This is a genomic window from Bradyrhizobium sp. SZCCHNRI2009 (genome assembly GCF_032485115.1).
In the GTDB taxonomy this organism is placed as follows: Bacteria; Pseudomonadota; Alphaproteobacteria; order Rhizobiales; family Xanthobacteraceae; genus Bradyrhizobium.
This window is the reverse complement of the sequence record NZ_JAUEUH010000004.1, coordinates 229,929-344,813: the sequence shown is the minus strand read 5'-3', so window position 1 is coordinate 344,813 and position 114,885 is coordinate 229,929. Positions and strand designations below refer to the sequence as shown.

The window sequence follows — 114,885 nt, the reverse complement described above, 5'->3', positions numbered from 1 at the left end:
TCCCGCGTGCCACAAACGCCGCCCTGTGGTTATGGGTCCCCGCTTTCGCGGGGACGACAGCGGCGGGTGGCGCAGCAGCCCGGCCATCATCGGCCCTCGGCGGCGTCAGGCCGCCACACCAGCAGCCGCCGCTCCACAAGCGTGACGCAGATGTCGATCAGGATGACGAATGCCGACAGCACGAACATGCCGGCGAAGACGCCGGCGACGTCGAAGATGCCTTCGGCCTGCTGGATCAGATAGCCGAGGCCGGCCGCGGAGCCGAGATATTCGCCGACGACAGCGCCGACGACGGCGAAGCCGACCGACGTGTGCAGCGACGAGAACATCCACGACAGCGCCGACGGCCAATAGACGTGGCGCATAAGTTGCCGCTCGCTCATGCCGAGCATGCGGGCGTTGTCGCGCACCACGGTCGAGACCTCCTTCACGCCCTGATAGACGTTGAAGAACACGATGAAGAACACCAAGGTCACGCCGAGCGCGACCTTGGACCAGATGCCGAGCCCCAGCCACAGCGTGAAGATCGGCGCCAGCACCACGCGCGGCAGCGCATTGGCCATCTTGACGTAGGGATCGAACACGGCGGCGACCAGCGGCTTGCGCGCGAACCAGAAGCCGACCAGCACGCCGCCGAGCGAGCCGATCGCGAACGCCAGGATCGACTCCCACAAGGTGATCGCGAGATGCTTCCAGATGGCCCCAGTGGCGAACCATTTGATCACCTGCGCGAACACGTCGACCGGGTTCGAGAAGAAGAACGGCGGAAGCCAGATGCGCCCGAACACGGGCACGCTGGCGAGCAGTTGCCACAGCGCAATCGCGACGACCGCGACCAGCAATTGCAGCGCGAGCAGACCGAGACGCGACATTACGCTACTCCGCGCCCGTGGTGACAGAGACAAAGCGCGAGCCGCGCACGCCGCTCCGCTCCCTCCCCCCTTGTGGAGGAGGGAGTGCACTGTCCAAGTGGAAACAGCGAGGCTCTCATGATCGAACGAGTCACTGCTCCCATCACACCGCCTCCGCCTGCTTGTAGGTCTTCTCGACCTCCGCCTTCAGCGTCTGCCAGATCTCGCGGTGCAGCTCGTGGAACTCGTGCTTCATGCGCACCTCGAAGATGTCGCGCGGACGCGGCAGGGTCACGCGCCAGTCGCCGATGATGCGCGAGGCCGGGCCGGCCGACATGATGACGACGCGGTCGGCGAGCGCGATCGCCTCCTCGAGATCGTGGGTCACGAACAGCACCGCCTTGCGGTCGGCATTCCAGAGATCGAGCAGCAGATTGCCCATGATCTGCCGCGTCTGCGCGTCCAGTGGCCCGAACGGCTCGTCCATCAGGATGATGCGCGGATTGCGGATCAGCACCTGGGCGAGGCCCACGCGCTTGCGCTGGCCGCCCGACAGCATGTGCGGATAGCGGTTGCCGAATGCGCCGAGGCCGACCGAGGTCAGCCATTGCTGCGCCTTGGCGGCTGCATCCTTCGACGGCGTGCCCGCGACCTCGAGCCCGATCGCGACGTTCTCCAGCGCGGTCTTCCATGGGAACAGCGCGTCGGCCTGGAACAGGTAGCCGGCGTCGCGATTGAGGCCGGCCAGAGGCTGGCCGAAGATGCGCACATGGCCGGCGGCCGGCTTCAGCAGTCCCGCCGCCACGTTGAGAAGGGTGGATTTGCCGCAACCGGTCGGCCCGACGATGGCGACGAACTCGCCATCGGCGACGCTGAGATCCGCCGTCTCGACGGCGGTGTAGGTGCGTCCGCCGGCGAGACGGAATGCCACCGTCGTTCGCTCCAGCGCGACCGCGGCGGCCGTGGGCATCGTCACGTCCAAGTTCCTCCCCCGAGAATGGCCGGGACGGCTTAGCCGCTTGCGCGGCGAAGTTCAACGCGGCGGCCGGACGTGCTAGGTCGTCTGACTGAGCCCAAGGCCAACCTTAAGGCCAACCCTAAGGCCAACATTCCGCAAGGCCGCATGCCGCGCACGCCGTTCATCGTCTACACCAACGTCCGCAAGAGTTTCCCCGGCCCGGCAGGCGCCGTGACCGCGGTCGACGGCGTCTCGCTGGAGATCGCCGAGGGTGAGTTCCTGGCGATCGTGGGCGGCTCCGGCTCGGGCAAGACCACATTGCTGCGGCTCACCAACCGCCTGATCGAGCTGGACGGCGGCGCGATCCGGATTGCTGGCGACGATATCGCCGGCCTCGATCCTGTCAGCCTGCGTCGCCGGGTTGGCACCGTGTTCCAGAACGGGGCGCTGTTTCCGCACATGACGGTTGCCGCCAATATCGGCATCACCCCCAGGCTGCTGGGTACGCCCGCGAACGAGATCGCCGCCCGTGTCGACGAGCTGCTCGACCTCGTGCGGCTCGACCGCAAGGCGCATCGCGACCGGCTGCCGCACGAGCTCTCGGGCGGCCAGCGCCAGCGCGTCGGCGTCGCCCGCGCGCTCGCGGCGCGGCCGAAGATCGTGCTGATGGACGAGCCGTTCGGCGCGCTCGATCCGCTGACGCGTGATGCGCTCGGCAGCGACTACCGCGCCCTGCATGAGCAGTTCGCGCTGACCACGATCATGATCACGCACGACATCACCGAGGCGCTGCTGCTCGCCGATCGCATCGCGGTGATGCGCGGCGGACGCCTGATCGAGATCGGCACGCCGGCCGAGCTCGCGGCCAGCCGCGATCCCTACGTGACGGAGCTGATGACGACGCCGCGCCGGCAGGCGGCGCGGCTGGCCGCGCTGCTGCCCGAAAGCGGCACAGCATGAGCGCACTGTCCGATCCACGCTTCACCGAGGCGCTGTCGCATCTCACGGATTATCTCGGCAGCCATCTGCGCGTGAGCCTCGCCGCGCTGGCGCTCGGCCTTGCCGTGAGCTTTCCGCTGGCGCTGCTCGCGCGCAATCGCCCTGCCCTGCGCAATCTGCTGCTCGGCGTCGCCAGCGTGGTGCAGACGGTGCCGGGACTGGCGCTGCTGGCGCTGTTCTATCCGCTGCTCCTGGCGCTGACGGCACTCACCTTGCGCTGGTTCGGGCTCTCGTTCTCGGCCTTCGGCTTCCTGCCGGCCATGCTGGCGCTGGCGCTGTATTCGATGCTGCCGGTGCTGCGCAATACCATCACCGGGCTGAACGGCGTCGACGCAAGCCTGATCGAGGCCGCCAAAGGCGTCGGGATGACCGAGCGCCAGGCGCTGACGATGGTGGAGCTGCCGCTGGCGCTGCCGGTGATCATGGCCGGCATCCGCACCGCTGCGGTGTGGGTGATCGGCACCGCGACCTTGTCGACGCCGATCGGCCAGACCTCGCTCGGCAACTACATCTTTGCAGGTTTGCAGACCCAGAACTGGGTGCTGGTCGTGTTCGGCTGCATTGCCGCCGCCGTGCTGGCGCTTGCCATCGATCAGTTGCTGGCGCTGATCGAGGATGGCCTGCGCAGGCGCAGCCGCGCCCGTGTCGGGCTTGGCACCGCAACCATCGCGCTCATGGTCGGCGCGAGTCTCCTGCCCTCGCTGGCCGGCGGCTCGGCACGCTACGTGATCGGCGCCAAGACGTTTACCGAGCAATATGTGCTGTCGGCCTTGATCAGCGAGCGGCTGCAGGCAGCCGGTCTCTCGGCGACGACACGCGCCGGGCTTGGCTCCAGCGTGATCTATGAGGCACTGAAGAACGGCGACATCGACGCCTACGTCGATTACTCCGGCACGCTGTGGACCAACCAGTTTCGCCACAAGGAGCAGTTGCCGCGCGCCGCGCTGCTCGATGCACTGAAGCAGGATCTCGCCAAGGACAAGGTCACCCTTCTCGGCGAGCTCGGCTTCGAGAATGCCTACGCGCTGGTGATGCCGCGCAAGACGGCCGAGGCGCTCGGCATAAGCTCGATCGCCGACCTCGCGCGCCACGCCAGCGACATGTCGATCGCCGGCGACTACGAGTTCTTCTCGCGCCCGGAATGGGCGGCCCTGCGCGACGCCCATGGCCTCGCCTTCCGCGCCCAGCGCCAGATGCAGCCCGACTTCATGTATGCCGCGGCCGCCTCCGGCGAGGTCGACGTCATCGCCGGCTACACCAGCGACGGCCTGATCGCGAAATATGATCTCGTCGTGCTCGACGATCCCAAGCAGGCGATCCCGCCTTACGACGCGATCCTGCTGCTGTCGCCGAAGCGTGCCGAGGACCGCGCGTTGCAGGATGCGTTACGACCGCTGCTCGGCCGCATCGACATCGCGACCATGCAGCAGGCCAATCTGCGCGCCTCCGGCAGTGACGCGGAGTCCTCGCCGCCGGCGGTGGCGCGCTGGCTGTGGAGCAAGATGTCGAAGTAAGCCCTGCCTTTGCGGTACGTCATTGCGAGGCGCGTAGCGCCGAAGCAATCAAGAGTCCCTGCGGAGCCCTGGATTGCTTCGCTTCGCTCGCAATGGCGGCGGTGGTTGGCGCAACGACCGCCGCACCAATCAGCTGGGCACGCTTACATCCCCGGCTCGATCGGCTTCTCCACCGCGCCGCCATTGTCGGCCCAGTCCTTGAAGCCGCCCACGTTGAACACCTTGTCGTAGCCGAGGTCTTTCAGCGCCTTGCCCGCCAGCGCGGCGCGGCCACCGGAGGCGCAATACAGGATCACGGTCTTGTCCTTGCTGAAAATCTTGTCGTGATAGGGCGAGTCCGGATCAGCGCGGAATTCGAGCATGCCGCGCGAGACGTGGTGGGCGCCTTCGATCTTGCCGGTCTTCTCGATCTCCGGCGCATCGCGCACGTCGAGGACGAGCGTGTTGCCCTTGGCGATCATCGCCTGCGCCTCAGCCGGCGCGATCTTGAGGACCACCGCGTTGGCGGCGGCCATCAGTTCCTTGACGGATGTAGACATGTCGAACCTCTCGCTTACACGGAGCGCACGGGGTAGCCCAACGCGGCCGTCCCGACAATCCTCCCATGGAATGACGGATCGATCGCAATCCCGTGAAGCCACCGACCCGTCGCGGGCGGTGAGAGTCTAGAGCCCCCGGATCAGCTCGGCGTCGATCAGCATGCGGTTGAACCGGCGCGCCTCGGCGCCGTCGCCGCAGGCGTAGAACACGCCCTTGCAGCGGAGCATGATGTCCTTCTGCTCGGCGAAGGACGGATCGAGCGGAATGCCGGCCGCCTCCAAGGTGACCAGCGGCAGATAGGCGGCGTCGATCCGGTCCATCACGACCGCGCTCTGGCGCGGCTCGAAGTTGACGGCATCGACGGCGTAATAGGTCTGATAATAGCGCGGATCGTAGCTTTCGAGCTTCTCGCCGATGCCGGCCTCGTCGAGCTTGGGATCGAGAATGTGCGGCGAGAATTCCGGCTGGTGATCGCCATAGCGCACGATCAGGAACGGCTGGTCGCCGAAGCGCTTCTTCAGGCTGGCGAGGAAGCGCTGATAGTCCGTCGCGCTCATCGCCTGGCGGCGCAGATACTCATCGATCGAAGGCAGATTGCCCGGCGCTCGCCAGGACGGCGTCAGGTCGGGCCGGAACGTCGTCTCCCACGGGAAATGGTTGGCGGCGAGATAGACGAACATGAACAGCGGCTTTCCGCGCGGCCGGTGCTGCATCAGATCGAGCGCGGCATCGTAGAAGAAGCCGTCGGGCTCGACGCCCTTGGCGCCGAGATCGCGCGCGTCGAGGAAGCGGTCGACGCCGACCGTGGTCTGGAAGCTGCGCGCGCTCATGAAGGCGCCCTGCGCGGGATAGAGCGACACCGTGTCGTAGCCGCAATTGCGCAGCGCCAGCGGCAGGCCGCGCTCGACCCGGCCGGACGCGATCCGGGTCACGAAATAGGCGAAGCGGCCGAACGAGCGCGACGACAGGCCGGCGAGCACGTTGTACTCGGTGAACCAGCTCGGTCCGCCATTGCTCTCGGCCATGAACTGCCGCGCCTTGCCGTCGAACGACTTGAAATGGCTGCCATAGCCCGCTGGTACCTTGATGCCTGGCGCCGAGCGGATGTCGAAGCTGGATTCGTCGTGGATCAGCACGATGTTCGGCCGGCGCGCGGCCGGATGACAGGAATCCGGGACGAAGGCAGCCAGACTTCGATCAGCCGTGCCGTCGGATTCCATGAAGCCGTTGGCGAGGAAGTCCGACACCGCCGTGACGCCGGAGCGGGCGAATTTCGACAGATAGCCGTCGTCATAATAGCCGCGCCAGGCCTCGTCGCGCCAGTTGAGCGAATACAGCGTGAGCGCCGCGAGGCAGGCGAGCTTGCCGGCCAGCGCCGGCAGCCGCGCGATCCGGAACGGATCCGCCCACCACAGCAGCCCCATCAGCGGCAGCACGACGGCGGCCGCCACCAGCACCGACAGCTTCAGGTTCGGGAAGATCGTGAACAGGAACGCCGCGCTGTCGTGGTCGATCAGCATCACGTCGACGAAGTTCGCCGTCATCTGGACCACGGCGTGCTTGAGCTGCGACAGCAGCACCAGCACCACGACCATGGTCAGCGCCAACGCGCCGGACACCGCGGGCCGCCGCAGCAGCACCAGCCAGAAGCAGTTCAGGATGCCCCAGGCCAGCACGAAGCCGAGCCGCGAGCCGAAATCGGTCTCGGTGTGCAGCATCAGGGCCAGCGCCGCGACATGCGGCGCGGCGACGGCGGACAGCCGGACCGCCGCGGAGCGCGTTGCGCTCGCCGCGGCGAGCGTGGTGATCGGTTGGTCGTTCGGGGTCAGTGACATCAGGCGATCGAAAGCAGGCGCCCTTCGTCGGCGCATGCCGACAGATCAAGGAAGGCTATCCTGTCATCCGACCGTAATGAAATCGTCACAAATCACAACAGCCCGGATTTGCACGGAGGGCGACGTGTCGTCTCGCGCCGCGACGAGAGGTGGCATCACTGCCGTCCTCGCGTACCGATCCTCGCCCTTTTTCAATTCTGGGGGCCGGTCTCGAGCAGCCGCTCGCGCACCAGACGCACCGCGCCGCGGCTCCAGGAATAATTGGCGCCGAGGCGCAATCCGCTGTCACCGGCGACGACGAGCGTCCCACTGTCGGCCTGGCGGACACGAAAGCCGATGATGTATTCGGTGCGGCCGATCCGTCTCACGATGCCGAGCAGCGATTGCTGGGCGCCGAGCGCGCGGGCCGCCCGCGCCTCGCAATCGTCGCACTCACGCACCGGCTGCCCCGGCTTGATCTCGCCGGCCGCGTCCACCAGGCGATAGCGCCCGGACTGCGCCAGCAGCTGCCGCACCGCGTCGGTCGCCTCCCGCAGCCCCTTCTGGTCGGATTCGGTCTCGCCGAGCGCGGCGCCCGCGCTGGTGTCGTCGAGCTCGAACGGCAGCAGCGCCAGCCGGATCGGCTCCGGCGGCGCCAGTGCGTCACGGACCTGGCGCGAGACGAACATCTCGGCGCGCTGCCAGGCCTCGTCACTGTCGCCGCGGAAGGTGAAGATCTTGTCGAACAGAACCCGATGGGAGGTGACGTCGATGGCCGATGCGCGCGTCCACTGCACCAGGGTGGAGAGCTTCTGGACTCCGCCGGTGATCACGACGGTGGCGCCGGCCGCGGCCGCCATCTGCAGCCGGGCCTCCGGGGACGCATCGGTCGGGCAGGACGGTGCGCAGGACGGGCTGACCGGCCGCAGCCGCGCGTCGGCGGCGACGTCGCGGCGGAGCGCGGCGATGAATGCATCCAGCCGCCGCTGATGCGCGGCGGTCTGATCGACCGGCTCGCCGGACGTGTCGAGATAGCTGAAATCGTCGACCAGCACGGCCGGGACATCGCCGGAGGCGGCGCGGACCGGGCCGGCCGCGAAAGCAAGCGCGAGAACGAGACAACGGACGACGCGACGGTTCGACATGGGATCCCCCTGCAACGATGTCTTGCGGTCGGAAGCTAGACGCCGCCGTGCCATCGCCGCAGCGGCCACGGTCCCGGCGCGGCACGGGAAAAATTCACGACCGCACCGTCCACCGGGCCGCGGCGCTTTTGGCCCGGACGGTTCTGCCGTTAAATGCCGGCCGGCTGGGCTGTCATGGACACACCGAAGATGTGGACCCGCTACGACCTCAAATACCGCCTGACCCTGCGCATCTCGGTGGTCTCGGCGCTGTGCTTCGCGGCGATCTGCGCCTATGTGCTGTTCGACATCGACCGCTCGGTGCATGTGCGCAATGAGCGGATCGCCGAGATCACGGCCCGGACGCTGCAATTGCAGCAAAGCAAGATGCATTGGGTCGCCAGTCCGCCGGCCGGCTTTCCCGACCTCGATGCGGTCGCGGCGGCGGCGATGCGACCGGGCCTGTGCATCGCCTATCGCGGCGTCGACGGCGTGATCGTGCAGCGCATCTGCGGCGGCGCCGAGGCGCAGGCGGACGATCCGCCCCGCGCCTTCGCGATGCTGTATCGGCGGCTGTTCGATCCGGGCCGCGAAGCGGCACGGCCGGTCAGGTTTCGCGACGAAACGACGGGCGATGCCGTCGTCTGGATCGACGCCGGCGTCATGACCGCGGACGCCTGGCGCGAGCTCAGCCGGCTGCTGCCGGTGCTCGGGACGGCGCTGGTGCTGCTGTGCGCGCTGGCCTACGCCGCGCTGGCCCGCGCGCTGCGCCCCACCCGGCTGATCCGCGCCGGGCTGGAGCGGATCGCCGCCAACGATCTGTCGGCGCGGCTGCCGCCGTTCGACCTCGCCGAGCTCTCGGCGATCCGCGCTGCCTTCAACCAGCTCGCCGAGGGGCTGGAGACGGCGCTGGCCCAGCGCGGCGAATTGACCCGGCGCCTGATCGCCTTGGAGGACGACGAGCGCCGCCACCTGGCGCGCGAGCTGCATGACGAATTCGGCCAGTCGCTGGCGGCGATCCGGGCGCTCGCGGCATCGATCCGTCACAGCGCGGCGCAGGATTGCCCCGCTCTGGTCGGCGAATGCGACGGCATCGCGCGCACCGCGAGCGACATGATGGAGCAATTGCGCGGCGCGCTGATGCGGCTGCGCCCGCCTGATGTCGACGAGCTCGGCCTCGCCGGCAGCCTGGAGGGCCTCGTCGCCGGCTGGAACAGGCGCCAGCACGGCCGCACCGTTTTCGAGATCAGCCTGTCGGGCGACGTCGACCGACTGCCGGGCATCATCGCCACCAACATCTACCGCATCGCGCAGGAGGCGCTCACTAATGCCGTCAAGCACGCCGGAGCGACGCGCGTGCGGTTGCAGTTGACGCTTCAGGACGGGCCGGTCAGCGCGACCGTGCTCACGGTCGAAGACGACGGTCTTGCCGGCGAAGCTCCCGACAAGCCGGGCCTGGGCCTGCTCGGCATGGGCGAGCGCGTCGCCTCCATGGGGGGCCAGATGAGCTTCGCCGCCACCTCCGGCGGCGCGCGCCTCCACGTCGAGATTCCGGTCCCGGCCCTCTCGCCTGCGCCGACCCAGCCGGAAACGGCATGTGCGGCATGACGACGCCCGCCGGCACCATCCTGCTGGTCGACGACCATGCCGTGGTCCGCGAGGGCTACAGGTCGATGCTGCAGAAGCAGCCGGGGCTGCGCGTGGTAGCCGAAGCCGCCGATGGCGCCGAAGCCTACCGGCTGTTCAAGGAGGTCAGGCCCGATCTCGTCATCATGGACCTGACCATGCCGGGCGTCGGCGGCATCGAGGGCATCCGCCGCATCCGGCAATGGGATCGCGGCGCGCGCATCCTCGTCTTCACCATGCATGAGAATGCCGGCTTCGCGGTGCAGGCGATCCGCGCCGGCGCCCGCGGCTATGTCACCAAGAGCAGCCCGCCGGAGACGCTCGTGCGCGCCGTCATGGACGTGCTCGCAGGCCGCATCGCGATCAGCCCCGACATCGATCACGAGCTCGCGCTCAGCCGCCTCGCCGGCGAGCGCGCGGCCGCCGACGTCCTGTCCGCGCGCGAGTTCGAGGTGATGCAGATGCTGCTCGCCGAACGCACCACCGACGAGATCGCGTCAGCGTTGCATCTCAGCCCGAAGACGGTCGCCAACCTGCACTCGCTGATCAAGGACAAGCTCGGCGTGGCCAGCGACATCGAGCTGGTGCGGCTGGCGCTGCGGCAGGGCCTGCTGACCTGAGCCCGCAGGGCTTACATCCCCGCAAGGATTGTCAGGAGTCGCCAGCGTTGCCCTGCGGCGTCGCTGCCGCTTCCGGCGCCGTGACCGGATCGTCGATCAGGTGAAACGCGCGCCCGAGCCGGCGCTGCACGCTCATCACGGCGCGGTCGACGTCGCTGATCAGGCTGTCGCCGAGAACGACGTGCGGGATCTCCCAGTTGCGGCCGCTGCGCACGTCGAGCGCATGAACGGCCGGCACACGTGCCGTCTCGCAGCCCGGCTGCGCGCGAAGTTCCTCCTCGACCAGGCGGGTCAGCTCCGCCTGGGTCTTGCCGATGGTCGTCATCGCCGGCATCAGGGCCTGATCGCGGGCATCAGGCCGAGCCGCTTGGCGATGATGCGATCGACGGTCCGTTTCGGAAGCACCCGCACGATCCATTGCCTCATGGCATCGGGCGCGATCTCGTAGCGCACCTTGGGCGCCGGCAAGGTCAAGGCGTCGGCCACCCGCGCGGCGATGGTCTCGGCCGGCAGCCCGGACTGGCCGAGATGCAGCATGAAGGCGCGGATCTTCTGCAGCGCCGGGAAGAACGGCGAGGCCTGATACGGCGACAGGTCGACTTCGTCGGCCTTGGCCCAGATCGGCGTCTTCACCGCGCCCGGCGCGATGACGATGACGTCGATCCCGAACAGCATCAGCTCACGGCGCAGGCTCTCGGACAGCCCTTCGATCGCATGCTTGGAGGTCGAATAGGGCGCCATCAGCGGGTTGCCGTTGCGGCCCGCGACTGAGCCGATCATCACGATCCGGCCGCGCTCTCCCGTCATGGCTGGATCGGCCCCGAGCAGCGGCGCGAACGCCTGGGTCGCGATGACCGGGCCGATGACGTTGACCTCCATCTGATGGCGGAACTGCGCGATCGGCAGCTCCGTCACGGGACCGGCGACGGCGATGCCGGCATTGTTGACGAGACCGGCGAGCGTCTCGCCCTTGAGCGCCGCTCGCACCTCGCCGGCGGCCGCCTTCACCGCCGCCTCGTCGGTCACGTCGAACAGCAGCGGCATGAAGTTGGCGCCGAGCTCGCCGCGCAGACGGTCTGCGTCGGCCTGCTTGCGAACGCTGCCGAACACGCGAAAGCCGCGCGCGAGCAGGAGCTTCGAACAGGCGAACCCGATGCCGGTGGATGCGCCGGTGATGACGACGGATTTCATGGTGACCTCAACGATTTGCGCGGCGATTATCGCACGAGATGCGGCAGGATGCTGGCGCTGATTTTTCGCGCGAGGTCATCGCCCGCCGAGCCTGTCCCGGAACATCGGGTGACGCCACGCATCGCACGGCGCGTCGGCAAAATGGCCGCGGCAAGAATGGGATTTAAGTTTCAAGGCTTGGGAGGATGACAGCTGACGTGAGATCGAGGGCAGCGAGCAAATTGGATGAAGGAAGGTTTGTGACCTTATGGGATCATTAACCTTTCCGCTTCGCTGGCCTGTCGTCGCCGCGTCTGCGGGGAGGTCTTCGCACCTCGTTCCATCGCCTGTCCGGCGAATCTCCGGAAGACCGGGCTCCAGCCCGTCATCCCCCTATATGTATCGCCTTAATTTTCCGTATCCGTGTTTCTCCGGAGTACTACGCCTTCGGCCCCTAACGCATTGTTATCGCCCGTGCCGAAAACTGCTCAGGCCGAAAGCCTTGCAGCGGATCACAATCGCGTTGCTGTCGCTCCGGCAATCCGGGACAAACGAGCGCGATCGTGTCACAGCCAGAACAGCTTCCGCCTTCAGAAGACTCCATCATCACCGAACTCGAAGAGGCCGTCCGCAGCGGCACCTCGGCGAAGCGCGTCAACACGCTGCGCCAAGTCACCAACCTGTTCCTGCATGACGGCGAACGCCTCAGCGAGGACCAGATCAAGGTATTCGACAACGTGCTGTGCATGCTGGTCTCGCGGGTCGAGACCCGCGCGCGGGCCGAGCTCAGCAAGCATCTCGCGCCGGTCGACTACGCGCCCGTCGAATTGATCCAGCAGCTCGCCCGCGACGACGAGATCTCGGTGGCCGAGAACGTGCTGATGCACTCGAGCCGGCTCACCGAGCATACGCTGGTGGAGGTCGCGGCGACCAAGGGCCAGGATCACCTGATGGCGATCTCCAGCCGTCCGCATCTGACCGAGGCGGTGACCGACATCATCGTCGACCGCGGCGAGCGCCGGGTGATCCGCAAGCTCGCCAACAACCAGACCGCGCGCTTCTCCGAGTCCGGCTATTCCGGGATGATGGCGCATGCCGAGGACGACGACGAATTGTCCGAGATCATCGGGCTGCGCGTCGACCTGCCCACCAAGCACCTGCGCGACCTCCTGCGCCGCGCGACCGAAGCCGTGCGCGCCAGGCTGATGGCCTCGGCGCCGCCGGCGTTGCAACAGGAGATCAAGAAGATCCTCAAGGCGATCGCCGACGTTGCGCGCAGCGACGGCGGCCTGGTCGGGCGCGACTTCACGCTTGCCGAAGAGGCCGTCAAGCGCATGAAGGGGCTGAACGAGCTCAACGATGCCGCCATCGCCTTTTTCGCCGAGACCCGCCGCTTCGGCGAGGTTTCCGCCGCACTCGGCCTGCTCAACAACGTCCCGACCGAGATGATGGCCAAGGTGCTCGAAGGCCCGCGCACCGACATCGTGCTGATCCCTTGCCGTGCCGCCGGGCTGGCCTGGTCGGTGGTGGCGAAAATCCTGACCCACCGGCCGATCAAGCACGCCATCGACAGCGACACGCTCAAGCTCGCGGAACGCGACTACGGCCGCCTGTCGCTCGACACCGCCCAGCGCACGCTGCGATTCTGGATGGTGCACAACAAGGTCGAGAAGTGAGCGGGTGCTCACAAGACGCAATCCTCATCAGCAACGACTCGCGCTCCGCTGTCGTCCCTGCGAACGCAGGGACCCATACCGCGTGATGTGAATTGGCGGAAAATGTCTTGTCGTCGTCCTTCGCCACACGACCGCCGGTGGCTATGGGTCCCTGCGTTCGCAGGGACGACGGCTATGGTTGTCGCAGGCGGCCGGGCATCACCAAGCCGACCGGCCAGCGTTATCGCCAGGAGATCGCCGGGCGCCGGATTGACTTTGGTGCGCCCGCACTCCTACGGTGATCGCGACGGTGCCCCTCGACCGGGGCTCAAAAGGGAATGCGGTGCCGGATGCGTCTCGCAAGGGACGTGACCGAAGGCCGCAGCTGCCCCCGCAACTGTAAGCGGCGAATCTCGCGTCAAAGGCCACTGGGAAATCTCGGTCCCGGGAAGGCGACGTGGAGGTGACGACCCGCGAGCCAGGAGACCTGCCGTCAGCCGTGGTCACACGCGAGGATGCCGGTCGGGGCGTTATTGGCATCGTTTTCAGGCAGGCCTGCAAAGGGCTGCATGAGACCTCGTTCGCGGTGACGTGCCACTGACGTCATGCCGAGGTCCCTCGTGTCTCCCGTTCCCCATGCCAGGCGCAGTCGCGCCCTTCTGTCGTCGTTCTGCGTCCTCTCGTCATTCGCCCTGCTCGGCCCCTCGCCCACAGCAGCGCAGCAATCCGCCTCCCCCGACCTTCTGCCCCCGGTTGAGGTCGACCCGCCGCGCGAGCCGATCGCTCAGAAACCAGCCATCCCCCGCAGAACCGGCAACGCCGCGCATCAGCAGGTGCCGGCGGCAAAGCCGGCCGCGCCAGCCGGAACCCCTGTCGCCGTCAGCCCGACCGGCGTCGTCACGCCAGTGGCCCACGTCGCGAATGCGATCACCGTGATGACCGACAAGGACATCGCCGGGCAGCAGGCCCGCACGGTGCCGGACATCCTGAGCACGATCCCCGGATTGAACGTGGTGCAGGCCGGCGGCCCGGGCGGCCAGACCAACGTCTTCATGCGCGGCACCAACGCCAATCACACCAAGCTCTTCATCGACGGCATCGACGTCGGCGATGTCACCAACGGCAATGGCGCGTTCGATTTCGCGCATCTGCTCGCCGCCGACATCCAGCAGTTCGAGGTGCTGCGCGGGCCGCAGAGCGGGCTCTACGGCTCGGATGCGATCGGCGGGGTGATCTCGGTGATCACGCGCAAGGGCGAGGGCCCGGCGCGCGCGACCGCCTCGGTCGAGAGCGGCTCGTTCAAGACCTTCAACCAGTCAGCCGGCGTCAGCGGCTCACAAAACAATATCAACTACGCGATCAATGTCGCGCATCTGCACGCCGGCGACGTTCCGGTGACCCCGTGGCAGCTGCTGCCTGCGGGGCAGAAGGCCATCGGCAATGCCTACGACAACGTCACCGCCTCGGCCAAGCTGGGCGTCGACCTCAACGAGGCCTGGACGCTGAACTCGGTGATTCGATACACCGACGCGACGCTGCTGTTCACCGGCGACAGCGGCTTTCCGAGCTTTCCCGACGCTATCAGGAGCAACCACACCGTCCACCAGCTTGCGACACGCCAGGAAGCCGTGTGGTCGCTGCTCGGCGGCCGCATCCGGAACTACTTCGGCGTCAACTATGTGAACGACCGGTCGTCCGACCTGACGGCTGGCAACCCGGTGGCGGCGGTCGCGACCGGCGAGCGCATCAAGTATGACTGGCACGCGGTGACCGAGCTGGCGCCGCATAACAATCTCGTCGTCGGCCTGGAGCCGCAGACCGAGCGGCTGAAGACCGCCGACCTCTCGGCCGAGAATGGCAACAAGGCCGGCTTCGTCGAGCTGCAGACCGAGTTCGTGAAGCGCTGGTTCGTGGTGGCGAGCCTGCGCAACGACGTCAACGACCAGTTCGGCGACCATGGCACCTACCGGATCGCGCCGGCGGTGATCCTGCCGGTGACCGAGACCAAGCTGAAGGCGAGCTACGGCACCGGCTTCAAGGCACCGACCCTGAGCCAGTTGCACCAGGATTTTCCGGCGTTCAACTTCTTCGCCAATCCCAACCTCCGGCCGGAGCAGAGCACCGGCTACGACGCCGGCTTCGAGCAGCCGCTGTTCGACGATCGTCTCCGCTTCGGCGCGACCTACTTCCACAACAGCATCACCGACTTGATCAATTTCAACGCGACCTTCACCTCCTACGCCAATGTCGGCCTCGCCACCACCGAAGGCACCGAGAGCTTCGTGACCGCTGATCTCACCGACCGGATCTCGCTGCGTGCGGACTACACGTTCACCCGCGCGGTCGATGCGGCCACCGGCCTGCAGCTGTTGCGGCGGCCGAAGGAGAAATGGAGCGCCACCGCGACATGGGCGCCGATCGATGCGCTGACGCTGTCAGCGACGCTGCTGCACATCGGCGACTGGCTCGACGTCAGCCGCGACGGCATGACCACCGGCCTCGTCGCGCCCGGCTATACGGTCGTCAACCTGCGCAGCGACTACGCGCTGTCCGATCAGGTCAAGCTGTTCGGCCGGATCGACAACCTCTTCAACCATCACTACCAGAACCCGACCGGATTCCTCGCGCCGGGCTTCGGCGTGTTCGGCGGCATCCGGGTGGCGAGCTTCGGCGTGCAGTGACGCCGCCGACCAACCTCCCGGCGGCTGACAGAAGCTGCCGAAATGGACTACAATCGCAACAGAAGGAGATGTTCCATGACTCTCGACGTCCTCGCCCGGTCTGGTACCGAGGCTCGCCTCGCGCCCGTTCCGCAACGGCATGCCGCTGCGTTCTGCTTCGCGCTGCTGACAGGGGCCTGCGCGCTGGCGAGCTTCGTGTTCGCCTGCGCGACGCCGTTTGCGGCCTTCGCCGTGATCGCCGCCGCCATGCTGCCGCTGCGCGCGGCGCTGCCGGTGATGCTCGGCGCCTGGCTGGTCAACCAGGGCATCGGCTTCGGCGCGCTGCACTATCCGGTCGATGCCAACACGCTGGCCTGGGGCGCCATGATCGGCGTGGCGGCGCTCAGCGCCACCGTTGTGGCCCGCATGGCCCTGGCGACCTTGCGCACAGCACCAGCGACGGTCGCGCTTGCCGTCGCGCTCCCCAGTGCCTACGCCGCCTATGAGCTGGTGCTGCTGGCCGCCACGCCCGCACTCGGCGGCGCCGCGAGCTTCGCGCTCCCGATCGTCGCCCGCCTCGGCCTGACCAGCGCCGCCTGGCTGGTCGGCCTCGTCGCCATCAGCGAGATCGTCCGCCTGCTGACGCCGGTGGCGTCGCGCCGCGCGGCGTCCTGAACGCGCCGGCGGACCTTCAACGACCCCAAACAAAAACGGCGGGCCTCTGCCCGCCGTTTTCATTTCTCGGTTTCGCCGCAAGACCTCAGTTCTTCGACTTGTCGACCAGCGCGCCCTTCTTGATCCAGGGCATCATGTCGCGCAGGCGGGCGCCGACTTCCTCGATCGGGTGCTGGGCAAGCTTGGCGCGGGTCGCCTTGAACGAGGTCTGGTTGACCTTGTTCTCCAGCATCCAGTCGCGCGCGAAGCGGCCTGACTGGATGTCGTCGAGCACGCGCTTCATCTCGGCCTTGGTTTCCGGCGTGATGATGCGCGGCCCGGTGACGTACTCGCCGTATTCGGCGGTGTTGGAGATCGAGTAGTTCATGTTGGCGATGCCGCCTTCATAGATCAGGTCGACGATCAGCTTGACCTCGTGCAGGCACTCGAAATAGGCCATCTCCGGCGCGTAGCCGGCCTCGGTCAGCGTCTCGTAGCCGGCCTTGATCAGCTCGACCAGGCCGCCGCACAGCACCGCCTGTTCGCCGAACAGGTCGGTCTCGCACTCTTCCTTGAACGTGGTCTCGATGATGCCGGCGCGGCCGCCGCCGATCGCCGAGGCGTAGGACAGGCCGAGGTCATGGGCATTGCCCGAGGAGTCCTTGGCGATCGCGATCAGGCAGGGCACGCCGCCGCCGCGCTGGTACTCCGAGCGGACGGTATGGCCGGGGCCCTTCGGCGCGATCATCAGCACGTCGAGATCGGCGCGCGGATCGAGCAGGTTGAAGTGGACGTTGAGGCCGTGCGCGAACACCAGCGCGGCGCCCTGCTTCATGTTGTCGTGCAGGTGCTCGCGGTAGATGTCGCCCTGCAGCTCGTCCGGGGTCAGCATCATCACGAGGTCGGCCCACTTCGCGGCCTCGGCGACTTCCATCACCTTGAAGCCGGCGCCTTCGGCCTTCTTGGCGGAGGCCGAGCCCTTGCGCAGCGCGATCGCGACGTCCTTGACGCCGGAATCCTTCAGGTTGAGCGCGTGGGCGTGGCCCTGGCTGCCATAGCCGACGATGACGACCTTCTTGCCCTTGATCAGGTTCAGATCGGCGTCGCGATCGTAGTAGACACGCATTGTCGTTTCCTCTTTGAGATGGCCGGAATTGGCTGGAAAGTCAGACGCTTGGGTGAGGCACGGGCGGCTGCGCCCGGACGAAATCCGGCCCGTGTCTAGAGCATTTTGGCCCTGCTTGGAAACCCCGATCTCGCATGGCGGCAGTCTCCCTCATGCGTCCATGAACACGGGATAGAGCGAGGCCAGGAGCAGCACCGCCATCAGGATGTTGAAGGCGCGGACCGCGCGCTCGGAGCTGAGCAGCGGCCGCAGCGCGGTGCCGAATAAGGTCCAGGTGATGGTCGAGGCGACCGCCATCACGAAGCTGATCGCGACCTGCAGCGCCACGTTGGCCGGAAAGCTGGCGATCGCGGCATAGGCGGTGATGGTGCTGATCACCATCACCCAGCCCTTGGCGTTGACCCATTGGAACAGCGCCGCGCCCCAGAACGACATCGGGCCGCGCGGCTTGGCGTCGTCAGGCTCGGCCGATCCTGACAAGGCGATGGCGACCGCGAGGTAGATCAGATAGGCCGCGCCGAGGTATTTCAGCACGTCCTGCAGCAGGGGATAGCGGATGAACACCGTCGCGAGGCCGAAGCCGACCGCGCCGACCATGAAGGCGAAGCCGAAGCTGACGCCCATCATGTGCGGCACCGTGCGGCGGAAGCCATGGGTCACGCCCGACGACAGCAGCATGATGTTGTTCGGCCCGGGCGTGAACGCCATCACGAAGGCGAAGGTGACAAAGGCGATGAGGAGCTGCTGGGACATCTAATGAGCTCCTGCCACACGACGACTTTTCAACCTCCCCTGGAGGGGGAGGGTCGCCCCACATCGTGCGAAGCAACGATGTGAGGCGGGGTGGGGTGATCTCTCCACGCGCGAGCTTTTGCGGCGGCCCACCCCACCCCGATCGCGCATTGCATGCGCGATCGACCCTCCCCCTCCAGGGGAGGGTGGCAGCGTGGCCACCTCACCGTCGTACAAGAACATCAGCGCCTAGCCCTGCCCCGCCGGCTTCTGCAGCACATACGTCGCGTGCATCGGCGCATGGTAGTCGGCGGAGACCGTGACGAAGCCAACCTCGGCCAGCATGCGCTCCATCACCCAGGCGAAGGTCGAGTTCTCGTCGCGCATGTGGGTGATGACGCTGTCGCGGGCGAGGTCGTGGTTCTTGATGTTGAAATCCGCCCACTGCTCGACCGAGCGCTCGGCGCCGTCGGGCATGCTGACATAGACGATGTCGCGCAGGAAGAACTGCGCGCCCGGCTTCAGCGCCGCGAAGATCCGCGCCAGCGCCACCGCCTTCCAGAAGTCCGGCAGATGATGCAGCGTGAACTCGCTGGCGATCAGGTCATACGAGTTCGGCTCATAGGCGAACGACAGCAGCCCCGCCGAATGCATCCGCACCGCGGTACGGCGGTCGCGGGTGTAGATCCGGGTCAGCGCCAGCATCGCCGGCGAGATGTCGATGGCGTCGACGACGGCGCCCAGCAGCGCCGCCTCGGTCGCCAGCACGCCGTTGCCGCAGCCGATGTCGGCCACCCGCCAGCCCGGCTTGACGCCGAGCATCTTCAGAGCAGCGCGCGCGCGCTCGTCGGCATCATCGCCCGAGCCGTAGATCGAGGCGACGGCATGATCGAGCCCGATCCGGTTGCGTTCGTTATAGTACCAGTCGCGCGCCAGCATGGCTCACATCCCTTCCGATCCCCGCCCGATCGCCGCAATGCCGGTCCTGGCGACTTCCACCAGGCCGAGCGGACGCATCAGATCGATGAATTGCGTGATCTTGTCGGTGTTGCCTGTGATCTCGAACACGAAGCTTTCCGTCGTGGCGTCGATCACCCGGGCGCGGAACGCATCCGCCAGCCGCAGCGCCTCGACCCGCGGCTCGCCGGTGCCGCGCACCTTGACCATCGCGAGTTCGCGCTCGATCGCGCGCTTGGTCAGCGTCATGTCGACGACGCGGTAGACCGGGATCATGCGGTCGAGCTGGTGCTTGATCTGCTGGATCACCATCGGCGTGCCGGTGGTGACGATGGTAATGCGCGACAGATGCTTCTGGCTCTCGGTCTCGGAGACGGTGAGGCTCTCGATGTTGTAGCCCCGGCCCGAGAACAGGCCGATGACGCGCGCGAGCACGCCCGGCTCGTTCTGCACCAGCACCGCCAGCGTGTGCGTCTCGTTCGGATCGTGACGGTCTTCGAGGAAATAGGCTGACGCTGGCTGGTTCATTGGTGTCCCCGTGATAGTTCAACCGTCATGGCCGGGCATAGCAGTCTGCCTTGCGCAGACTGCGTAAACTTGTCTGCGCTCCCAGCCCTCCACGTCGAGCGTCGAGCGCGCGGTTCGTGGATGCCTGGGCCTTCGCCGCGCCGAAGCGGCTTCGGCCGCGCAGGCGGGTCAAGCCCGGGCATGACGGCGGTGTTTGTGGCGAGTTGCGAGCTCCTCATGCGGCCCCCGCTTCGGCATGCGTGGCCGCCGGCAGCACCCAGCGCCTGAACAGGTCGAGATCGATGTTGCCGCCCGTGAGCACCAGGCCGACGCGCTTGCCGGCGAGCCTGCCCTTTTCCTGCAAGGCCGCCGCAAGCGGTGCCGCGCCGGCACCTTCGGCGAGATTGTGGGTGTCGGTCCAGAGAATGCGCACGGCCTCGGCGATCTCGGCGTCGCCGACCTGCACGATGCGCGAGGCGCCTTTCAGGATGATGGCGAGCGCATCCGCATCCGGGCTGCGCGTCGCGAGACCATCGGCATGGGTGTCGGCGCTGTTGGTCGTCACCACTGTCCGCGCGGCGAACGACAGCGCGTAGGACGGCGCCTCGGTCGACTGCACGCCGACGATCTCGGTCTTCAAGCCCAAGAGATCGCGCGCCAGGATGCAGCCGCAGATGCCGGAGCCCTGCCCGATCGAGACGTAGAGCACATCGAGGTCGGGCGCCGTGCGGAACAGCTCCAGCGCGTAGGTCGCGACGCCGCGCACGAGATCGCGATGGAACGACGGCACCATGTGCAGGCCGTCGCGCGCCGCATGGCGGCCGGCCTCCTCGCGCGCCTCTTGGAAGTCGCTGCCGTGCTCGATCAGCTCGGCGCCGAACGCCGCCATCGCGCGGTTCTTCTCGACCGAGTTGCCACGCGGCACGTAGATCGTCACCGGCAGGCCGTTGCGACGGCCGGCAAACGCGACGCTCTGCCCATGATTGCCGCGCGTCGCGGTGATCAGGCCGCGGACGTCCGGCCGCGTGCGCTTGAGGTTGTCGACATAGACCAGCCCGCCGCGCACCTTGAAGGCGCCGGCCGGCGTGTGGTTCTCGTGCTTGACGACGACCTCGGTCCCCAGCCGCTGCGCCAGCAGCGGCCACGCATGCGCCGCCGTCGCCGGCACCGCGGCGCCGACGATGGCATGGGCGGCCTCGAGCTCAGCGAGCGTGAACATGGGACCCCCTCGACGCATGGGCAGACTGCAGCCGCGCACGCAGGTGAGCTCCCTCGCCCCGCTTGCGGGGAGAGGGTTGGGGTGAGGGGGACTCTCCACGAGTCCGACTGCGTGGAGAGTCCCCCTCACCCGACGCTGCGCGTCGACCTCTCCCCGCAAGCGGGGAGAGGTGAAGAGCCACACTGCCGAGCGCGCGTGCCATCACTGCACCATCACCCTGTCGTCCTCACACCAGCGCCTTGCCGCCGGCGAACGCGGCGGCCGGGTCGGAGGCTTCGGCCGGCAGGATCATCTCGTTGTGCGCCTTGCCCGACGGGATCATCGGGAAGCAGTTTTCGAGCGCCGCGACGCGGCAGTCGAACAGCACCGGCTTCTTGACCGAGATCATCTCCTTGATCGCGCCGTCGAGATCGCCGGGCTTGCTGACCTGCAGGCCGACGCCGCCATACGCCTCCGCCAGCTTGACGAAGTCCGGCAGCGCCTCCGAGTAGGAATGCGACAGCCGGTTGCCGTGCAAGAGCTGCTGCCACTGCCGCACCATGCCCATGTACTGGTTGTTGAGGATGAAGATCTTGACCGGCAGCTCGTACTGCACGGCCGTCGACATCTCCTGCATCGTCATCTGCACCGAGGCGTCGCCGCCGATGTCGATGACCAGGCTGTCGGGATGGGCGACCTGGACGCCGATCGCCGCCGGCAGGCCATAGCCCATGGTCCCGAGACCGCCCGAGGTCATCCAGCGGTGCGGCTCCTCGAAGCCGTAGAACTGCGCCGCCCACATCTGGTGCTGGCCGACCTCTGTCGTGATGTAGGTGTCGCGCCCGCGGGTCAGCTCGAACAGCCGCTGGATCGCATATTGCGGCATGATGACGTCGCGGTTCGGCTTGAACGCCAGCGAGTTGCGCGCGCGCCAGGTGGCGATCTGCTGCCACCACGCCTTGATATCCGGCTTCTTCGCCTCGGCCTTGAACACCTGCAGGATGTCGGCGAGCACGTCGCCGCAATCGCCGATGATCGGCACGTCGACGCGGATGTTCTTGTTGATCGAGGACGGATCGATGTCGATGTGGATCTTCTTCGAGTTCGGCGAGAACGCATCGGTGCGGCCGGTGATGCGGTCGTCGAAGCGCGCGCCGACGCACAGCATGACGTCGCAATCATGCATCGTCATGTTGGCCTCGTAGGTGCCGTGCATGCCGAGCATGCCGAGCCAGTTGGTACCCGACGCCGGATAGGCGCCCAGCCCCATCAGGGTCGAGGTGATCGGAAAGCCCGTGACCTCGACCAACTCGCGCAGCAGCTTCGAGGCCTCCCGCCCCGAATTGATGACGCCGCCGCCGGAATAGATCACCGGCCGCTTGGCGCCGGCCAGCAGCGCCACGGCTTTGCGGATCTGCATCGCGTCACCCTTGACGCGCGGCGAATAGGAGATGTGGACGTCGGACTTGCGCGGCGGATGATAGGTGCCGGTGGCGAACTGCACGTCCTTGGGCACGTCGACGACGACAGGGCCGGGACGGCCCGTGGTGGCGACGTAGAACGCCTCGTGCAGCACCTTGGCGAGGTCGTTGACGTTGCGGACCAGCCAGTTGTGCTTGGTGCAGGGTCGGGTGATGCCGACCGTGTCGCACTCCTGGAACGCGTCGTTGCCGATCAGATGCGTCGGCACCTGGCCGGTGATGCACACCAGCGGGATCGAATCCATCAGCGCATCCGCCAGCGGCGTCACCATGTTGGTGGCGCCGGGGCCCGAGGTCACCAGCACGACGCCCGGCTTGCCGGTCGAGCGGGCATAGCCCTCGGCGGCATGGCCGGCGCCCTGCTCGTGGCGGACCAGGATGTGCTCGACCTCGCTCTGCTGGAAGATCTCGTCATAGATCGGAAGCACCGCACCACCGGGATAGCCGAAGAGGTGCTGCACGCCGTGGTCGATGAGCGCGCGCACGATCATCGCGGCGCCGGTCATCTGGTTCGGATCGTGGCTCTTGTCGGTCATGGTGGGCTCCGGATCGCTTCTGTCAGCGGCTGGTCGGTCTTGGTCAGTCGGTTTTGGTCAGTCGGTTTTGGTCACTTGGGTCAGGGTCATTTCGGTCGGATCGCTGGCTTCCAGGCAATAAAAAAGGGCCCTGGAAGGCCCTGCGCACCGCTCGGAATTTGGATGGCCGCTAGCCATCCCCGGCGGTGCGCCTGGGTACGACGGCGATAAGGAGGATGGAAATAAAGTTGCGCATGATGCCGAGCGAGCTTCCCAAAGGTTGCGCGAAACATAGCCGGCGATGCCCCAATGTCAAGGCAAAGCCGGCCCGTCAGCGCGATTTTGCGATGTTAACGCGGAATTTTCCGTTCGGCGAGCGGTAATTTGGCGGTCGGCCTCCGAAACGAGGCAATAGGCTGGATGAGAGTACGGGCTCCATCTCCAAACGAGGTCGTCATTCCGGGGCGCCCGGAGGGCGAGCCCGGAATCCATACTCACGATCGTGGTTATGGATTCCGGGCCCATCGCTTCGCGATGTCCCGGAATGACGATGCGGCTAGAGTTTGACGACCCATCCCTTTGCCGCCTCCGGGCTCATCCACTCGAACTCCGGCAGTTGGTGTCGAAACCAGGTGAACTGCCGCTTGGCATAATGGCGGGTGTCGGCCTTGCCGATGGCGGCCGCCTCCTCCCGCGTGATCTCCCCTCTGATATAGCGGATCAGCGCCGGCACGCCGTGGGCCTTCATCGCCGGCAGCAGCGGATCGAGGCCGCGCGCGGCCAGCCGCTCGACCTCCTGCACCGCGCCGCGCTCCAGCATCAGATCGAACCGTGCATCGATCCGCGCATACAGCGCCTCGCGCTCCGGAGCGATGAACAGCGCCCGATAGCTGCCCTCCGGCAGCAGCGGCGGAGTGGCCTCGGCATGCCAGTCGGCCAATGGCCGACCCGTCGCCTCGATCACCTCCAGCGCCCGGGCCACGCGGGCGCGGTCGCGGACGTTCAGCCGCGCGGCCGCCGCCGGATCGCGTCGCGCCAGCTCGGCATGCAAGGCCTCGACGCCGTCGCGATCGAGCCTGAGACGCACCGCGTCGCGCACCTCATCCGGCACGGGCGGCACCGCGGACAGCCCTGATGTCAGCGCCTTGAAATACAGGCCAGTGCCACCGATAAAGATCGGCAGCCGCCCGGCCCGTTGCACCTCGCCCAGGATCTCCGCGGCATCCCGGACATAATGGCCGGCCGAGTAGTTCACGCTGGCATCGACATGGCCGTAGAGCCGGTGCGGCACGGTGGCCTCTTCGTCGCAGGTCGGCCTTGCCGTCAGCACCCTCAGATCGCGGTAGACCTGCATGGAATCGGTGTTGATGACGACCCCGCCCGCTTTTTGCGCAAGTTCCATCGCCAGCGCCGACTTGCCGCTGGCGGTCGGCCCTGCGATAAGCACCGCTTTGTTGATCCCTGGCAAAGTCACCTGATGTCTCTCGTCGCCACCTTCATCTGCAATCCCGCCGATCCCGCGCTTGATACCACGATCGTGGAGGCCTTCCTGGCCGTTCTGCCCTCGCCGGGCACGCCGCGCTGGCTGTTCGACGAGGTCGCGATCGACATCCCCTTCGCCCACGACGGCGAGGTCCACAAGCTCGAGGCGCGTCTGCGCGACCTGCGCGGCGACATGCCGATCGACATCGTCGTGCAGGCGGAAGCCGTCAGGCGCAAGAAGCTTTTCCTCGCCGACATGGACAGCACCATGATCGGGCAGGAATGCATCGACGAACTCGCCGATTTCGCCGGGCTGAAGCCGCGCGTCGCCGCCATCACCGAGCGCGCCATGCGCGGCGAGATCGCGTTCGAGCCGGCGTTGCGCGAACGCGTCGCATTGCTGAAGGACCTGCCGGTGAGCGTCGTCGACGAAGTCCTGACCAAGCGCATCAAGCTGACGCCGGGCGGCCGTCATCTGGTGATGACCATGCGCGCCAACGGCGCCTATACCTGCCTGATCTCCGGCGGCTTCACGCTGTTCACCAGCGCCATCGCGGCCAAGATCGGCTTCCAGGAGAACCGCGCCAACGAGCTCATCATCGATGGCGGCAAGCTCACGGGCGAGGTGCGCGAGCCGATCATCGGCCGCGACGCCAAGCTCGCCACCCTGATCGAGCTGCGCGAGGCGTTCGATCTCGACGAGATCGACACCCTGGCGGTCGGCGACGGCGCCAACGACCTCGGCATGATCGAGGCGGCCGGTCTCGGCGTCGCCTATCACGCCAAGCCTGCGGTCTCGGCCGCAGCCTCGGCCCGCATCGACCACGGCGACCTCACCGCTCTGCTCTATGCCCAGGGCTACACGCGCGATCAGTTCGTCGACTGACGAGACTGCGGCCGCGCGGCAGGCCAATAGCCGCGCGAGCCTTTGCGCAATACAGCGCCCTCCCCTGGTTGTGAGAGAGGACGCGTTCATGGGCAGCCGCGATCCCGTCATTGCGAGGGCAGCGGTTTTGCGAACGCTCGAAGATCGCAATCGCATTGCTCCTGTGCGAATCGCCGCCCAAGCAAAGCCGTTACCAAAGCCCTGCCTTCATCGGCTCTCGATCAGCGCATCATCAGGATTTTGTTTCAATCCAGCGCACTCGCACGCAACTCCATTCCAATCTCATTTCAGATCGCAAATCAGATCATTCGCCTTCCGCATCAAGGCGGGACGCGAACTGCCATTTTAACCGCATCACCAATCCATGAATTGTCAAATCATGCTGCAGCGCATATAAAGCTGACAACGCTAGGGAGTGTCCAAGGAAGCGAAAGCGATTGCAGGCCATGCAATCGATCATCGTCACAGAAGGACCTCCCGATGACCATCAAGCACATCATTCCCGGCTCTCTTCTTGCCCTCGCGCTGCTGAGCGGCGCCGCCGTTGCCGGCGAGCTGCCGAGCTACGAAGTCGGCGCGCTGCCGGCCACCCCGCACCAACTCTCCGTCGTCGGTGCATCCGCCGCGCAGCAGACCATTGCGGTGAATGCCGACAGCGCCGCCTCGCCGCACCAGCTCGCCGTGCTCACCCAGCACCACCGCAGCGCTGCGCTCGTCGCTCCGATCACCGTGGGCAGCGTCCGCAACTAGGCAACGCGGGCAACCCATCGTCGGATAGGTAGCGCGCGTCTCGCCGAGCGAGGCCGCGCTCCCTGTTCGAGATAACGCGTGGCGTCGCGCGTGGTAAAGATCCCGGACATCCGCGCCGGGCAGCCCAGACGCCCAGCCCGCTGCACCTATTGGGTCTTCGACGCCAACGCTCTCCGCCTCCGTACCCGGCGCGGCGGCCGCGTCGTCGAGCCCAGCCGCACAGTCACATTCCGGCCGCCGGCGGCAAGACCATCCTGCGCGTGAATTGACCCGACGCCAGCCGGCTCGCCCGATTTCCCAACCGGGATCTCGCAGGGCGTCGCCGCGCGGGCCACGCATCACCAGCCATTATCAGCCTGACGCCACGCGCCGCGCCGATGGCCGGTCAAATCGCACATCCGCAATCATTATATGCGCTATTGCGCAAATACGAAAATACGAATATATTGCCGCCATGTCCGATCCCGTCCCGCTGCTCGCCGCTCTGGCCGAGCCGACTCGTCTCGCCGCCCTGCGCATCCTTTGGGACGGCGGCGAGCACTGCGTCTGCGAGCTCATGCGGCAGCTCCGAGCCAGCGCATCGCGCATGAGCCGGCACATGTCCGCCCTCAAGGCCGCCGGTCTCGTCATCGACCGGCGTGACGCCCAGTGGGTCCGGTATCGGCTGAGCCCTGACCTGACGCCCGATCGCCGCGCCATCCTCGACGCCGTCATGGCGGCCATGCCTGAGCCGAACAGGAGTGCAGCATGAAAACCGAAGCTTCGACCTATCCTGACGGGTCGGCATCGGCTGTGATCTGGATCATCGCGACGGCAGCTGCGATCGCATTGTGGTTCGCGGTCTACTGGCAGCTGGAAGCGTTCTCGGCATGGCTGGTATCGTCGCTGCCGGTGTCCCGCGACAGCCATCTGGAAGAAGCCGCGCGGTTCTTCGTGTTCGACGCGCCCAAGGTCCTGATGCTGATGACGCTGGTCGTGTTCGGCATGGGCGTCGTGCGCAGCTTTTTTTCAGCCGAGCGAACTCGCGCATTGCTCGCCGGCAAGCGCGAGGGCCTCGGCAATGTCGCGGCTGCGATCCTCGGCGTATTCACTCCCTTCTGCTCGTGCTCGGCGGTGCCGCTCTTCGTCGGCTTCGTCTCGGCTGGCGTCCCACTCGGCGTGACCTTCTCGTTCCTGATCGCGGCGCCAATGGTGAACGAGGTCGCGCTCGGCCTGCTGTTCGCGCTGGTCGGCTGGAGGATCGCCGCGATCTATCTGGCCTTCGGCCTGGCGGTCGCGATCGTGGCGGGATGGATCATCGGACGCCTGCATCTCGAAGGCTGGCTCGAGGCATGGGTTCGCAACGTGCGCGCGGGACAGGCGGATCTGCAGCCGGATTCGCCGACCGCCGCCGATCGGATCCGGGCCGGGATCGATGCGGTGCGCGACATCGTCGGCCGCGTCTGGGCATGGATCATCATTGGCATCGCGGCGGGCGCATTCATTCACGGCTATGTCCCGAACGACCTGCTCGCCTCGATCATGGGCAAGGACCAATGGTGGTCCGTGCCGGCCGTGGTGCTGATCGGCGTGCCGATGTACGCCAACGCTGCGGGCATCATTCCGGTCGTCGAGGCGCTGCTCGGCAAGGGTGCGGCGCTGGGAACGGTGCTCGCCTTCATGATGAGCGTCATCGCGCTTTCGTTTCCCGAGATGCTCATTCTGCGCAAGGTGCTGACGCTCCGGCTGATCGCTGTCTTCGCGGGCGTCGTCGCCGCCGGCATCGTCGCCGTCGGCTATCTCTTCAACGCCCTGTTCTGATGAAAGGACAAGCCCCTTGAAGAACGTCAAGATTCTCGGCTCCGGCTGCAAGCGCTGTGTTCAGACCGCAGCAATGGCCTCCTCTGAAGCAAGCAAGCTCGGCATCGAGATCGAGCTGGAAAAGATCACGGACTTCGCCGACATCGCCCGGTTCGGCATCGCCTCGACGCCGGGCGTGGTGATCGACGGCAAAGTCGTCCATGCGGGCGGGCTGCCGAAGGCCGAGGACATGGCGAAATGGCTGTCGGCGTGATGGCGTTGCGTCCGCTGCTCGCAGCGGTCCTCCTGCTCGGCCCGGCTGTCGTGGCGCGCGCCGACGAACCGACGTGGACGCGGCGCATCATCGCGCCGGACACGGCGCTCAAAGCGGCACAGGCGGCGCTCGCGGAGTGCCGCAAACGCGGCTGGCAGGCTGCCGTGACTGTGAGCGATCCGTCGGGGCTCGCGCTGGTCACCCTGCGCGACCGTTTCGCCGGCTGGCATACCCTTGAGGCCGCGACGGGCAAGGCGAGGACGGCCGCGAGCTGGCGCGAGGCGACGAGCACGCTCGCAGCCCGGCTGGCACGACCGGACGCCGCGGAGCGGGCCATCGTCAACGTTCCCGGCGTTGTCATGGTCGGCGGCGGCATGCCAATAGAGGCCGCTGGCCAGCAGGTCGGAGCGATCGGCGTATCCGGCGCGCCCGGAGGCGACAACGACGACATCTGCGCGAAGGCCGGCATCGAAGCCGTCGCTGCGGACATCGCGTTCTGAGCGCTTGTACCGGCGTATCGCGAACGAGGACGGCCAACGCCGATCATTTTGCCGGAGGATACCGCGTTGTCTGACACGATGCCTCAATTGGACGAAACCTCATTCCGTGCCATCGACCGCGCGAAGCTGCTGGAGCCTGCGCTCTCCTCCCACCCTCCGCGAATCCTGCTGCTCTACGGATCGCTCCGGCAACGCTCGTTCAGCCGGCTGCTGACCGAGGAAGCGGCGCGCATTCTCGTGCGCTTCGGCGCGGAGACTCGGACTTTCGATCCGCGCGGCTTGCCGCTGGTCGACGACGCCGAGCCGGACCATCCGAAGGTCCGCGAGCTGCGCGATCTCGTGACCTGGTGCGAAGGCATGGTGTGGTGCTCGCCGGAGCGGCACGGCGCGATGACCGGTGTGATCAAGACCCAGATCGACTGGATCCCGCTGTCGCTCGGCGCCGTCCGGCCGACGCAGGGCAAGACGCTGGCGGTGATGCAGGTTTCTGGCGGCTCGCAGTCGTTCAACGCGGTCAATCAGCTTCGGGTGCTCGGCCGCTGGATGCGCCTGATCACCATTCCGAACCAGTCCTCGGTGCCCAAGGCCTTCGCGGAGTTCGACGACGCGGACCGCATGAAGCCGTCCCCCTATTACGATCGCCTCGTCGACGTGATGGAAGAGCTGGTCAAGTTCACGCTGCTGACGCGCGACCGCGCCGACTATCTGGTCGACCGCTACTCCGAGCGCAAGGAAAGCGCCGAGGCGCTGTCGCAGCGGGTCAATCAGCGGTCGCTCTGAGCCGGCGCTCCCGGGAGTTCGGGATGGGCCACTAACTTCTGATAAGAATAATTACCTTGCGTATTTCCGGAATTCATGATTGTATCCGCGCATCCCGCCTCACTGCGGAGGGGCGTTGCGCGCGATCGTCACGACACGCGAGGCGGGGAGCGATGGCCGCGAGAGATCGCAGCGTCTTCTCACGAGGGCGCGGACGAACGATCGCTTGCGGACGTGAAGTCGCAGCGTCCTGACACCCCGATGCTGGTGTCACGTTCGCGACGGCGCTGAAGCGCCGCGCGGACAATGGTGGCCAACAAGCCCGGCGCACCAGGGAGACTGCGTATAAGCGTGAAGACCGTCGCGCAGGGAATGCCGGTTGAATCGGCTTTGCCTGTGGTACCTGCCGCCTGCATTTTTTTCGCAGGCGGGCCATGGGTGAGGCCTTCACCCGGCATTCCCTGCGCCCTCTGCATTTCGAGAGGGACGAACTGATCGCAGGCCTCGGGCGCGATGCGCCGCGAGACTGCAAAGCTCTGTCGATCGCTGTTTGAGCCGTGAATTCGCCTTGCGAACCGTCGTCGTCCCGGACAAGCCACGGCGCGCGCCAGCGCGTCGGGGCGCCGATCCGGGATCCGTACGCCGCGGCCGTCGTGATGAGCAAACAGCCAATGATTAGCCCGCCCCAAACTGCTTCCTGGGGGCTATGGTCCCGGCTCGAGGCCGGGACGACAGCGGAGTGTGGAGCTGCCGCAGGGTGGGCAAAGCAGCGCCCGCAGGCGCAGCGTGCCCACCGCCGTGCCGCGAGCTCGGAGCCGGATGGTGGGCACGGCGCGGGACAGAGCGCCTTAGCAGGCGCACATCGCGGCGCGCCTTTGCCCACCCTACTGCATCGTGCCCTACTGCAGGCTCAACGCCACGAAGCGCAGCTCGCCGTCGGCGTTGGAGACGAGCAGCAGCACCGACTTCTTGCCGTCCTTCTTGAGCTGGTCGACGCGCTTCTTGATATCGGCGCCCGAGGTCACCGCCTCCTGGGCGACCTCGACGATGACGTCGCCGGCCGACAGCCGCTTCTCGGCGGCGTCGGAGGCCTGGTCAACACCGGTGACGACGACGCCCTTGACGCTGTCCTTGATCTTGTAGCGGGCGCGCAGGTCCTTCGACAACGCGGCGAGATCGAGCCCGAGCGCCTTCTGGGTCACCGGCTTCTCGGCCGGCTCGTCCTTCTTGATCGCCGCCTGCTGCACCTTCTCGGTGTCCTCGAGCCGGCCGAGCTTGACCTTGAGCGTCTGCTCCTGGCCCTTGCGGATGACGATGACGTCGACCTCCTTGCCGACAGCGGTGTCGGCGACGATGCGCGACAGGTCCTTCGGCTCCTTGATGTCATGGCCGTCGAACTTGACGACGACGTCGCCCGGCTCGATGCCGGCCGGCTTGGCCGGTCCCTTGTCGTCGACGCCGGCGACCAGCGCGCCGCGCGCCGGCTTGATGTTGAGGCTCTCCGCGATCTCGTCGGTGACGCCCTGGATGCGCACGCCGAGCCAGCCGCGGCGCAGCTCGCCGAACTGGCGCAACTGGTCGACGACGCCGGCCACGGTCTTCGAGGGCACCGCGAAGCCGATGCCGATCGAGCCGCCCGACGGCGAGATGATCAGCGTGTTGACGCCGATGACCTCGCCCTCGAGGTTGAACAGCGGGCCGCCGGAATTACCGCGGTTGATGGCGGCGTCGGTCTGGATGTAGCTGTCATAGGGCCCCGACGAGATGTCGCGGTTCTTGGCCGAGACGATGCCGGCGGTGACGGTGCCGCCGAGACTGAACGGGTTGCCGATCGCGACCACCCAGTCGCCCAGCCGCAGCTTGTCGGAGTCGCCGAACTTGACCACCGTCAGCGGCCGCGGCGGCTTGAACTTGAGCACCGCAAGGTCGGTCTTCTTGTCGACGCCGACCAGCTCGGCCTTGATCTTGGTGCCGTCGTTGAGGATCACGTTGATCTCATCGGCATCGGCAATGACGTGGTTGTTGGTGACGACAACGCCCGAGTCGTCGACGATGAAGCCCGAGCCCAGCGAGTTGGTGCGGCGCGGCGAGTTGTCGGCACCGCCCCGGCCGCCCGGACCGCCGCGGCGGTTCTTGAAGAAATCGTCGAAGAACTCCTCGAACGGCGAGCCCGGCGGCACCTGCGGATTGGCGTTCCGCCCCTCGGACGAGCCGCCTTTGGGCTCGACAGTTTGCGAGGTCGAGATGTTGACGACGGCGTCGATCACCTTTTCGGCGACATCGGCGATCCCCTCCGGCCCCCGCGCCGAGGCCGGGGCCGGCGCGAGCGCCCAGCCCGCGGCAAGGACCGCCGCGGTCAGGATCGGGCGCAGTCGACGGCTGAAAGCAAGGGTTGCGGTCATCGGGCGGATCTCCAGAAAAGTCGGCAAATTCAACCGTTACAGTGCGCCGGAACCGGCAAGGGACGCAAGCACGCCGGATCGGACCGCAGATTCATCATTGAGGGCGACCTAATACGGCAAAATGGCGCAGCCATCGCCTCACAATGGCGTTGGCCGGGCAGCAGACCGTCATTGCAGCGGTCGCGCCTCGTTCCTGTGCGACGGGGCACGCAAACGCACGACAATCCGCCGCTCAGATCGGCCGCCGGATCACCCAGATCAGGACCAGGCCGGCCACCGCCGAGCCGATGCCGACTGCGCGCAGCACGTTGTCGGGCGTGGTCATCGCGGTCTTCATGGCCCGCCGCATCCACTCCGGACTTGCCGCGAACAACAGGCCTTCGAGCACGAACAGGATACCTAATCCGATGAGGAAATCGGAAAACGCAATGGACCTCATCGGACCCGGACCTCCCGTTCGATCTTCTTGATATGTAACGGGGCGAAGCAACGGCTTCGCCCCCTCCATGTCAACTCTTATTCGCCCCGATCAACGGGCTCGGCATCGAGGCAGGCGCCATCAGGGCTTGGGTGCCGGCACCGCGACGGCCGCGGTCGAGCTGGCGGTGGACGGCGTCTCCCCCGTCGGCTTCCCCGAGGGGTTGGCGAAGTAGCGGAAGAACTCCGAATCGGGCCGCAGCAGGAAGCGGGTGTCGCCGGATTTCAGGCCGTTCTCATACGCCGCCATCGAGCGGTAGAAGGCGAAGAAGTCGCGGTCCTTGTTGTAGGCCTCGGCGAACAGCCGGTTGCGTTCGGCATCGCCGGCGCCGCGGGTCTGCTCCGCCTGCGAGTTGGCCTCGGCGACGATCACGGTGGCCTCGCGATCGGCCTTGGACCTGATCTCCTGGGCCTTCTGGCCGCCGAGCGCCCGGAACTCCTCGGCCTCGCGCTGCCGCTCGGTCTTCATCCGGTTGTACACCGCCTGGCTGTTGGCCTCCGGCAGGTCGGCGCGGCGGATGCGGACGTCCACCACCTGGATGCCATAGGCGTCGGCCTCCTTGTCGAGCTGATCGCGGATCTTGCGCATCAGCGCCTCGCGCTCGTCGCGCACGACTTGCGTGAAGGTGACCTCGCCGAGCACGCGGCGCAGCGCGGCGTTCAGCAGCGTGCCGAGCTGGACGTTGGCGGTCTGGATCGAACCGACGCTCTGGTAGAACTGCAGCGCGTTCTTGATCTTGTAGCGCGCGAAGGCGTCGACCACGAGCCGCTTCTGGTCGAACGCGATCACCTCCTGCGAGGGGTTCTCGAGGTCGAGGATGCGCTTGTCGATCGAGATCACGTTGTCGATGAACGGTGCCTTGAAGTTCAGACCGGGCTCCGTGACGACGTCGACCGGCTTGCCGAACCGCACCACCAGCGCCTGCTCGGTCTGGTTCACGGTGAACAGCGAGCTGTAGCCGATGACGACGAGCACGAGCACGGCGACGAGCGCGACGATGCCTGCAACGGGGGACCTCATCGGACGCCTCCCTGCTGAGCGGCCGGCGCCGGACGGCGCGGCAAGAGATCGCCGAGCGGCAGCAGCGGCACGGGGCCGCCGGTGGCGCCGCTGTCGAGCACGAGCTTCTCCGAGCCACCGAGCACGCGCTCCATGGTCTCGAGATAGATCCGTTCGCGGGTCACGTCGGGCGCCTTCTTGTACTCGTCATAGACCTTGAGGAAGCGCGCGCTCTGGCCCTTGGCCTCGGCGATCGCCTGCTCCTTGTAGCCCTCGGCGACCTGCAGGATCTGCGCGGCACGACCGCGCGCATCCGGCACCACCTTGTTGGCGTAGGTCTGGGCTTCGTTCTGGAGACGCTCGAGGTCGGCACGCGCCGCCTGGACGTCGCGGAATGCCTCGATCACCTGGGCCGGCGGATCGACCTTCTGCATCTGCACCTGGGTGATCTGGATTCCGGAGCCGTAATTGTCGAGCGTCTTCTGCATCAGTTCCTGCACGTTCTGCTCGATCACGGTGCGGGCACCGGTGAGGATCGGCTGGATGTTGGAGCGGCCGATCACCTCGCGCATCGCGCTCTCGGCCACCGCCTTCACGGTGCCCTCGGGGTTCTGGATGTTGAACAGGAAGTCGGCCGCGCCCTTCGGCTTGATGCGCCAGAGCACGGTGACGTCGACGTCGACGATGTTCTCGTCGCCGGTCAGCATCAGGCTTTCCTCGGGGACATCGCGACCGCCGCGGCCGCGCCGGCCGGGATCGTCATTGGCGGTGATGCCGATCGAGATCGAGTTGACGCGCAGCGCCTTGGGCAGCAGCACGGTCTCGATCGGGTAAGGCAGGTGATAGCGCAGGCCCGGCTGCTCATCACGGACATATTTGCCGAAGCGCAGCACGACGCCGAGCTCCTCGGACTGCACGCGGTAGATGCCGGAGGCGAGCCAGATGATGATGGCGCCGAGCACGATCAGGAGCACGCCCGCGGTGCCGAAACCGCCGCCCGGCACGAACTGCTGCAGCCGGTCCTGGCCGCGCCGCAGAAGATCTTCCAGGTCGGGCGGCCTTGGACCGACCGGTTGCGGTCCCGAGCCCCAGGGCCCCTTCGGACCCTGACCCCACGGGCCTCCGCCCTGATTCTTCCACGCCATCGATCGATCTCCTCCGAGAGGCTGAGTGTACACCAACGCCGGCCCCGACGGTCGCCGGGTTATAAGGGACGGCCCCGCCCCTTACAACGTAGCGCTCCAGCTAAGCCCGAACCGGGTTTTGTCAATGTAAACAGGGCCGGAAGCGCCGGTTTGCCGCGGCCTCAGCTCCGCCACGCGGCCAAACTGCGCGACTTCATCATTAACGGATGGTCTTGAGGGGGCCGGCGCGTCGATCCGACCGGCGAAACGCTCACCGCCGCCGGCGATAGGTGACGTAGGAGAATTCGGCCTGATCGTCAGGCCCCGAGGCATGGCGCTCCCGCGCCACCTCCTCCCATTGGGCCGGATCGATCGCCGGAAACACGGTATCGCCAGGCGGGCTCGCATGCACCTCGGTGATCTCCAGCCGGTCGGCGATCGGCATCGTCGCAGCAAAGAGCTCGGTGCCTCCGATGACCGCGATCTCCGCGGCTGAACGCCGCAGCGCATCACCACGCGCGATGCCGAGCGCTTCATCGACGGTATGGGTCACGATCGCGCCCGGCGCGCGAAACTCGGCATCGCGGGTGACGACGATGTTGGTGCGGCCCGGCAGCGGCCGGCGCGGAAACGAGACGAAGGTCTTGCGGCCCATCACGATCGGCCGGCCCATGGTCATCGCCTTGAAGCGCTGCATGTCGCTCTTCTGCCGCCACGGGATCGCACCGGCGGCGCCGATGATGCCGTTGTCGGCGACCGCGACGATCAGCACGATCTCGATCACGGCGCCCTCTCCGCCAGTTGAGCCAGAGCTTCGCCGGTCACCTTGCATAGCGTCCACTCGTCCATGAGCTCGGCGCCGAGCGATTTGTAGAAAGTGATGGAAGGAGCATTCCAGTCGAGCACCGACCATTGCAGCCGCGCCCAGCCCTTTTCGACGCAGGTCCGCGCGAGGTGACCGAGCAAGGCCTGGCCGATGCCATTGCGGCGAAACGCCGGCCGCACGAACAGGTCTTCGATATAGATCCCTGGCTTGCCGGCAAACGTGGAGAAGTTGACGAACCAGACCGCGAAGCCCGCCACCGCGCCGTTCCATTCGGCGAGATCGCAGAACAGCGTCGGGTGCTCACAGAACAGCGCGCCGGCGATGTCGGCCTCGCTCGCGTCGACCTCGTGCGATAGCTTCTCGTAGTCGGCGAGGCCCCGGATCAGCGCGAATACGCTTCCGATGTCGTCAGGCCGGGCGCTACGGATCGAAACCGGCATGCGTCAGACCGCGACCTCGGCCTTGATATGCGGATGCGGATCGTAGCCGGCGAGCGCGAAGTCCTCGTAGCGGAAGCCGAAGATGTCCTTGACGTCCGGATTGAGCGTCATGGTCGGCAGCGGACGGGGAGCGCGCGTGAGCTGCAGGCGCGCCTGCTCGATATGGTTGGAATAGAGATGCACGTCGCCGAAGGAGTGCACGAATTCGCCGGGCTTCAATCCCGTCACCTGCGCCGCCATCATCGTCAGCAGCGCATAGGATGCGATGTTGAAGGGCACGCCGAGGAAGACGTCGGCCGAGCGCTGGTAGAGCTGGCACGACAATCTGCCGTTCACGACATAGAACTGGAACAGGCAGTGGCACGGCGGCAGCGCCATCTTCTCGACGTCGGCCGGGTTCCAGGCCGTCACGATCAGCCGGCGCGAATCCGGATTGCGCCTGATCATGTCGATCACGTTCGTGATCTGGTCGATATGACCGCCGTCCGGCGTCGGCCACGAGCGCCACTGATAGCCGTAGACGGGGCCGAGATCGCCATTGGCGTCGGCCCACTCGTCCCAGATGGTGACGCCGTTGTCGTGCAGATATTTGATGTTGGTGTCGCCCTTCAGGAACCACAGCAGCTCGTGCACGATCGCCTTGAGCGGCAGCCGCTTGGTGGTCACCAGCGGAAAGCCGGCCGCAAGGTTGAAGCGCATCTGGTGGCCGAACACCGACAGCGTGCCGGTGCCGGTGCGGTCGTGCTTCTCGGCGCCGTCGGACAGGATGCGTTCGAGCAGGTCGTGATACTGGTGCATGGTGCGCGCTGGCGGCCTTTCGCAGAAGGCGGCGAATTTAACGACAGGGATCGCCCGGCCCTAGCCTCGACTCGGCCCGGCCGTCAATTATACCCCGAAAAATCTCGGCCACCGCTACAAACGACAAGGGCGGAACCGCGCGCTCCGCCCCCCCTCCCGATCCATGGCCGTTCCGTACCCAGCTCGCCGGCTTGAGGACCGCGGACCATTTGACGATCTCGCCCTTCACCAGCGTCCCGAGCGCCTCCGGCGTCCGGTCCGCCGACGCAGGTCAGCCTTCGCTCTCCACGAAGACCTCGTCGCGCTTGCGGCGCAACGTCGGCAGCACCGCCAGCACCAACAGCCCCGCCGCGATCGCGAGCAGCACGGCCGACAGCGGCCGCGTCAGGAACACCGACCAGTCGCCGCGCGAGATCAGCAGCGCCCGGCGCAGGTTCTCCTCCATCAACGGGCCCAGCACCATGCCGAGCAACAGCGGCGCCGGCTCGAAATCATGCTTGATCAGCCAGTAGCCGACGAGGCCGAACGCGCCCGCCAGGACGACGTCGACCGGCGCGTTGTTGACCGAATAGATGCCGATCGCGCAGAAGATCACGATCGACGGGAACATCAGCCGGTATGGCACGCGCAAGAGCCGCACCCAGATGCCGACCAGCGGCAGGTTGATGATGATCAGCATGAGATTACCGATCCACATCGAGGCGATCATGCCCCAGACCAGATCGGGCTGCTTCTGCATCACCTGCGGGCCCGGCACGATGCCGTGGATGGTCATCGCGCCGACCATCAGCGCCATGACCGCATTCGGCGGAATGCCGAGCGTCAGCAGCGGAATGAAGGAGGTCTGCGCCGCCGCATTATTGGCGCTCTCCGGCGCCGCGACGCCCTCGATCGCACCGCGACCGAACCGCGACGGATCTCGCGCGATCTTCTTCTCCAGCGTATAGGCCGCGAACGAGGCGATCACCGCACCTCCGCCCGGCAGGATGCCTAGGATCGAACCGAGCACCGTGCCGCGCAGGATCGCCGGCGCGGAGTCCTTCAGATCCTTCCTGGTTGGCATCAGGCCGGTGATCTTCTTCTGCACGAGGTCGCGGTCCATCTCCGCGCCGGCATCGAGATTGCGAATGATCTCGGCAAAGCCGAACACGCCCATCGCGACGGTGGCAAAGCCCAGGCCGTCGGCGAGCTCGGGAATATTGAAGGCCATGCGCGAGACGCCGGTCTCGATGTCCGAGCCGACCATCGACAGCAGCAGGCCGAGCACGATCATTGCGATCGCCTTCAGCACCGAGCCCTTCGCCAGCACCACTGCGAAGATCAGGCCCAGCACCATCAGCGAGAAATACTCGGCCGGGCCGAACGCCAGCGCGAGCTTGGTCAACGGCGCGCCGAGGATCGCAATCAGCACGGTGGCAACGCAGCCGGCGAAGAATGAGCCGATCGCGGCAATCGCCAGCGCTGGACCGGCACGGCCCTGCTTCGCCATCTGGAAGCCGTCGAGCGCGGTCACCACCGACGTCGCCTCGCCGGGAATGTTGACCAGGATGGACGTCGTCGAGCCGCCATACTGGGCGCCGTAGTAGATGCCGGCCAGCATGATCAGCGCGCCGACCGGCGGCAGGCCGAAGGTGATCGGCAGCAACATCGCGACGGTGGCGATGGTCCCGATGCCCGGGAGAACGCCGACCAGCGTGCCGACCAGCGCGCCGATCAGGCACATCAGCAGATTGATTGGCGACAACGCGACGGCGAAACCGTGGGCGAGATTTGCAAACAGATCCATCACGCCCTCACTGCAAAAGGAAACGCGGCAACAGCGGCATCGGCAACCCCAGCACGTAGGGGAACAGCAGCGCGCAGCCGCCGGTCAGGCAGATGCCGACGATCAGGGCCTCGCGCCAGCGCGTCTCGGGGCTGCCGATCGCCGCGATCAGGAAGCTTGCAAGCCCCGTGACCAATAGTCCGAGCGGGCGAATGGAGACGGCGAAGGTCAGGATCGCGAGCGAGACGAACAGCGGTCCGCGCCAGTGATAGGTCGCAAGCTGCGCGCCTTCACTCACGACGCCGATCACGGCCACGGCAGCTCCGAGCCCTAGCAGCAGCAGACCGAACATCCGCGGCGCAGTTCCGGCACCGAACGAGAAGCCGCGCATGCCCTGCAGGTCGCTGGAGGCCCACAACGCGAACAGCGCGATCGCCATCAGCACGACGCCGCCGAAATAGTCCTGCGGCGCGCGTGGACGTACCATGAATGTGAACACCGCGACCGCGATCAGCGGATAGGTGTAGATGAGAGCCAGCAGAACATCGGAAGACAGCGAGGTCTTGCCGCTTGCGGCATATTGCTGCGCCAGGCTCGGGATCGCCATTGACAAGGCCGACGCATGGGCTCCAATGACCTGCAGCGGACCGCGTCCGGAGAGTGGACCTACAAGACCGGCCAAGGCGATCAGCAGTTCGATGATCTGTGGCGCGAAGGCAAGGACCAGAATGATCGATGCGCCGGTCACGCTGCGGGCGGCCGACATGCCCGCCGTTTCGCCCGACAATTGGCCCGTGGTCTCGGCCATGCCTCGCCCTCCCCGATCGGCCTTGATGGCCGGCACTGTTTTCGTTCGGCGGCCCGGAGCAAACCGGTCGCGCTTCTATTTTGCCTAGCGACTTTCCCTAGAGAAGGCCAGCAAAACCAAGACAGCCGCCCGCGGCGAGCAGCCAGAGCGGATTGAGTCTCGTCATAGATGCAACGACTGCGGCAAGGACCGTCAGCGCGAACGCCCGCCACGTCTGGTCGGAAGCCTGACCGAGAATCCATGCGCTCGCCGCCATCAAGCCGATCGACAACGGCACCAGCGTCGCCTGCAGCATGGCGGGCCAGCGCGCATCCCGCGCATTCGAGAGCCAGCGGCTGACAAAATAGGAGAGCACGGCGGTGGGACCGCACATCGCGATCGTCGCGACCGCCGCACCTGCCACGCCTGCGACCGAATAGCCGATCAGGGTGACGATCAGAACGTTGGGCCCGGGCGACAATTGCGAGAGTGCGAACAGATCGGCGAACTGTTTGTCCGTCATCCAGTGCCGGGCCTCGACTGCAACACGTTGCAGTTCGGGAATCGCCGCCACTGCGCCGCCAACCGCAAACAGCGAGATCAACGCAAAGGTCCAGAACAGCTGGAACAACGGATTGTCGTCCCCGCTCATCGTGCCGACCGCGTCTTGGCATAGGTGACGGCTAGGCTGAGCGGCACGGCCACCAGCAGAACCTCCTGAAGCGGCAGGCGCGCCAGCCCGATCGCCACGAACACGCCAGCCACGACGGCAACGCCCGCCACGTCGCTCTTCTTCAGGAGCGGCGAGATCATGCGAAACACCACCGACGCCAGCAGACCCACGGCCACGCAGGACACGCCTGCAAGCGCCCGTCGCCACGTGTCGGCTTGTCCAAAATGACCGTAGATGGCACCGAGAGAGGTGATCAGCAGCATCGGTGGTCCGAGCAGGCCTGCAAAGGCAGCGATTCCACCCGCGACACCGCGCAATCGCGCGCCGAACACCACGGAGAAATTCACGATGTTCGGTCCGGGCAGGAAATGACAGAGCGCGAAGGTCGCGTTGAACTCCTCCGCCGTCATCCAGTGATGCTCATCGACGATCGCACGCCGCGCGAACACCAGCACGCCGCCGAAGCCCGACAGCGACATTTTCGCGAATGCGAAGAAGAGCGTGCGGAGGCTGGGCGGGTGTCTGGCGATGTCGGCAGCGGGAGAGGCAACCTGCGCAGCTTCGGGAGGCATGCCGCACTGTAGGAGGACGAAAACCAGACTGCCAAGGTCGAACCAGAGGTTCCCAGCAGCCGCCCACATTTTTGTCGCGCGCCGCGGCGTTTCGGCCCTGTGCATCCGCCGGCCGGCGGCCTATATAGGGGGTGCCGGCTTGCCGGCTATGGAAATAAATCGCCGTCGAAATAAACCATTCGGACCCGGGGGCGGTACCCGGCGCCTCCACCAAAGCCCACCGACGGATGGGTTTTGGCGGGGGCGAAATAGGATCGACGAGGGCGTAAAGGGCGAGCTTTTTCCCGGTATTGTTCCGCCGTTATCGGGCTACTGCAATAGTTGCCAACGACAACTTTGCTCCGGTTGCTCAGGCTGCGTAACGCAGTTTGAAAGACCACCTTAAAGTCCTAACGGGTTAAGCTCCGTTAGGCGGGGTTCGGAGGCACCTGGCAACAGAAGCCTCCACTTTCACTTGCCCCGCTTTGGCCGGTCTCCCCGTCGCGGGCCGTGCTGTCCCAGTTTTTTGGCGCGTCATCCGTTCATTCCTCCGTTGACCGGACTTCCGCCAGCTTCTACCCGTTCCCATATCTGGCGATCGACCGGCATGGCTGCTGACCTCGGCACCGATGCCGGGTACGATGTGACTGACGCGAGTCGGGAATGCTGCTGCCTGCCGGGCGCGGCCGCTCGACACGTCGGGCGCAGCCCTCACGATACAGGACCGATCATGGCGACGGATCATATTCGATACGATGTGCTGGCGCGCGACGCGTTGCGCGGGGTGCTGCGCCGGGTGCTGACCGACGCTGCTGCCCATGGTCTCCCGGGCGAGCATCATTTCTTCATCACCTTCGTGTCCAAGGCCGAGGGCGTGAAGCTGTCGCCGCGGCTGCTCGCGCAATATCCGGAGGAGATGACGATCATCCTGCAACACCAGTTCTGGGATCTGGTGGTTTCGGAGGATCGGTTCGAGGTCGGCCTGTCGTTCGGCGGCATCCCTGAGCGCCTCGTGGTGCCGTTCCACGCGATCAAGAGCTTCTTCGATCCGTCGGTGCAATTCGGACTGCAGTTCGAGCCGTCGGAGGCGATTGCCGAGACGCCGCCAGCTCCGAAGCTGCCGGCCGCACCGGCGCCATCGGCCATCGCCGGTCCGCAGCCTGCGACACCGGCCGAGACCAGCGACGACAAGCCGCTCCCGCCAGCCTCGCCGGGAGAAGGCGCCGAGGTCGTGCGCCTGGACCGTTTCCGCAAGAAGTAGGCGCATTCGCCGCGCGCGGAACGCCGGTTGGACCACGAGATTGAAGCATGCTTGAACCGGTCGACGCCGGTTCACCACCAATCATGGGCATGCTTCATGGCACATTCAGCAAATCCATCATCGCACGGAGCGACGCGCACGGAGACCGACAGCTTCGGCCCGATCGAGGTCGCCGCCGATCGCTATTGGGGCGCGCAGACCGAGCGCAGCCGTCAGAATTTCCGCATCGGCCACGACCGCATGCCGATCGGCATCGTGCACGCGCTTGCGCTGGTGAAGATGGCCGCGGCCCAGACCAACCGCGAGCTCGGCCAGCTCGAGCCGCGCATGGCGGACGCCATCGTCCAAGCGGCGCAGGAGGTCATCGACGGCAAGCTCGACGACCACTTTCCGCTGGTCGTCTGGCAGACCGGCTCGGGCACCCAGAGCAACATGAACCTCAACGAGGTGATCGCCAATCGCGCCAGCGAGCTGCTGGGGGGCGAGCGCGGCACCAAGAAGCCCGTTCATCCGAACGACCACGTCAACATGAGCCAGTCGTCCAACGACTCGTTCCCGACCGCGATGCACATCGCCGCAGCGCGCGCGATCTCGGGCCATCTGGTGCCGGCGCTGTCGGAGCTGCTGGCGGCATTGCGCGCCAAGCAGGAGGCGTTCGCGGACATCGTCAAGATCGGCCGCACCCACACCCAGGACGCCACGCCGCTCACGCTGGGGCAGGAGTTCTCCGGCTACGCCGCGCAGGTCGAGAGCGCGATCGCAAGAATCGAGATTGCGGCGCGGGATCTCCTGCCGCTGGCGCAGGGCGGCACCGCCGTGGGCACCGGCCTGAACGCGGATCCGAAGTTCGCAAAGCTGTTCGCCAAGCATGTTGCCGACATCACCGGCCTGCCCTTCACCAGCGCGGCCAACAAATTCGAGGCGCTCGCGTCCAACGACGCCTATGTGTACACCCATGGTGCGCTGAATGCGGCGGCCGCCGGCCTGTTCAAGATCGCTAACGACATCCGCTTCCTCGGCTCAGGCCCGCGCTCCGGATTGGGAGAATTGATCCTGCCGGAGAACGAGCCGGGCTCCTCGATCATGCCGGGCAAGGTGAACCCGACGCAGTGCGAAGCGCTCACGATGGTGTGTTGCCAGGTGTTCGGCAATCACACGGCGATCACCATGGGCGGCAGTCAGGGTCATTTCGAACTGAACGTCTACAAACCATTGCTTTCACATTGCATGATGCAGTCCATACAATTACTAGGTGATTCAGCACGTTCATTCAGCGAACATTGCGTAACCGGTATTCAGGCCGACGCTGCTCGCATTCGCGAGCTGATGGAGCGCTCGCTGATGCTGGTGACAGCGCTTGCGCCGAAGATCGGCTACGACAACGCTGCCAAGGTCGCGAAATCAGCGCATCAGCGCGGCACCACGCTGAAACAAGAGGCCTTGCGGCTCGGTCTCGTCTCCGAGGACGAATTCGACCGCCTCGTTCAACCCGAGAGGATGACAAGGCCGGGGCGAGCGTAGCGGTAGCCCCGTAGTACTACGGGGGGTGATGCAATTCTCGCTGTTAACCCCTAAAGGATACTCTCGACTACAAGTTCTGCTGCGTTTGTTGAGTAAACAAATCCCGCTCGCAACGACGCGAATGGCCATCGAACTATCAGGGAGCGATGACATGATTGTCTGGAGAACGCCTGGGCTCATCCGCGCAATGCGCATGCTCTCGTCGCGACGTTCGATGGCTTAGATGATTGGAGCAAGCATGGGTGATGTCATCAACTTGAAGCGTTTCAGAAAGCGCGTGGAGCGCGATCAGGAAGCGAAGGTCGCCGAAAGCAACCGCGCTCGCTTCGGCAGGACGAAGTCCGAACGCGCAACTGACGCCCAACGCGACAAGCGCGCGAACGAATTACTCGATCAACATCGTATCAATGGCGAGGACGCGTGATGAAGTCGCCCGTCGTAAAACGTTCAATCGTGGTCGCAGGCCACAAGACCAGCGTCAGCCTCGAAGAGGCCTTCTGGAACGGCATGAAGGAGATTTCGGGTCTCCGTAACATGACCCTGTCCGAGCTGGTCGGAGAGATCGACAACAATCGCCAGCAGGGCAACCTGTCCTCGGCGATCCGGCTGTTCGTGCTCGACCACTTCAAGAGCCGCGCCGCAGCGTCTTCAGGCCTCGAGCCGAAGGCGGCGGTGGACACCCGGCACACGGCAGCCGCCGCGGCTCCTTGAGGCAGATCAGACGGCGATCCGCCCGGCCTGTTTAAAATCGCTCTAAGATGCCGCGGCATTTAACATGCCGCGCTTGACCTCTTGGCACGCGATTGAAAATACAGGCTATGAGCGAAATTTGCGATACAAGGCCGCCTCAGCCGCTCGGTCTCGCCCGGCGAGGCTATACCGGAACAATCCAGCATCTGGCTGCGGGCGGCGCGAGCTCGTCCCTGCCGGACGTCGAATTGGAGAGCCGGCTGATCGAACTGGGCTTCGTCGAGGGCGCCCGGGTCGAAATCCTGCATGAGGGGATCGTCGGGCGCGATCCGATCGCCGTGCGTGTCGACAACATCACCGTCGCGGTCCGCCGGCGCGAGGCCATGGCCGTCATCGTGGCATAGGCCGCGCGGAAAGCGTCGTCATGGAAAGCCCTCTGCTGCATCTGGCCCTGGTGGGTACGCCCAACAGCGGCAAGACCTCGCTGTTCAACGCGCTGACGGGAAGCCGCCAGAAGGTCGCGAACTATCCCGGGGTCACGGTCGAGCGCAAAGAGGGCGCCTTCGTCACCCCGCAGGGCCGCCAGGTCTCGCTGGTCGACCTGCCCGGCACCTATTCCTTGCGCGGTCGCAGCCCTGACGAGGAAATCACCAGGGATTTCGTGCTGGGACGTGCCACCGGCGAGGTCCTGCCCGACCTGGTGTTGTGCGTTGCCGACTCCACCAACCTCAGGTTGACGATCCGGCTGCTGCTCGAGCTCAAGAGCACCGGCCGGCCGCTGGCGCTCGTGCTCAACATGTTCGACATCGCCAAGCGGCGCGGCGTAACGGTCGACGTCTCCGCGCTGTCGCAGGCGCTGGGCGTGCCGGTCGTGACGTCGATCGCCGTGCGCAAGGGCGGCACCGACGACCTGCTGCGGCTGACCGACGAGCTCCTGGCCCAGGCGGCCGCGGCCACCGGAGAGCGCGCCAACACCTGGCGTCCCCTCACGGTCCCGGAGCTGCGCGCCACCCAGCGCGAGGCCGACCGTATCATCGCGGAGACGGTCAGCCTGCCCGAGCGGCCCGATACCTGGACCGCCCGGATCGATGCCATCGCGCTGCATCCGGTCGGCGGCCTGCTGATCCTGCTGGCGATCCTGTTCGTGATGTTTCAGGGGGTGTTCGCCTGGGCCCAGCCGCTGATGCAGGTGCTATCGGCGGCTTTTGATGCGCTCGGCCAGCTCGTTCACGACGAGCTTCCCGAAGGCCTGCTGCAGAGCTTCCTGCAGAACGGGGTGATCTCCGGCGTCGGCAGCGTCATCGTCTTCCTGCCGCAGATCATCATCATCTTCCTGTTCATCCTGCTCCTGGAAGATTTCGGCTACATGGCGCGCGCGGCGTTCCTGATGGACCGCATCATGGGCGGCGCCGGGCTGCATGGCCGCGCCTTCATCCCGCTGCTCTCGAGCTTTGCCTGCGCCATTCCCGGCATCATGGCGACGCGCGTGATCGACAACCGGCGCGACCGGCTCACCACGATCCTGATCGCGCCGCTGATGACCTGCTCGGCGCGGATCCCGGTCTATACGCTGATCATTTCGGCCTTCATCCCGCCGACCAAGATCTGGGGCCTGGTCAACCTGCAGGGCCTGGTGATGTTCGGGCTCTACGCCGCCGGGATCATCAGCGCGCTGCTGGTGTCGTTCCTGGTCAAGTTCTTCCTGATGCGCGACTACCAGCCGGCGCCGTTCATGCTGGAGCTGCCGGACTACAAGATGCCGCGGTTGCGCAGCATCGCGATCGGCGTCTACACCCGCGCCAAGATGTTCTTGCAGCGCGCCGGCACCACGATCTTCTCGATGATGGTGCTGATCTGGTTCCTGGCGTCGTTCCCGCAGCCGCCGGAGGGCGCGACCGAGCCCGCGATCAATTACAGCCTCGCGGCGATGATCGGCCAGGCGATCGCCCCCCTGCTCTCGCCGGTCGGCTTCAACTGGCAGATCGCGGTGGCGCTGGTACCCGGCATGGCCGCCCGCGAAGTCGCAGTCGCCGCGCTCGGCACCGTCTATGCGATCGAAGGCGGCAAGGAGGCCGCCGAGCAGATCGGACAGGTGCTGGCCAGCAAATGGAGCCTCGCCACGGCGCTGGCGCTGCTCGCCTGGTACATTTTCGCCCCGCAATGCGCCTCGACGCTCGCCGTCATCCGCCGAGAAACCGGCAGCTGGCGCTGGATGGCTGTCACCTTCTTCTACATGTTCGCGCTGGCCTATGCGGCGGCGTTCGCGACCTACCACATCGCGGTCGCGATGGGCGCGGGCTGAGCCCGCGCCCATCGCGTCAGCGCGCGGCGTCGACATGCAGCGCGAAGCCGCGCGCGTCCGGCGCGCCGAGCTCAGGACGAAGCTGCATCGACGGGATCAGATAGTCGCCGTGGTTCTGCCGCCGGTACGGAATCGGCTGATCCGTGAACAGCGTCCGCATCCGCGCGCGCAGTCGGTCAGCGATCTCAACAAATCCGGCCTCGTCGATCCGGCTCGCCTTGTGCGCCACGAAGGCCGGCAGCACGTCGAAGCCGGGATAGAACAGGATGCCATGGTTGATCGGAAACAGGAGATCGTCGATCGGCCCGTTGATGCCGCGCGCCGAATAGTGCTCCTCCCAGCCGCCGGTGGTCACGACCAGGATCGCGCGCTTGCCGGCAAACACACCCTCGCCATAGCGGTTGCCCCAGCGCTTGTCGCTGTGCTCGCCGACACCATAGGTGAAGCCGTAGGAATACACCCGGTCGACCCAGCCCTTGAGAATCGCGGGCATCGTGAACCACCACAGCGGGAACTGCAGGATGACCGCGTCGGCCCACAAGAGCTTCTCTTGTTCGGCCCTGACGTCGTCAGTGAGCGTGTGCGTCTTGAAGGCCTCGCCCGACGCGGTGGCAACGTTGAGGCGCGCATCCGGCGGCAGTTGCGGAAAGTCGGCGCGATCCGCAGCCGCCTTCCAGCCGATCGCATAGAGATCCGAGACCCTGACCTGATGGCCTTGAGATTCGAGCTCGGCAACCGTGACGTCGCGTAGGGCACCGTTGAGCGAGCGGGGGTCGGGGTGGGCGAAGACGAGCAGCACATTCATGGCCTTGATCCCTTTGCTGGAACAGCCGGAACATAGACGCGCGCCCACCTATCCACTATATGGCATATATCGATAACATTATGCTGATTTATGGATAAGTCAGGCATCAGCCTCATCAACATGCGCAGTTTCGTCCGGGTTGCCGAGCGCGGCAGCCTGTCGGCCGTGGCGCGCGAGCTCGGGCTGGGCCAATCCACCATCTCGCGTCACCTTCAGGAATTGGAGGATGCGACCGGCGTGCCGCTGCTCAGCCGCACCACCCGGCGCGTGACCCTGACCGACGAAGGCAGCCGCTATTACGCGAACTGCGTCCAGATCCTCCGCCTGATCGACCAGGCCGGCGACGAGGCACGCGGTGCGCGTGGCGCCGCCGCCGGCACGATCCGGATCTCCTGTACGGCGGCCTTCGGGATCCTGCACATCACGCGGCTCGTCTTCGCGTTCCAGGATCGCTACCCGGACATCGCGATCGATCTCAATTTGACCGACGAGCGCATCGACCTCGTGCGGGAGGGTGTCGACATCGCACTGCGTCTCGCTCCGCTCACCGACAGTTCTCTGAAGCTGCGGTCGCTCGGCTACTCGCACCGGCTTCTTGTCGCCTCGCCGGACTATCTGGCGAAACGCGGCACGCCGCGCACGCCGCAGGAGCTGATCGGGCATGACGGCATCCGCATGACCAACGTCGCGGGCAGCGAGTCGCTCGTCGTCATGGGACCCGACGGAGAACGCCATGAGGTGCCGTTCAGAGGCTGCTTCCGCACCAATCACGGACTCGCGGTTCGAGAGGCCGTGCTGTCCGGGCGCGGAATCGGCGGGAGCCATGCGTGGCTGGTCGACGACCTCATCGCGGCTGGCAGGCTGACGGTCATCCTGCCCGACCACCGTCTGCCATCGACTCCCCTCAACATGCTGATCGTCCCGGAGCGCGCCGGCATCGCGCGCGTGCGGCTGCTGATCGACTATCTCGCCGAGGAGATCGTCGGCCTGCCCGGCATCCGGCCCGAGCCCTGAGCTAAAGCCGCGGCATCGCGTCCGGCCGTACCTCGCGGGCCTGCGCGGCCAGCCGGATCGCGGCATTGGCCGCACCGAAGCCCTGATAGTTGCGCCGCTGCACGATCTCGAAGAAGAAGCGCTCCTCGAAGATATGGGTGTAGACTTGGAAGAACTCGGCGTCGCCGTCGCGGTCGTACAGGATCTCGTTGGCACGGAGCGCTGCGATCGTCTCGGGCGCAAGATCATACTTGGCTTCGAGATCGTCGTAATAGTTGTCGGGAATGTCGAGGAAGCCGGCACCACGGGCGCGCATCTCGGCCACGGCCGCGAAGATGTCGTCGCAGGAGAACGCGATGTGCTGGACGCCGGAGCCGAAGAACTCGGAGATGAAGCGCGACGACAAGGTGCGCGTCGCCGTGGAGCCGTTGAGGATGAAGCGCAGGCTGCGATCGCCGTTGACGATCGCCTGGCTCTGCACGAGGCCTCTGGGATCGGCGATCTCCATCTGCGGCAGGCGGGAGAAGTCGATCAGCCCGGCATAGAACAGCAGCCAGGACAGCATCTCCTCATGCGGCATCGACTGGGCGATGTGATCGACCGCGACGAGACGGTCGGTGCTCTTGTCGCTGGCGACGGCTTCGAAATCGACGTCCCAGTGCCGCCCGTGGGTATCCAGGAAGTACAGCAGGCTGCCGCCGACACCATGGATCGCCGGGATCTCCAGCTCGCCCGGCCCGACCGGCTGGGTGAAGGTGCGCGTCTTCAAGGACTGCGCCCGCGCCATGGCACGAGCGGCACTGTCGACGTCCAGCGCCAACGCGCAGACACCAGCCCCATGCGTGACGTAGTGTGAATGCGCAAAACTGGCCGGCTCGCAGTTGATCACCAACTCGATTGCGCCCTGGGACCAGCGCTGCACCGCCTTGCTGCGATGACGCCCCGTCTTGCGGAAGCCAAGCTGTCCGAACAGTCTCGCCAGAGACTCCGCTTTGTCCTCGCTGACCGCGAACTCGACGAAGCCGATGCCGTGGCTCTTGACCCGAGGCTCGAAGCGCGCGGCCGATGACGCCGGCGTCTTTCCAGCGAGGTCGTCCTGCAACAGCAGCAGCGAGCGCATGCCATCGAGCGCGGTGCGCGGCGCCGAGCCGGCGCGGAACTGATCGTTGAAGATCTCCAGCGACAGCGGCCCGGAATAGCCGGTCGCGGCGACCGCCTCCATGAACGCGCCTACCGGCAGATCGCCCTGCCCCGGAAAACTGCGAAAATGCCGGCTCCAGGACAGCACATCCAGTTCGAGCTTCGGCGCATCGGCAAGCTGCACCAGGAAAATCTTGTCGGCCGGAATCGCGCGGATCGCGTTGGTCGGCAGCGCCGGCGCCAGCGCATGAAAGCTGTCGAGGATGACGCCGATCGCCTTGTGATCGGCGCGGCGGACGATTTCCCAGGCATCGCGATAGTCATGGACGTGGCGGCCCCAGGCCAGCGCCTCGTAGCCGACGCGCAAGCCGCGCTTCGCGGCGCGCTCGCCGAGCTCGTGGAAATCGGCGGCGGCCCGGTCGATGCCGCCGAGCGAGGCCGGCGACACGCTGCTGCAGATCAGCAGCAGATCGGTGCCGAGTTCCTGCATCAGGTCGAACTTGCGCTCGGCGCGGATGAAGTTGCGCGCGCGCTGCGGCTCCGGCATGCCCTCGAAATCGCGGAACGGCTGATAGGCGCAGATCGCAAGTCCGAGGTCGCGGCACATCTGCCCGATCTCGCGCGGCCGCATCCCGAACGCGACGAGATCGTTCTCGAAGATCTCGACCGTATCGAAGCCGGCGGCGGCGATCGCCTTGAGCTTCTCGTCGAGCGCGCCTGAGATGGAGACCGTTGCGATCGAGCGCTGGTTCATGCCGCCGTCTCCTCCATCGCGCCGCCCAGGAACAGCTGGCCGATGCGCGGATCGGCCAGCACGCGGTCGGCCTTGTCGATGATGCGGGTGCGGCCGAGCTCGAGCACGATGCCGTAGTCGGAGATCTCCAGCGCCGAGCGCGCATTCTGCTCGATCAGGAGCACCGAGACGCCGCGGTCGCGCAATTGTTTCAGCATGTCGAAGGTCTGCTGCACCATCAAGGGCGACAGGCCGATGGAGGGCTCGTCGATCAGCACGAGCTGCGGCTCGAGCAGAAGCCCGCGCGCGATTTCGAGCTGCTTCTGCTCGCCGCCTGACAGGGTCGAGGCCTGCCGGTCCGCCTTCCTGCGCAGCACGGGAAAGACGTCGAGCGCCGCCTCGACACGGGCGGCCAGATCGAACTCGCGCGGTGCGGCCACGCCGCCGAGCTCGATATTGTGACGGACCGACAGCTCGCCGAAAATGTTGCGGCCCTGCGGGATGTAGCAGATGCCGGCGCCGAGCAGCGCGCGCTGGCTCAAGCCGGTGACGTCGCGGCCCTTGAAGACCACCTTGCCTTCGCGCAGCTTGAGCAGGCCGAAGATCGCCTTGAACACGGTCGACTTGCCGGCGCCGTTCGGACCGATGACGGTGGTGATCGAGCCCGCCGGCACCGAGAAGGTCGTGCCGTTGAGGATCGTCATCTTGCCGTAGCCGCCGACGAGGTTCTGGACGTCGAGAATGGGATCGCTCATCGCCGTCTCCTCAATGTCCGAGATAGGCTTCGATCACGGCCGGGTTGGCCCTGATCTCGTCGGGCTTGCCGATCGCCAGCACCTTGCCCTCCGCCATCACCATGACGCGCGAGCACAGCGACATCACGAACTCCATGTTGTGCTCGATCACCACGAAGGTGGCGCGGCGTTCGCGGTTGATCGCGATCAGCCGCTCCTTGAGGTCGCCCAGCATGGTCGGGTTGACGCCGCCTGCAGGCTCGTCGAGCAGCACCAGCCGCGGGCCGCCCATGAAGGCCATGGCGGCATCGAGCAGCTTCTGCTGACCATAGGACAAGCCACCGGCCGGCTCGTTGGCGAGATGCTCAAGCTTGAAGAAGCCGATCATCTGATCGGCCGTCTCCGTGAGCCCCGCATCCGACGGGCCGAACAGGCGCGACAGCATGCTGCCGCGATGCTCCTGGCCCGCGAGGATCAGATTGTCGCGCACCGACAGTTTCGGGAACACCTGCAGCAGCTGAAATGTGCGGCTGACGCCGAGGCGGTTCAGCTCGGACGGGCGCTGGCCGGTGACGAGCTTGCCGTCGACCCTGACCTCGCCCGCGCTCGGCACCAGCTGGCCGAGGATGCAGTTGAACAAGGTCGACTTGCCGCAGCCGTTGGGGCCGATGAGACCGAGGATTTCGCCCTCGTGCACGTCGAAGCTGACGCCGTTGACGGCGGTGATTCCGCCGAAGCTCTTCTTGACGTCGCGTACGTCGAGAACTGCGGTCATCGCACGGCCTCCAGCTTGGACTGAGCCGCGGCCCGCAACGCGGACGCCGCCTGGGTTCGCCGTGAGCTGAGATAGCGGTCGAGGATGCCGAGAATGCCGCTCGGCGAATAGATCAGCAGCACGATCACGGCGGCCGCATAGAGCATCAGATAATAGCCTTCCGCGAAGCGCAGCCACTCCGGCAGCAGCACCGCGATCATGGCGCCGAGGAACGGTCCCAGCATGAAGCCGGCCCCGCCGACGATGACCATCATCAGGAGGTCGAGCGAGAGCTGCAGGTTGAACGGTACGGGATCGACATATTGCGTCAGCGGCGCATAGAGCACGCCGGAGATGCCGCCGAGCACCGAGCCGATCGCGAACGCCATCAGCGTATAGCGGCGCGTGTCGATGCCGAGCGATTGCGCCCGGATCGGATTTTCGCGCAGCGCCATGAAGGCGCGGCCCCAGGGCGAGCGGATCAGCCACCACATCGCGAGCGTCACGAGGCCGAGGGAGCCGAGACAGAGATAGTAGAACGGCAGCGGCTTGCGGGTCGGGAAGCCGAAGATGTCGGGACGTGGAATGTTGCTGATGCCGTAGATGCCGTTGGTGAGCCAGCTCTCGTTGCGGAACACCAGGAACGCCAGCGTCGAAAACGCGAGCGTGACGAAGGCGAGATAGTGATGCTGAACGCGCAGCGCCGGATAGCCGAGGAGCCAGCCGACGATGAAGCAGATCAAGATGACGAGGCCGAGCGCGGCAATCAGCGGCCAGCCATGCGTGGTCAGGATCGCCGCCCCATAGGCGCCAATGCCGACGAAGGCGCCCTGCGCCAGCGACACCTGCCCGGCGTAGCCAAGCGTAAGGTTCAATCCCATCGCTGCGATGGTCATCACCGCCCACTGGCTCAGGATGTACAGGCCGTAGCGGTTGAAGTTCATCGGGATGATGATCAGACCCGCAATGACCACGACGGCCAGCGCGACGAGAAGCAGTCTGCTGTGCTTGCTCATACCGTACGCTCCTCGGCGCGTCCGAGCAGGCCCTGCGGCCGGAACAGGATGACAAGGATCAGCAGCACCATCGGAACGGCGGCGCGATACTGGGTGGAGACGTAGGCCGCGGCGAGGTTGTCAACGACGCCGATCAGGAGACCGCCGGCGATGGCACCGCGCACCTGGTTGAAGCCGCCAACGATCGCGGCGATGAACGCCGCCTGCCCGAGCACCTCGCCGCTGGAGAACTTCGCGAGATAGATCGGCGTGATCAGCAGCGACGCCAGCGCGACCAGCACGGCATTGATCAGGAAGGTCAGGAGGATCATACGCTCGACGGGCACGCCGATGATGCGCGCCACCGTGGGATTCTGCGCGGCAGCCTGCATCTGATGGCCGAGCGAGGTGCGGTTCAACAGCGTGGTCAATCCGATGACCGCGAGGATCGCGACGGCGAGCACGCCGAGGCTCTGCAGCGAAATCGCCCGGCCCAGGACGGTGACGTCACCTACCGGCACGATCGAAGGGAAAGGCGAGGCCTCGGCGCTGAAGAACTGCTTCACCGCCTCCTTGATCCCGACCGCCAGCGCCATGGTGGCGATCGCCAGCGGCAGCACGCCATGCCGCAGCATCGGATCGACCAGCAGCATCTTGAAGGCGAGACCGAGCAGAAGTGCCGACAACAGGATGCCGACGAGAACCGCGAGCCAGAACGGCGCGCCGAGATGCATCACCGCGAGCATCAGGAAGGCCGGCAGCATCACGAACTCGCCCTGGGCGAAGTTGATGGTCTGCGAGGTCTGCCACAGCAAGGTGAAGCCGACGGCAACGAGCGCGTAGATGGCGCCGGTGGCGAGACCCGCCACGATCAGGTCGAGCAGATTGGACATCGTTTCCCCCTAAGCCTTTGGGTGACGGCGGCACTGGCATCCCCTCCGGCGCCGCCGGTCGACCGTTGTCCTCAGTTGAGCTTCGGCAGCACCTGCTTGACGACCTGCTTGCCTTCGACCACCTCGACCAGGAAGCCCTGGCGATCGATGTCGCCATTCTGATCGAAGGTGACGTCCATCAGGATGTTCGGCTCGGCCGATGTCTTGATGGTCAGGCCGTGCAGCGTATCGGCAAACGCCTTGGAGTCGACCTTGCCCATCTTCTCGGTCGTGGCCTTGACCATGTAGATGGCGAGATAGCCCTTCAGGCCGTTATGGTCGGGCACGTAGTTGTACTTCTTCACGAAGCGGTCGCGGAACGCCTTGATGGCCTCGACCGGCGCATCGGTGGTGAGGCCGACATGGCCGCGAGCCCCGTTGGCCGCATCACCGGCGAGCTCGATGACCTTCTGGCCGACCAGCGTGGTCTCGCCGATCAGCGGCGCCGTCACGCCCTGGCGCTTGATCTCCTTGAGGATGCGCGCGCTCTCTTCCTCGTTGACATAGATGAAGACGGCATCCGGCGCGGCCGCCTTGATCTTGCTGACGTCGGCGGCGAAGTCGGCCTGGCCGGCTTCGGTCGACAGGTCGGCCGCGACCTTGATGCCGAGGCGGTTGAACTCCTTGGTGATGACGTCGCGTCCGCCGCGGCCGAAGTCGTTGTTGACCCAAACCACCGCCACCGACTTCGCCTTGATCTCGTCGTTGATGTACTTGGCGACCTTCGGCATCGACGATTGCTGGCCGAACGAGGTGCGGAACAGGAACTTGTTGCCGGCCTGCGTCAGCTCGGCCGCCTCGCCGCCCATGATCTGCGTGATGCCGGCTTCGGCCGCCAGCGGCGCCGTCACCTTCACCGATCCGGAATAGCCGGGCCCGAGCAGCACATAGGGCTCGGCGTCGAGCGCCTTCTGCACCTGGGCACGGGCGACGCCGGGGTTCGACTGCGAGTCGGCGTGGCTCACCTCGATCTTGCGGCCGAGAATGCCGCCCTTGGCGTTGATCTCCTCGACCGCGAGGTCGATGCCGTTCTTCCAGTTGGTGCCGACGGTCGCGCCACCGCCGGACAGCTCGGCGACGTTGGCGATCTTGATGGGGGCACCGGACTGCGCGTAGGCGGCTCCGGACAGCAGCACGGCCGAGCACAGTCCGGCCAGGATGATCGATCTCACGTTGTTTCCTCCTCTGCTTTAAACGCTTGTTTGCGTTTCTTGCTTGAACGACTTGTTCCGCCGCGTATTGGCGGTCGGCTCAGGCGGCGTCAACCGCCGGATATCTCTCCGCCATGTGATTGTCGAAGGCCGCCCCCATCGCCTCGGTCGAAGGCACAAGGTCGGTGAACAATTCGAAGGCGTCCGCGGCCTGGTAAATCGCGAGCTCGCGGCCGAGCAGGACCTGAGCGCCCTTGGCCCTGGCGGCTTTCAGCAGCGGAGTCCAGAGCGGAGAATAGACCGCGTCGGCGACCCAGAGGTCGGCACGCAGCAAGTGATCCGGCACCGGCGTACCGCGGTTCGGCAGCATCCCGATCGGTGTGCCGTTGACGACAGCCACCGCTCCCTGAAGCGCGTCTTCGACGCTGTCGACGACAGTCACCGTGGTGCCGGCAGGCAGCAGGCTCGCGAGCTTCGCGGCGCGCGCCCGCTCGGTGTCATAGATTCGCAGCCCAGCGACTTTGAGGTTCGCAAGTGCGAAGGCAATCGCCTTGCCGACTCCGCCGGCCCCGATCAGCGCCACGACGCCGCGATGGCTCTGGCTGACCAGCGGCGCCACCGCGCGCTCGAAGCCGGTGGTATCGGTGTTGTGGCCGATCAGCCGGCCGTCGCGGACGACGACGGTATTCACGGCGCCCATCGCCGCCGCCTTCGGCGCCAACTCGTCGAGCAGCTCGACCACGGCTTCCTTGTAGGGATAGGTCACGTTGACGCCGGCAAAGCCGAGCCGGCGCACGCCCTCCAGCAGCATCGCCAGTCCGGCACGATCCGCGCCGGCGACCTCGATCAGCTGATAATGGCAGCGCACGCCGAGCGCCGCCGCGGCGTGCTCGTGCATGGCGGGAGAGGCCGAATGCGCGATCGGGGCACCGATCAAGCCGGTCAGGAATTTTCGGGCTTTGAGCGCGGAAAGATCAGGCACGTTCGCTTTTGTCTCTTGCTGCTGTGACGTGCGAGCGCCGCACGCGCGGATTTCGTTGCAGACGATAGCGCGTCCGCTCGCTAACACAATTACTCAAATATCGGCTGAACCTAACATCATGTTATTTTTTGCCGCCACCGGATTTCGCCGGTTTGGCCACCTGACGTCGGCCGGGCTCCAGCGCGCGCATCTCCGCGCGCAAGCAGTCGATGAAGTGTTCGGCGTAGAGCGACAGCGGCGTACCGCGCTTGACCGCGATGTAGGTGTCGAACCGCGTCGGCTCGGCGATCTTGATCAACTCAATGCCGGGATAGCCGCCATGCGCGACCGTGAACTGGTCGATCACAGCGATGCCGAGCCCGGCCTTCACCAGCGCGCAGACTGTGGTGCCAAAGCGCGCCTTGATCGAGATATTGTAGCTGAGTTTGTTGCGCGCGAAGATCTCGGCCATGATCCGGCCGTAGGGGTCGTTGGGATCGATGCCGATCAGCGGATAGCGCGTCATCTCGGCAGCCGAGACCTGTTTGCGGCCGGCGAGCTCGTGTCCCGGCGGCACGATGCAGAACAATTCGCCTGAGGCCAGCGGCAGGAATTCGAGCCCGGAATGATCGAGCCGGTAGCTCATCGCCACGCACTCGCCCTTTCCCAGCATCAGATAGTCGATCGCCTCCTCGATCTTGAGGATGTTGATGTCGATGCCCAAATCAGGATAGCGGCGGCGGACGCGCTCGATCGCGCGCGGCACCATCACCTGGGAGATGCTGGGCACCGAGCCGACGCGCAGTTCCGACAGCGCGCCACGGCCGATGTTGGAGATGATGTAGCTGAGATCGTCGACCTTCTCGTAGACGCTGTTGATCTGCTCGAAGATGTTCTGCGCCTCGGGCGTCGGGAAGTAGCGGCCGTTCTGGCGCTGGAAGAAGCGGATGCCGAGCGAGCGCTCGGTGTATTTCACCAGACGGCTGACGCCCGGTGCCGACACCTTTAGCAGGCGCGCGGCGCCGTTGATGGTGCCCGTCACCATGACCGCGCGAATGACCTCGACCTGTCGCAAGGTCATCATCGGCGCGGTCTCCGCACGCCGTCAGCCGGCATCATGGACTGCCCGGCGGCGTCAGCACGACCGGCGGACGCGGCACCGGCCGTGGGCGCGGCGGCAGCGCACCCGGCGCGGGCTTGATCTCGACCGGCGGCGGCAAGGGCGCGACCTGCGGCTGGCTCGATGCCATCGGTGCCGCCGGCTGAGGCGCAGGGGCGGGAGCCGAGAGCGGCGGGGTCAGCGGCGGCACGACGGCGCGCGGACCACCGAGCTTGGTGCGCGGCTCGCGCCGCGGATCACGACCGGGCAGCGGCACGTCGGCCGCGCTCGGTGCCGCCGGGCCAGCCTCGGGTGCACCGGGCAGCGACGCCGTCGACGACGGATAGGCCGGCGGCACCTCGCCGCGCGCGATCGCATCCAGCCGCCGCGTCTCGCGATCGATGGCACGCACCGCCAGCCACGACGACAGCGAGGTGACGTCGACCGCGCGCGTCAGCGCCTCGGACGTCCCGACCACGAACAGCTGGATCTCGGGACGGCTATTGGCATTGCCGACCGTGCTCGTGCTCAGGCTGACGCGAATGTCGGCCTGATCGGCCGGAATGTCGAAGCCACCGGAGACGATGGCACGGGCGCCCTGCGCTTCGAGCGTGGTGGCGCCGACACGCAGCCGGCCATCGCGGATGATGAAGGGGATCTGCGCAGCCGTGACCGGCAACGTCCCCGATGCCAGCACCGGCTCGATCACCTGCCGCAACTTGCCGTCGTCGCTCACCTGGCCTGCGTCGGCCGCGCGCAACGCCGCATCGAACGCCCGCGGGTCGAGATTGGGGAGCGCCGCATTGTCAAGCGTCACCGTGCCATTGCCCGAGAGCGCATTGATCATTGCCTGCACGCTGCGTCCTTCGGCGGCGAGCGTCATCTGCGCCGAAACCTTGCCGGCCGGCATCTTCAGGCTGTGATAGCGTAGCGCGTTGCCGTCAATGCCGGCCAACTCGACGCGGCCGTTCAGGACGAGACCATTCGCGTTGGAGCGCGCATCCACGGTCGCGTTGACGTCGCCGCCGCCGAGCTTGCCCTTGAGATTCTCGATGGTCAGCGACTGGCCGTCGCTCTTGATGGCGCCGCCCAGCGGACGCAGATCAGTGCCGTTCAGAATGGCGCCGCTGAGGGCCTGAAACGAGACGCGTCCGCGCCATCCCTTCAAGAGACCGGCGCCCAAAGGCTCGGCCGACTCACGCCCGGCCCCGCCGATCAGCACCGAGAACACTTGCGGCACGTCGAGCGCATCCAGCCCGAGTTCGCCGTCGATCTGCTTGTCGTCATCGAGCACCAGCGCGAGCCGGCCACGCAGCCGCGATCCGCCGACCGTGCTGTCGATGTCGTCGAGCGTCACGCGATTGTTGGAAAGACCAAGACGGCCGAACAGCCGGATGTTCTGCGCCGCCGGATCCTGCGGCTTCAATCCGAACAACGGCGACAGGTTGGCGCTGCGCAGGCGCAGATTGACGTTGGCCTTGGCGGTGTCGCCCCAGGGATCGACGGAGCCTTGCGCATCGCCATCGAGACCGGCGCCTGACAGCTTCGCATTCACCCGCAGCGGCGTCCGCCAGCTGCCGGTCACGCTGGCGTCGAACTGGGCCGGACCGTTGCCCGCCGCCGCGACGCGATCGAGTCCGAGCAGCGCCAGCACGGCACTGCCCTGCTCCGACGACACCCGGCTCTCGATTCCAAGCTCGGTTCGATCGATCGCATCGAGCTCGAAGCTGCGCAGCGCCGCCGCCGACGGTTTTGCCGTCAGCGTCGCCGAGCCCTTGAGTTGCGGCGCGTCGAGATCGAGCACCGCCTTGGCCTGGCTGCGATCGGCATTGGCCGGATCCTTGGCGAGATCGAGCGTGAGCTTCAGCCGGGCGGCACCGGCAGGCGTGCCGAGCGCATCGAAGCGGGCGGCGATCTGCGGCGCCAGCGGCTGCACCAGCGCAGTGATCTCCTTGAGCGAGCCGGCCATCGAGGTCACCACCAGCCGCCCGGTTGCATCGGCGCGATCGAACCGGCCGGAGCCCTCGCTCGTCACGCCGCTGCTTTGGCCGAACTTGATCTGGTCGATGGCGATGGTCTTGGGATCGTAGGAAAAGCGCGCGGTGAGCGGACGCAGCTCCTGGCCGCTGAGCTTGGCGCGGCCGACGTCCAGCGCCACGCTGGCCTCCGCCGGCCACTCGCCGGTAACGCCGACCAGCGAACGGGTCACGGCCATCGCCGCGTCGAGATCGAGCCGATCGCCCTTCAGCACCGCCTCGAAACGCGAGCCCGGCCCCGCTGGCCGGTTGACGAGGGCGACGCGTCCATCAACGGAGCCGCCGTCGATGTCGGCCTTGAGGCTGTCGATCGCGACCCGCTCCGGCGCCACGTTGAGGTCGCCACGCAGCCGCAGCGGACGCTGCGTGCGATAGCTGCTGTCGCTGCGGCCCTGCAGCCAGGCCACCAGCGTGTCGGGCTCCGACGATTCGAGATCAAGCGCGCCGGTGAAGCCCGATGTGACCGAGGTCGAGATGCCGATGGTCCGGAAGGTCAGCCGTGTCGAGCCGGGCGCGCGCAGATCGACCTTTTCGAGGCTCCATGCCGAAGGCTCGTTGTGGAGGTCGGCAGTAAAGTTCTGCACCGGGCGGCCGGAAAGCATGATCTGCTCGGTCGCGAACTGCACGTTGGCCGGCATCGGCAGGGTCGGCAGTTGTGCGATCCAATTGCGCAGCGCCGGCAGCACCAGCGCGGGCGCGATCGCCCGTCGATCCTTGATGTCGTCACCGCCGGCCAGGAGCTTGTCGGCATCGAGCTGGCGTGCGGACAGTGAGGCTTTCAGCACGGGGGCGGCGCCGAAACGGACGTCGCCGCTGCCCGCGAATTTGAGCGAGCGATCCTCCTGGCCGAAGCTGACCTCGATCTGGTCGAGCTTGGCCGACGCCTGGTCGCCGACGATCTTGGTGGCGATGCGCCAAGGCGTCGCGCCGGCCTGGTTCAGCGGACCCGCCTTGGCCTGTTGAGCCTGCTTTGCGGATGGCTCCTTCACGGGCTGGGCGGGCTTGTCGTTGTCGGCGCCCTGCTCCTTCGGGGGCGACGACAGCGTCAGCGCGCCCTCGAACTTCGGCGAGCGGTTGGGGAAGCTGATGAGGCCTTCGATGTCGGCCATCACGGGACGCTCGCCCGGGTCGATGTTGAGGTGGACGCGCAGGCCGTTGGAGTCCTTGTCCTGGCTCGACGACACCCGGAACGGGTAGCGGCCGCCGCGGATCGACACCGCGCCATCGCCGCGCAGCGAACCGGCCAGCGAACGCACGTCGCCGGAGAAGACGATGTCGGTCAGTTCCAGCGTCGAGCGGCTGGCCGCGTCGTGCAGCGCGACACGGCCGGTGAGGTTGAGCCGGTCGATGGCGAGCGCGGCCAGATCGAAGCGGCCGGAGGCTGCCGGCAGGTCGACCTGACCCTTGGCATCGAGGCCGAGATCGGCCGCCATGCCGCCGATGGTGAGCTCGTTCGCCCGCCACTGCCCCCGCATGAGGTCGCCGAGGCTGAATTCGACGTCGAGCTTGTCGGCGCGCAGCTTGCCGAGGTGGTTGGCGCCGCCGAAGGTGACCTGGCGCAGCCGCAGCGTCGGCGTCGGCAAAAGCCGTGCGTCCAGCGCACCGGCGACCCGCACGGGCACGCCAATGATCTTGCCCGCCTCGGCCTCGAACTGCGGCCGGAACTGGTTCCAGTCGACGAAGTACGGGCCGATCAGCGCAGCAAGGAGCGCAAGGATGAAGGCAATCGCCAAGCCGAGCAGGGTCGTCTGCACGGGGTCTCCCTCAAAGGACAACGCTCCGGCGTCCCAACCTTAAAACCAATGCGGCCGCGGCCCACTGGCATCGATACCGGAGCGCTGCATCATATAGGATTAAGTATGGCGAAGTCACAGCGCTGTCGGTCTTTCCGGGGCGTTGGACAACTCCGTTGACGAAGATGGTTACCAGTGGGCCGGCAGCCGTTTGAGGCCGCGCAGCACGAAGGTCGGCCGCCAGTCCGGGTTGTCCGGATCGTCCAGCTTCAGCTCCGGCAGCCGCCGCAGCAGGGTTCCGATGGCGATCTCGGCCTCGATCCGGGCAAGCTGCGCGCCCAGGCAATGATGGATGCCGCCGCCGAACGACAGCGGCTTCACGTTTGGCCTGGTGATATCGAGCTGCTCCGGATTGTCCGGATACACGGCGGGATCGCGGTTGGCCGAGCCGAGCAGACACAGCACGCTCTCGCCCGCAGGAATCCGCCGGCCGCCGAGATCCTCGATATCCTCGAGCGCGACCCGCCCGGTGAGCTGCACCGAGGAATCGTAGCGCAGGAATTCCTCGATCGCGTTCGTGATCAGCTCCGGCCGCGCCTTCAAGAGCGCCAGCTGCTCCGGGTTGCGGTGCAGCGCCAGCAGGCCGTTGCCGATCAGGTTGACCGTGGTCTCGTGTCCCGCGCCGAACAGCAGGATGATGTTGGCGGTGAGTTCCTCATGGCTGAGCTTGGCACCGTCCTCCTCGGCCTGCAGCAGCTGCGTCGTCAGGTCGTCGCCCGGATGTTTCCGGCGCAGCTCGAACAGGTGCTGGAAGTACGCCTTGGACACGGCATTGCCGGCGTTGCCCTCGGCAATCTCGGCCTTGGACAGCGGCACCGGCTCGAGCAGGCGGCCGCCCTCGCGCGAGCTCTTGTAGAATGCCTCGCGATGCTCCTCGGGAATCCCAAGCATGTCGCAGATCACGGTGACGGGCAGCTTGAAGGCGAAATCCTCGATCAGATCCATCCGGCCCTGCGGGATCACCGCGTCGAGCGTGCGGTCGACGATCTCCTGGATGCGCGGCCGCATGTCCTCGACCCGCCGCGCCGTGAACGCCTTCACGACGAGGCCGCGCAGCCGGGTGTGGTCCGGCGGGTCCTGCTGCAGCATCCAATGCCGCATGCTCTGGAACACCGGCTCCTGCATGATGTCGGGGCCGTAGCGCCGGATCGAACGCGCGACGAAGTCCTTCCCGAAGCGCTTGTCGCGCAGCACCAGGCTCGATTCCGCGTGCCGGCTGGCGAGGAACGCCCCGAACGGCGTCACATGCATCGGATCGTTGTCGCGCAGTTGCGCATAGAAGGGATAGGGATCGCGGATGAACTCCGGCGAAAGCGGATTGAACAGCGGCGCGGCCTTGGCGGCCTGGACATGCTCGTTCATGGCGTTCCTCTCCCTGGATTGGCCGATTAGCTCACGGCCGCGGCGCTATGGCAAGTCGGCCCCGATCACACATCATGCCGCCGCCCCCGCCGTCTTTAACCTGTGCAACTGGCCGGCGACGAGGCGGACCCGGCGTGGGGCCGCGATCCAGATCGCCGCCGCCGAGACGAAGGCGCCGAGGAAGGCGATCACGAAGCCTGGCGTGTAGCTCAGGGTGTAGTCATACAGCACGCCGGTCACCCACGGCCCCGCTGCGCCGCCGCACAGCCCGATCAACATCAGCGTTCCGAAGATGCTGCCGAAATGCGCCCCCTGGAATATTTCCAGCGCGACCGCGCCCATCACCGAGGTCAGGCCGTAGCCCAGCGCGCCCTGCGTCGCCACCATGACGTAGATCAGCACCAGCGACGGCGCGGCCTTGAGCGCGATCAGCGCGGCGAAGCAGATCGCGAAGCCGAGACAGCCTAATCCCCACACCGCCTCGCGCCCCAGGCGGTCCGACAGGTGGCCGAGCGCGATCTGGCCGGGAATCCCGAGCAGGCTGACGGCCCCGAGCGCCCACACCGCGACGCTCGAGCTGAAACCGATCTCGAGCAGGTATTTCGTCTGGTGCACCTGCACCGCGTACCAGACATAGAGCCCGAAGAAATAGCCCAGCGCGAGCCACCAGAACCGGCCCGTGCGCAGCGCGCGCGACAACGTCCAGTCGGTTCCGGCCCAGGCGGCGTCGACGACGTTGGACACCGGCTTGGCCGCGTGGGCGAGCGGCGCGGCGTCGCCGTCGGGGCGCAGGCCGATCTCCTCCGGCTTCTTGCGCAGCAAGAGATTGATCGGCGCCAGCACGACCAGCACGACGATGCCCATCGCGGTGCAGGCCGTGCGCCAGTTGGTCTGCGCGATCATGTGCTGCACCCACGGCAACAGCGTCATCGAGCCGATGCCGACGCCGGCGAAGGCGATGCCGATCGCCAGCCCGCGGCGGCGAATGAACCAGTTCGGCAGGAACAAGGACTGGCCGGAATAGCCAAGGCAGACGCTGCCGGCGCCGACCATCGCGCCGATGGTGAGGTACAGATGCCAGGGCTGCGTGGTCAGCGGCGCGAGCAGGAGACCGCCGGCCATCAGCACGACGCCGAGCTCCATTACGGCCCGCGGGCCGGTGCGATCCATCAGCCGTCCGATCAGCGGACTGACGATTCCGGAGGCAACGAAGCCGAACGAGAACGCGCCGGCGGTGACGCCGCGGTCCCAGCCGAATTCGGCGAGAACAGGCGGATAGAACAGCGAGAACGCCGTGCGTGCATTGACGCCGACGGCCATCGTCACGAAGGTCACGGCGACGATGACCCACCCATAAAAGAACGGCAGGCGCATGGTTGTTTCACTCCCTGGTGCATCCTTCGCATCATCTGCATGCGGAGGGGTCAAGGATTTTCTACGCCGCGCCATCCCGTGTCAGTTACCTCCGAGGTCATGTGTGCGGCGCACAGATTGGAGGCAGCTCCTCTCCTTCGTCATTGCGAGCGCAGCGAAGCAATCCAGACTCGTGCCGCGGAGAGATTCTGGATTGCTTCGCTGCGCTCGCAATGACGATTGTGGCGACAGCTTGAATCCATCGATCGAACAGACGCGCGTCTGCAATTCCGCGGCATGACATGCCCGGGCTGTGCAACGTCCGTTCACCCTCATCAATCAGGAGGGCGCAGGGAAGGCCGGGCGCTGGCCGCGCCCGTGGCCCGCCTGCTCAAAAAAATGCAGGCGGCAGGTACCACAGGTTCAGCCGAGATCGCCGGCGGATTCAATTGGTCGTCGCAACACTCGATGAGGAGGTTGCGATGGGCATTCGAAAGAAACGGTCAACGCGGGGCAAGCTGGGATCATTGGGGCGCCCACCAGTTGCGGGGCGTGCGGAACAGCAGAAATTTTGGCGTGGGATTGCCGCTGGGTTGAACAGCGAGAATGCTGCGCTGGCTGCTGGATTATCGGATGCTGTCGGCCCCCGATTATTTCGAAAAGCGGGCGGCGTGGCACCGGCAATGTTCCGACCTTCAGCGAAGCCGCTCTCCGGACGGCACCTCTCTTTTTCTGAGCGCGAAGAGATTGCGCTGCTGAATGCGCAGCGCCATTCTGTACGAGAGATAGCGCGGCGTCTCAATCGATCTCCCTCGACCATCTCCCGTGAACTCGATCGCAATGCGGCCACGCACGGCGGCAAGATGGCCTATCGGGCGACGGCCGCCCAGTGGCATGCAGATCGATCGGCCCGGCGTCCTAAGCCGAGCAAGCTTGCAAGCAACGCCGCCTTGCGCGCTTATGTTGAAGAGCGGCTTGCAGGGCCTGTCGCACCTCCAGGCGGCGTTCGGCGGAAGGCCGGTCGTGCGGGCTCTAGCCAGGATCAGGGGTGGACGAAAGCGTGGAGTCCCGAGCAGATTGCCCGGCGCTTACCGATCGACTTCCCGGATGACGAGGCGATGCGCATCAGCCACGAAGCCATTTACCAGGCGCTTTTTGTTCAGGGCCGAGGAGCGCTGAAACGCGAGTTGTCGTCCTGTTTGCGAACGGGACGTGCGCTGCGCGTGCCCCGAGCGCGTACGCGGAAGCGCAGCAAAGGCTTCATATCGCCAGAGATCATGATCAGTGAGCGTCCGGCCGAAGTCGCGGATCGAGCTGTGCCGGGACATTGGGAAGGAGATCTGATCGTCGGCTCCGCCAGCTCGGCAATCGGCACGCTGGTCGAACGCAGCACGCGGTTTACAATGCTCCTGCACCTTCCACGGCTGCCGGGGTTTGACGATGGCCCACGTACGAAGGATGGGCCTGCGCTCTCCGGACACGGAGCTGAAGCGGTACGCGATGCGATCACGCGCACCATCGTCACCTTGCCCAAAGAACTCCGCCGCTCGCTAACCTGGGATCAGGGGACCGAAATGGCTCAACACAGTGACCTCAAGATCGATACAGACCTTCAGATCTACTTCTGCGATCCAAGAAGCCCCTGGCAACGTGGCACGAACGAGAACACGAATGGCCTGCTGCGGCAGTACTTCCCGAAAGGTACCGATCTGAGCGTCTACGATGCTGACGAGATCGCCGCCGTGGCCGCAGCGCTCAATTCCCGACCGAGAAAGACGCTAGGATGGAAAACTCCAGCAGAAGCGCTTGACGAGCTGCTGTCACGAATGAAAACACTTGGTGTTGCGACCACCGATTGAGCCCGCCGCCCCGGCCCTCCCTGCGCGATGGTCTTCACGCTTATATGCAGGCTTCCCGGCGCTCGGCTTGTTGGCCGCCATGCGCGACAACACGTTTCACGCGTTGCGCGGTGATACCAGCGTCGAGGTATCAGAACCCTGCAACTTCACGTCCGCAAGAGCTTCGTTCGTCCGCACATCGAAAGGACATGCTGCGAGTTCTCGCGGCCACCGCTCCCCGCCTCGCGTGTCGTGACGATCGCGCGCAACGCCCCTCCGCAAGTGAGGCGGGATGCGCGGAAGGATCGCGGTGATTTGCCCGACGACGCAAGCGAAATGACTGCGACAAAGTAACCCGTCGGGCAAAATGGGCCCGACGGGCAGATGCAGATCGAACTAACAAGTCAGCGGCTCACGCCGCAGCCTTCGCCTCGTCTGCGCCGTGGAACGCATACACGTCCATGCGCAGCACGCCGTAATTGGCGCTGTTGTGCAGGCGCTCCACGCGGGCGCCCTCGCCAGCGGCGCCGAGCGCGGCGAACAGCGGCAGGAAGTGCTCGTCGGTCGGATGGTTGTCGCGCGCGTGCGGGGCGAGACGGCGGTAGTCGACGAGATCGTCGACGCGACCCTCGATCGCGGCCTGGTGCACCCAGTCGGCGAAGTCGACCACCCAGGACGGCGCGGGATCGTCGATGTCGAGCCGGCGCTTGCGGAACTCGCCGAGATTGTGGGTGAAGCTGCCGCTGCCGATGATCAGCACGCCCTCCTCGCGCAGCGGCGCCAGCGCACGGCCGAGCGCGAGATGATGCGCAGGGCCCTGCTCGGTCTGGATCGAGAGCTGCAGCACCGGAATGTCGGCCTGCGGGTACATCAGGAGCAGCGGCACCCAGGCGCCGTGATCGAGGCCGCGCTCGCGGTCGATGCCGACCGGCAGGCCGGCCGCCTGCAACCGCGCCGCGACGGCCTGCGCGAGATCGGGCGCCCCCGGCGCGGGATAGCGCAACTGATAGAGCTCACGGGGAAAGCCGTAGAAATCGTAGATGGTCTCGTTGGTGGCCACCGCATTGACGGCGGGGATGTCGGTCTCCCAATGCGCCGAGATCACCAGGATCGCCTTCGGCCGCGGCAGGCTGCCGCCGAGGCCGACGAGGAAGTCACGGGCGGCCGAATCCGTGAGCGGCAGCATCGGCGAGCCGTGCGACAGGAAGATGCTGGGCAAGGTCATGTCATCTCTCCTCGGGCGATATAGGGATGTCCACCTGTCAACCCAACCCACAGCCGTCGTCCCTGCGAAAGCAGGGACCCATACCGCGGGATCGACGTTTGAGGCAGGCTGCGCGTCGACCAGCGTGCTCGACCCAAGTCCGCTTGTGGTTATGGGTCCCCGCGTTCGCGGGGACGACACTGAGATTGTCGCGGCAGTCAACCAACCATGACGATCAATGCGCGCTGCGCAACTGCCCGCCGGCAAGGCCGCTGCGAAGGCTGCCCAGCGCATAGGCGCCGTCGCCGAGCAGGGCCTGGATCACCAGGGTGACGGCCCAGAACGCCGGATACTCCCAGCCGCCCTTCGGATTGTTGAAGAAGAACCCGGCAGAGCCATGCACGGTGAAGATGGCGCCGAGCAGGATCGGCACGGCGGCGAGCGCGACCCAGCGGGTGGCGATGCCGAGGATCAGGGCAATGCCGGCCAGGATCTCGGCGGCGATCACGAGATAGGCCAGCTCGGGCGGCAGGCCGATGCTGCCGAAGAACTTTGCGGTGCCGGCCGGGCTGAAGACGAACAGCTTGAGGCTGGCATGGGCCAGGAACAGCCCGCCAAGAGTGAGGCGGAGCAGGAGCGCGGCATAAGGCGCAGTACGGGAATCGATCATCGGGACCTCCGTGGGGACTTCCCGCCATATGGATCATTTCCCCTCAGACGATAATCCGCTACAATGGAAAATCAGTTCACACTCCAAGAGTGAGATGATCCAGTGTTGGACCGGCTGACCGGACTGGAGGTGCTCTCGAAGGTGGCCGGCTGCGGAAGCCTGTCGGGCGCGGCCCGCCTGCTCGGCATGTCGCCGACCATGGTGACAAAACACCTCGCGGCGCTGGAGACGCGACTCGGCACCAAGCTGTTTCACCGCACCACGCGCCGGCTGACCATCACCGAGGCCGGACGCCGCTATCTCGACCTTGCCGAGCGCGTGCTCGGCGACTTCGAGGCGGCCGAGAGCGCGATCGCGGCCGACCGCGTCGAGCCGCGCGGGCTGTTGCGCCTCAATGTCCCGCTCGCCTTCGGCACGCGCCAGATCGCGCCGCTGCTCGCCGGCTTCGCCGCGCTCTATCCCGGCGTCAGCGTCGAGCTCGGCCTCAACGACCGGCTGGTCGACCTGATCGAGGAAGGCTGGGATCTCGCGATCCGCATCGGCACGCTCAAGGACTCCAGCCTGGTGGCGCGGCGGCTGGCGCCGTGCCGGATGATGGTGTGCGCCGCGCCGTCCTATCTCGCCGTGCATGGGACACCGCGCACCACGGCCGATCTCGCCGGTCACAACTGCCTCGGCTATACGCTGGCGGCGGCCGGCCCGTCGCGCTGGCGCATGGGCGGCAAAGCCGCGGTCGATGTCACCGTGAGCGGCAATCTGCGCGCCAACAATGGCGATGCGCTGCTCGCGGCGGCGTTGGCCGGACAGGGCGTGATCTACCAGCCGACCTTCATCGTCGGCGACGACATCCGCGCGGGCCGGCTGGTGCCGCTGACGCTCGACGCGCCGCCCTCGGACCTGCTGGCGGTGCACGCCGTCTATCTGCCGGACCGCACGCCATCGGCCAAGGTGCGCGCCTTCATCGACCACCTCGCCGCGGCGTTCGCGCCGGAGCCGCCCTGGGATCGCGATCTTGCGTGAGCGGACGAACAACTCGACCGTGATGCGCTCGGAGACATCGACATGATCGAGCAACCACGCCACGACGGCAACCATCATTGGCCGATGCTCCGCTCGCTGCGAGGCTGGCGGATCAGCGCCCTGCCCGCCGATCTCGCCGCCGGATTGACGCTGGCGGCGATCGCGATCCCCGAGCAGATGGCGACCGCCAAGCTCGGCGGCTTCACGCCCGAGACCGGCTTCTTCGCCTTCATGGCGGGATCGCTGGGGTTCGCGCTGTTCGGCGCCAACCGCTTCCTGTCCTGCGGCGCCGATTCCACGATCACGCCGATCTTCGCCGGCGGCCTGGCGCTGCTCGCGGCCAGCGGCACGCTTGAATACGGCAGCCTCGCTGCGGCGCTGGCGCTGCTGGTCGGGGTCATGCTGGTGCTGGCCGGCGGCTTCAGGCTCGGCGGCATCGCCAACCTGCTGTCGGTGCCGGTCACCGTGGGCTTCCTGGCCGGCATCGCCGTTCACATCATCGTCTCGCAATTGCCGGGCGTGCTCGGCCTGCCGTCACCGAGCGGGCCAACGCTGGCGCGGATCGCCACCCTCGCGGGCGAACTCGGCAAGGCCAACGGGTACACGATGCTCATCGGCTTCGGCGTGCTCGCGACCATCACGGTCTGCGAGCGGATCAGCGCCCGCATTCCCGGCGCGCTGATTGCGCTTACGGCCTCGACCTTGTTCGTGCTCTCGGCCGGGCTGCGGGGACGCGGCGTGCCCGTCATCGGCGAGATCGCCGGCACGGTGCCGATGCCGTCCGTGCCGCTGATCGGGCCGGAACAATGGGCGAAGCTGGTTCCGCTCGCCTTCCTGATCGCGGTCGTGGTGATGGTGCAGACGTCGGCGACGACGCGCTCGTTCCCTTCCGATCCCGACCGCGCGGCCGACGTCGACCGCGACTTCCTCGGCGCCGGTGCCGGCAGCCTGCTGGCCGGATTGTTCGGCGCGTTTCCGGTCAATGCGAGTCCACCGCGCACCGGCATCGTGGTCGAGACCGGCGGCCGGTCGCAGGTCGCGGGCCTGCTCGCCGCTGGGATCGTGCTGCTGCTCGTGCTGTTCGGAGCCCGGCTGCTTGCGAACGTCCCGGAGGCAGCGCTCGGCGGCGTGCTGCTGTTCGTCGCGCTGCGCATCATCCGCGTCGCGCAGATCACAAGCGTCTATCGTGCGTCGAAGGGCGAGTTCCTGCTCATCCTGGCCACCGCGGTGGCCATCGTCGCACTGCCGATCGAGCAGGGCGTCGCGCTCGGCATCGCGCTGTCGCTGCTGCACGGCATCTGGAGCACGACGCGCGCCCACCTCATCGCCTTCCAGCGCGTGCCGGACACGACGATCTGGTGGCCGGCACATCCGCAGATCAAGGGCGAGGAACTGTCCGACATCGCCGTGGTCGGCTTCCAGGCCCCGCTCAGCTTCCTCAATGCAGCGACGTTCCGCGCCGACATGCAGCGCCTGCTGCGCAGCCGCAAGCCGCGGCTGGTGGTGTTCGAGGCCAGCGCCATCGTCGAGATCGATTTCACCGCCGCGCAGACCCTGCGCGACGTGATCCATATCTGCAACGAGACCGGTATCGTGTTCGCGGTGGCGCGGCTGGAGTCGCTGCGGGCCCAGGCGGCCTTCGAACGGTTCGGCCTGTACGATGTGCTGCCGCGGGAGCGCGTGTTCCACAGCGTCGATCACGCGCTGCAGAAGCTGCGCAGCAGTGCCTCGGACGTGCACGCTTGAGGGAATGGCGGCACGAGCGCCGCCGTGGTCGACGACGACCCCGGCGGCAGGCGGACGCTTGCGCTCTGCGCAGTGACCTCGTGATACGAACCGTTACACGTTGCGGCGACGGTCGACATATGCCCGCTAAATTCATCGGCGAGACAACCGCCTCACGAGGCCCGGCGCGTCGGCCGCGGCGAGAGAGGAATCATCGATCATGCACAAGCTGCTTCCGCTGCTGTTGATAGTCATCTCCAGCACCGCCGCCCAGGCTCAGGACAGGAGCGCCATGCGCCAGGCCTGCGGCGACGATGTGCGTACGCTCTGTACTGGAATCATGCCGGGCGGCGGCCGCATCAAGCAATGCATGATCGAGAAGTTCGACAAGCTCTCCGACGGTTGCAGGACGGCGTTGAAGGACGCAAAGGCGCAGCAAGGCGGAAAATGATGCCGCCTGCGACGAAAGCCAACGGGACGCGTCGCTGATCGTTCATGTTCCTTGCAGCGAATGTCTGCTAGAAGACCGCACGATGGCGTCGACACTGCAGCGATGCGCCACATGATCGGCAGAGCTGCATCGGGCGACCGGCGTCGTCGAGAGCTCTATGGTACTGGGAAGAGGTTTCGAGACCTCGAAAATATTGCGAAACCAAAATTTGCCCGACGACGTCTAAGGACTGCACTGCTTCGAAACCAACGAGAGGACCGCACTGCAATGCGCAATCTGTTCACCTCCGCCCTGCTCGCCGCGACCGTCATGTTGGGCGCGTCGGCCGCGCAGGCCTTCACGCTGCCAGCCCAGCCGGCTGCTCCGGACAGCAATGTCGAGCGCGTCGCCGGCGGCTGTGGTCCCGGTTGGTTCCCCGACCGCTGGGGCCGCTGCCGGCCCGCCCCGCGCGTCTATCGCCCCTACGGCTACGGCGTCTACGGCCCGCGCACCTGCTGGGTGCGGCCGACCCCGTGGGGACCGCGCCGCGTCTGCCGTTGATCTGCACGGAAACAAAGCGCCGCCGCGTGTCGAACGCGGCGGCGTTTTCTATTTGGTGAATCGTGATGCATTCCGACATCTCCCGCGAGCTGGGAGATGTGAGCAGCGGGCCTGCACGCCGAACCCAAATCCGAAACCCAGCTCGGCTTGGATTGCCAATCAGCGCGCCGGGATGATCTTGCCTGGATTGAAGATGTTCTGCGGATCGAGCGCCTGCTTCACCGCGCGCATCGCATCGAGCGCTTCCGGGCCGAGCTCGGACTCGAGATATTTCTGCTTGCCCTGGCCGATGCCGTGCTCGCCGGTGCAGGTGCCGCCCATGGCCTGCGCGCGCTCGACGAGGCGATGCATGAACTCGTCGCCGCGGGCCATCTCGTCGGCGTCGTCGACGTCGCACATCAAGGAGCAGTGGAAATTGCCGTCGCCGACATGGCCGACGATCGGCGAGGTCAGCCTGAGACGCGCGAGGTCCTCCTCGGTCTCGGTGACGCAGTCCGCGAGCCTGGAGATCGGCACGCAGACATCGGTCGCGACCACGCCGACACCGGGCCGGATCGCCTTCACGGACCAATAGGCATCGTGACGCGCCTGCCACAGCTTGGTGCGGTCCTCCGGCTTGGTGGTCCAGGCGAAGTCGCCGCCGCCGCACTCCCTGGCGATCTCGGCAAAGTTCTTCGACTGCTCGGCGACCTCGGCCTCGCTGCCGTGAAACTCCAAGAGCAGCAGCGGCGTCTCCGGCAGCGTCAGCTTGGAATAGGCGTTGCACGCCCTGACCTGCGCCGCATTGAGCAGCTCGATGCGCGCCACCGGAATGCCGGTCTGGATCGCGAGGATCGTCGCCTGGCAGGCGCCGCGCACGGTCTCGAACGAGCACGACGCCGCGGCGATGGTCTCGGGAATGCCACGCAGCCGGATGGTCATCTCGCAGATGATGCCGAGCGTGCCCTCGGCGCCGATGAACAGGTGCGTCAAATCGTAGCCGGCCGCGGACTTCTTGGCGCGGGTGCCGGTCTTGATGATCTCGCCGTCGCCGCGCACGACCTTCAGCGCCAGCACGTTCTCGCGGATGGTGCCGTAGCGCACCGCATTGGTGCCGGAGGCCCGCGTCGACGCCATGCCGCCGAGGGACGCGTCGGCGCCGGGATCGATTGGAAAGAACAGGCCCTGGTCGCGCAGATATTCGTTCAAGGTCTTGCGGGTGATGCCGGGCTGGATCACGCAGTCGAGGTCCTCGGCATGCACCTCCAGCACCTTGTTCATATCGCGCATGTCGATGCAGATGCCGCCGGCCGGCGCATTGACCTGGCCCTCCAGCGAGGTGCCGGTGCCGAACGGAATGATCGGCACGCCCTTTGGCGCACAGATGCGGACGACGTCCTGGATGTCGGCGGTCTCCTGCGCCAGCACCACGCCATCCGGCGGCTGCGTCGGCAGCCAGGTCGTGGTATGGCCATGTTGCTCGCGCACGGCCTGCGAGGTGATGAGCCGGTTGCCGAAGCGGGCCGCCAGCGCGTCGAGCGCGCTCTTGAGCGCCTCCGGCGCGGGCCGCTTCAAATCGTGATGGGGGATCGTCGTCGCCACTGCTTCCTCCGAAAGTTGGGCGGACCGTGGCAAAGGACGCAACAGGGGTCAAGGGAGCAAACGGAAGAGCCGATGAGCGATAATGCAGTGCCCATACAAGCCGGCGCGGGGCCGTTCCTGTCGTCCATCATGCAGATCGAGCCGCAATGGATCGACTACAACGGCCATCTCAACATGGCCTATTACAACGTGATGTTCGACCGCGCGATCGACCAGCTATGGGCCGAGCTCGGCATCGGACCGGCCTACATGAAGGAACGGCAGGGCTCGACCTTCATCACGGAGTGCCACGTGCGCTATTTGCGCGAGATCCATCTGGGTGATCCGGTGCAGGTCGCGGTCTGGCTGATCGGTGCCGACGAGAAGCGGCTGCACACGTTCGAGGAGCTCCGCCACGCCGACGAAGGCTGGATCTCGGCGAGTTCGGAGGGCATGTCGGTGCATATCGACATGACCAAGCGCAAGGTCGCGCCGTTTCCGCCGGACATCCAGGCCAACATCGCCCGCGTGCTGCAGGCGCATGCCGCGCTGCCGCGTCCCGACGGGCTCGGCCGCGCCATCGGCATGCCGAAGAGATGACGGTGACCGGCCGCCGCTACGCCGGCAGGCCGGCGTCGGACAATCCCTCGAATACCCGGGCCGAATAGGCGTCCGGTAGCGGCGGCATGCCGCGCTGGACCTCGGCCAGGGTCAGGTCCGGATAGCCGGCACGCAGCGCCTGCAGACTGCGCAGGGCCGCGGATCGCTCGCCCGCCAGCACGTGGGACGGGCACATGGTCCGGTGCACCCAGAGCGACGACGGGTGCTCGCGCAGGCCGCGCTGCTGCCAGCGCGCCGCCTCCGCGTAGGTCCCGGCGGCGAAATGCGCGCAGCCGATTCCAATGATGGCGTTGAAGGCGAGCGGGTCCTGCGGCGCGAGATCCAGCGCAATCCGAAAGCGCTCGATCGCCGACGCGGCATCGCCGCGATAGACATCGAGCCAGCCGCTGCGGCTCCAGGCCCAGGCGGCACCGCCATCCAGCGCGAGCGCCCGGCCCACCACCTGCTCGGCCTCGGCGAGCTCATCCAGCAAGGTGAGCGCGTTGCCGAGCACGCACAGCACGGTCGCATCCGCAAGCTCGGTCGGCACGCGCTGCGCCAGGGCGCGACCAAGCTGCCGGTCCTGCCCGGGCGCGGTGCCGAAATGATAGACCGCGCGCTGGCCGTAGGCCCAGGCCGCGAGCGCCGTGGCCAGGGCATGACGGGGATCGCGGGCGATGGCCTGATGCAGCAGCTCGAGCGCACTGCGGTTGCCGTCGGCGTCGAGCGACAGCACGCCGGGCATGGCGCGCAGCGCGAGATCCTGCGCGGTCAGATCCTCATCCGGTTTGCGCAGCGCCCGATCGATCTCGGCGCGGCGCAGGCTTTGCAGCAGCGATGCCGCCACGCGGGCGGCCAACCGTTCGTGACTGTCGGCCTCCCACCGCAGCATGACCTCGCCGCGATGCGCCCATATCAGCCCGCCGCTGTCCTGGTCGATCAGCTGCAGCAGCAGCCGTGACGCGCCATCCCGCCCCTGGAGCGACGCGTTCATGCGGTAGCGCGCCGCGCGCGGCTGGGTCGTCACGGCAAATCCCGCGCGGGTCAGCGCCAGCGTGAGCTCGGCCGCGAGGTCGTCCGCCAGCTCGCGCACGCTCGGATCGGTGGCGATCATGGCGAAGGCAATGGTCGGCCGATCGCGCACCGGCGCAATGGTGGTGCGCGACGCGGCGAGCTGCGCCATCAAGACCGCCTGCCGCTTCAGGGTTTCCGACGGCGTCTCGCCGTGGCAGCGACGATAGCCGGCGGCGAAGCGGCCGTAATGTGGGAAGCCGCAGCGCAGCGCGACGTCCATCACCTTCCCGCCGGCGCGCCCCTGCAGAAACTCGACACGGGCGCGCGCGTAGCCGATCTCCTGCCGGACCATTTGCGGCGACCGGCCGATCGACCTGACGAACTGGCGCTGCAAGGTCCGTCCGGAAACGCCGGCAATCTTCGCCAGATCGGCCAGCGTCCAGCGCCGCCCGAGGTCGTCATGCATCGCTTCGAGCGCGCGGCGCACGCTGCGTGGCAAAGGCTGCCGCGCCGCCAGGGGAACCTGATCTCCGTCCATCATGCGACGACGTCCAATTGCCTATGGGTCATCGGCGGCGCTCGAAAAGTTCACGATCCGGATGGCCGTGTCGCGATCTGGATAGCGCCGCCCGAAGCCTGCCGCGTACGTCTCCACACACCAGCGCGCGCAACAGCGCTGCATTCTCCGGAGGAGACCATCATGACCGCATCAGCTGCAATTCAGGCCGGCGCGACCGCAGAGCCGGATTTCACCGCGCTCAAGGCACGCCAGCACAGCGCGTGGTCGTCCGGCGACTACGCCATCGTCGGCAACACGCTGCAGATCGTCGGCGAGGAACTCTGCGAGGCGCTTGACATCCGCGCCGGCCAGAAGGTGCTCGACGTGGCCGCCGGCAACGGCAACGTCACATTGGCTGCGGCGCGGCGCTGGTGCAACGTCGTCTCGACCGACTACGTGCCTGCCCTGCTCGACCGCGGGCGCCAGCGTGCCGCCGCCGACGGCCTGTCCGTGCAGTTCCAGGAGGCCGATGCCGAGGCGCTTCCGTTCGGCGATGGCACATTCGACGTGGTGGTCTCGACATTCGGCGTGATGTTCACGCCCCAGCAGGAGCGCGCCGCCGCCGAGCTCACCCGGGTGTGCCGCAGCGGCGGCAAGATCGGCCTGGCCAATTGGACCCCCGACGGCTTCATCGGCCAGTTGTTCAAGACGCTCGGCAAATATCTGCCACCGCCCGCCGGCGCCAGATCGCCGGCGCTGTGGGGCACCGAGGCACGCATCCGAGAGATGTTCGCCGATGCCACCGACATTCGCTGCCATCGGCGTCATTTCGCGATGCGCTACCGCTCGCCTGAGCATTTCGTCGACGTGTTCAAGACCTACTATGGCCCGGTGCTCAAGGCCTTCGCTGCGCTTGATGGCGACCGCCAGGCCGATCTCAAGCGCGACATGCTGGCCCTGATCGGGACGCTCAATCGCGCCGAGGACGGCACGATGGTGGTGCCGTCGGAGTATCTCGAAGTGGTCATCATCAAACGCTGAGATCGTCAGCTCTGCATCACCCAGTCCGGCAGGCGCGCGAACCAGGGCTGCGCCTGCTCGAGCTGGCGGGCGAGCCGCAGCAGCCTCGTCTCGTCGCCGAGCCGGCCCATGCGGGCGCGCCTGCGTCCCGCGCTCAGCTCCCGCCGGCCGCCCTCTTCTTCGCAGCACCGGACTTGGCGACGCGCGCCTTCGCGGCGCGCGGCTTGGGACTGGTGGCCCTGACCGCCAAGCGGGCCTGCGGCCGAATGCGGTAGCGTCCCGACCCCACCGGATCGCGGTTGCTGACCTGGTTCTGCGGCACGCCCTGCAGCACCTGGACGATGTCGTCGCGGACCACCGGGAAGATCCGGTAATACTGGTGCTGCTGCGGGTCCTGCTCGAACGTCGTCACATCCGAACAATCGATCGCGGTGACCTTGTCGCTGATGCTGCCCATGTTGTCGGGACCGTCGCTGCCGAGCCGCGGACCGTTGAATTTCGTGCCCGCGCTCAGCGTATTGAGCACCCAATCCTTGGTCGAGTGATAGACCGTGACGCTGCTCGCGGTGCGCGGCAGATATTTCAGCTTCGCCGGGTCGTCGAACGCGTCCGCGTCCTCGTCGGCCGCCGCGAGCACGACCTTGTCGAAGGTCCTGCGCAATCCGGTCAGGGACGGCTGCGTCCCGCCCATCCGCACCATCGCCGGAACGCCGCCGGCCATGGCCGCGCCGGCGACCGGGTCGGGCATCTGCATCAAGGCCTGCAACGCGTTGCGCAGGACATAGACGCCCATGCTGTGACAGATGAGATGAATGCTCTGGTTGCAGCGTTCGCTCTCGGGCAGCCCGTCGACGAAATCATAGAGCCGCCGCAGCGTGCGTGCCACGGCCGGGCCGGATGCCGCCGCCGTCTTGCGATCGTGCTGGTAGTCCACAAAGGGCAGCGGCACGCCGACCAGCGAGGCGACCGACGGCCAACTGAACACGAACATGTTGGCGTCGATCCCGTAGAACGCCGAGATCCACCCGGCGCGTTCGATCGAGTCGACGAAGCTGTTGCTGAAGCCGTGAATGAACGCCAGCGTCGGCCGCGCCTTCGCCAGCATGTCGGCACGCAGGGCGCCGAAGATCGTATTGCTGCCGAGGACCGCACGGGAGCCTTGCGGAAAGATCAATTGCTCGTCCTCGACATGAAGCGATCCAGGCACCAGGGCATAGCTCGATGCCTGCAGATCGACCGCGATCTCGGCCCGGCCATACCTGATGTTCAAGCCGTTGACGGGACCGAGCTCGGAGCTGAACCCGGTAATCTGATTCGTGCCTTCAGCCGTGATCGGTTGCCTGTTGGTCGCGAAATAGACTGTGACGTTCATGATCCCGCCCTCTGAAAGTATCACCAACGTGCATGGCACGGCACCGGACCAGCGGACCGTCGGAAGCGACGCGGAGTAGTTTCCGCACGACGGCAGCGACGTGCGATGTGCCGGGTCCGAAGAACGTGGCCGTCCGAAGAACGTCGCCGAGCCGGCGCGGCTTAGGCGACCGCGCTCCACCTAAGATAGAACACCACAAACAGCGCGCACGCAATCGCGATGGACGTGCACGGCGTCGTGCGACGCACGACCGCGCCGCTCGAACCGGCCCGCCGGGTGTGGTCAGCTCTGCATCACCCAGTCCGGCAGGCGCGCGAACCAGGGCTGCGCCTGCTCGAGCTGGCGGGCGAGCTGCAGCAGCCTCGTCTCGTCGCCGAGCCGGCCCACGAACTGCACGCCGAGCGGCAGGCCGTCGGCGGTCCAGTGCAGCGGCACGCTCATCGCCGGCGTGCCCGCGAGATTGGCGAGCTGCGTGAACGGGACATATTGCAGGCTGTCGCGGGCGATCTTGTCGATCATGCCGTCGAGCAGGCCCCAGCGCGTCATCAGCCCGAGCAGGCCGATGCGGTCGAGCATGTCGAGCAGGGTCTGCTCGGCGGTGCTCGGATCGCCCTCGCCGTGCCGGATCGGAGGGTGCGCGAGCGTCGGCGTCAGCAGCAGGTCGTAGCGGGCATGGAAGCGCGCCAGCGCCCGCGCGAAATCGTTCCATTTCAAGAGCTGCGTCGTCAGCGCGCCGGCCGAGATCGCGCCGCCGAGCGTCGACAGCACCCGCGTCAGCAGCTCGAACTCCTCGCGCCTGGCGCCCTTGCCGCGCGCGTCGGCGACCAGCGCCGCGACCTGGCCGAAATAGATGTGCAGGAACGCTGTCGCAAGCGCGGCGCCATCGATGTCGGGCGAGGCCTCCTCGACCTCGTGACCAAGGCCCTGCAGCAGCTTCACGGCGTTGTCGACCGCAAGCTTCGCCTCGGCATGCACCTCGGTCCCGATCGGCGACGCCACCGTGTAGCCGATGCGCAGGCGGCCGGGATCGCGGGCCACCGCGTTGGCGTAGACCACGCCGGGCTCGGCGGTGAGAAAGGGATCACCGGGCTCGCCGCCCGCGATGACGTCGAGCGCGAGCGCGGTGTCGCGGACGCTGCGCGACAACACGCCCTCGCTGGATGCGCCGAACCAATACTCGCCGAAGCCGGGCCCTGACGAGATCAGCCCGCGCGACGGCTTCAGCCCGAACAGGCCGCAGCAGGCGGCGGGAATGCGGATCGAGCCGCCGCCGTCATTGCCGGCGGCCATCGGCACGACGCCCGAAGCGACCGCCGCCGCAGCGCCGCCGCTGGAGCCGCCCGGCGTATGTGCGGGATTCCAGGGGTTGCTGACGCGGCCGAAGGCGCGGGAGTCGCTGACGCCCTTCAGCGCGAGCTCCGGCAGGTTGGTCTTGCCGAAGATCACGAGGCCGGCTTCGAGATACCGCCTGACGACCGAGGCATGCTCGCCGGCGACGAATCCGGATAGCGCCTTGCTGCCATAGGCCGTCGGCAGGCCCGCATAGTCCTGGGCGCAGTCCTTGATCAGGAACGGTACGCCGGTGAGCGGGCCGTTGGCGGGCTTGGCGAGCTGCGCGCGGGCCTCGCGCTCCATCAGCCTGCAGACGGCGTTGGTCCTCGGCTGCGCCCGCTCGTTCTGCGCCAGCGCGAGCTGCAGCAGCTCCGCCGCATGGGTCTCGCCGCCCTTCACCGCGGCGGCAAGCGCCGTCGCATCGCGCTGCACATAGTCCCGGACGTTCACATTGCCCTCCCCGCGCCGCCATTCGTCGCCGTGATCGTAGCTGATTCTGGCTGCGACCGAGGCGCAGTTGCGCCAAACGCGGCGGCAATACGGCGCATTGGCGGCAATCGTGGCCACACGATGATCTGCTGCGGTCGACTTGAGGGCGGGATTACGCAGTCTGGTCCTGATTTTAGTTAATTTGATTCAGATCATTCGTCCTGTCCCTTGCACCGACCTAACCTTATGCATCGTTAGTTGCGTAGAGTGACGAGAGAGCGATGGGACGCCTCGCAAGCCTGCTGAGCCGAGCGCACGGTCCGCATGAGGATGCGGCAGCCCTGCCCGTGACCACCGCCGACTACTTCATCCTGCTGTCGCGCGCGATGGAGAGCCTGCCGGATTCCACCCCCGAACGCCGCGCCGAAGTCTACCAGTCGGCCCGCCAAGCGCTGGTGACCCAGTTGCAGGCGATGGATCCGCCGGTCTCGCGATCACGCATCAAGGCCGAGCAGCGCGCGCTCGACGATGCGGTTGATACGATCGAGACACGCGCGCTGACGGCGCCGGACGGCAGTCCGGAACAGACGACGACGCTGGTCCCGGATGACCCGCTGTATCCCTCCTTCGTTACTGCACAAATCGACATTCCGACCGCTTCCGTTTCAACAGCCCAAGATGATGACCAGGACCCCGCCATGGCTCAAACCCAGTTTCATTCCAAGTTTGCCCCGCGCGCCGTCGAGGAGAAGCCGATGTCACGACTCGATGAAATCAACCGGGTGCTGCGCAAGCTGCAGAGCGACTCGTTCGGGGTCGAGGCCTGCGCGCTGATCTCGGAGGACGGGCTGATGATCGCGAGCGTGCTCGCGGCCGACATGGAGGAGACGCGGGTTGCCGGCATGACCGCGACCTTGCTGTCGCTCGGCGGCCGCGCCGCCATGGAGCTCGGCCGCAGCCATCTGCAGGAGGTCATCATCCGCGGCGAGTCCGGCTATGCCGTGCTGGTCAGCGCCGGCCGTGGCGCGCTGCTGCTCGCGCTCACCAACGAGAACAGCAAGCTCGGGCTGACCTTCTTCGACATGCGCGAAGCCGTCAGATCGCTGCAGAAGGTACTGTAGCGCACCGTCGTCCAATGAGCCGGCGCGCTGCGATGGCGCGGCGCCGGCGGGAGTAGTTTCATGGCCAATACCGTCCTCTACGACGACGGCGTTCACAAGAACATTCTGCTGGAGGATTTCGGCGCCGGCGACCACGCGGTGCAGGCGAACCAGCATCTGATCATCCACGACCGCGTCGGCATGCTGCTCGATCCGGGCGGCCACAAGGTCTATTCCAGGGTGCTCAGCGAGACCTTCAGCGAGCTCTCGGGCGGGCGGCTGAAATATCTGTTCCTGTCGCACCAGGATCCCGACATCGTCGCGGCGATCAACGGCTGGCTGATGACGACCGACGCCGACGCCTACATCTCCGAGCTGTGGACCCGCTTCGTGCCGCATTTCGGCTTCGACCACATCGTTGCCCACCGGCTGAAGCCGATCCCCGACGAGGGCATGGTGTTCGATCTCGCGGGCAGCAGGCTCTACGCGCTGCCGGCGCACTTCCTGCACAGCGAGGGCAATTTCCAGCTCTACGATCCGATCTCGAAGATCCTCTACAGCGGCGACCTCGGCGCCTCGATCGGCGTCGACTACACCGTCGTGCGCGACTTCAAGGCGCATACGCGCTTCATGGAGGGCTTTCACCGGCGCTACATGGTCTCCAACCGCGTCATGAAGGCGTGGGCGCAGATGGTCAGCACGCTCGACATCGAGATCATCGCCCCGCAGCACGGCGCGCTGTTTCCGGATGCTACGATGTCGCGCCAGTTCATCGCGTGGTGCGCGGGGCTCGAATGCGGCATCGACCTGATCACGCCGAAATTCAAGGTGCCCGTGGGCTGACATGCTGGCGCCCTCCCCGAACTCCGCTCTGCCTTCGCCCACCATGCGCATCGATGCGTGCACCGTGGCCGGCGAGGAGGCGCCGGTCTGGCTCGCCGCGGCCTTCGCCGTCGCCGGCACCCTGATCGCCGTCATGTCGGCAGCGCTCTGGCAGCAAGGCACCGCCACGCCGCCGGTCGCGACGGCCGCAATGCCGGTGACGGCCGTACCGCAGCGCGACGCCCCCGTTGCCGACGCGGCACCCAAGCGACGGGAGGCGCGGATCGTCGACCCGGCACCGGTCGCGGCGCCGCCGATGCCGCCCGCGATCGCTCCCGTCGTGATCGCGCCACCGACACCGCCGGTCGCCCCGGCAGCGCCCCCGGAGCCCCAGAGCCCTGCGAAGCCCTCCGCCGAGTGCTTCGCGCCGCTGGCGGTCGGCTTCGAGCGCGGCAGCGCACGACCGAACCCTGCCGACATGAAGCGGTCGCTGGCGATCCTGCAACGCGCGCTCGCGCGCCACGGTGAGGCGACCATCATCATCGAGGGGCATACCGATGCCAGCGGCACCGAGGATCTGAACGTGCTGCTCAGCTATTCGCGCGCCAAGGAGATCGCGGCCCAGTTGAAGCGCGAGGGCCTCCCCGCGCAGCGGATGTCGGTGCGCGCGGCCGGCGCCGGCGAGGCGCGCGGCGATGCCCAGGCGGTCGCGGGCGACCGCAAGGCCGTGCTGCGCATTGCGGGCGTCGATGATTGCAGTCAACTCACAGCGACGAAGCGACCATGACGATCTATGCCATCGTGAGCGGCCTCGGCGCCGCCATTCTGCTCTTGACCTCGGGCTATCTGTTCGGCGCCCGCCAGGGCGCGCTGTCCCGCGAGCTGTTGCGCCGGCAGGTGCAGATGCAGGCGGCCAGCCTCGACCAGTTGCAGGAGCAGAGCAGCCACGACGCCATCGAGCGGGAGACCAGCCTGCGCAGCGCGATCGAAGATGTGCTGGCGCCGCTGGTCGAGCGTGAGCGCATCTCGCTGGATCTGGCGCAGCTCGCGAGCCGGCCGGGCCGGCGCCGCGAGCTGGTGCCGCTGCTCGACCGCATCGCCGAAGTCGGCCGCTTCCAGACCGTGCTGCTCACCAACGAGGAAGGCTTGCCGCTCGCGGCCAATACGACCGCACACCGCACCGAGCAGCTTGCGGCGGCGGCGACGCGGCTTGCGCTCGTGGCGGAGAAGATCGCCGACGAGACCCACATCGCGCCGTTGTCGGTGATGCTGCGCGACGCCTCGGAGGCGACGACGCTGTGCCGGATCTTCCGCGTGCAGGACCAGACGCTCACTCTGACCGCGCTCTCCAACGATACGCGCCTCGCCTCCGTGGCGCTCGATCCCGCCCTCGCCAAGGTGCAGGTCGCGCTGACGGCCCCGGCCTGACACCTCCTCAAAACGCAAAGGGCGCCGCACCTCTTGCGAGGCACTGCGCCCTTCGCCGACCTCATTGTCAGGGATGAGGCCGACTACACGCGGCTGCGGCCGCGGGCGAGGCCCACGACGGCCGAAACCAGAAACAGCACGATGGCGATGAAGAAGATGATCTTGGCGATCTCGATGGAGGCACCGGCGACGCCGCCGAAGCCGAGAATGCCGGCGATCAATGCGATAACCAGGAAGGTGACAACCCAGCCTAACATGACACGACCTCTGTCTCTCGATTGCGGTTCAAAGCGACGCGGAGCTTGCGCCGTTGCCGAAATAATCGTGGCTCGGAACAAAGGTTCCGGCCACGCGGGTCGCTAAAATTTCGCGATTTGCCGGAACAAATGCCCAGCGAGGCTGGAGTGGCGTCCGCCTGGCCCGATTTAGGGCTGTAAAACGCCGGCCCCGGCCCCATATAGCCGTCAATCCCTGCTATGAGGGCTCCTTCCTGCAGACCTCGTGATGCCGTCATATGATGCCATCCGAGGGACGAGACTGATTCGCTGATGACCGAGCCCAACCGCGTGAGCCCCTTTCCTGCGCCTGACCACCAGCCCGTTGCCGGCGGCATCGCCGCGCGCGCTCGCGCCGCCGCGACCGGTGGCGCGCGCTATCTGGCCGGCCTCAATCCGGAGCAGCGGGAGGCGGTCGAAACGCTCGATGGCCCGGTGCTCGTGCTCGCCGGCGCAGGCACCGGCAAGACCCGTGTGCTGACCACGCGCATCGCGCATATCCTGAGCCAGGGCCGCGCCCGGCCGAGTGAGATCCTGTCGGTGACCTTCACCAACAAGGCCGCGCGCGAGATGAAGACGCGGCTTGCCGAGATGCTCGGACAGGCGGTCGAGGGCATGCCGTGGCTCGGCACCTTCCACTCGATCTCCGGCCGCATCCTGCGCAGCCATGCCGAGCTGGTGCAGCTCAAGTCCAATTTCACCGTGCTCGACGTCGATGACCAGATCCGCCTGCTCAAGCAGTTGCTGCAGGCCGAGAATATCGACGACAAGCGCTGGCCGGCGCGCATGCTGGCCGGCCTGATCGACGGCTGGAAGAACCGCGGCCTGGCGCCGTCCCAGGTGCCTTCGGGCGAGGCCGCCGTGTTCGCCAACGGCAAGGGCGGCAAGCTCTATGCGAGCTATCAGGAACGGCTGAAGATCCTCAACGCCGCCGATTTCGGCGACCTGCTGCTGGAGAGCATCCGGCTGTTCCGCGAGAACCCTGACGTGCTGCGGCAATATCAGAGCCGCTTCAAGTTCATCCTGGTCGACGAGTATCAGGACACCAACGTCGCGCAATATCTGTGGCTGCGGCTGCTGTCGCAGGCGCCGAGTTCGTCGCGTGCCGTCGCCCCATCCTCCGTCACTCCGGGGCGGCTCGAAGGGCCGAACCCGGAATCCCGCGCTGAGGATAGCCAACTGCGAGATTCCGGGTTCGCACCTGGCGGTGCGCCCCGGAATGACGACGACGCCGCGCAGGGCGCCACGCCGCCGCTCAAGAACATCTGCTGCGTCGGCGACGACGATCAGTCGATCTATGGCTGGCGCGGCGCCGAGGTCGACAACATCCTGCGCTTCGAGCACGACTTCCCCGGCGCCAAGGTCATTCGCCTCGAGCGCAACTACCGCTCCACGGGTCACATCCTCGCCGCCGCCTCGCACCTCATCACCCACAATGAAGGCCGGCTCGGCAAGACCTTGCATACCGAGGACGTCGAGGGCGAGAAGGTCACCGTCACCGGCGCCTGGGATTCCGAGGAGGAAGCGCGCGGCATCGGCGAGGAGATCGAGGAGCTGCAGCGCAAGGGCGAGCATCTCAACGACATCGCGATCCTGGTGCGCGCGTCCTACCAGATGCGCGAGTTCGAAGACCGCTTCGTCACGCTCGGCCTGCCCTATCGCGTGATCGGCGGCCCGCGCTTCTACGAGCGCGCCGAGATCCGCGACGCGCTGGCTTACTTGCGCGTCATCAACTCGCCGGCCGACGATCTCGCCTTCGAGCGCATCGTCAACGTGCCCAAGCGCGGGCTCGGCGATGCCACGGTGCAGATGCTGCACGACCATGCCCGCAAGCGCCGCATCCCGCTGTTCGAGGCGGCGCGCGCGGTGGTCGAGACCGACGAGCTGAAGCCGAAGGCGCGCGGCTCGCTGCGCGGGCTGATCCTGCAGTTCGAGCGCTGGCGCGCCCAGCGCGAGGTGACGCCACACACCGAGCTCGCCGAGATCGTGCTCGACGAGAGCGGCTACACCGAGATGTGGCAGAAGGACCGCTCGGCCGATGCGGCCGGGCGACTGGACAACCTCAAGGAGCTCGTCCGCTCGATGGAGGAGTTCGAGAACCTACACGGCTTCCTCGAGCACATCTCGCTGGTGATGGACCGCGAGGGCGCGGCCGACGAGGAAGCGGTGTCGCTGATGACCTTGCATTCGGCCAAGGGGCTGGAGTTCGACAACGTGTTCCTGCCGGGCTGGGAGGAAGGGCTATTCCCGAGCCAGCGCACGCTCGACGAGCAGGGCCGCGCCGGGCTGGAAGAGGAGCGCCGCCTCGCCCATGTCGGCCTGACCCGCGCGCGGCGCCGGGCAAAAATCTATTTCGCCACCAACCGCCGCATCCACGGCACCTGGACCACCACGATCCCGTCGCGCTTTCTCGACGAGCTGCCCGCGGCGAGCGTCGAGATCACCGAGTCGAAGGGCGGCTCGGGCTGGGGCGGCGCCGGGGGCTACGGCCCGTCGCGCTTCGACAACGTGGAATCGTTCGGATCGAGCTATTCCACGCCGGGCTGGCAGCGCGCGCAGGCACGTCGGCCGGGCGCAGCGCGCGGTTCGTCGGAGGGCGGCTTCAAGGAAGAGCCGTCGCCGTTCTCGGGCCGTGATCCGTTCGGCAGCGGCTTCGGCGGTCATTTCGGCCGTGGCAAGCGCGGACCGATGACCATCGAGGGCGAGCTGGTGGCGAAATCCACCGGCACGACATCCGAATTCGCCCTCGACGACCGCGTCTTCCATCAGAAGTTCGGCTATGGCCGCGTCGTCAAGATCGACGGCAACAAGCTGACCATCGCCTTCGACAAGGCCGGCGAAAAGCACGTCGTCGACAGCTTCGTGCAGCGGGCGTGACCTGACCGCCACGCTGCGCTTGCCGCGTAGCCGCTCGCCGCGATCGAACTTCACACTTCGCCTTGGTTAGGCCTTGACCGTGGCAGCGTGCATCGTATGAGATGCAATCATGGTCCGGGGATACATTCTGTTGAGTGTTGCGGTCGCGCTGTGTGTGCCCTCGCTGGCGGCGGCGCAGACGATGAGCTTTGGCGATTCCGCGGGGCTGATCGCGTCGAGCTGCGGCGCCGACATCACCGCCAATTGCCGCGGCGTCAATCTCGATTCCAACCGCCTCAAGGAATGCCTCTCGCGCAACCAGGACGTCGTCTCCGCGCAGTGCAAGGCGACCTATTTCAAGGCGTTCGAGGCGATCCAGAAGCGCATCGCGGCGCGGGTCACGGTCGCCAACGCCTGCCAGCGCGAGATCGTCAAGCTGTGTGGCGGCTCCACGAAGGAAACGAGCAAATCGATCCCGTGCCTGATGACGGCCAACGGCGTGAGCGCGCGGTGTCAGCAGGCGATGGGCGAAGCGGGGTATCGCTGATGCGGCGGACCGCGAGATCATTGCTGTCAGGGCCGATCGTGGCTTCGCTGATGGCCGCGAGCGCGCCCGCCTGGTCGCAGGAGCCGGGTCGCGAGGACATCGTGCGCCAGCTCGGCCGCTTCGAAACCGCACCCACGCTGGATCTGCCGGCGCTGAAGCAGCAGACGCAGGAGCGTTCCAGGTCGCGCGGGCGCAACGAGCCGCCGCCCCAGAAGCGTCCGCCGATCGCGCCGGAGCTGATGAATCTGCCGGCCTTCAACGTCGACATCCAGTTCGACGTGGACACGCCGATCGTGCGCCCGGAATCGTACCAGACCGTCGGGCGGATCGCCGATGCGATGGTGTATTCCGATCTGCTGCCCTACACCTTCCTGATCGTCGGCCATGTCGAGGCCAACGGCAAGCGCGAGGCCAACGTCGTCCTGAGCCAGCGCCGTGCCGACGCGATCCGCGACATCCTGGCGAACACCTTCAAGATCTCGGTCAAGCGGCTGCAATCGATCGGACTTGGCGAGGAGCAGTTGCTCGACCCGTCCAAGCCGACCGCCGCCGTCAATCAGCAGATCCAGATCATCCCGATCGCAAAGACCGTAGAAGAGGCCGCGCCGCCGCCTTCGGCCCCTGCCCCGGCAGCGCCCCACAAGCAGGCCCCGCGCAAGCATCGCAGTTGATGCAATTGAGACCTGCGCTGAGGCCATGAACCCAGCGCGCTGCAGGTGCGACTGTTGTCTCAGCAGGTTGCCGATACGCTATTCCCGACAGGCGCCAATGGAACCTGTTTTCAAGTCGGGTCGCGCGGCAATGCTGCTGGGCCGTGATTGCCGGGTTTGTCGATGCAGCCGCTTGATGGTATAGCCCCCTCTTTGCGGCCGTCGATTGAGCGACGGTCGATCTCATTGACGAGCGAGCCAGCCATGAACGCCATGTTCCGACGCCAGATGGTCGACTACGTCGAATACCATCGCGATCCGCGCAACGGCCTGATGCATGTGTTCGGGATCATCCTGTTGTTCCTGGGCGCCGTGCTGCCCCTGAGCTTGTGGCATTTCGACGCGTTCGGCATCCGGATCGGCCTCGGCGCCGTGCTGGCGCTGCCCGTCCTGCTCTACTGGCTGCTGCTCGATGCCGCACTCGGGGCCGGCATCCTGGCCTTCGCCGTGCTGTTCCTTGCTGCGGCCATGATGATCGCCGATCACGTCCATGGCGTCGCCTTCTGGGCGCTGTTTGCCGCGCTCATCATCTTCGGCTTTGTCTCGCAGGCCGTGGGCCACAAGGTGTTCGAGCGCAACAATCCATCTCTGCTGGATCATCCGGCGCATCTCTTTCTCGGTCCGATGTTCGTGATGGCGAAATTGTACATGGCGTTGGGTCTGCGGCCTTCGGTGTCCGACCTCATCGCGCCGGACTGGTCGCCGGATCGGCTCGCATCGGACCGGCTTCAAGGCGATCAGCACTCGCGCCCCTAATGAAAGTCCTCGTCACCGGCGGCAGCGGTTTCATCGGCCATCACCTCGTCTCTGCGCTCGCGACGCGGGGCGCGGAGGTGCGTGTGCTCGATATTCGCTGCCCCAGCCACATGATCGCTGACGTCGAGTACATCGAAGGCTCGGTGCTCGATGCGGGCCTGGTGAAGCAGGCGGTCGCCGGCGTCGATCAGGTCTATCATCTGGCTGGACTGCCCGGCATGTGGATGCCGGACCGCGAGGACTTCTACCGCGTCAATTGCGTGGGCACGGAGACGATGCTGGCGGCGGCGCGCGCCGGCCGGGTGCGCCGGTTCCTGCACTGTTCGACCGAATCCATCCTGTTCGACTATCCCGGCTCGACCGGCGCCGCATCGGCACCGACCGCACCGCCGGCCGAGGCGATGCCGGGCGCCTATACGCGCTCCAAGGCGCTGGCGGAGGCCCGCGCCATGGCCGCCGCGGCGGACGGCTTCCCCGTCGTGGTGGGCACGCCGACAATGCCGATCGGGCCGCACGACAGCAACCTGACACCGCCCTCGCAGATGCTGCGGCACTTCCTGGACAGCCGGCTCCAGCTCTATCTCGACTTCGTCGTCAACCTGGTCGACGTCCGCGACGTCGCGGACGGCCTGATCCTGGCGATGGAGCGCGGCAAGGTCGGCGGCCGCTACGTGTTCGGCGGCGAGAGCCTGCGTCTCAGCCGGATCCTCGATCTCATGGCGGCGATCAGCGGCCGCAAGCATGTCGCGGTCGCCGTGCCCGGCCGGCTGGCCGAGCTGTCGGCGGGCACGCTCGAGCTCGTCTCCGATCACCTCACCAAGCGCTGCCCGTCCGGCACCGCCGAGGGGGTGCGGATCGCCCGCGCGGCCTCGGATCTGTCAATCGACAGGGCCAAACGCGAGCTCGGCTACGTCCCGCGCCCGATCGAGCCGACCTTGCGCGAGACGATCGCCTTTCTGCTCGGTTCCGAGCCGGGAAAGCGGCTCGACGGTAAACAACACCCTTTTCGCACCGCGGCCGAATAGCTAAGAGCAGCCGGTCCCAGGTCTCATAACGGTTCCAACACATGTCCGGCGATGCCAGCCCCATCTCGTCGTTTGCGTTCAGCGGATGGACCACCACCTGGCCCACCTCGCTGCTGGCCATCATCTGGCTGATCTGGCTCGCGAGCTGGGTCGGCGCCTCGTTCTGGTCGGGGCAGACCCGCAAGCATGTGACGGTGATCAAGACCAGCCGCTATCACGCGCTGATCGTGCTCGGCGGCATCCTGTTCACGCCGTGGACCTCGCGCCTGCTCGGCGAGAAGCCGTTCTGGACTCCCGGTGAGACCGGCGTCTACCTGCTGACCGTCGTCACCCTGGCCGGCATCGCCTTCACCTGGTGGGCGCGCATCCATCTCGGCCGCTTCTGGTCCAACGCGATCACCCACAAGGAAGGCCACAAGGTCATCGACACCGGCCCCTACGGCATGGTCCGTCACCCCATCTATACCGGGCTGATCCTCGGCATGATCGCCACCGGCATCGCGGTGGGCACGGTGACCGCCGTGCTGGGCGCCGTCCTGATCTCGCTCGGGATGGCCTGGAAGGCGAAGATGGAAGAGGTCTTCCTCGCGCAGGAGCTCGGGCCGGATTACGTCGCCTACCGGCAGCGCGTGCCGATGATCATTCCGTTCCTGCCGCCGGGCTAGAGCGCTCAGCGTCTGGCCTGGGCTTCCGAAGGCGGCTGCGGCGACTGGTTTGCCGCCTGCGGCGGCAGGTGGCGCGGCAGGATGATGCGCTGGCCGGGGACCAGCGGCTGGGTGGCGAGGCCGCGGTTGGATTGCTGAAGCGCCCAGAGCGGAACGTGATAATTGGTGGCGATCTGGTCCAGGGTCTCGCCCGGCCGTACCGCCAGAGCAGTGCCGCTGTCCCACAGCTCCACGGAGGCTTTCGGCGGCACCAAGTAGCGCAGCGGCACCGGCTCCGCGTCGGCGGTGGCCGAGGTCTGCGACAATTGGCTGATCATGGTGACCAATTGGGCGTGCACGTCCTCCATCTTGTCGATGTTGATGTGCGTGACCTCATCATGATCCTTCATGTCGAAGCTGGCGTAGTGACCGCGAAAGCCGGGCTCCGGCTTGACGTCGCCGCCGCCGAGAATGTTGTCGGACAGGAACAGGTTGATGAAGCGCTGCACGTTGGGCGGCACGCTCTTGGTCGCATGCGCCGGATCGACGGTGACGACGAGGGCAACCGGGATGTTCTGCTCCTGCAGCGTGATCGCGATGCGGACGCTGCACAGCCCGCCCATCGAATGGCCGATCAGCACGATCGGGCCCGGCTCCTGGCGGTAGTTCTTGGCCACCTGGAGCGCGATCAGGTCGCACAGCGTGAATTCATAGACACTGGCCCGGTAGCCGGCCTGCTCGATCTTTTCGGCCAGACGATCCATCCCGGTCGAGAACAGCGGCCCGAGCGCGCCGCGGAACAGGTACACCCGCGGCGGCGGCAGCGGCTGGCTGATCTCGGGCGGCGCAGTCGGTACGGCGCGGATCGCCGCGGGGGTTGCTGCCGGGGATGCCTTGGCGGATCTGGTCGGCGCGGGGGCGGACGCAGCGCCGGGCTGGGCGGCCCGCGAGATGCTTGGGGCGGCAAGTCCGGCGAGGAAAGGTGCGGTGACGAGGATCGCGAGCAGTCTCCTGCCGGCAGCCACCTTGGCTGGACCGAGCCACCGCCTCGCGATTCGCGCCACGCTGGTCATTCGCGCTCCCGGGAAAGCTCTCGGCTGAGATCAAGCAGGGTCATATCCCTCCCTGCCATACCGTTTGTCGCCGCCGAATGGGAGCATTTTGGGGCGCGCGCCCAGTGGCGCGGCCGCCGACTACCGGTAGCCGGTCACGTTGGCCGCGCGCTGCGGCGCGGCCATGCGCGTCGGCGGCGCCGCCGGGCGGCCGCGGCCGCCGAACACCACGCCATCGATGGCACCGATCACCTTCTGCTGCATGATCTGGTTCTTCTCGATCGTGACGTGGCCGACACCGGGAACCGACTGGACGTCGACATTCTCGAGCTTGCCGCGGAAGCCGTCGTCGCGGCGGACCGGCTCGCCGGCACCGCTGGCGATGTAGAAATTGATGTAGCGCTCGGCGTTGCCGCCGACGAGCTTGGTCTTGAACACCGAATCGAGCCCGATCGCGAGCTTCACCGGCACCCCGAGCTGGCCGAGCTTGTTGATCATGTCCGGCAGCGCGGTCGCGCCGGAGGAATGGCCCACCAGGATGATGGTCTTGATCCGGCCGGCGCGATAGGCGCCCGCCGCTTCGTCGGCGAGCGACGACCACGACACGAAATTGGCGACCGTGTTCGGAATGCCCTGCGAATCCAGCTTGGCGGCGATGTCGTCGAGCCCGAGCGAGAAGATGTTGAGCACACCGCGCAGCAGATAGACATGCGTGGTGCTGGCGGCGGTTGCGGCCGCCGGGCTCGGCGCCGCCCGGACCGATCCGGTGCCGAGCGGCAGAGCCAGCGCAACGGCCAGCGCCACCATGCCAAAGCAGCGCGCCGAGAGGCTGCGCTTGAAGGTGGGTCGAACGGTGCTGGCGCGTGCCGTCATCGGTCCTTCTCCGCGGCGGAAATGTCGAGACGGCGCGACCGTACCCAAGATGCTCGCGGACGCAACATCGTCGGACATCGCAAGGCGGCGTTCCTCCTCAGACGTGGCTGAGCGGCAACACTCAGCCATATCGGCCACGGAAAAGCCCAACAAGCGACATGATCGAGGGCGGCGCGCACGATTGCGCGAACGCATCGCCGTCCCTATCTGAGCGCTTCGCCTGCGCCCCCTCCTCCGCGCAGCTCCCCCGCTCTTTTCGAATCCCTCGCATCGAATCCCCGTGATGGCTCCCGTCATTTCCGTTACCGGCCTGTCGAAGACCTATTCCTCGGGCTTCACCTCGCTCAACAATGTCGATCTCGCGATCGAGCGGGGCGAGATCTTCGCGCTGCTCGGGCCCAACGGCGCGGGCAAGACGACTCTGATCAGCATCATCTGCGGCATCGTCAATGCGTCCGCGGGCAAGGTCGCGGTCGGCGGCCACGACATCAACCGCGACTACCGTGCCGCACGGGCGCTGATCGGGCTGGTGCCGCAGGAGCTGCACACCGATTCGTTCGAGACCGTATGGGCCACGGTCAGCTTCAGCCGGGGGCTGTTCGGCAAGCCGAAGAACCCCGCCCTGATCGAGAAGATCCTCAAGGACCTGTCGCTCTGGGACAAGAAGGACGCCAAGATCATCACGCTCTCCGGCGGCATGAAGCGCCGCGTGATGATCGCGAAGGCGCTCTCGCACGAGCCGCAGGTGCTGTTCCTGGACGAGCCGACCGCGGGCGTCGACGTCGAGCTGCGCAAGGGCATGTGGGACGTCGTGCGCGAGCTGAAGGCCGCCGGCGTGACCATCATTCTCACCACGCACTACATCGAGGAAGCCGAGGAGATGGCCGATCGCGTCGGCGTCATCAACAAGGGCGAGATCGTGCTGGTCGAGGACAAGGCCAAGCTGATGGCGAAGCTCGGCCGGAAGCGGCTGAGCCTGCATCTGCAACACCGGATCGAGACCATCCCCGAGACGCTCGCGCCCTATCATCTGGCGCTGTCGGACGACGGCTGGCGGCTCGCCTATGACTACGATACCAAGGGCGAGCGCACCGGCATCACCAGCCTGCTCGGCGATCTCAGGACCGCCGGCATCCGCTTCGTCGATCTCGAGACCAAGCAATCATCCCTTGAAGACATCTTCGTGAGCCTGGTGCGGCAATGAATTTTCGCGCGGTCGCCGCAATCTACAAGTTCGAAATGGCGCGCACCTGGCGCACGCTGCTGCAGAGCATCGTGTCGCCCGTCGTGTCGACGTCGCTCTACTTCGTCGTGTTCGGCGCCGCGATCGGCTCGCGCATCAGCCACGTCGAGGGCGTCAGCTACGGCACCTTCATCGTGCCCGGCCTCGTGATGCTGTCGGTGTTGACCCAGAGCATCTCCAACGCCTCGTTCGGGATCTACTTCCCGAAATTCATCGGCACGATCTACGAGATCCTCTCGGCGCCGATCTCGCATTTCGAGATCGTGCTCGGCTATGTCGGCGCGGCCGCGACGAAATCCATCATTCTCGGGCTGATCATCCTCGCGACCGCCGGGCTGTTCGTGCCGCTGCACATCCAGCACCCGGTGTGGATGCTGTCGTTCCTGGTGCTGACGGCCGTGACCTTCAGCCTGTTCGGCTTCATCATCGGCATCTGGGCCGACGGCTTCGAGAAGCTGCAGATGGTCCCGATGCTGGTGGTGACGCCGCTCACGTTCCTCGGCGGCAGCTTCTACTCGGTCAACATGCTGCCGCCGACCTGGCATTCGATCGCGCTGCTCAACCCGGTGGTCTACCTGATCTCGGGCTTTCGCTGGAGCTTCTACGAGATCGCCGACGTCAGGGTGGAAATCAGCGTCGGCATGACGCTGCTGTTCCTGGCGATCTGCATGACGATCATCTGGTGGATCTTCAAGACGGGCTACCGGCTCAAGCATTGAGCCGGCGCCTCAACTCAGCGGTAGCAGTGGAAGCGGCCGTAGCCGTCGCGGTATCCCCGGCAGTGATAGTGCCGGTGGTAATAGGAGCGGTGCGGAATGCCGAGCACGCCTTCGACGGCGCCCACGGCTCCGCCGACGCCGGCACCGACCGCGCCGCCGACGACGCCGCCCACCGGACCGGCGATACGGTTGCCTTCGTGGGCCCCTTCATGGGCGCCACGGATGATGCCCTGGGCATGGGCGAATTGCGGCAGCGCCAGCCAGGCCAGCGCCAGGACGACCAGCGCGAGCGCAGCCAGCAGGTAGGTCAGCTTCTGCGGCGCGCGATCATCGAGCACCGCCGTCTTGGCCTTCATCGTCAACATTTTGAGTCCTGGGAACCGCATGGGGGAATCCTTGAAACGCGGATGCGGCCAAAAAGTTGCGCGGTCGTGACGAATTGCACCGATTAGAGAGGTCCCAAAACGCCGGAATGAAAGACCATCCGCGGTCGCGAAAATGTCAGCGCCGATGAACGCGGGGAGCCTTTGTCCTGGTCCTGCCCGACATTAAGGTTGAGGCTGCCCTCGGCTGGAACAAAGCCGGCAATTCCGACATAGTGCAGGCCGAGGCGATGACCTGGGCGTTAAAGTCCCGTTTTGAGGTCTCTCCACAGTCGAGGGCCCTGGAGGCCAGAGGTTAGATGCGTACCATCCTTTTTGCAGTTGCCGGCTTCGCCTTTCTGTCGGCCACGCCGGCTCTGGCCAAGATCGACATCACGGTCGACAAGAACAGCCAGATCATGACGGTCGCCGTCGATGGCGTCGAGCGCTATCGATGGCCAGTCTCGACCGGCATTCCCTCACGGGAAACGCCGAATGGCTCGTTCCGCGCCTTCCGCATGGAGGCCGATCATTTTTCCAAGGAATTCGACGACGCACCGATGCCGCATTCGATCTTCTTCACGAAGGTCGGTCACGCGATTCACGGCACCGATTCGGAGGGCCGGCTCGGGACCCCGGCGTCCCACGGCTGCGTCCGGCTGTCGAAGGCGAATGCCACGACGCTCTACGACCTGGTGCAAAAGGACGGCGTGCTCAACACCACGGTGACCCTGACCGGCTCGGCCGAGGTGGCGCTGGCGCGCAATCCACGCCGCGGCACCGCTGTTGCCCGCCGCGACGTGCCGCAGCAGTATGACGACAGTGGCGAGCCGGTCGTGCTGACTCCGCAGCCACAGATGCTGCCGGGACGCCAGGTCGTTCCGCAGCAGCGGCCCGATGACGGCTACATCTATCCCGCCGACGGCAGCGACAACGGCGTGCGCTATCCGGCGCCGCGCGGCACGGCCCGGCGCGTCTACGACGCGCAGGCCTATCCGCAGCAGCAGCAGTACGATTACCAAAACGGCAATCCGAGCTACGCGCAGCCGCGCTATTACCAGCCGCGCTCTTATTATCAGCCGCGCGGCTACTACACCTATCAGGACTGATCGCGCATTGATCCTCGCGGCCGGGCGCTGTTACGCAGCGCATCGGCGCCTCCTCACTCGGCGTTGACCCGCTCGAGCGAGGCGGACGCGCGATCGGCGCTGGCCTGCCCGCGAGCCGTCGGCATGCGCGCGCGCCGCTGCACGAAATACTGATCGGCCAGCACGCCGATCAGGATCACCGTGCCCATCACGGCGAAATTGAGCGAGCTCGGGATGCCCAGCAGATTGACCAGGTTCTGCAGCATCTGCAGCAGGATCGTGCCGAGCACGACGCCGATGACCGAGCCCTCGCCGCCGCGCAGCGAACAGCCCCCGAGCACCGCTGCGGCAATCGCATAGAGCTCGTAGAACGAGCCATGCACCGCCGGCGAGATCGACCGGGTGTACATCGCCAGCAGGACCGCGGCGAGCGCCGTCAGGGCGCCGCAGATCACATAGGCCGCGATCGTCACCCGATCGGACCGGATGCCGGAGTAGCGCGCCGCCTCCTCGTTCTTGCCGACTGCGTAGAAATAGCGGCCGTACACCGACCGGTGCAGCACCAGCCAGGCGATGCCGGCCACGATGGCGAGCGCCACGACGCTATGCGGCAGCGGAAAGCCGAGGACATCGGTGCGGCCGGCGGTCAGCCATTCCAGCGCCGGGAAGCTCGCGCCGTAGCCGAAGCCGGCCGTGGCATCCTCGGTGTAATAACGGGCCGCGCCGCGATAGATCAAAAGTCCGCACAGGGTCACCACGAAGGGCTGGATGCGCATCTTGGTCACCAGCGTGCCGTGGACCAGGCCGATGGCGACGCCGCCGGCGAGGATGAGGAACAAGGCGGCGACCCAGTCGACGTCCCGATTGACGATGAGGTCGATGAACAGCACGCCGAGCAACGCGATCACCGAGCCCACGGCGAGCTCGATGCCGCCAACGATGATGACGAAGGCCTCGGCGATCGAGAAGATTCCGAACATGCCGACCTGGTTGGCGGTATTGGAGAGGTTGCCGACCAGCAGGAAGCGCGGGTTGATGAAGGCGACGACGGCGCCGACCACCAGGATCAGGATCAGCAGGCTGAGATCTTTTTTCTGCACGGGCGCCCTCGCTCAGACGGTATGGCCGACGGCGAGCTGAAGCACGTTGTGCTCGCTGAACTCGTTGCGGGCCAGGAAGCCCGAAATCATGCCTTCATGCATCACGGCGATCCGGTCGCTCACCCCGATCACCTCCTCCATGTCGCTCGAGATCATCAGGATCGCGACGCCGGAATCCGCCAGCCGCCGCAGCATGTCGTAGATCTCCTGCTTGGCGCCGACATCGATGCCCCGGGTCGGCTCGTCGAAGATCAAGACCTTTGGCCGCATCGACAGCCATTTGGCGAGCACGACCTTCTGCTGGTTGCCGCCGGACAAGGTGCCGACCGAGACCTTGACGTCGGACGCCCGGATCTTGAGCCGTTCGCGCTGCCGGTCGGCATTCTCGGTCTCACGCCTGATGTCGACAAGTCCAAAGCTGAGATAGGAGGCGAGATCCGGCAGCGAGATGTTCTCGGCGATCGACAGGTCGAGCAGCAGGCCGCAGGCCTTGCGGTCTTCCGGAATGAGATAGATGCCGCGATCGATCGCCGCGCGCGGTGTCGAGATGCGGATCGGCTCGCCCTCCAGGCTGATGCCCCCGGCCAGCAGCGGCTCGACGCCGAAGATGCCGCGCGCGAGCTCGGTGCGGCCGGAGCCGACGAGACCTGCAAGCCCGAGGATCTCGCCGCGCCGGAGCTGCAGGCTGACGGCCTGGTTGGGATAGGTCGCGGTCACGGCCTCCACCACGTCGAGCACGGCCTCGCCGGGCGGCGCGGCCGGCGGCACGTAGAGTGACCGCAGGTCCCGGCCGATCATCAGCCGGATCATCGCGGCAGGACTGAGCTCGTCCCGCGTGAGCGCGCCAACCATGCGGCCGTCGCGCAGCACGATCGCGCGATCGGCGCATTGCATGACTTCGTTCAAGCGATGCGTGATGAAGATGACGCTGACCCCGCCCGCCTTCAGGCCGGCGATGACCTGCATCAGCCGCTCGGTTTCCGACAGCGTCAGGCTGGAGGTCGGCTCGTCCATGATCACGCAGCGCGCATCGAGCGACAAAGCCTTCATGATCTCGACCAGCTGGCGCTGCGCCAAAGACAGCTCGGCAAGCGGCGTCTCCGGCTCGAAATCGGCCCCGAGGCGCGCGATCAGCGGGCGCACCCTGGCCCGCAGCGTCGCCCGGTCGATCAGCCGCAGCGGACCGCCATAGACCGGCTCGCGGCCGATGAAGACGTTGCCTGCGACATCGAGATTGTCGAACAGGTTCAGCTCCTGGTGGACGAAGGCGATGCCGGACGCGATCGCGTCCGCCACCGTGTAGCTGGTCCGCGCCGTGCCATCGATCCGGATCGTGCCGCTGCTCGGCTCGACGACGCCGCCGAGCACGCGCATCAAGGTCGACTTGCCGGCGCCGTTCTCGCCGACCAGGGCGATCACCTCGCCGGGCGCGACCGACAGGCTGGCGTGGTCGAGCGCGACCACGCCAGGATAGGTCTTGCCGATGTCGATCAGCTCGAGGAAGGGCTCGCGCACGCCGGCCGTCGCGCTACTTCTTCAGCATCTGCTTCATCTGCGCCATGAAGTCGTCGACGTTCGACTTCTCGATCACCTTGCCGGGCACGATGATGATGCCGTTCGCCGGCACGCCCGACTTGTCGCCCTCAACGACCTTCGCCATCAGCTTCATGCCCTGATAGCCCCACTCGAACGGCTGCTGCACGACGGTGCCCTCGATCGCGCCGTCCTTGACGCCGCCGAGCGTGATCGGATCCTCGTCGAAGCCGATGATCTTGATCTTGCCGAGCTTGCCGGCCTCCTTCAGCACCTCATAGATGCGCGGGGTGTTGTAGGAATAGAAGCCGACCAGGCAGCTCACGTCCGGCATCGCTGCCAGGATGTCCTCGACATTGCGCTTGGCCCGGGTCTGGTCGATCTCGTCGCCGCGCACGTCGACCAGTTCGACCTTCGATCCCTTGATGGTCTCCTTCACGCCTTCGATGCGCTCGCGAGCGTTGTCGGCCCCGAGCAGGCCGACGAAGCCGACACATTTGCCGCCGTTCGGGAGCGCCTTCAGCATCAGCTTGCCGGCATCCTTGCCGAGCTCGGTATTGGAGGAGCCGATATAGGCGATGCGTTTGGATTGCGGGGCGTCGCTGTCGGTGGTGAAGAGCACCGTCTGTGCGGCAATCTTGTTGAGGTGCTCAGTCTGGTTCTTCGGATCGACGGCGCTCACCATGATTCCGGCGGCCCCGGCCGCGACGAGGTCATCCAGCATCCGCTGCTGCACGGCGGCTGCCGCCTGCTCGGGATATTTGAGCTGCAGGTTGTAATTGGGCAACTCGCCCTGCGCCTTCTTCACGCCGGCCTCGGCGATCTTCCAAAAGTCGGAGGCACCGTTGACGACGAAGGCGAGGACCTTCTTGTCCGCGGCTCCCGCGGAGCCGAGACCGAGCGCCATCGACAACAAGGCAGACGCACCGGCAATCCAAAGACGCTTCATTGAACCCCTCCCATGTGAAGCCGGCCTGCTTTGATGCGGCCGGCATTTGGTAGTCGAACGATATCTAGTCGCGAACAGTCGTCTCTCGTCCGAACCGCTGGCTCCGCCCGGACGAACAGCACCTCGATCTGGACAGCGTCCGCGCGATCGTTCGCTCAGGGCAAGACGACCAGACCGGTCCCTCACCGCTCAGTTTGCGATCCAGCTCGACTGCGCGTGCGTGCCCCAACCCACCCATTCGAAGACGCGCAAAGTACCGACCTCAAATGAGGGGCGCACCTCAAGGTAGCATGGTCATGACGGGCACGCAACAGAGGCCCGCGCAGAAAGCGCGAAACCACTGCGTTTTGCGATGCGGTACAGCAAAGTCGGCGATCAGACGCTCGAGAAATCGATGCGGCAATGCAACCGAGGCCCGCCGCTGACGAGGCGCGCACCTCTTTGGGCGCAGACGCCATCATCACGGCGATCCAAGCCCGGCGACGTCGAACGGCGGCAGTGCCCTGTTACTCGCCGTCGCGAAGCCGCCGATACACCGCGCCGAGAATGTTCGAATAATCGTCGGTCCAGACCCGTTCGCCGTCGGTCGGCTCAGTTTCGGTCCACTTGTCCGAGGAGGCCAGCTTGCCGACGTCGGCGTCCTCGCGCGCGCTGATGACGACGTCGGTGGAGAAGATGTACTCGTCGTCGCGGCCGGAGTCCTCGTTGTAGACCCAGCTCTTCAGGTCGTTGGCGTCGGCGATGCCGACAACGACGCTCTCCAGCTCCAGATGCCGATTGGAGACATGCATCACAACGGCGCCCTGCGGCGCCAGCTTCGCCTTGTAGATCGCCATCGCCTCCTCCGTCGCCAGATGGATCGGAATCGCATCCGAGGAATAGGCGTCGACGATGATCAGATCGTAGGCGCCGTCCGGCTCCTTGGCAAAGGTCAGCCGGGCATCGCCGATGACGGGCTTGATGTCCGGCGCGCAGTTCCTGATGTAGCTGAAATATTTCGTGTCGCTGGCGGTGTCGACCATGGTCTGATCGATCTCGAAGAATTTCCAGCTCTCGCCAGGCTCGGCTGCGCATGTGAGTGTGCCGGCGCCGACGCCGATGACGGCGACCTTGAGCGGCGCGCCCTTGCGCTCTCGGATCGCGGTGATGGCGCGGCCGATGCCGCCGTCCTTGTGATAGTAGGTGATCGGCTCGGGCCGCCCCGTCACCTTGGAGCCATCGGCGTTGAGATATTTCTGCGCGCCGTGAATGGTCGTGCCGTGCATCAGCACGTGGTAGTGCCCGTCCGATGTCACCACGATCTTGTGCACGCCGAAGAAGCTGCGCACCGTCTCGACGCGGCCGTCATCGGCCGGATAGGCGCGGATCAGGACGAGCGCGAGCGCGGCCGTCGCGAACACCTTCCAGCGGCCACCGTTCAGCAGCAGAGCGAGCAGCGCTGCGAGCACGCCCACGGCGCCCGCGACATAGACGCGGTGGTCCTCGAGATAGGTCGTGACCTTGCCGGTCATGCCGGCGGGCACCAGCAGCGCGACGGCGATGACCGCGAGCGGGAGCCAATACCAGCGCGTGATCCCGGGCAAGCGCTCGTTGGCCGCGGGCCGGCACAGCGCCGCCAGCGCCAGCAGGATCGGATATTCGGCAACCCATGAGAAGGTGAAGGGGGCGATCAAGCCGGCGAACAGGCCGCCGACCATGCCACCGAACGACAGCGCGACATAGAAGCCGGTGAGATATTTGGCCGGCGGGCGCGTGCGCGCGAGCTCACCATGGCAGGCCATGGCGATGATGAAGAAGCAGAGCTGGTGACCGCCGAGCGTGAGCGCGAGATTCTGCTCGCCGCCGAAGGCGAGCAGCACGACGACGCCGGCGATCGCCAGCGGCTGCAGCGCCAGCATCCATTTGTGCGGCAGCAGCGGCCGCGACTGGAACACCAGCACCCAGGTCAGCAAATAGAGCGACAGCGGCAGCACCCATAGCAAGGGGGCGGCCGCGACGTCGGTGGAGATGTGCGCGGTCACCGCGATCAGCAGGCCGGAGGGCACTGCGGCCAGGAAGATCCAGCGCAGGCGCAGCAGCCAGCGTGGCGCCGGCGCATGGCTCTCCTCGGTCTGCAGCAGGCTCGTCACGATCACGGGCGACCGCAGCAGCAGGACGCCGCAGCCGGCGATCAGCGCGATCAGGAGGCCATAGCCACCGGTCCAGATCAGGTTCTGCATGCGCAGGCTGAAGATCGGCTCGATCAGCAGAGGATAGGACAGCAGCGCCAGAAAGCTGCCGATGTTCGACGACGCATAGAGGAAATACGGGTCGGGCGCGGCCGGATGACCCGTGCGCACGAACCACGCCTGCAGCAGCGGATTGTTGGCGGCGAGCGCGAAAAACGGCAGGCCGATCGACACGGTGAACAGGCCGAGCAGCCACAGCCCGTAGCCCGAGGTCGGCGGATCGCCCCAGCTACTCGCGATCGACAGCGGCAAGCCCAGGATTGCGAAACCGAGCAGCAGCAGATGAATCGCGATCGGCAGCACCCGGCTGCGCAGCTGGGTGAGAAAATGCGCATAGGCGTAGCCCGCCAGCAGCAGGGTCTGGAAGAACACCATCGCCACCGACCACACCGCCGGCGAGCCGCCGAGCCGCGGCAGCACCATCTTGGTGAACAGCGGCTGCACCGAGAACAACAGCAGCGCGCTGACGAAAATGGCGGCGGTATAGACGACGAGCACCAGCCGGTTGCGTGCGGCGGAGGGCTGAGCGACGGCGGCGGGCGAGGCGATTGAGGTCATGACAACTCCGGCAGCAGCGCGGCCGGCATCAGATGCCGAGGCCGGACCGCGATGAGCAGACGAGACATAGCGGATCGCAGGGCGGTATGGCGAGCAGCTGAGGCAAAATGGAGTTTTCCTTGACGTCGCAGCCTTCCGGCGCGACAGCACCAGCCGAGGTTCCCGGTGCGAGCCATTAAACAGGGCTTCTTGAAGCTGACATGAATGAAACCGACGTCATCATCATCGGCGCGGGCCACAACGGCCTGACCTGTGCGGCCTATCTCGCCATGGCGGGCCTGCGCGTGCATGTGGTCGAGCGTCGCAAGGTGGTCGGCGGCGCCGCGGTGACGGAGGAGTTTCAACCGGGCTTCCGCAACTCCGTCGCGTCCTACACGGTGAGCCTGCTCAATCCGCGCGTCATCTCCGACCTGAAGCTGCACGAGCACGGGCTCGAGATCGTCGAGCGCCGGGCGCAGAACTTCCTGCCCTCGCCGGACGGTCGCTATCTGCTGACGGGCGAGGGTCGCACGCTGGCTTCGGTTGCGCGGCTGAGCCAGCGCGACGCCGACGCGATCGGCCCGTTCTCGGCCCGGCTCGAGGCGATCGCGGACGTGCTGCGCAGCCTCGTGCTGCGGGCGCCACCGAATCTGGTCGCCCAGTTCGGGCTGTCGGCGATCCGCGAGGCGTTCAACGCGCTCGGCACCGCCAACACCCTGCGCGCACTGTCGCTGGAGCAGCAGCGCGACCTGCTCGACCTTTTCACGCGCTCGGCCGGCGAGATGCTCGACGAAATCTTCGAGACCGACCTGGTGAAAGCGCTGTTCGGCTTCGATGCCATCGTCGGCAACTATGCCAGCCCCTACGCTGCCGGCTCGGCCTATGTGATGCTGCATCACGCCTTCGGCGAGGTGAACGGCAAGAAGGGCGTCTGGGGCCATGCGATCGGCGGGATGGGCGCGATCACGCAGGCGATGGCCGGGTGCCTGAAAGAGCTGGGAACGCTGGTCGAGGTCGAGACCGGCGTGCGCGAGGTGATCGTCGAGCGCGACCGCGCGGTCGGCATCGTGCTCGAGGATGGCCGCACCATCCGCGCCCGCCATGTCGTCGCCAACGTGAACCCGAAGCTGCTGTATACGCGCCTGGTGCCGGCCGGTGCCGTGCCCGAGCCGTTCCTGAGCCGCATCCGGAACTGGCGCTGCGGTTCGGGCACGTTCCGCATGAACGTGGCGCTCGACCGGCTGCCCTCGTTCAGCGCGCTGCCGGGCGAAGGCGACCATCTGTCCGCGGGAATCATCCTTGGCCCGAGCCTCGGCTACATGGACCAGGCCTATCTCGACGCGCGGGCGCATGGCTGGAGCCGCGATCCCGTGGTCGAACTGCTGATCCCCTCCACGCTCGACCCGACGCTGGCGCCCGCGGGCCGGCACGTCGCCAGCCTGTTCTGCCAGCATGTCGCGCCCGAGCTGCCGGACGGCCGCTCCTGGGACAATCATCGCGACGAGGTCGCGGACCTGATGATCGCGACCGTCGACCGCTATGCGCCGGGCTTTGCGGCCAGCGTGCTCGGCCGGCAGGTGCTGTCACCGCTCGACCTCGAACGCCAGTTCGGGCTGATCGGTGGCGACATCTTCCACGGCGCGCTGACCTTGAACCAGTTGTTCTCGGCCCGCCCCATGCTCGGTCACGCCGACTATCGCTCGCCGCTGAAGGGGCTCTACCATTGCGGCTCGGGCAGCCACCCCGGTGGCGGCGTCACCGGCGCCCCCGGCCACAATGCGGCCCAGGCGATCCTGGCGGACCATCGCGCTTTGTTCGGCTGAGGATAAGGGGTGGAAAGGCGCGGCACACCCGTGTGGACAAGCGGTGGATCAACCGCCAAAGAAGCAGTGCACGGCCGTGTGGATATGCTGTGGACCCGGCGTTCGATACGCCCTCTCAAGAGCAGAAAAACCGGGCGCTGAGGCCCGGTTCTTCGAGGACGCCGCGGCGGTCGGATTACTTCAGCGACGTGTTGATCGATTCGAACTTGCTGCTGAGCGAGCTGCCCAGGCCGTTGACGGCGGCAATGATCGCCAGCGAGATGCCCGCTGCAATCAGGCCGTATTCGATGGCGGTGGCGCCGGATTCATCACGCAAGAACTTCGACAGAATGGACTTCATCTGAACCTCGTTTCCCAACCCAGGAACCGAGGATCATCCGGTTCCCATGACGGGAAAATTAGGGGCCAGGACCCTAAAGTCGGGATAATGCCCCCAGTTCAAGTTGCAGAGATTCTTCGCTGCAATTGAACCTCAACTTTTATTCGGATCAGGAAAGGCATTATACAACCGCCGGATGTGCAGATCCGGCCGCATTGCGGCCCTATCGCTTGCGTTGGCAGGCAATTCCCTTAACCACGCCGTCAAATCTCGCCAGGATCCACCTTGATGACCTCAACGACCACGCCCGCCACCCACAAGGCCAGCTTCACGGTTGCCGATGAAGCGACCGCCCGCCCGGCGGTCGACGTCCTGACCGAGGTGTTCTTCGAGGGCGACGCGGCGGTGGCGGCGTTCGAGCGTCCGGACGGGCGCTGGGACGTCACGGTTCATTTTGCCGACCCGCCCGACCAGGCGCTGGTGCGCGAGTTGGTCGGCGGGGCGGCAGGCTCCGACGTGGCCCAGACCCTGGCGTTCGAGGTCGTCGAGGCCAAGGACTGGGTCAAGGCCAGCCTGGACGACCTCGTTCCGGTGCCGGCCGGCCGCTTCATGGTCCATGGCAGCCATGACCGGCAGCGGGTGCCCGCCAACAAGCTCGGGATCGAGATCGAGGCGGCGCTCGCCTTCGGCACCGGCCACCACGGCACCACCCGCGGCTGCCTGCTGCTGCTTGATCACGTGCTCAAGACGCGCGCGCCGCGACAGGTGCTCGACCTCGGCACCGGAACCGGCGTGCTCGCCATCGCCGCCGCCAAGGCGACGCACCGGTCCGTGCTGGCGAGCGACATCGATGCGCCCTCGGTCATGGTGGCGCGGGAGAACGCCCGGCTCAACGGCGCAGGCCCCCTGGTCCGGGTCATCCGCGCCACCGGCTTCGCCGCCCCGGACTTTGCCCGGTGCGGCCCATTCGACCTGGTGCTGGCGAATATCCTGGCCAACCCGCTGCGCCAGCTGGCCGCGCCGATGCTGCGCCACCTCGCGCCTGGAGCCTTCGTGATCCTGTCGGGCCTGTTGACCCCGCAGGCACGCGCCGTCCGCGCCGCCTATCGCGCTCGCGGCCTGGTTCCGATCCGGCATTTGAGAATCGAAGGGTGGAGCAGCCTGTTGCTGCAGAAGCAGCAGTGAGGCAGTCAGCTCACGGCGTGGATCGAACCTGCACGCTAACCTGCACGCCGGTGCGGCAAGCTCGCGACTACGTCTTCGGCTGGCTCTGCTGGGAGGTGGAGTCGGACTGATTACGCGAGGCACGTCGACCGCGCGGCGCAACGAGACGATTGACGAGATCGGCCAGCGCGCTGCGCGGCTTCTCGGCCGGTGCGGACGCCGGTCCGCTTGGCGCGGGCGCCGATAGTTTTTCGAAGGTAAAAGCAGGCATCGTGCATCCCCTCGCCGTTGAGTTGAGGCACTCCCCGGATCATGCGACCGACCGCGGATGATCTTTACGATCGCGGTCGTCACGTCCATACGTTTCCTCGCCGCACCTCTTTCGGATGACTGGCATGCGACAGCAAATCTTTTTGCACAGGCGAATGCAAGGAGATTCTTCGTGCACTGCACTGTCTGCTGAAGGAGTATTCGTCGCGGACGCGGCAAGATCCACTTCTGCGGCAGGATCCACTTCTAAAGTATGAGACCGATGTTCGAAGCTCTGTTCCAGACGTTCGAAGAACCCGAAACCGGCGTGGCGCTGACCGCGCGGCTGGCCGCGCTCCGCGAAGAGCTGGCCAGGCGCAAGCTCACCGGATTCATCGTGCCTCGGGCCGACCAGCAGCAGAACGAATATGTGCCGCCATCGGAGGAAAGGCTGGCATGGCTGACCGGCTTCACCGGCTCGGCCGGCCTCGCGATCGTGCTGCCGCAGGCAGCCGCGATATTCGTCGACGGCCGCTATACGCTGCAGGCCGGCAAGCAGGTCGACGGCAAGGCCTGGATGGTGGAATCGCTGATCGAGCCACCGCCCGAGAGTTGGCTGACGCGACACCTGCAGAGCGGTGACCGCGTCGGCTTCGATCCGTGGCTGCATACGACGGCCGCGGCCGAACGTCTGGCCGCCGCTTGCGCCAAGGCGGGCGCGGAGCTGGTGCCGGTCGAGCGCAACCCGGTCGACAGCATCTGGACCGAACGGCCGCTGCCGCCGCTCGGCGCCGTCTCCATCCACGGCGCGGAATTGTCCGGCGAGAGCGAGGCGGACAAGCTCGGCCGGATCCGCCTGGAGATCGAGCGCCTCGGGGTCGAGGCGCTGGTGCTGTCCGATTCCCACAACGTCGCCTGGACCTTCAACATCCGCGGCGCCGACGTCTCGCACACGCCGCTGCCGCTGTCCTATGCGCTGGTGCCGAAGGCCGGACGTCCGACGATCTTCATCGATTCCCGCAAGCTCTCGAACCTGACGCGCGATCATCTCGAGCAGAGCGCTGATGTGGCGGAGCCGGACACGCTGACACTGCGCCTGAGCGAGCTCGCACAATCCGGCGCAGCCGTCGCGCTCGACAGCGCCACGGCCGCCGATGCCCTGACGCGGCTGATCCAGGGCGCCGGCGGCAAGGCGGTGCGCGGCGCCGATCCGGTCAGCCTGCTCAAGGCCGCCAAGAACGCGGTGGAGATCGAGGGTACGCGGCGCGCCCATCAGCGCGATGCGGTGGCGCTGGCGCGCTTTCTCGCCTTCATCGATCGCGAGGCGCCGAAGGGCACGTTGACCGAGATCGATGCGGTCGAGGCGCTGGAGAGCTTTCGCCGCGACACCGGCGCACTCAGGGACGTCTCGTTCCCGACCATCTCGGGCACCGGTCCCAACGGCGCCATCGTGCATTATCGCGTCACGCGCAAGAGCAACCGCCGCATCATGCCGGGTGATCTGCTGCTGATCGATTCCGGCGCGCAATATCAGGACGGCACCACTGACGTCACCCGCACGATCGCCGTGGGCGCGCCGACCGAGGAGATGCGCGACCGCTTCACCCGCGTGCTGCGCGGCCACCTCGCAATCGCACGCGCGATCTTCCCCGACGGCACCACCGGTGCGCAGCTCGACACCCTGGCGCGGCAGTTCCTGTGGCAGGCGGGCATCGATTTCGAGCACGGCACCGGCCACGGCGTCGGCAGCTATCTGTCGGTGCACGAGGGGCCCGCGCGCATCTCGAAGCTCGGCACGACGCCGCTGAAGCGCGGCATGATCCTGTCCAACGAGCCCGGCTACTACAAGACCGACGCCTTCGGCATCCGCATCGAGAACCTCGAGCTCGTTGTGGCGAAGGACGTCGCGGGCGCAGAGAAGCCGATGAACGGCTTCGAGGCGCTGACCCTGGCGCCGATCGACCGCCGCCTGATCGATGTCGTCATGCTGACCGCCGAGGAACGGGCATGGCTCGACGCCTATCATGCCCGGGTCAGGGAGACCGTCCGTGCAGCGCTCGACGACAGCGACCAGCGCTGGCTCGATCAGGCGACTGCGCCACTGTAGTCATCCGGACTGTCCAGCTACGAACTGTCCCGCTGCCCGCATGGGCGCATGCCGAAACAGGCATTTCCGCGAAGTGGAAGGCCGCTACAGTCGGGGCGTTCACCCGATTTGAGCGGCAGCATGCATGGAATGATCAGCAGACCGCCTGGGGCGGCGCCACCGCGCGCCGCTCCCTCGCGCACGCTGCTGGTCCTGCTGGTCGTGATGACCGGGCTGGCGCCGATCTCGCTATACCTGCTGGTGCCAGCCCTGCCGATGCTCGCGACCACGTTCGGGCGCGACGCCTCCGTGGTGCAGATGACGGTGTCGTTCTACATGGCCGGCATCGCGATCTCGCAGCTGCTGCTCGGGCCGCTGTCGGACCGCTTCGGCCGCCGCCCCGTGATGCTCGCAGGGCTCGCGCTGTCGATCGTCGCGAGCGTGAGCTGCATCTTCGCCGACACCCTGCCCCAGCTCATCGCGGCGCGCTTCTTCCAGGCGCTCGGCAGCGCCAGCGGCATGGTGATCAGCCGCGCCATCATCCGCGATCTCTATCCGCGCGAGCGCATCGGCGCGATGATCAGCCTCGTCGTCGCGGTCATGATGATCGCGCAGATGCTGTCGCCGCTGACCGGCGGCCTGATCGAGATCGCGTTCGGCTGGCACGCCATCTTCTACATCGTCGCCGCGCTGTCGATCGTGATCGCGATCGCCGTGACCATGGCGCTGCCGGAGACCCGCCCTGCCCGCGTCGAAGACGCGAGCTTCCGCCGCGACGTCGCCATGCTGGTGAAGAGCCGCGCCTTCCTCGGCTACATGCTGTGCCAGGTGCTGGCCTCGCAGATCATCTTCGCCTTCGCCGGCGGCGGGCCGTATATCGTCGAGGTGCAGATGGGCCGCTCCTCGGCCGAGTATGGCGCGTGGTTTGCGACCACCGGCTTCGCCTATTTCGTCGGCAACCTGTTCTGCGTGCGCTACGCGCCGCGCCATTCGCTCGATCGGCTGATCTGGTTCGGACTGGGGCTGCAGCTCACCAGCGCCGCGCTGAACTTCACGTGGAGCCTGTTCGGCTTCAACCAGGTGCCTTCGGTGCTGTTCGGCACGCAGATGCTGCTGATGTTCGCCAATGCCGCCGTGATGGCGAACTCCGCCGCCGGCGCCATCAGCGTCCGGCCGGGCGCGGCGGGCACCGCCTCCGGCGCGATGGGCTTCCTGCAGATGGGCGTGGGCGCGCTGACGTCGCAGCTCGGCGCCTGGCTCGGCGGCCATTTCAGCAGCACGCTGCCGCTGACATCAGCGATGCTCACCCTGTCCCTCGCCTGCGCCTGCAGCATGATCTTCCTGGTCCCGCGCACGCAGATGAAGGTGACGAAGGAGCTGATCGAGACGGCGGAAGAGGACGAAGCCGGGGTAATGTGAGGGAGGCGCGTGAGCGACCGCACGACCGCGCGTCACTCTCGGCGTCATACCCGCGCAGGCGGGTAATCCAGCAGGCCGAAGCGTCCTGGCTCCATGACAAATGCCTCTGGAATACTGGATCATCCGCTTTCGCGGATGATGACAATTGTTGGGGGCGCATCCAGCGTCTGTCGCAACCAACACCGCGGAGCTGCTACTCCCCGATCAGCTGCAGCCACTCGTCCTCGGTGAGCACCTGCACGCCGTGCTTCTGCGCGTCCTTCAGCTTTGATCCCGCGCCGGGACCGGCGACGACGTAGTCCGTCTTCTTCGACACCGAGCCCGAGACCTTCGCGCCGAGCCGCTCGGCGGTCGCCTTGGCCTCATCGCGCGTCATCTTTTCCAGCGTGCCGGTGAACACCACGGTCTTGGTCGCGATCGGCGAATTGCGCTTCGGCTTCTCCGCGTCGAGGATCTTCACCTCTTTCGTCAGCCGCTCGACGATGCCGCGATTGTGGTCCTCGCCGAAATAGGCGGCGACGCTCTTGATCACGGTGTCGCCGATCTGGTCGAGCGCATCCATCTCCGCGATCGCCTCCTCGTCGCCGTTGGCGACCTTGAGACAGGCTTCGTGGAACGCATCCCAAGAGCCGTAGCCGCGCGCCAACGCCAGCGCCGTGGTCTCGCCGACATGGCGCATGCCGAGCGCAAAGATGAAGCGCTCCAGCGCGATCTCGCGCCGCGCGTCGATGGCATTGAAGAGATTGCGCACCGAGGTCTCGCCATAGCCCTCGATCTCCTCGAGCTTCAGCTTGGCGTTGCGCGCGGCCAGCGTGAAGATGTCGGCGGGCTCCTTGACCCAGCCCTGGTCGAAGAAGAATTGGATCTGCTTCTCGCCCAGGCCGTCGATGTCGAAAGCGCGGCGCGAGGCGAACAGCTTGAGGTGCTCGATCTTCTGGAACGGGCAGGCGAACTCGCCGGTGCAGCGGGCGCGCGAGCCCTCCTCGCCGGTCGCAATCTCCTCCCGCACGACGTCGGTATGCAGGGGGCACGGGCACGTCTTGGGGAAATGGAATTCCTTGGCGTGCTTCGGCCGCTTGTCGATGAGGACGTCGACCACCTGTGGGATGACGTCGCCGGCGCGCTGGATCACGACGGTGTCGCCGATCCGGATGTCGCGGCCCTCGCGCAGAACCTCGCCCTTGTTGCCGATCCCCTTGATGTAGTCCTCATTGTGCAGCGTCACGTTCTGCACGATGACGCCGCCGACACCGACCGGCTCAAGCTTGCCGACCGGCGTGAACGAGCCGGTGCGGCCGACCTGGATCTCGATGTCCTTGAGCACGGTCATGGCGCGCTCGGCCGGAAACTTGTGCGCGATGCCCCAACGCGGCGTGCGCGACACGAAGCCGAGCCGCTCCTGCCAGTCGATGCGGTCGACCTTGTAGACGACCCCGTCGATGTCGTAGTCGAGCTCGGCACGCTGCTCCTCGATGTGACGATGGAACGCGATCAGTTCCTCCACCGAGTGGCAGAGCCTGGTGAGCGGATTGGTCGTGAAGCCGCAGCGCTCGAACCATTTGATCATGCCGCTCTGCGTCTCCGCCGGCATCGCGCTCATTTCACCCCAGGCATAGGCGAAGAAGCCGAGGGGACGCGAGGCGGTGATGGCCGGATCCTTCTGCCGCAGCGAGCCTGCGGCGGAGTTGCGCGGGTTGGCGAAGATGGTGTCGCCCGCTTCCTTCTGGCGCTCGTTGAGCGCGAGGAAGGCCTGCTTGGTCATGTAGACCTCGCCGCGCACTTCGCAGATGTCGGGCAGGTTGCGGCCGTGCAGCTTGTGCGGCACGTCCTTCAGGGTGCGGATGTTGGCGGTGACGTCCTCACCCTCGGCGCCGTCACCACGCGTCGCGGCGGTGACCAGCTCGCCGCCCTCGTAACGCAGCGACATCGACAGCCCGTCGATCTTCGGCTCGGCCGAGAAATCGATGCGATCGTCGGCAAGCTTGAGGAAGCGCGCAATGCGGCCGACGAAGTCGCGCACGTCCTCCTCGGCGAAGGCGTTGTCGAGCGACAGCATCGGCACCGCGTGCCGCACTTTCTTGAACCGGCCGGAGGGCGCGGCGCCGACCTTCTGCGACGGAGACTCGCTGCTGACGAGCTCGGGGAAACGCTTCTCGATCGCATTGAAGCGGCGACGCAGCTCGTCATAGGCGGCGTCCGAGATCTTCGGCGCGTCATCCTGATAATAGAGCCTGTCGTGGGTCTCGAGCTCCAGCGCCAGCCGTTTCCATTCCACCTTGGCCTGGGCCTTGGTGAGATCGGCAACGTCGACGGGCTGCTTCGGTTCTGCTGTCTTGGGCATGCGTATGATCTGCTCGTCGTTGCGGGACGGCCCGGAGGCCGTTCCGAAACGACGGTGTACACAATGCGCACGCCGGAGCCAAAGCGTTCGGCCCGCTCCTTTTCCAGCTACGCCGCCGCAGCCTCCAGCAGCCGGTCGGCGGCGGCGCGGGCTTCGGCGGTGACCTCGGCGCCGGCCAGCATGCGGGCGATCTCCTCGCGGCGGTGCAGGGTGGCGAGCGTGTTGACCCGGGTGACGACACGCTTGCCGCGATCCAGCGCATCCTTGGAAATCAGGAGATGCTGGTCCGCCCTGGCCGCGACCTGCGGCGCATGGGTCACGGCCATCACCTGAACCCCGTGCGCGAGCCGCGCCAGCCGGGCGCCGATGGCATCCGCGACCGCGCCGCCAACGCCCGTGTCGATCTCGTCGAACACCAAGGTCGGCGCCGAGCCGCGGTCGGACAGCACGACCTTGAGCGCCAGCAGGAACCGCGACAGCTCGCCGCCCGAGGCGACCTTCATCATCGGGCCCGGCCGCGTGCCCGGATTGGTCTGGACCCAGAACTCGACACGGTCGATGCCCTCCGGCCCCGGCGCCTCGGCGTCGCTGTCGACCCGGGTCATGAACTTGGCGCGCTCCAGCTTGAGCGGGGCGAGTTCGGCATGGACGGCCCGGTTCAGCTTCTCCGCCGACTTGGTCCGCGCCGCCGACAGCTTGGCCGCCGCCGCGGCATAGCGCGCATCGGCTGTTGCCGCCGCCGCCTCCAGCTTCTTCAACTGCTCGGCGCCGGCATCGATCAGGACGACATCCGCGGCATATTTGGCAGCCAAGGCCGCCAGCCCATCCACCGGCGTCGAATATTTGCGCGCAGCCGCGCGCAGCGCGAACAGCCGCTCCTCGATGCGCTCCAGCTCCAGCGGATCGAAATCGGTGGCCGCGAGCGCCACTGTCAGATGCTGATCGGCCTCCTCCAGGGCGTTGATCGCCGAATCGATCGCCTTCACCGCCGGATCGACCAGCGCGGGCGAGCTGACCGCGCGTCGCTCCAGCCGGCGAACGGCCGCGGCCAGCGCGGCGATCGGCGACTGGTTGCCGCTGACCGCATCCTGCGCGTCGCGCAGATCGCCCGCGATCTTCTCGCCCTGCATCATGGCCGTGCGGCGGGCGGCGAGCTGCGTCTCCTCGCCCTCCTTCGGCGCCAGCTTCTTCAGCTCGTCCGAGGCATGCCGCAGATAGTCGGCCTCGCGGGCCGCGCGCTCCATGCCCGCCCGGTGCTCGTCGAGCGCCGTGACCGCGGTCCGGCGGGCCGCCCAGAGGGCCTCGACCGCGGCGACGTCCTTCTCCAGGCCCGCAAAGGCATCCAGCAGCCGGCGGTGGGTGGCGGCATCGACCAGCGCACGCTCATCATGCTGGCCATGGATCTCGACCAGGGTGGCGCCGATCGCTTTCAGCGTCTGCACGCTGACCGACTGGTCGTTGATGAAGGCGCGGGTGCGGCCGTCGCCGAACTGGACGCGGCGCAGGATCATCTCGCCATTGGCATCCAGGCCGTTGGCGGCGAGGATCCTGGCAGCGGGATGATCCTTGCCGATCTCGAACACGGCCGTGACCTGCCCCTGGTCGGCCCCGTGGCGCACCAGGCTGGCGTCGCCGCGACCGCCGAGCGCGAGAGCGAAGGCGTCCAGCAGGATCGACTTGCCGGCACCGGTCTCGCCGGTCAGCACCGCAAGTCCATGGGAGAATTCGAGATCGAGTCGTTCGATCAGGACGATGTCACGGATCGACAGTCGCGCCAGCATGGAACCGAAGTCCTTCGTAACGGGGCGGAACGCCCCTGAGCGAACGACTCGATGCTAGCAGCAAATAGAGAACAAAACAAGAATATAGAACAAAGCCAGATCAAACGAGCGATCCGGCCGTTTGCTCAGCCCAGGCCGAGCTTCTTGAAGGCGCGCGAGATGTAGGAGCCTTTGTTCTCCTCGGGCTCGACGCCGCCCGACTTCACGAGATTGTAGGCGTCCTTGTACCACTTGCTGTCGGGGAAATTGTGCCCGAGCACGGCCGCCGCGGTCTGGGCCTCGCCGACGATGCCGATCGTCATGTAGGCCTCGGTCAGGCGATACAGCGCTTCCTCGACGTGCCGCGTGGTCTGATACTGCGTCACCACCGCCTTGAAGCGGTTGATGGCGGCCGTGTAGTCGCGCTTCTGCATGTAATAGCGGCCGACATCCATTTCCTTGCCGGCGAGCTGGTCGCGGGCGCCCTCCATCTTGGCCTTGGCATTGGTGGCGTATTCGGAGGTCGGATATTTACGCACCACCTCTTCGAGGGAGGCGATGGCCTTCTCGGTCCGGCCCTGGTCGCGGCTGATGTCCGGGATCTGGTCGTAATGCGAGGCAGCGATCAGGTATTGCGCATAGGCCGCGTCGGGGCTGCCCGGGTGCAGGGTCACGTAGCGGGTGGCGGCGCCGATGCAGCCGTCGTAGTCGCCGGCCTGATAGGAGGCGTAGGCCGACATCAGCAGCGATTTGCGGGCCCAGTCGGAATAAGGATGCTGGCGGTCGACCTCCTCGAACTTCTTGGTCGCGCCTTTGACGTCCTTCTTCTCGTTCATCAGGTACAAGCCCTCATTGTAGAGCTTGTCCGCGGGCTCATCGACGAAGGTGTCGTCCTTGGCGAGGAACTTGTCCCAGAGTCCGCCGGTGCCGCAGCCGCTCAACGGCAGCGCCAGCAGGATCAGCGACGCGGCGAGCCGGAGCCGGCCGATGCTTGCTGCGGGATGACGGAGGTCGCGCGTGAGACGCTGTATCGACATGCTTCTTTGGAACCCGATGCCTGTGATCTGATCTACGCCGTGCACCATGAAGGTCGCTTCATGACCGCGAAGGAAGAGCCCCGCCAGTGGCACGCATCACGCGGCCCCGGCCTCTCTAGCCGAAAACACTTCATCAACCAACCGCATAGGAAGCCAATCCGCCCGGATTAAGGCAACACCGAGGCTGCCGCCACGCATCATGGTTACCGCTGAAGAAGCCGTTGGAAAACATCGAAATGCCGATGATCCAGCCACGGAGAAGACGTGGCCAGTAACAAACATTGACAAAAAAGCAGCCGGAAAAAACCGAACGAAGTCGAAAGCAAAGCTCCCGGCAATGTCGCGCGTCGCGCAACCCCGTCGACGGATCAGCCGAGCGGCAGGACGGCGCTCAGGACACGTCCGGGCCGTAGGCCGGCGCAACCATGCCACCGACCATGCCGCCAACGACCTCCGCGGCCACGCGGGGACGCCGCACGGTCTCGCCTTCGACGATCCGCCAAGCCGTGCGATCCGCCATCAGAGCAGTCAGCACCGCATGGTTGAGCTTGTGACCGCCACGGACCGAACGATAGGTTCCGAGCATCGGCAAGCCGGCCAGCGCCAGATCGCCGATCGCATCCAGCACCTTGTGGCGGGCGCATTCGTCGGCGTAGCGCAGACCTTCGGGATTGAGCAGGCGGTCCTCGTCGAACACAAGCGTGTTGTCGAAGGACGAGCCGAGCGCGAAGCCGGCGCTCCACAGCCGCGACACGTCGCTCATGCAGCCGAAGGTGCGGGCGCGGGCGATCTCGCGGCGGAAGCGCTCGGGGCTGAGCTCGAAATGATAGGCTTGGCGGCCGATCACGGGGTTGGTGAAATCGATTTCGGCTTCGACCCAGAAGCCGGAGCTGTTGGGACGCAGCTCGCCCGTGGAGGCGCCGATGGTCACCTGGACCGGCTTGAGCACCTGAATGTAGCGCCGCGGAGCCGACTGATTGACGATCCCGGCCTGGTCGATGGCAGCAACGAACGGTGCCGCACTGCCATCCATGATCGGAACCTCGGGGCCATCGACCTCGATCAGCGCATTGTCGACACCCATGCCGCGCAGCGCGGCGAGAACATGCTCGGCGGTGGACACCAGCGGACCGTTGCGGTCACCGAGCACCGTCGCCAACTCGGTGGCGATCACCGAGCCGAAGGACGCCTGGACCTCGCGGTCGGCGCCATCGAGGCCGGTGCGGAGGAACACGATCCCCGCATCGATCGGCGCAGGCCCGATCGTCAGGCTGACAGGCGCGCCAGAGTGGACGCCTACACCGGTGACGGTGGCTTGCGAACGAAGCGTTGTTTGCCGGCTGAATTTCATCGACGATCGCCCAAGACCCCGCCTGATCCCTCGTCAGCCCGCCCCTCGCGAACCGACTCACTTTCAGGCATCCCCAAGTCACGGCAGAACTTAACGAGAGCCCCAAAGAGCGCCAACTCACGCTTCTTTACGGATTGTTACCCCATCTCTGCCGTATTCGCGCCAACCCTTAACCAAACTGGAACGAGGCCTTAACCCTCCCGGTTCCCGATCTAAACACCGAAAGAATAATTAATCATTTAAAATCAGTTAGTTGAACGGCAATCACGGGGCCCCGGCGGCCCATGGAAAAGGCCCGGCTCTCGCGAGCCGGGCCTGTTCAGCACCATCAGGGCTGTAACAATTCTCAGGTCGCCTGCCGGCGGAGGAAGGCCGGGATATCCAAATGGTCGTCTCCCTGTGGCGCCGGGGACACAGGCGCAGGACGGCCATGGACGTCCAGACCCTGCGGCGCGGGACGGCGGGCATATTCCGAGACAGGCGATTCGTGGCTCGCAACCTGCTGAGCAACGTTCCGCTGCGGCTTACGTTCCGGCAGGGGCGGCATCTGCGGCATGGCAGGACCCGCGGTCCGCACCGGCAGCGGCGGCTCGGCGTCCTCGTCCCGGCGGCCGAGACCGACATTGGCGAGACGCTGCAGCAGCGACATTCGGGTCTTCTGCGGATGCTCGTCGCCCTCGTCGCCCCTCGCCTGACGGATCTCGGCCTGGGCCGGCATCGGCAGGTCCTCGAACTTGGGCATGCGCGGCGCGCGGACCGGAACCCGCTCAGCGGCCTGGGGAATGAAGGTCTCGGGCGGGGCCGCCGGCTCGATCGGAGCCGCGCGCTGCGCCTCGGGCTCCGGGAACAGGGACGGCTTCTGCGCAATCGGGCGGACCGTCACGTCGCCATAAGAGGCTGCCGGCGCCGGAGCAGCCGAGGGCGCGGGCTCGCTTGCCATTGCGGCGGCAACGGCGGCCAGCGTGTCGCGCTCGAGATTCGGCGCCGGACGCGGCGCAGGCGCCATCGGCGCGGGCGCCGCGGCGGCGACGGCCGGAGCCTGCGACGCCTGCTGCTCGAGCTTGGCGGCGCGTTCAGCCAAGCGCTGATTGTCGGCGCGCAGGCGCGCAGTCAGATCGGCGAGGCGGCTTTCAGGGAGACCCGCGGCAGCGGTCGGGGCGGCGGCAATCGGAGCGACAGCCGCCGCCGGCTGTGAGGTCGTGACGTTCCGGTTGAACTGCGCCTGCTCGATGCCGGTCGCGACCACCGAGACCCGAATCAGCCCGTCGAGCGATTCGTCGAAGGTGGCGCCGACGATGATGTTGGCGTCCTGGTCGACCTCCTCGCGGATACGGGTCGCAGCTTCGTCGACCTCGAACAGCGTGAGATCCTTGCCGCCGGTGATCGAGATCAGGAGGCCGCGCGCGCCCTTCATCGACGAATCGTCGATCAGCGGGTTGGCGATGGCGGCTTCGGCGGCAGTGAGCGCGCGCTTGTCGCCGGAGGCTTCGCCGGTGCCCATCATCGCCTTGCCCATCTCACGCATAACAGCGCGGACGTCGGCGAAGTCGAGGTTGATCAGGCCTTCCTTGACCATCAGGTCGGTGATGCAGGCGACGCCGGAATAGAGCACCTGGTCGGCCATCG

At 66.6% G+C, this 114,885-nt stretch carries 104 protein-coding genes, 1 other RNA gene and 1 riboswitch (1 of these 106 cut by a window edge); of the genes, 46 read left to right on the top strand and 59 right to left on the bottom strand.

All coding sequences use genetic code 11. From position 1 onward, the window contains the following. Positions 1-86: 86 nt before the first annotated feature. Both QX041_RS16710 and QX041_RS16705 read right to left on the bottom strand, forming a co-directional pair. A complete protein-coding gene (locus QX041_RS16710) occupies positions 87-872 on the bottom strand; it encodes an ABC transporter permease (RefSeq protein ID WP_315713329.1) in 786 nt (261 codons plus the stop codon). Positions 873-1,014: 142 nt separating this feature from the next. Continuing rightward, positions 1,015-1,821 (bottom strand): ABC transporter ATP-binding protein, encoded by an 807-nt coding sequence (locus tag QX041_RS16705; RefSeq protein WP_409997663.1) that lies wholly within the window; start codon positions 1,819-1,821, stop codon positions 1,015-1,017. A gap of 153 nt (positions 1,822-1,974) precedes the next feature. On the opposite strand from QX041_RS16705, the gene QX041_RS16700 reads away from it, so the two are divergent. Both QX041_RS16700 and QX041_RS16695 read left to right on the top strand, forming a co-directional pair. After that, positions 1,975-2,769, top strand: a complete 795-nt coding sequence (locus tag QX041_RS16700; RefSeq protein ID WP_315713649.1) for an ATP-binding cassette domain-containing protein — start codon at positions 1,975-1,977, stop codon at positions 2,767-2,769. Next, complete coding sequence (locus tag QX041_RS16695) at positions 2,766-4,322, top strand: ABC transporter permease/substrate-binding protein (protein ID WP_316165996.1); 1,557 nt, start codon at positions 2,766-2,768, stop codon at positions 4,320-4,322. The genes QX041_RS16700 and QX041_RS16695 overlap by 4 nt, the downstream gene beginning before the upstream one ends. A gap of 143 nt (positions 4,323-4,465) precedes the next feature. On the opposite strand, the gene QX041_RS16690 is transcribed toward QX041_RS16695, so the two are convergent. The 3 genes from QX041_RS16690 to QX041_RS16680 all read right to left on the bottom strand — a co-directional run bounded on the left by QX041_RS16690 (position 4,466) and on the right by QX041_RS16680 (position 7,821). Further along, a complete protein-coding gene (locus tag QX041_RS16690; protein WP_316165994.1) occupies positions 4,466-4,861 on the bottom strand; it encodes a rhodanese-like domain-containing protein in 396 nt (131 codons plus the stop codon). A gap of 126 nt (positions 4,862-4,987) precedes the next feature. Beyond that, on the bottom strand, positions 4,988-6,697 hold the full coding sequence (locus QX041_RS16685; protein ID WP_315713333.1) for a sulfatase-like hydrolase/transferase: 1,710 nt from the start codon (positions 6,695-6,697) through the stop codon (positions 4,988-4,990). A 191-nt stretch (positions 6,698-6,888) separates the two neighbouring features. Continuing rightward, positions 6,889-7,821: a DUF2380 domain-containing protein gene (locus tag QX041_RS16680; RefSeq protein ID WP_316165993.1), complete on the bottom strand. Its 933-nt coding sequence runs from the start codon at positions 7,819-7,821 to the stop codon at positions 6,889-6,891. 189 nt (positions 7,822-8,010) lie between these two features. On the opposite strand from QX041_RS16680, the gene QX041_RS16675 reads away from it, so the two are divergent. Then, positions 8,011-9,408 carry a sensor histidine kinase gene (locus tag QX041_RS16675; protein ID WP_316166190.1) on the top strand — a complete coding sequence of 466 codons (1,398 nt, stop codon included), beginning with the start codon at positions 8,011-8,013 and terminating at the stop codon, positions 9,406-9,408. Continuing rightward, on the top strand, positions 9,405-10,046 hold the full coding sequence (locus QX041_RS16670; RefSeq protein WP_315713335.1) for a response regulator transcription factor: 642 nt from the start codon (positions 9,405-9,407) through the stop codon (positions 10,044-10,046). The genes QX041_RS16675 and QX041_RS16670 overlap by 4 nt, the downstream gene beginning before the upstream one ends. A gap of 31 nt (positions 10,047-10,077) precedes the next feature. On the opposite strand, the gene QX041_RS16665 is transcribed toward QX041_RS16670, so the two are convergent. Both QX041_RS16665 and QX041_RS16660 read right to left on the bottom strand, forming a co-directional pair. Beyond that, complete coding sequence (locus tag QX041_RS16665; RefSeq protein WP_315825236.1) at positions 10,078-10,380, bottom strand: hypothetical protein; 303 nt, start codon at positions 10,378-10,380, stop codon at positions 10,078-10,080. Further along, a complete protein-coding gene (locus tag QX041_RS16660; RefSeq protein ID WP_316165991.1) occupies positions 10,380-11,237 on the bottom strand; it encodes an SDR family oxidoreductase in 858 nt (285 codons plus the stop codon). The genes QX041_RS16665 and QX041_RS16660 overlap by 1 nt, the downstream gene beginning before the upstream one ends. Before the next feature lie 542 nt (positions 11,238-11,779). On the opposite strand from QX041_RS16660, the gene QX041_RS16655 reads away from it, so the two are divergent. The 3 genes from QX041_RS16655 (at position 11,780) to QX041_RS16645 (ending at position 16,206) form a co-directional block, all read left to right on the top strand. Then, entirely contained in the window at positions 11,780-12,892 is a 1,113-nt protein-coding gene (locus QX041_RS16655; RefSeq protein ID WP_315752746.1) for a DUF2336 domain-containing protein, read from the top strand. A gap of 270 nt (positions 12,893-13,162) precedes the next feature. Next, positions 13,163-13,381: riboswitch (cobalamin riboswitch) on the top strand. Positions 13,382-13,491: 110 nt separating this feature from the next. Then, positions 13,492-15,552 (top strand): TonB-dependent receptor plug domain-containing protein, encoded by a 2,061-nt coding sequence (locus tag QX041_RS16650; RefSeq protein ID WP_316165990.1) that lies wholly within the window; start codon positions 13,492-13,494, stop codon positions 15,550-15,552. Positions 15,553-15,627: 75 nt separating this feature from the next. Further along, positions 15,628-16,206, top strand: coding sequence for a hypothetical protein (locus tag QX041_RS16645; protein WP_315769095.1), 579 nt, complete (start codon positions 15,628-15,630; stop codon positions 16,204-16,206). Between the two features lie 85 nt (positions 16,207-16,291). Here QX041_RS16645 and ilvC read toward each other — a convergent pair whose 3' ends face one another. The 7 genes from ilvC to miaA all read right to left on the bottom strand — a co-directional run bounded on the left by ilvC (position 16,292) and on the right by miaA (position 24,175). Next, positions 16,292-17,311, bottom strand: a complete 1,020-nt coding sequence (ilvC, locus tag QX041_RS16640; protein WP_315713342.1) for a ketol-acid reductoisomerase — start codon at positions 17,309-17,311, stop codon at positions 16,292-16,294. A 150-nt stretch (positions 17,312-17,461) separates the two neighbouring features. Continuing rightward, entirely contained in the window at positions 17,462-18,064 is a 603-nt protein-coding gene (locus QX041_RS16635) for a LysE family translocator (protein ID WP_315713343.1), read from the bottom strand. A gap of 228 nt (positions 18,065-18,292) precedes the next feature. Next, entirely contained in the window at positions 18,293-18,982 is a 690-nt protein-coding gene (locus QX041_RS16630) for a class I SAM-dependent methyltransferase (protein ID WP_315752743.1), read from the bottom strand. 3 nt (positions 18,983-18,985) lie between these two features. After that, positions 18,986-19,528, bottom strand: coding sequence for an acetolactate synthase small subunit (ilvN, locus tag QX041_RS16625; protein WP_315713345.1), 543 nt, complete (start codon positions 19,526-19,528; stop codon positions 18,986-18,988). Between the two features lie 214 nt (positions 19,529-19,742). After that, positions 19,743-20,726, bottom strand: a complete 984-nt coding sequence (locus QX041_RS16620; protein WP_316165987.1) for a threonine dehydratase — start codon at positions 20,724-20,726, stop codon at positions 19,743-19,745. 226 nt (positions 20,727-20,952) lie between these two features. Then, positions 20,953-22,722 (bottom strand): acetolactate synthase 3 large subunit, encoded by a 1,770-nt coding sequence (locus QX041_RS16615; RefSeq protein WP_316165986.1) that lies wholly within the window; start codon positions 22,720-22,722, stop codon positions 20,953-20,955. Positions 22,723-23,257: 535 nt separating this feature from the next. Then, positions 23,258-24,175 carry a tRNA (adenosine(37)-N6)-dimethylallyltransferase MiaA gene (gene miaA, locus QX041_RS16610; RefSeq protein ID WP_316165984.1) on the bottom strand — a complete coding sequence of 306 codons (918 nt, stop codon included), beginning with the start codon at positions 24,173-24,175 and terminating at the stop codon, positions 23,258-23,260. 3 nt (positions 24,176-24,178) lie between these two features. Here miaA and serB point away from each other — a divergent pair, with 3 nt between their 5' ends. After that, complete coding sequence (gene serB, locus QX041_RS16605; RefSeq protein ID WP_315752739.1) at positions 24,179-25,069, top strand: phosphoserine phosphatase SerB; 891 nt, start codon at positions 24,179-24,181, stop codon at positions 25,067-25,069. A gap of 304 nt (positions 25,070-25,373) precedes the next feature. Here the strand turns inward: serB and QX041_RS16600 are convergent, their stop codons facing one another. Next, on the bottom strand, positions 25,374-25,535 hold the full coding sequence (locus QX041_RS16600) for a hypothetical protein (RefSeq protein ID WP_315769106.1): 162 nt from the start codon (positions 25,533-25,535) through the stop codon (positions 25,374-25,376). Positions 25,536-25,549: 14 nt separating this feature from the next. Between QX041_RS16600 and QX041_RS16595 the strand changes: the two genes are divergently transcribed. The 6 genes from QX041_RS16595 to arsH all read left to right on the top strand — a co-directional run bounded on the left by QX041_RS16595 (position 25,550) and on the right by arsH (position 29,152). Beyond that, positions 25,550-25,819: a hypothetical protein gene (locus QX041_RS16595; RefSeq protein ID WP_315769108.1), complete on the top strand. Its 270-nt coding sequence runs from the start codon at positions 25,550-25,552 to the stop codon at positions 25,817-25,819. A 454-nt stretch (positions 25,820-26,273) separates the two neighbouring features. Further along, on the top strand, positions 26,274-26,570 hold the full coding sequence (locus QX041_RS16590; protein ID WP_315713353.1) for a metalloregulator ArsR/SmtB family transcription factor: 297 nt from the start codon (positions 26,274-26,276) through the stop codon (positions 26,568-26,570). After that, positions 26,567-27,619, top strand: coding sequence for a permease (locus QX041_RS16585; protein WP_315769109.1), 1,053 nt, complete (start codon positions 26,567-26,569; stop codon positions 27,617-27,619). Before QX041_RS16590 ends, QX041_RS16585 begins: the two co-directional genes overlap by 4 nt. Before the next feature lie 16 nt (positions 27,620-27,635). Then, on the top strand, positions 27,636-27,872 hold the full coding sequence (locus QX041_RS16580) for a thioredoxin family protein (protein ID WP_315713355.1): 237 nt from the start codon (positions 27,636-27,638) through the stop codon (positions 27,870-27,872). Then, positions 27,857-28,372, top strand: a complete 516-nt coding sequence (locus tag QX041_RS16575) for a heme-binding protein (protein WP_315752734.1) — start codon at positions 27,857-27,859, stop codon at positions 28,370-28,372. The genes QX041_RS16580 and QX041_RS16575 overlap by 16 nt, the downstream gene beginning before the upstream one ends. A gap of 78 nt (positions 28,373-28,450) precedes the next feature. After that, a complete protein-coding gene (gene arsH, locus QX041_RS16570) occupies positions 28,451-29,152 on the top strand; it encodes an arsenical resistance protein ArsH (RefSeq protein WP_316166189.1) in 702 nt (233 codons plus the stop codon). An 878-nt stretch (positions 29,153-30,030) separates the two neighbouring features. Here the strand turns inward: arsH and QX041_RS16565 are convergent. The 11 genes from QX041_RS16565 to QX041_RS16515 form a co-directional block, all read right to left on the bottom strand. Further along, positions 30,031-31,533, bottom strand: coding sequence for a Do family serine endopeptidase (locus tag QX041_RS16565; protein ID WP_315752480.1), 1,503 nt, complete (start codon positions 31,531-31,533; stop codon positions 30,031-30,033). Positions 31,534-31,765: 232 nt separating this feature from the next. Continuing rightward, complete coding sequence (locus QX041_RS16560; protein ID WP_315713359.1) at positions 31,766-31,972, bottom strand: DUF2065 domain-containing protein; 207 nt, start codon at positions 31,970-31,972, stop codon at positions 31,766-31,768. Between the two features lie 120 nt (positions 31,973-32,092). Next, entirely contained in the window at positions 32,093-33,031 is a 939-nt protein-coding gene (locus QX041_RS16555; protein ID WP_316165983.1) for a protease modulator HflC, read from the bottom strand. Further along, positions 33,028-34,155 carry an FtsH protease activity modulator HflK gene (hflK, locus tag QX041_RS16550; RefSeq protein ID WP_315713361.1) on the bottom strand — a complete coding sequence of 376 codons (1,128 nt, stop codon included), beginning with the start codon at positions 34,153-34,155 and terminating at the stop codon, positions 33,028-33,030. The genes QX041_RS16555 and hflK overlap by 4 nt, the downstream gene beginning before the upstream one ends. Positions 34,156-34,405: 250 nt before the next feature. Beyond that, complete coding sequence (locus tag QX041_RS16545; RefSeq protein WP_315713362.1) at positions 34,406-34,918, bottom strand: dihydrofolate reductase; 513 nt, start codon at positions 34,916-34,918, stop codon at positions 34,406-34,408. Next, positions 34,915-35,400: a GNAT family N-acetyltransferase gene (locus tag QX041_RS16540; protein WP_316165982.1), complete on the bottom strand. Its 486-nt coding sequence runs from the start codon at positions 35,398-35,400 to the stop codon at positions 34,915-34,917. The genes QX041_RS16545 and QX041_RS16540 overlap by 4 nt, the downstream gene beginning before the upstream one ends. A gap of 3 nt (positions 35,401-35,403) precedes the next feature. Further along, positions 35,404-36,198, bottom strand: a complete 795-nt coding sequence (locus tag QX041_RS16535) for a thymidylate synthase (RefSeq protein ID WP_315713364.1) — start codon at positions 36,196-36,198, stop codon at positions 35,404-35,406. A gap of 271 nt (positions 36,199-36,469) precedes the next feature. Then, on the bottom strand, positions 36,470-37,984 hold the full coding sequence (locus tag QX041_RS16530) for a tripartite tricarboxylate transporter permease (protein WP_315752476.1): 1,515 nt from the start codon (positions 37,982-37,984) through the stop codon (positions 36,470-36,472). Positions 37,985-37,991: 7 nt separating this feature from the next. Continuing rightward, positions 37,992-38,771 (bottom strand): tripartite tricarboxylate transporter TctB family protein, encoded by a 780-nt coding sequence (locus tag QX041_RS16525; protein ID WP_315713366.1) that lies wholly within the window; start codon positions 38,769-38,771, stop codon positions 37,992-37,994. 97 nt (positions 38,772-38,868) lie between these two features. Further along, complete coding sequence (locus tag QX041_RS16520; RefSeq protein ID WP_315713367.1) at positions 38,869-39,402, bottom strand: chromate transporter; 534 nt, start codon at positions 39,400-39,402, stop codon at positions 38,869-38,871. Then, on the bottom strand, positions 39,399-39,995 hold the full coding sequence (locus tag QX041_RS16515; protein WP_315713652.1) for a chromate transporter: 597 nt from the start codon (positions 39,993-39,995) through the stop codon (positions 39,399-39,401). Before QX041_RS16515 ends, QX041_RS16520 begins: the two co-directional genes overlap by 4 nt. Before the next feature lie 94 nt (positions 39,996-40,089). On the opposite strand from QX041_RS16515, the gene ssrA reads away from it, so the two are divergent. The 7 genes from ssrA to QX041_RS16480 all read left to right on the top strand — a co-directional run bounded on the left by ssrA (position 40,090) and on the right by QX041_RS16480 (position 45,748). Continuing rightward, positions 40,090-40,444, top strand: a transfer-messenger RNA (tmRNA) gene (gene ssrA, locus QX041_RS16510). Between the two features lie 260 nt (positions 40,445-40,704). Beyond that, entirely contained in the window at positions 40,705-41,235 is a 531-nt protein-coding gene (locus QX041_RS16505; protein WP_315752475.1) for an SspB family protein, read from the top strand. A 96-nt stretch (positions 41,236-41,331) separates the two neighbouring features. Beyond that, entirely contained in the window at positions 41,332-42,756 is a 1,425-nt protein-coding gene (gene fumC / locus QX041_RS16500; RefSeq protein ID WP_315713369.1) for a class II fumarate hydratase, read from the top strand. A 238-nt stretch (positions 42,757-42,994) separates the two neighbouring features. Then, positions 42,995-43,180 carry a DUF4169 family protein gene (locus QX041_RS16495; RefSeq protein ID WP_315713370.1) on the top strand — a complete coding sequence of 62 codons (186 nt, stop codon included), beginning with the start codon at positions 42,995-42,997 and terminating at the stop codon, positions 43,178-43,180. After that, positions 43,180-43,467, top strand: a complete 288-nt coding sequence (locus QX041_RS16490; RefSeq protein ID WP_315713371.1) for a ribbon-helix-helix domain-containing protein — start codon at positions 43,180-43,182, stop codon at positions 43,465-43,467. Before QX041_RS16495 ends, QX041_RS16490 begins: the two co-directional genes overlap by 1 nt. 107 nt (positions 43,468-43,574) lie before the next feature. Continuing rightward, positions 43,575-43,850 carry a ferrous iron transport protein A gene (locus tag QX041_RS16485; protein ID WP_315713372.1) on the top strand — a complete coding sequence of 92 codons (276 nt, stop codon included), beginning with the start codon at positions 43,575-43,577 and terminating at the stop codon, positions 43,848-43,850. 20 nt (positions 43,851-43,870) lie between these two features. Beyond that, on the top strand, positions 43,871-45,748 hold the full coding sequence (locus QX041_RS16480; RefSeq protein WP_316165981.1) for a ferrous iron transporter B: 1,878 nt from the start codon (positions 43,871-43,873) through the stop codon (positions 45,746-45,748). Positions 45,749-45,764: 16 nt separating this feature from the next. Here the strand turns inward: QX041_RS16480 and QX041_RS16475 are convergent, their stop codons facing one another. Further along, a complete protein-coding gene (locus QX041_RS16475) occupies positions 45,765-46,553 on the bottom strand; it encodes an NAD(P)H-dependent oxidoreductase (RefSeq protein WP_316165980.1) in 789 nt (262 codons plus the stop codon). Between the two features lie 90 nt (positions 46,554-46,643). On the opposite strand from QX041_RS16475, the gene QX041_RS16470 reads away from it, so the two are divergent. Next, positions 46,644-47,567, top strand: a complete 924-nt coding sequence (locus QX041_RS16470) for a LysR family transcriptional regulator (protein ID WP_315825246.1) — start codon at positions 46,644-46,646, stop codon at positions 47,565-47,567. A 1-nt stretch (position 47,568) separates the two neighbouring features. On the opposite strand, the gene QX041_RS16465 is transcribed toward QX041_RS16470, so the two are convergent. From QX041_RS16465 to QX041_RS16415, 11 genes are all read right to left on the bottom strand, one after another. After that, the gene (locus QX041_RS16465; RefSeq protein WP_315825247.1) at positions 47,569-49,440 is read right to left on the bottom strand and encodes a bifunctional sugar phosphate isomerase/epimerase/4-hydroxyphenylpyruvate dioxygenase family protein; all 1,872 of its coding nucleotides are present in this window, start codon (positions 49,438-49,440) and stop codon (positions 47,569-47,571) included. Continuing rightward, on the bottom strand, positions 49,437-50,174 hold the full coding sequence (locus tag QX041_RS16460; RefSeq protein WP_315713377.1) for an ABC transporter ATP-binding protein: 738 nt from the start codon (positions 50,172-50,174) through the stop codon (positions 49,437-49,439). The genes QX041_RS16465 and QX041_RS16460 overlap by 4 nt, the downstream gene beginning before the upstream one ends. A 10-nt stretch (positions 50,175-50,184) precedes the next feature. Next, positions 50,185-50,928: an ABC transporter ATP-binding protein gene (locus QX041_RS16455; protein WP_315825248.1), complete on the bottom strand. Its 744-nt coding sequence runs from the start codon at positions 50,926-50,928 to the stop codon at positions 50,185-50,187. Then, positions 50,925-51,923 (bottom strand): branched-chain amino acid ABC transporter permease, encoded by a 999-nt coding sequence (locus QX041_RS16450; protein WP_315713379.1) that lies wholly within the window; start codon positions 51,921-51,923, stop codon positions 50,925-50,927. Before QX041_RS16450 ends, QX041_RS16455 begins: the two co-directional genes overlap by 4 nt. Then, a complete protein-coding gene (locus QX041_RS16445; protein ID WP_315713380.1) occupies positions 51,920-52,795 on the bottom strand; it encodes a branched-chain amino acid ABC transporter permease in 876 nt (291 codons plus the stop codon). The genes QX041_RS16450 and QX041_RS16445 overlap by 4 nt, the downstream gene beginning before the upstream one ends. Positions 52,796-52,866: 71 nt before the next feature. Further along, entirely contained in the window at positions 52,867-54,006 is a 1,140-nt protein-coding gene (locus QX041_RS16440) for an ABC transporter substrate-binding protein (RefSeq protein ID WP_315713381.1), read from the bottom strand. A 79-nt stretch (positions 54,007-54,085) separates the two neighbouring features. After that, a complete protein-coding gene (locus QX041_RS16435; RefSeq protein WP_315713382.1) occupies positions 54,086-54,967 on the bottom strand; it encodes a shikimate dehydrogenase in 882 nt (293 codons plus the stop codon). Between the two features lie 121 nt (positions 54,968-55,088). After that, a complete protein-coding gene (locus QX041_RS16430) occupies positions 55,089-56,030 on the bottom strand; it encodes a LysR family transcriptional regulator (protein WP_315713383.1) in 942 nt (313 codons plus the stop codon). Positions 56,031-56,061: 31 nt separating this feature from the next. Then, positions 56,062-59,835, bottom strand: a complete 3,774-nt coding sequence (locus QX041_RS16425) for an AsmA-like C-terminal region-containing protein (protein WP_315752463.1) — start codon at positions 59,833-59,835, stop codon at positions 56,062-56,064. A gap of 168 nt (positions 59,836-60,003) precedes the next feature. Continuing rightward, complete coding sequence (locus QX041_RS16420) at positions 60,004-61,236, bottom strand: cytochrome P450 (protein ID WP_315713385.1); 1,233 nt, start codon at positions 61,234-61,236, stop codon at positions 60,004-60,006. Between the two features lie 72 nt (positions 61,237-61,308). After that, positions 61,309-62,610, bottom strand: coding sequence for an MFS transporter (locus tag QX041_RS16415; protein ID WP_316165979.1), 1,302 nt, complete (start codon positions 62,608-62,610; stop codon positions 61,309-61,311). A gap of 461 nt (positions 62,611-63,071) precedes the next feature. On the opposite strand from QX041_RS16415, the gene QX041_RS16410 reads away from it, so the two are divergent. Then, entirely contained in the window at positions 63,072-64,448 is a 1,377-nt protein-coding gene (locus tag QX041_RS16410; RefSeq protein ID WP_316165978.1) for an IS30 family transposase, read from the top strand. 391 nt (positions 64,449-64,839) lie between these two features. Here the strand turns inward: QX041_RS16410 and QX041_RS16405 are convergent, their stop codons facing one another. Continuing rightward, positions 64,840-65,652 carry a class III extradiol ring-cleavage dioxygenase gene (locus tag QX041_RS16405; protein ID WP_315825250.1) on the bottom strand — a complete coding sequence of 271 codons (813 nt, stop codon included), beginning with the start codon at positions 65,650-65,652 and terminating at the stop codon, positions 64,840-64,842. Between the two features lie 214 nt (positions 65,653-65,866). Further along, a complete protein-coding gene (locus QX041_RS16400) occupies positions 65,867-66,301 on the bottom strand; it encodes a DoxX family protein (protein ID WP_315713388.1) in 435 nt (144 codons plus the stop codon). A gap of 102 nt (positions 66,302-66,403) precedes the next feature. Between QX041_RS16400 and QX041_RS16395 the strand changes: the two genes are divergently transcribed. The 4 genes from QX041_RS16395 to QX041_RS16380 all read left to right on the top strand — a co-directional run bounded on the left by QX041_RS16395 (position 66,404) and on the right by QX041_RS16380 (position 70,037). Further along, entirely contained in the window at positions 66,404-67,321 is a 918-nt protein-coding gene (locus QX041_RS16395) for a LysR family transcriptional regulator (protein ID WP_315713389.1), read from the top strand. A gap of 42 nt (positions 67,322-67,363) precedes the next feature. After that, positions 67,364-69,067, top strand: coding sequence for a SulP family inorganic anion transporter (locus QX041_RS16390; RefSeq protein WP_316165977.1), 1,704 nt, complete (start codon positions 67,364-67,366; stop codon positions 69,065-69,067). Positions 69,068-69,266: 199 nt separating this feature from the next. Continuing rightward, a complete protein-coding gene (locus QX041_RS16385; RefSeq protein ID WP_315736839.1) occupies positions 69,267-69,497 on the top strand; it encodes a hypothetical protein in 231 nt (76 codons plus the stop codon). Positions 69,498-69,764: 267 nt separating this feature from the next. Then, positions 69,765-70,037, top strand: a complete 273-nt coding sequence (locus QX041_RS16380) for a GCG_CRPN prefix-to-repeats domain-containing protein (protein ID WP_315713392.1) — start codon at positions 69,765-69,767, stop codon at positions 70,035-70,037. 159 nt (positions 70,038-70,196) lie between these two features. Here the strand turns inward: QX041_RS16380 and QX041_RS16375 are convergent, their stop codons facing one another. Continuing rightward, positions 70,197-71,618 (bottom strand): FAD-binding oxidoreductase, encoded by a 1,422-nt coding sequence (locus QX041_RS16375; protein WP_315713393.1) that lies wholly within the window; start codon positions 71,616-71,618, stop codon positions 70,197-70,199. Between the two features lie 72 nt (positions 71,619-71,690). On the opposite strand from QX041_RS16375, the gene QX041_RS16370 reads away from it, so the two are divergent. Beyond that, entirely contained in the window at positions 71,691-72,197 is a 507-nt protein-coding gene (locus QX041_RS16370; RefSeq protein WP_315769131.1) for a thioesterase family protein, read from the top strand. 16 nt (positions 72,198-72,213) lie between these two features. Here the strand turns inward: QX041_RS16370 and QX041_RS16365 are convergent, their stop codons facing one another. Continuing rightward, complete coding sequence (locus QX041_RS16365) at positions 72,214-73,752, bottom strand: helix-turn-helix domain-containing protein (protein ID WP_316165976.1); 1,539 nt, start codon at positions 73,750-73,752, stop codon at positions 72,214-72,216. A 159-nt stretch (positions 73,753-73,911) separates the two neighbouring features. Between QX041_RS16365 and QX041_RS16360 the strand changes: the two genes are divergently transcribed. Next, the gene (locus QX041_RS16360; RefSeq protein WP_316165975.1) at positions 73,912-74,751 is read left to right on the top strand and encodes a class I SAM-dependent methyltransferase; all 840 of its coding nucleotides are present in this window, start codon (positions 73,912-73,914) and stop codon (positions 74,749-74,751) included. Between the two features lie 133 nt (positions 74,752-74,884). Here the strand turns inward: QX041_RS16360 and QX041_RS16355 are convergent, their stop codons facing one another. Beyond that, positions 74,885-76,102 carry an alpha/beta hydrolase gene (locus tag QX041_RS16355; protein ID WP_316165973.1) on the bottom strand — a complete coding sequence of 406 codons (1,218 nt, stop codon included), beginning with the start codon at positions 76,100-76,102 and terminating at the stop codon, positions 74,885-74,887. Between the two features lie 282 nt (positions 76,103-76,384). Continuing rightward, positions 76,385-77,884 carry an amidase gene (locus QX041_RS16350; RefSeq protein WP_316166188.1) on the bottom strand — a complete coding sequence of 500 codons (1,500 nt, stop codon included), beginning with the start codon at positions 77,882-77,884 and terminating at the stop codon, positions 76,385-76,387. A gap of 260 nt (positions 77,885-78,144) precedes the next feature. Between QX041_RS16350 and QX041_RS16345 the strand changes: the two genes are divergently transcribed. Genes QX041_RS16345 through QX041_RS16330 form a run of 4 tightly spaced genes read left to right on the top strand, consistent with a single transcriptional unit; the run spans position 78,145 to position 81,213 of the window. Further along, positions 78,145-78,984 carry a roadblock/LC7 domain-containing protein gene (locus QX041_RS16345; protein ID WP_315825259.1) on the top strand — a complete coding sequence of 280 codons (840 nt, stop codon included), beginning with the start codon at positions 78,145-78,147 and terminating at the stop codon, positions 78,982-78,984. A 60-nt stretch (positions 78,985-79,044) separates the two neighbouring features. Further along, positions 79,045-79,806 carry an MBL fold metallo-hydrolase gene (locus QX041_RS16340; protein ID WP_315713400.1) on the top strand — a complete coding sequence of 254 codons (762 nt, stop codon included), beginning with the start codon at positions 79,045-79,047 and terminating at the stop codon, positions 79,804-79,806. Position 79,807: 1 nt separating this feature from the next. Beyond that, entirely contained in the window at positions 79,808-80,572 is a 765-nt protein-coding gene (locus tag QX041_RS16335) for an OmpA family protein (protein ID WP_315752453.1), read from the top strand. Continuing rightward, entirely contained in the window at positions 80,569-81,213 is a 645-nt protein-coding gene (locus tag QX041_RS16330) for a hypothetical protein (RefSeq protein ID WP_315713402.1), read from the top strand. The genes QX041_RS16335 and QX041_RS16330 overlap by 4 nt, the downstream gene beginning before the upstream one ends. An 83-nt stretch (positions 81,214-81,296) precedes the next feature. On the opposite strand, the gene QX041_RS16325 is transcribed toward QX041_RS16330, so the two are convergent. Continuing rightward, positions 81,297-81,470 (bottom strand): DUF1328 domain-containing protein, encoded by a 174-nt coding sequence (locus tag QX041_RS16325; RefSeq protein ID WP_009030497.1) that lies wholly within the window; start codon positions 81,468-81,470, stop codon positions 81,297-81,299. Positions 81,471-81,761: 291 nt separating this feature from the next. On the opposite strand from QX041_RS16325, the gene QX041_RS16320 reads away from it, so the two are divergent. From QX041_RS16320 to QX041_RS16295, 6 genes are all read left to right on the top strand, one after another. Further along, a complete protein-coding gene (locus QX041_RS16320; RefSeq protein ID WP_316165971.1) occupies positions 81,762-84,365 on the top strand; it encodes an ATP-dependent helicase in 2,604 nt (867 codons plus the stop codon). Between the two features lie 109 nt (positions 84,366-84,474). Beyond that, positions 84,475-84,891: a hypothetical protein gene (locus QX041_RS16315; protein ID WP_315713404.1), complete on the top strand. Its 417-nt coding sequence runs from the start codon at positions 84,475-84,477 to the stop codon at positions 84,889-84,891. After that, complete coding sequence (locus QX041_RS16310; RefSeq protein ID WP_316165970.1) at positions 84,891-85,562, top strand: OmpA family protein; 672 nt, start codon at positions 84,891-84,893, stop codon at positions 85,560-85,562. Before QX041_RS16315 ends, QX041_RS16310 begins: the two co-directional genes overlap by 1 nt. 243 nt (positions 85,563-85,805) lie before the next feature. Then, a complete protein-coding gene (locus QX041_RS16305; protein WP_315825264.1) occupies positions 85,806-86,357 on the top strand; it encodes an Mpo1-like protein in 552 nt (183 codons plus the stop codon). Beyond that, positions 86,357-87,382, top strand: a complete 1,026-nt coding sequence (locus QX041_RS16300; protein ID WP_316165968.1) for an NAD-dependent epimerase/dehydratase family protein — start codon at positions 86,357-86,359, stop codon at positions 87,380-87,382. The genes QX041_RS16305 and QX041_RS16300 overlap by 1 nt, the downstream gene beginning before the upstream one ends. A gap of 41 nt (positions 87,383-87,423) precedes the next feature. Beyond that, a complete protein-coding gene (locus tag QX041_RS16295; protein ID WP_316165966.1) occupies positions 87,424-88,047 on the top strand; it encodes an isoprenylcysteine carboxylmethyltransferase family protein in 624 nt (207 codons plus the stop codon). Between the two features lie 5 nt (positions 88,048-88,052). Here QX041_RS16295 and QX041_RS16290 read toward each other — a convergent pair whose 3' ends face one another. Both QX041_RS16290 and QX041_RS16285 read right to left on the bottom strand, forming a co-directional pair. Further along, complete coding sequence (locus QX041_RS16290) at positions 88,053-89,099, bottom strand: alpha/beta fold hydrolase (RefSeq protein WP_316165964.1); 1,047 nt, start codon at positions 89,097-89,099, stop codon at positions 88,053-88,055. Between the two features lie 120 nt (positions 89,100-89,219). Then, positions 89,220-89,951, bottom strand: coding sequence for a hypothetical protein (locus QX041_RS16285; protein WP_410051873.1), 732 nt, complete (start codon positions 89,949-89,951; stop codon positions 89,220-89,222). 283 nt (positions 89,952-90,234) lie between these two features. Here QX041_RS16285 and QX041_RS16280 point away from each other — a divergent pair, with 283 nt between their 5' ends. Further along, positions 90,235-91,155, top strand: a complete 921-nt coding sequence (locus QX041_RS16280) for an ABC transporter ATP-binding protein (RefSeq protein ID WP_315752447.1) — start codon at positions 90,235-90,237, stop codon at positions 91,153-91,155. Next, positions 91,152-91,913, top strand: a complete 762-nt coding sequence (locus tag QX041_RS16275; RefSeq protein WP_316165963.1) for an ABC transporter permease — start codon at positions 91,152-91,154, stop codon at positions 91,911-91,913. Before QX041_RS16280 ends, QX041_RS16275 begins: the two co-directional genes overlap by 4 nt. A 14-nt stretch (positions 91,914-91,927) precedes the next feature. Here the strand turns inward: QX041_RS16275 and QX041_RS16270 are convergent, their stop codons facing one another. After that, the gene (locus tag QX041_RS16270; RefSeq protein WP_316165961.1) at positions 91,928-92,278 is read right to left on the bottom strand and encodes a hypothetical protein; all 351 of its coding nucleotides are present in this window, start codon (positions 92,276-92,278) and stop codon (positions 91,928-91,930) included. A 317-nt stretch (positions 92,279-92,595) separates the two neighbouring features. Here QX041_RS16270 and QX041_RS16265 point away from each other — a divergent pair, with 317 nt between their 5' ends. Continuing rightward, on the top strand, positions 92,596-93,384 hold the full coding sequence (locus tag QX041_RS16265; protein WP_315713413.1) for a L,D-transpeptidase: 789 nt from the start codon (positions 92,596-92,598) through the stop codon (positions 93,382-93,384). A gap of 53 nt (positions 93,385-93,437) precedes the next feature. Here QX041_RS16265 and QX041_RS16260 read toward each other — a convergent pair whose 3' ends face one another. The 4 genes from QX041_RS16260 to QX041_RS16245 form a co-directional block, all read right to left on the bottom strand. After that, positions 93,438-94,463, bottom strand: a complete 1,026-nt coding sequence (locus QX041_RS16260; protein ID WP_316165960.1) for an ABC transporter permease — start codon at positions 94,461-94,463, stop codon at positions 93,438-93,440. A gap of 12 nt (positions 94,464-94,475) precedes the next feature. After that, entirely contained in the window at positions 94,476-95,978 is a 1,503-nt protein-coding gene (locus QX041_RS16255; protein WP_316165959.1) for a sugar ABC transporter ATP-binding protein, read from the bottom strand. Positions 95,979-95,991: 13 nt separating this feature from the next. Next, a complete protein-coding gene (locus QX041_RS16250; protein WP_315713416.1) occupies positions 95,992-96,945 on the bottom strand; it encodes a sugar-binding protein in 954 nt (317 codons plus the stop codon). Between the two features lie 506 nt (positions 96,946-97,451). Continuing rightward, positions 97,452-99,731 (bottom strand): fused MFS/spermidine synthase, encoded by a 2,280-nt coding sequence (locus QX041_RS16245; RefSeq protein WP_315713417.1) that lies wholly within the window; start codon positions 99,729-99,731, stop codon positions 97,452-97,454. 200 nt (positions 99,732-99,931) lie between these two features. Between QX041_RS16245 and QX041_RS16240 the strand changes: the two genes are divergently transcribed. Further along, complete coding sequence (locus QX041_RS16240) at positions 99,932-101,533, top strand: NAD(P)/FAD-dependent oxidoreductase (protein ID WP_316165958.1); 1,602 nt, start codon at positions 99,932-99,934, stop codon at positions 101,531-101,533. Between the two features lie 175 nt (positions 101,534-101,708). On the opposite strand, the gene QX041_RS16235 is transcribed toward QX041_RS16240, so the two are convergent. Beyond that, positions 101,709-101,873: a Flp family type IVb pilin gene (locus QX041_RS16235; protein ID WP_315713419.1), complete on the bottom strand. Its 165-nt coding sequence runs from the start codon at positions 101,871-101,873 to the stop codon at positions 101,709-101,711. Positions 101,874-102,140: 267 nt separating this feature from the next. Here QX041_RS16235 and QX041_RS16230 point away from each other — a divergent pair, with 267 nt between their 5' ends. Continuing rightward, a complete protein-coding gene (locus QX041_RS16230) occupies positions 102,141-103,037 on the top strand; it encodes a 50S ribosomal protein L11 methyltransferase (RefSeq protein ID WP_316165957.1) in 897 nt (298 codons plus the stop codon). Between the two features lie 67 nt (positions 103,038-103,104). Here the strand turns inward: QX041_RS16230 and QX041_RS16225 are convergent, their stop codons facing one another. Then, entirely contained in the window at positions 103,105-103,287 is a 183-nt protein-coding gene (locus QX041_RS16225) for a hypothetical protein (protein WP_315713421.1), read from the bottom strand. Positions 103,288-103,548: 261 nt separating this feature from the next. Between QX041_RS16225 and QX041_RS16220 the strand changes: the two genes are divergently transcribed. After that, entirely contained in the window at positions 103,549-105,372 is a 1,824-nt protein-coding gene (locus QX041_RS16220; protein WP_316165956.1) for an aminopeptidase P family protein, read from the top strand. A gap of 120 nt (positions 105,373-105,492) precedes the next feature. After that, positions 105,493-106,770 (top strand): multidrug effflux MFS transporter, encoded by a 1,278-nt coding sequence (locus tag QX041_RS16215; protein WP_316165955.1) that lies wholly within the window; start codon positions 105,493-105,495, stop codon positions 106,768-106,770. A 193-nt stretch (positions 106,771-106,963) separates the two neighbouring features. On the opposite strand, the gene ligA is transcribed toward QX041_RS16215, so the two are convergent. From ligA to ftsZ, 5 genes are all read right to left on the bottom strand, one after another. After that, the gene (ligA, locus tag QX041_RS16210) at positions 106,964-109,111 is read right to left on the bottom strand and encodes an NAD-dependent DNA ligase LigA (RefSeq protein WP_316165954.1); all 2,148 of its coding nucleotides are present in this window, start codon (positions 109,109-109,111) and stop codon (positions 106,964-106,966) included. Positions 109,112-109,218: 107 nt separating this feature from the next. After that, complete coding sequence (gene recN / locus QX041_RS16205) at positions 109,219-110,892, bottom strand: DNA repair protein RecN (protein WP_316165953.1); 1,674 nt, start codon at positions 110,890-110,892, stop codon at positions 109,219-109,221. 125 nt (positions 110,893-111,017) lie between these two features. After that, positions 111,018-111,908, bottom strand: a complete 891-nt coding sequence (locus QX041_RS16200) for an outer membrane protein assembly factor BamD (protein ID WP_315713426.1) — start codon at positions 111,906-111,908, stop codon at positions 111,018-111,020. A gap of 391 nt (positions 111,909-112,299) precedes the next feature. Beyond that, entirely contained in the window at positions 112,300-113,259 is a 960-nt protein-coding gene (gene lpxC, locus QX041_RS16195; RefSeq protein WP_315713427.1) for a UDP-3-O-acyl-N-acetylglucosamine deacetylase, read from the bottom strand. A gap of 346 nt (positions 113,260-113,605) precedes the next feature. Beyond that, a protein-coding gene (ftsZ, locus tag QX041_RS16190; RefSeq protein ID WP_315713428.1) for a cell division protein FtsZ crosses the window boundary here: on the bottom strand, positions 113,606-114,885 show its 3' portion. 559 nt of this gene lie beyond the right edge of the window; the window shows 1,280 of its 1,839 coding nt (coding positions 560-1,839); its start codon lies off the right edge, out of view; it ends in the stop codon at positions 113,606-113,608.

Bases quoted from the DNA above. Each gene is read 5' to 3' on its own strand.
- QX041_RS16710 (WP_315713329.1), bottom strand. From the start codon at position 872: ATGTCGCGTCTCGGTCTGCTCGCGCTGCAATTGCTGGTCGCGGTCGTC.
- QX041_RS16705 (WP_409997663.1), bottom strand. From the start codon at position 1,821: ATGCCCACGGCCGCCGCGGTCGCGCTGGAGCGAACGACGGTGGCATTC.
- QX041_RS16700 (WP_315713649.1), top strand. From the start codon at position 1,975: ATGCCGCGCACGCCGTTCATCGTCTACACCAACGTCCGCAAGAGTTTC.
- QX041_RS16695 (WP_316165996.1), top strand. From the start codon at position 2,766: ATGAGCGCACTGTCCGATCCACGCTTCACCGAGGCGCTGTCGCATCTC.
- QX041_RS16690 (WP_316165994.1), bottom strand. From the start codon at position 4,861: ATGTCTACATCCGTCAAGGAACTGATGGCCGCCGCCAACGCGGTGGTC.
- QX041_RS16685 (WP_315713333.1), bottom strand. From the start codon at position 6,697: ATGTCACTGACCCCGAACGACCAACCGATCACCACGCTCGCCGCGGCG.
- QX041_RS16680 (WP_316165993.1), bottom strand. From the start codon at position 7,821: ATGTCGAACCGTCGCGTCGTCCGTTGTCTCGTTCTCGCGCTTGCTTTC.
- QX041_RS16675 (WP_316166190.1), top strand. From the start codon at position 8,011: ATGTGGACCCGCTACGACCTCAAATACCGCCTGACCCTGCGCATCTCG.
- QX041_RS16670 (WP_315713335.1), top strand. From the start codon at position 9,405: ATGACGACGCCCGCCGGCACCATCCTGCTGGTCGACGACCATGCCGTG.
- QX041_RS16665 (WP_315825236.1), bottom strand. From the start codon at position 10,380: ATGCCGGCGATGACGACCATCGGCAAGACCCAGGCGGAGCTGACCCGC.
- QX041_RS16660 (WP_316165991.1), bottom strand. From the start codon at position 11,237: ATGAAATCCGTCGTCATCACCGGCGCATCCACCGGCATCGGGTTCGCC.
- QX041_RS16645 (WP_315769095.1), top strand. From the start codon at position 15,628: ATGACTCTCGACGTCCTCGCCCGGTCTGGTACCGAGGCTCGCCTCGCG.
- ilvC (WP_315713342.1), bottom strand. From the start codon at position 17,311: ATGCGTGTCTACTACGATCGCGACGCCGATCTGAACCTGATCAAGGGC.
- QX041_RS16635 (WP_315713343.1), bottom strand. From the start codon at position 18,064: ATGTCCCAGCAGCTCCTCATCGCCTTTGTCACCTTCGCCTTCGTGATG.
- QX041_RS16630 (WP_315752743.1), bottom strand. From the start codon at position 18,982: ATGCTGGCGCGCGACTGGTACTATAACGAACGCAACCGGATCGGGCTC.
- ilvN (WP_315713345.1), bottom strand. From the start codon at position 19,528: ATGAACCAGCCAGCGTCAGCCTATTTCCTCGAAGACCGTCACGATCCG.
- QX041_RS16620 (WP_316165987.1), bottom strand. From the start codon at position 20,726: ATGTTCACGCTCGCTGAGCTCGAGGCCGCCCATGCCATCGTCGGCGCC.
- QX041_RS16615 (WP_316165986.1), bottom strand. From the start codon at position 22,722: ATGACCGACAAGAGCCACGATCCGAACCAGATGACCGGCGCCGCGATG.
- serB (WP_315752739.1), top strand. From the start codon at position 24,179: ATGTCTCTCGTCGCCACCTTCATCTGCAATCCCGCCGATCCCGCGCTT.
- QX041_RS16595 (WP_315769108.1), top strand. From the start codon at position 25,550: ATGACCATCAAGCACATCATTCCCGGCTCTCTTCTTGCCCTCGCGCTG.
- QX041_RS16590 (WP_315713353.1), top strand. From the start codon at position 26,274: ATGTCCGATCCCGTCCCGCTGCTCGCCGCTCTGGCCGAGCCGACTCGT.
- QX041_RS16585 (WP_315769109.1), top strand. From the start codon at position 26,567: ATGAAAACCGAAGCTTCGACCTATCCTGACGGGTCGGCATCGGCTGTG.
- QX041_RS16575 (WP_315752734.1), top strand. From the start codon at position 27,857: ATGGCTGTCGGCGTGATGGCGTTGCGTCCGCTGCTCGCAGCGGTCCTC.
- arsH (WP_316166189.1), top strand. From the start codon at position 28,451: ATGCCTCAATTGGACGAAACCTCATTCCGTGCCATCGACCGCGCGAAG.
- QX041_RS16565 (WP_315752480.1), bottom strand. From the start codon at position 31,533: ATGACCGCAACCCTTGCTTTCAGCCGTCGACTGCGCCCGATCCTGACC.
- QX041_RS16560 (WP_315713359.1), bottom strand. From the start codon at position 31,972: ATGAGGTCCATTGCGTTTTCCGATTTCCTCATCGGATTAGGTATCCTG.
- QX041_RS16555 (WP_316165983.1), bottom strand. From the start codon at position 33,031: ATGAGGTCCCCCGTTGCAGGCATCGTCGCGCTCGTCGCCGTGCTCGTG.
- hflK (WP_315713361.1), bottom strand. From the start codon at position 34,155: ATGGCGTGGAAGAATCAGGGCGGAGGCCCGTGGGGTCAGGGTCCGAAG.
- QX041_RS16540 (WP_316165982.1), bottom strand. From the start codon at position 35,400: ATGCCGGTTTCGATCCGTAGCGCCCGGCCTGACGACATCGGAAGCGTA.
- QX041_RS16535 (WP_315713364.1), bottom strand. From the start codon at position 36,198: ATGCACCAGTATCACGACCTGCTCGAACGCATCCTGTCCGACGGCGCC.
- QX041_RS16530 (WP_315752476.1), bottom strand. From the start codon at position 37,984: ATGGATCTGTTTGCAAATCTCGCCCACGGTTTCGCCGTCGCGTTGTCG.
- QX041_RS16525 (WP_315713366.1), bottom strand. From the start codon at position 38,771: ATGGCCGAGACCACGGGCCAATTGTCGGGCGAAACGGCGGGCATGTCG.
- QX041_RS16520 (WP_315713367.1), bottom strand. From the start codon at position 39,402: ATGAGCGGGGACGACAATCCGTTGTTCCAGCTGTTCTGGACCTTTGCG.
- QX041_RS16515 (WP_315713652.1), bottom strand. From the start codon at position 39,995: ATGCCTCCCGAAGCTGCGCAGGTTGCCTCTCCCGCTGCCGACATCGCC.
- QX041_RS16505 (WP_315752475.1), top strand. From the start codon at position 40,705: ATGGCGACGGATCATATTCGATACGATGTGCTGGCGCGCGACGCGTTG.
- fumC (WP_315713369.1), top strand. From the start codon at position 41,332: ATGGCACATTCAGCAAATCCATCATCGCACGGAGCGACGCGCACGGAG.
- QX041_RS16495 (WP_315713370.1), top strand. From the start codon at position 42,995: ATGGGTGATGTCATCAACTTGAAGCGTTTCAGAAAGCGCGTGGAGCGC.
- QX041_RS16490 (WP_315713371.1), top strand. From the start codon at position 43,180: ATGAAGTCGCCCGTCGTAAAACGTTCAATCGTGGTCGCAGGCCACAAG.
- QX041_RS16485 (WP_315713372.1), top strand. From the start codon at position 43,575: ATGAGCGAAATTTGCGATACAAGGCCGCCTCAGCCGCTCGGTCTCGCC.
- QX041_RS16480 (WP_316165981.1), top strand. From the start codon at position 43,871: ATGGAAAGCCCTCTGCTGCATCTGGCCCTGGTGGGTACGCCCAACAGC.
- QX041_RS16475 (WP_316165980.1), bottom strand. From the start codon at position 46,553: ATGAATGTGCTGCTCGTCTTCGCCCACCCCGACCCCCGCTCGCTCAAC.
- QX041_RS16470 (WP_315825246.1), top strand. From the start codon at position 46,644: ATGGATAAGTCAGGCATCAGCCTCATCAACATGCGCAGTTTCGTCCGG.
- QX041_RS16465 (WP_315825247.1), bottom strand. From the start codon at position 49,440: ATGAACCAGCGCTCGATCGCAACGGTCTCCATCTCAGGCGCGCTCGAC.
- QX041_RS16460 (WP_315713377.1), bottom strand. From the start codon at position 50,174: ATGAGCGATCCCATTCTCGACGTCCAGAACCTCGTCGGCGGCTACGGC.
- QX041_RS16455 (WP_315825248.1), bottom strand. From the start codon at position 50,928: ATGACCGCAGTTCTCGACGTACGCGACGTCAAGAAGAGCTTCGGCGGA.
- QX041_RS16450 (WP_315713379.1), bottom strand. From the start codon at position 51,923: ATGAGCAAGCACAGCAGACTGCTTCTCGTCGCGCTGGCCGTCGTGGTC.
- QX041_RS16445 (WP_315713380.1), bottom strand. From the start codon at position 52,795: ATGTCCAATCTGCTCGACCTGATCGTGGCGGGTCTCGCCACCGGCGCC.
- QX041_RS16430 (WP_315713383.1), bottom strand. From the start codon at position 56,030: ATGATGACCTTGCGACAGGTCGAGGTCATTCGCGCGGTCATGGTGACG.
- QX041_RS16420 (WP_315713385.1), bottom strand. From the start codon at position 61,236: ATGAACGAGCATGTCCAGGCCGCCAAGGCCGCGCCGCTGTTCAATCCG.
- QX041_RS16415 (WP_316165979.1), bottom strand. From the start codon at position 62,610: ATGCGCCTGCCGTTCTTTTATGGGTGGGTCATCGTCGCCGTGACCTTC.
- QX041_RS16410 (WP_316165978.1), top strand. From the start codon at position 63,072: ATGGGCATTCGAAAGAAACGGTCAACGCGGGGCAAGCTGGGATCATTG.
- QX041_RS16405 (WP_315825250.1), bottom strand. From the start codon at position 65,652: ATGACCTTGCCCAGCATCTTCCTGTCGCACGGCTCGCCGATGCTGCCG.
- QX041_RS16400 (WP_315713388.1), bottom strand. From the start codon at position 66,301: ATGATCGATTCCCGTACTGCGCCTTATGCCGCGCTCCTGCTCCGCCTC.
- QX041_RS16390 (WP_316165977.1), top strand. From the start codon at position 67,364: ATGATCGAGCAACCACGCCACGACGGCAACCATCATTGGCCGATGCTC.
- QX041_RS16385 (WP_315736839.1), top strand. From the start codon at position 69,267: ATGCACAAGCTGCTTCCGCTGCTGTTGATAGTCATCTCCAGCACCGCC.
- QX041_RS16380 (WP_315713392.1), top strand. From the start codon at position 69,765: ATGCGCAATCTGTTCACCTCCGCCCTGCTCGCCGCGACCGTCATGTTG.
- QX041_RS16370 (WP_315769131.1), top strand. From the start codon at position 71,691: ATGAGCGATAATGCAGTGCCCATACAAGCCGGCGCGGGGCCGTTCCTG.
- QX041_RS16365 (WP_316165976.1), bottom strand. From the start codon at position 73,752: ATGATGGACGGAGATCAGGTTCCCCTGGCGGCGCGGCAGCCTTTGCCA.
- QX041_RS16360 (WP_316165975.1), top strand. From the start codon at position 73,912: ATGACCGCATCAGCTGCAATTCAGGCCGGCGCGACCGCAGAGCCGGAT.
- QX041_RS16355 (WP_316165973.1), bottom strand. From the start codon at position 76,102: ATGAACGTCACAGTCTATTTCGCGACCAACAGGCAACCGATCACGGCT.
- QX041_RS16345 (WP_315825259.1), top strand. From the start codon at position 78,145: ATGGGACGCCTCGCAAGCCTGCTGAGCCGAGCGCACGGTCCGCATGAG.
- QX041_RS16340 (WP_315713400.1), top strand. From the start codon at position 79,045: ATGGCCAATACCGTCCTCTACGACGACGGCGTTCACAAGAACATTCTG.
- QX041_RS16335 (WP_315752453.1), top strand. From the start codon at position 79,808: ATGCTGGCGCCCTCCCCGAACTCCGCTCTGCCTTCGCCCACCATGCGC.
- QX041_RS16330 (WP_315713402.1), top strand. From the start codon at position 80,569: ATGACGATCTATGCCATCGTGAGCGGCCTCGGCGCCGCCATTCTGCTC.
- QX041_RS16325 (WP_009030497.1), bottom strand. From the start codon at position 81,470: ATGTTAGGCTGGGTTGTCACCTTCCTGGTTATCGCATTGATCGCCGGC.
- QX041_RS16320 (WP_316165971.1), top strand. From the start codon at position 81,762: ATGACCGAGCCCAACCGCGTGAGCCCCTTTCCTGCGCCTGACCACCAG.
- QX041_RS16315 (WP_315713404.1), top strand. From the start codon at position 84,475: ATGGTCCGGGGATACATTCTGTTGAGTGTTGCGGTCGCGCTGTGTGTG.
- QX041_RS16310 (WP_316165970.1), top strand. From the start codon at position 84,891: ATGCGGCGGACCGCGAGATCATTGCTGTCAGGGCCGATCGTGGCTTCG.
- QX041_RS16305 (WP_315825264.1), top strand. From the start codon at position 85,806: ATGAACGCCATGTTCCGACGCCAGATGGTCGACTACGTCGAATACCAT.
- QX041_RS16300 (WP_316165968.1), top strand. From the start codon at position 86,357: ATGAAAGTCCTCGTCACCGGCGGCAGCGGTTTCATCGGCCATCACCTC.
- QX041_RS16295 (WP_316165966.1), top strand. From the start codon at position 87,424: ATGTCCGGCGATGCCAGCCCCATCTCGTCGTTTGCGTTCAGCGGATGG.
- QX041_RS16290 (WP_316165964.1), bottom strand. From the start codon at position 89,099: ATGACCAGCGTGGCGCGAATCGCGAGGCGGTGGCTCGGTCCAGCCAAG.
- QX041_RS16285 (WP_410051873.1), bottom strand. From the start codon at position 89,951: ATGACGGCACGCGCCAGCACCGTTCGACCCACCTTCAAGCGCAGCCTC.
- QX041_RS16280 (WP_315752447.1), top strand. From the start codon at position 90,235: ATGGCTCCCGTCATTTCCGTTACCGGCCTGTCGAAGACCTATTCCTCG.
- QX041_RS16275 (WP_316165963.1), top strand. From the start codon at position 91,152: ATGAATTTTCGCGCGGTCGCCGCAATCTACAAGTTCGAAATGGCGCGC.
- QX041_RS16270 (WP_316165961.1), bottom strand. From the start codon at position 92,278: ATGTTGACGATGAAGGCCAAGACGGCGGTGCTCGATGATCGCGCGCCG.
- QX041_RS16265 (WP_315713413.1), top strand. From the start codon at position 92,596: ATGCGTACCATCCTTTTTGCAGTTGCCGGCTTCGCCTTTCTGTCGGCC.
- QX041_RS16250 (WP_315713416.1), bottom strand. From the start codon at position 96,945: ATGAAGCGTCTTTGGATTGCCGGTGCGTCTGCCTTGTTGTCGATGGCG.
- QX041_RS16245 (WP_315713417.1), bottom strand. From the start codon at position 99,731: ATGACCTCAATCGCCTCGCCCGCCGCCGTCGCTCAGCCCTCCGCCGCA.
- QX041_RS16240 (WP_316165958.1), top strand. From the start codon at position 99,932: ATGAATGAAACCGACGTCATCATCATCGGCGCGGGCCACAACGGCCTG.
- QX041_RS16235 (WP_315713419.1), bottom strand. From the start codon at position 101,873: ATGAAGTCCATTCTGTCGAAGTTCTTGCGTGATGAATCCGGCGCCACC.
- QX041_RS16230 (WP_316165957.1), top strand. From the start codon at position 102,141: ATGACCTCAACGACCACGCCCGCCACCCACAAGGCCAGCTTCACGGTT.
- QX041_RS16225 (WP_315713421.1), bottom strand. From the start codon at position 103,287: ATGCCTGCTTTTACCTTCGAAAAACTATCGGCGCCCGCGCCAAGCGGA.
- QX041_RS16220 (WP_316165956.1), top strand. From the start codon at position 103,549: ATGTTCGAAGCTCTGTTCCAGACGTTCGAAGAACCCGAAACCGGCGTG.
- QX041_RS16215 (WP_316165955.1), top strand. From the start codon at position 105,493: ATGCATGGAATGATCAGCAGACCGCCTGGGGCGGCGCCACCGCGCGCC.
- ligA (WP_316165954.1), bottom strand. From the start codon at position 109,111: ATGCCCAAGACAGCAGAACCGAAGCAGCCCGTCGACGTTGCCGATCTC.
- recN (WP_316165953.1), bottom strand. From the start codon at position 110,892: ATGCTGGCGCGACTGTCGATCCGTGACATCGTCCTGATCGAACGACTC.
- QX041_RS16200 (WP_315713426.1), bottom strand. From the start codon at position 111,908: ATGTCGATACAGCGTCTCACGCGCGACCTCCGTCATCCCGCAGCAAGC.
- lpxC (WP_315713427.1), bottom strand. From the start codon at position 113,259: ATGAAATTCAGCCGGCAAACAACGCTTCGTTCGCAAGCCACCGTCACC.